Raw genomic sequence first — 115,343 nt, 5'->3', positions numbered from 1 at the left:
GGCCAGCCAGAACGGGTATCAGACCATTATCTATACCTCGGGCGGAGATGCGAAGCAAGAACTGAAGGCCTTTGAGGAACTGCGGAGAAAAAGAGTGGATGCGCTGGTCATTATTACTTGTGTCAACGATCATGCCCTGTTAGGCTCTTATTGCAAATACGGCCCGATTGTCTCCTGGCAGCGGATGGAGCTTCCGGAGATCCGCTCGGTCGCCATGAACCAATATGACGGGTACAAGCTGGGTGTGGAGCATGTCATTGAACAAGGGTGCACCCGTATTGCTAACGTGCTTGGCCGGCCTAGCAGCATGAATACGCTCAGCCGGCTTGCGGCGTATGAGGAGATGATGAAGAAGCACCATCTTCCTATACGGCACGAATGGTCGCTTACCGGCATCTATTCGATCCGCGATGGAGAGCGGGTGGTCCGGGAATTGCTGCTTGGCGGCGGAGAACATCCGGATGCCGTGCTGTGCGCCAATGATCTGGTGGCGGCCGGGCTCTTGAATGAAGCGCGCAGGCAGCGGATCAGGGTCCCGGAAGACTTGGCGATTGTCGGCTTTGACAATACGGAGCTCGCGCATACGCTGGGGATCACCTCTATTGACAACCCGATTGCCGCCCAGGCGCAGAACGCCTTTTATCTGCTGCTGGGGAAGCTGAACCAAGCAGAGTCCGTGCAGCAGAAGCTGCAGTTCAGTCTGGTCAAGCGGGTGACTACCTGAGTTTGATCGTGGGGTTGCTGCGGGGCGGGTTCTTTTATAATTCCCAAAGATGAGATGGGCCATTTTAACGGTCTGCCTCATCTTTCTTTTTATTTCTTTACGAGGAAACTATGCCATGACAAAAATTCGGGGATGAGTTGGAGGTTCCAGAGGATAAGTTGTAGGCGTTGCAAGAGCAATCGGGCCCGTCTGCAGAATGAAGCGGACAGGGAAGATGTTATTTTGCGGAAAATTCACCTTCTCCGATTGATCTGCTGATCCGTCCCCATATCGGATCTCCTGTCCACATCATCGCAGATTTATAAGGTATGGACCACGTAAAGTGCTCACAGAGGAGTCGCGGGGGCCGTTTGCTCTTAACAACCCTGCCCTATCAGCCCCAAGGAATCCCAGCGTTGCTGAAGATTTGTTTCAATTGCCGTTCTTTCGCTTCGTTCCATGGGGTTGCCGGGGAATGGCTGAAGACAGGAACCGGAACACCCGAGAGACGCACTGCTTCTTTGATTGACGGGATAAAGGGATCATCCAGCGTATACAGCGGCGGAATCTGAATCACTCTCCGGTGGTATTCAAGCACCGCTGACAAATCATTATTCTGAAAGCTCTTATATAAGCCCAGCATAAGCTGCGGAGCAAAATTGGCACTGGCTGCAATCGCCCCGGCTCCGCCTGCTGCAAGGGTCGGCAGCAAATATTCATCAAAGCCGCAGAACACAGCAAATGCCGGATTCACTTCCTTAACCTGCAGAATCATCTGCCGGATATGGCTTAGCTGGTCCACCGTTTCCTTGATGCCAACCACCTGGGAGTATCGGGCTGCAAGTTGGCTGACAAAGGCAGGACTCAAATCCTGGCCGGTAAGGGCCGGGAAATTGTACAGCATCAGAGGCAGCCCGGAGGCTTCGGCAATAGAGGCATAATGTGTAAACAAACTTTGCCCGCTTAGCTTACAGTAGTAAGGATTGATAACGACAACGCCGGTAGCCCCGCTGCGGTCAGCATGCCGGGTGAGGCGGATGGCTTCGGAGGTCGTATTGCTGCCTGTTCCAATCCAGACCGGGAGGCGGCCTGCCGTATAGTCAATGCAAAACTCCGCAATCTCCTCCCGTTCCCCCGCATCAAATTGGTTGAACTCTCCGGCGGTTCCCAGGAAGAAAAAGCCATGAACACCTTTGTCGATCAAGCTGTCGATCAAAAGCTGCATTCCAGAACGGTCAAATTTCTGCTTTTCATTCAATATGGTGGGAACAGGGGGGATAATGCCTGCATTTGCATGAATAATATTCATTTTATTTCGCCTCCAGGTTTGATAATATAAACACAAGGTTATTATATTGAACCTGATGGGGTTTATCAATTATTGTTTTATAGAGAGGGGATGGATGGGTTGGAGCGTAAATATTGGGTTCCTGCTTTGGAACGGGCCGATTTGATTCTGAATGCGATTTCCCTGAAGCCGGGGGAATGTAAAATGACCGATCTGTGCGATGCAACGGGCATCAATAAAAGCTCGATGTTTTCCTTGCTGCGGACGATGGAAGTTCTGAAATGGGTGAAACGGGATGAGAAGGAAGCCTATGCGCTCGGGGAAGGGGTCGCGTATCTCAATACAGTGTTCAATGAGTCGCATAAGCAGAATTACAACCTGGTGGAGCATTTTCTGAAGGCTTCCTCAGAGAGTGTTAAGGCTGTTGGCGAAACCTTTCAGCTGTCGGTACTGGACCGGAGTGAGATTATCTATCTGGCCAAGCAGGAAGGGCCATCGCTGGTGAAGCTGGAGTCTAGCCCGGGGATGAGGTTTCCCGCTCATGCGACAGCAATGGGGAAAATGATGCTTGCGCTGCTGCCGCCGGATGAGTTAGACAAGCGGTACCCCGACAAGATCTTATCTCAGGTCACGCCACAGACCTTGACAGACTGGAATGAATTTACGGGGGAATTGGTCGAAATCCGCAGCAGCGGTTATTCCGTAGATCAGGAAGAGATTATTCAAGGGATCTGCTGTGTGGCTGCGCCTATCCTCGATGCTTCCGGGAATGCGGCAGCAGCAGTAAGCGCCTCCATGCTGCGACATGCGTATGCCGATAAACAGGAAGCTGTCACTGAAGCGGTTATCCTTTTGGCAAAGAAGCTGTCTTTATCTTAATGCCGGACATCCAAACAAGAAGAAAGAAGGGTTCAGAATGGAAATAAGCCTGGAAGACATCATGTGTGAGGCACCGGAACAGTCAGCACCTGTACATACAGCTGCGGCAGGGCCGCTAGGCAGACTCCCTATAACGGGTGACATGCTGCGAAGTGCCCCAAGCGGTGAAATATTCGGAATGACCCAGAATTCGGGCATGGGCTGGAATCCGCTCCACTTGAATCGGCCTCAATATCTCATCCTGGGCACGATGGGGGGGATTCGGCGCGAGGATGGCAGTCCGCTGGCTCTTGGCTACCATACCGGGCACTGGGAAATTGGCCTGATGATGGAGGAAGTCGCACATGAGATTACTGCACATCAGGGGATTCCGTTTGCGGGCTATGTCAGCGATCCCTGCGACGGCCGTTCCCAGGGAACGTCGGGCATGTTCGATTCCCTGCCGTACCGGAACGATGCGGCGATGGTGCTGCGCCGGTTGATCCGTTCTTTGCCTACACGAAAAGGGGTACTGGGGGTAGCTACCTGCGATAAAGGGTTACCTGCGATGATGCTTGCGCTGGCAGGCATGCGGGATCTTCCCGGAATAATTGTACCCGGGGGAGTCTCTTTGCCTCCTGTTCAAGGAGAGGATGCCGGTAAAGTGCAAAGCATCGGGGCCAGATTCAGCAATGGAGAGCTATCCCTGGAAGAGGCAGCGGACCTCGGATGCAGAGCCTGCGCAACACCCGGCGGCGGATGCCAATTTCTGGGGACTGCCGCGACGGCCCAGGTAATTGCCGAGGCGCTCGGCATGTCGGTTCCCCATTCTGCGCTGGCCCCCTCGGGGCAGCCTGTGTGGAAGAATATGGGGCGCCAGTCTGCCCGTGCGCTTTTGCATATGGAGCATAGCGGTATGGTCATGAAGGATATTCTGACAGACCAGGCGATCAGCAATGCCATGGTGGTTCACGCGGCGTTCGGAGGGTCCACCAATCTGCTGCTCCATTTGCCTGCCATCGCCCATGCCGCCGGGCTGCGCGTTCCAACCGTTGAAGATTGGAATGAAGTCAACCGAAAGACCCCGCGCCTGGTCAGTGTGCTGCCGAACGGACCTGTTCCGCATCCGACGATCCGCGTGTTTCTTGCGGGAGGTGTTCCTGAAGTGCTGCTCCATCTGCGCCGGCTGGGACTGATTGACGATTCGGTTCGGACGGTAACAGGAAGGACGCTTGGAGAAAATCTGGACTGGTGGGAAACCTCGCAGAGACGGCAGGATATGCGAAGCCGTTTGAGAGAGGCGGATGGCATTGATCCGGATACTGTTATTATGAGTCCCCGGGAGGCTGCACGGCAGGGACTTGCCTCCACAATGACTTTTCCGACAGGTAATCTGGCTCCAGAAGGCTCGGTCATCAAATCGGCAGCCATTGATCCCTTGGTTCTGAACAGTGAAGGCGTATACAGGCATGTGGGGAGAGTTAAGGTCTTTACTGCGGAAAGGGACGCGATTAAGAGCATCAAGGACGGACTCATCCAAGCCGGGGATATTCTTGCCGTCATTGGCCGCGGACCCAGTGGAACCGGAATGGAGGAGACCTACCAATTGACATCCGCACTGAAGCACTTGCCCTTTGGCAAGTACGTTACACTGATCACCGACGCCCGCTTTTCCGGTGTGTCCACGGGGGCCTGCATCGGACATATCGGTCCGGAAGCGCTGGCGGGAGGACCGCTTGGCAGACTCCGGGATGGCGACTGGGTAGAGGTCATTATCGATACAGTCAAGCTTGAAGGAAGTGTGAATCTGGTAGGGGATGGCGAACAGCCGGGCTCACCGGAAGAAGGAGTGGAGATTCTGGCCTCCCGGACCGCCCATCCGTTCCTTGCTGTCGATCCGGGGTTGCCGGACGATACCAGACTGTGGGCAGCGCTGCAGGCCGCCAGTGGCGGAACCTGGCAAGGCTGCGTGTATGATACCGACAAAATCATTGCCGCGCTCGAAGCAGGCCGGCAGGCATTGGGGTGGAAATGATGAGCAGAAATCTGATTCAGAATCCGATTCTCCGCGGGTTTCATCCAGACCCGTCCGTCTGCAGAGCCGGGGAGGATTATTATATTGCCACTTCTACATTTGAATGGTTTCCCGGTGTCCGAATCCACCATTCCCGTGATCTGGTGAATTGGCGGGTGCTCACGCATGCGCTGACCCGCAAATCGCAGCTGGATATGGAAGGAGACCTGGACTCTGGCGGAGTATGGGCACCGTGTCTCAGCTACGACAATGGAATCTTTTATCTGATATATACCGACGTCAAGAGCAGACAGGGAGCCTTCAAGGATACTCCCAATTATCTGGTTACCGCCCCGGATATCGAAGGTCCCTGGTCTGAGCCGGTCTATCTGAACAGCAGCGGCTTTGATCCGTCCCTGTTCCATGATACGGACGGGCGTAAATGGCTGGTCAATATGCTGTGGGATCACCGGACGCACAAGAACAGCTTTGCCGGAATTGTTCTACAGGAGTATTCGACAGCGCTGAAACGGCTGATCGGGCCGGTAATTCCTATCTATAAGGGTACAGAGCTCGGGTTGACGGAAGGCCCTCATTTGTACCGGAAAGACGGCTGGTATTACCTGATTACGGCTGAGGGGGGCACTCAGTATAACCATGCTGTCACAGTTGCCCGGTCACGGAATATGGAAGGACCCTATGAAACCGATCCCCGCAATCCGGTGTTGACTTCAGCAGGCAACAGGGACCTGGAGCTTCAAAAGGCAGGGCATGCCTGTCTGGTCCATACGCATACAGATGAATGGTATATGGTTCACTTGTGCGGCCGTCCGGTGAAGGAGAAGTACTGCAATTTGGGCCGGGAGACAGCGATTCAACGCTGTATCTTCACAGAAGATGAATGGCTGGCCCTTGCGGATGGAACGAACCAGCCCTCCCTTACAGTGGAAGGCCCGGATATTCCGGCTCAGCCCTTTCCGTCACCTGCGGAGAGAGATGATTTTGACAAGCCGGTGCTGGATATCCGCTGGAGCACCTTGCGTGTTCCTGCCGATGAATCCTGGCTTTCGCTCAGGGAACGGCCAGGGTTTCTACGCTTGTTGGGAAGAGAGTCCATGAGCTCCCTGCACCGCCAGAGTCTGGTTGCCATGCGCCAGCAGGCTTTTTGCTGCAGTGCTGAAACCGGGATGGAATTCGAACCGGAGCATTTCCAGCAGATGGCCGGTCTGATCATCTACTATGATACGAAGGATTACGTGTATTTACGGATTACCCATGATGAGGAACTGGGCAAGTGTCTGGGCATCGTCCGATCTATGGACGGCGTTTTTGATGATTCTGTTTGTGCGCAGATTCCTTTGCTGCCTGGAGCAAGCTGCCGGCTGAAGGTAATCATCCTACGGGAGTCCGCTCAGTTTTATTACAGTGCAGGCAATACAAGCTGGGAGAAAATCGGCCCAAGCCTGGATCTATGTCATTTGTCCGATGATTTCCCGGCGTATATCAGGTTTACGGGAACTTTTATCGGAATGTGCGTTCAAGACCTCAGCGGAACCTTTCAAGCTGCGGATTTTGATTATTTTGAGTACAAGGAGATTTCAGGGGATTAAGTGTCCTTCCCGCCAGCCGTTATTTTGCCGCAATTATTTACTCTTCCCTGTACTCCCGCGGCGATTTGCCGTACCAGCGTTTGAACTGGCGGCTGAAGTGGGCAATGTCGCGGTAACCCAGCAGGCCTGAGATTTGGCTCACGGACAAGCTTGAATCATCAAGGAGCACCTTGGCCTCGTGAAGCATTTGTTCGGACAGAAATTCTCTGGGCGACACCCCGAACACCTGCCGGAATACCCGGTAGCAGTGGGAGGCGCTGATCCCCAGCTCTGCAGCAATATCATCTATACCGTAATGGCTGTCGTAAGGCAGCTCCAGTTGAAATTGCTGATAGACCAGTCCCTGCAGGCGGCTGCGGATCTGGTGGGCAAGCTCCACCTTTTCATAAGTGCCCGAAGCGGGTAAATTGGCCTCGATGGAGAAGGCCTCCCACAGCTGACCGAACAGCTCAAACACCGCAGACTGCAGCCTCATCCGCTGGGACATCGTGATGTCTCCGGAGATGGTACCTGAGATCTCTACCAGCCTGGTGAAGACGGGACCCAATTTATGGGCGATGGTGCTTCCGGATTCGAAGAGAACATGGTCAAGCCGGCTTAACAGTGAGATCAGAATCTTGTCGTCGATATCAAAATGAATGCAAAAATAAGTAAAGGGTTTGCCATTGCCGCTTTTGCTGGAGTGGGAGTCGCCCGGTCTTAATAAGACCAGATCTCCGGCCTTCTGCGTATAGCTATGATTGTTGACGACAAGCAACTGCTCTCCTTCGAGTACATAATTAAATTCGTATTGCGGATGCGCATGAACGGGATAAGCCCACTCGCCGCGCACCTTCCGTAGGTGCATTCCGAATAAATTCAGTGTTGTCTTCACATCGGGTATGATCGTTTCGCTGATGCTGTGCCCGAGTACAGGCGGAATAAAGGCTGAAACCATGGAGTCTCCCCTTTCAAAACTATATATTTGAACAAAAGTGTATCTATTAGTATAGCAGGCCTCCAGCTTGATTTGGGTAAATATTTGCTTGATTTGACAATGTTCTCACCCCGGAGGGCCATGTTAGGATGAACCTATACAATGGAAGCAAGCAGATATGAAACTGAAGATCCAGAAAGGAGTCTTTATGACGAAAACTAATGTATTCTATAATGTTCAGCACTCTCCGATTGGGGCCTTTGCGAGTTTCACTTTGGGGTTCAAGGGGAAGAATGGGGGACTTGGACTGGAGCTGGGCAAGCCGGCGGACCAGAATGTGTATGTTGGATTCCAGTCCGGAGATGGCGAAACCTATGAAGTCCTGCCCTTTTTCGAGCATGTGGAGGATGCAGGCGCCAGATATGATATCGAAAAGGCCGACGAAACCGCCAAGGAATTGCAGGAGGTGTTCCCTGCTCCGCCGGGAGGAAATGATAAGGATAAACCTAGCGGCTGGTATCAGCCGTCCCCGATTGTTTTGAAAGCGTTTGAAGACCAGGCGATAACCCGATCCTTGCGTTCAGCAACAGACACCTGGAAGGCGGGGGATCTGACTTTTACCATCTACTCGCCTGTCCGCTCCGTTCCGGATCCGGCTTCCGCTGATGCGGAGGAACTGAAAGCAGCCATTCTTCCGGCCGTTTTCGCTGAACTGACACTGGATAATACCCAAGGAACCTTTGCGAGAAAAGGATTCTTCGGTTACGAAGGCAGCGATCCCTACAACTCCATGCGCAGGCTCAGTGACACCAGCGGCGGGGAATTCGAAGGCATCGGCCAAGGCCGGCTGACAGCCATTGCCTGTAAGGATGCAGGGGTGCAGACTGCCCTCGGGTTCACCATGGAGAAAATACTTGAAGCCAAGCTGGAGCATAACCTTGCTTTTGGGCTCGGTGGAACCGGTGCGGTTATGATGGAGGTTCCTGCGGGTGAGAAGCGGACGTACCGCTTTGCTATCTGCTTTTACCGGGGCGGGCTGGTTACAACAGGAATAGATGCCAGCTATGCGTATACCCGTTATTTTAGAAATATTGAAGCTGTTGCAGGGTACGCCCTGGAGCATTTTGACGAGTTGATCGATTCCTGTGAATCCGGCAATGACTGGATCGGTTCTGCCCGGCTTACCGAAGACCAGTCCTTCATGCTCGCGCATGCGATTCACAGCTATTATGGCAGCACCCAGCTGCTGGAAGCAGACGGGAAGCCCATTTGGATCGTGAACGAAGGCGAATACCGGATGATGAACACACTGGATCTGACGGCGGATCAGCTGTTTTTTGAACTGGTTATGAATCCCTGGACGGTCAGAAATGAACTGGAATTGTTCGTGGAGCGCTACAGCTATAAGGATAAGGTTGTATTTCCTGGCGGAACCGAGGAATATCCGGGAGGCATCACCTTTACCCACGATGTCGGCGTAGCCAACGTATTCTCGCGGCCGCAGTATTCTGCTTATGAGATGGCAGGGCTGGATGACTGCTTCTCGTATATGAGCCATGAAGAGCTGGTTAACTGGCTGTGCTCGGCGCTGGTCTATATCGAACAGACCCAGGACCGCGAATTCATCGGCGGTATGCTGCCGACGCTTCGTGCCTGCTTCGAGAGCATGCTGAACCGTGACCATCCCGAGAGTCATTTGCGAAATGGCTTGATGGGTCTGGACAGCAACCGCACACAGGGCGGGGCTGAAATTACTACTTACGACAGTCTGGATACCTCACTGGGTCAATCGCGCAATAATATTTATATGGCAGGCAAGTGCTGGGCGGCTTACGTGGCACTGGAGAAGTTTTTCAAGCAAGAGGGATGGGCTGAACTGTCGGCTTCAGCCGGACAGCAGGCGGACAAATGCGCTGCTTCCATAGCTTCCAAGCTGAACAGTGAGGGGTACATTCCAGCCATCATCAATGAGGACAACGAGTCCTGTATTATTCCGGCAATCGAAGGACTGGTGTTCCCTCTGTTCACAGGCTGTGAAGAAGCGCTTGACCGGAATGGCCGATTTGCCGGCTATCTGAATGCGCTGAACACTCACTTGAGCAACGTGCTGGTTCCCGGAGTCTGCCTTTTCGAGGATGGCGGCTGGAAGCTGTCTTCGACCAGCAATAATTCCTGGCTCAGCAAAATCTATCTCTCCCAGTTCATTGCCCGCGAGATTCTGGATGTGCCTTGGGACGCACGCGGCCTTGCAGCAGATGCGGCACATGTCCGCTGGCTGCTCCATCCGGAGCTGTCTTACTGGTGCTGGAGTGATCAGATTCTCTCCGGCCTTATCGGCGGCAGCAAATATTATCCGCGGGGTGTTACGGCCATTCTGTGGCTGCTTGAAGGCACAGGCAACCGGTCGCTGACCAAGATCAAAGAGAAACCCTTTGCATGAGTCATTCCAAGGCTATTCATAATAGAATCGCTGACGGTGGTTATGCTGCATGGTTAAGCTATCCTTCTTTGCCGTCCGGGCGCCTCCAGGATCAATATGTGAAATGGTGCGGGGCAGTACAGGCAACCGATGAGGACGATACGGTTCAGGCTGCCCTCCGGGAATGGCAAAGAGGCATTGAATCCATGCTTGGCATACAGGCAGTGAAAGTGAGAGAACAGGCTCCAACGGGTTTATCTGTAGTATTCGGAACCTTCCAGGGCGGGAATCCGCTGATCGGCAGCGTGTTCGGGGAAGAAACGGTCCGGATTGTAGGTCCGGAGGGTTTTGCGATCCGCACCAGCCAAGAACAAGGCTGTATTGCTATTGGAGCCGTATCACCGGCAGGTGTACTCTACGGAGTATTTCATCTGCTGCGGCTGATCGGCAACCTGGAGGAAATCGAAGGGCTGGACGAAGTTATTATCCCGGTGAATGGGCTGCGGATGATCAATCATTGGGATAATTTTGACGGAAGCGTGGAGCGGGGATATGCGGGCAGATCCTTTTTTTATGATAACAACCATTTTACAAACGATGTGGAGAGAATCCGTGATTATGCGCGGCTGATGTCCTCTGCAGGGATCAATGCTATTGCCATCAACAATGTGAATGTCCATGCGCTTGAAACGCTGTTCATCTCCAAGTATCTGCCCGAGGTTGCAAGCATTGCCGATCAGTTCAGGGTATATGGTATCAAGCTGTTCCTGAGCGTGAACTTTGCTGGTCCGATGCATGAAGGGGAAGTGTGCACCGCTGATCCGCTGGACCTTGGAGTACGCAAGTGGTGGCAAGACACAGCAGCCGGGGTGTATGCGGCGATTCCCGATTTTGGCGGATTTGTGGTGAAGGCCGATTCCGAAAACCGTCCGGGGCCGTTCACCTATGGCCGGGACCATGCCGATGGCGCCAACATGCTGGCTGAAGCGCTGGAACCGTTTGGCGGAATTGTCATCTGGCGCTGCTTCGTATACAACTGCAAGCAGGACTGGCGTGACCGCAAGACGGACCGGGCCAGAGCGGCCTATGACCATTTCAAACCACTTGACGGCAAATTTAAGGATAACGTCATTCTGCAGATCAAGAACGGTCCGATGGATTTCCAGGTCAGAGAGCCGGTATCCCCATTGTTTGGGGCACTTGAGCGGACAAACCAGGTCATCGAATTTCAGATTGCCCAGGAATATACAGGACAGCAGCGCCATGTCTGTTATCTGGTTCCGCAGTGGAAAGAGGTCCTGGAATTCAACACCTATGCCCAAGGAGCGGCGTCTCCGGTGAAGCATATCGTGGACGGATCGTTGTGGGGCAACCGTCATAGCGGAATAGCAGCGGTGTCCAATGTAGGCAATGACCGGAACTGGACCGGCCACCTGCTGGCTCAGGCGAATCTGTACGGATACGGCCGTCTGGCCTGGAATCCGGAGCTGACGGCAGAGGAAATCGCCAGTGAATGGATCTCCCTGACCTTCGGTACAGATCCGGACGTTTCAAGTGTGGTCAGCCGGATATTGCTGGATTCGCTGGAAATCTATGAATCCTATACGGCACCGCTTGGCGTAGGCTGGATGATTAATCCCGAACATCATTACGGGCCGAATGTGGACGGCTATGAATATTCGCAGTGGGGCACCTATCATTATGCGGACCACCAAGGGATCGGTGTAGACCGTACCGTGAAGACCGGAACGGGCTACAGCGCCCAATATATAGGCCTGAATAGCGAACGTTATGATTCTCTGGAGACATGCCCGGACGAATTGCTGCTGTTCTTCCACCATGTTCCGTATACCCATGTGCTGCATTCCGGCAAAACCGTGATTCAGCATATCTACGATACCCACTTCGAAGGGGCGGAACGTGCGGCAGAGCTGCTGGCTTCCTGGAGCAGCCTGAAAGGAACTGTCCGGGAGGATTTGTACATGCAAGTGGAGGAACGTCTGAGGGGGCAGGCCAGTCATGCCAAGGAATGGCGTGACCAGATCAGTACGTATTTCTACCGCAAGAGCGGTATTGAGGATACCGGCAAACGCACTATTTACTGAGAGGGGAGCAGGGACATGAATACTGATACTCGGGTCACAGTAGACGATAAGCCTCCATTGATGAAGGCGTAACTTAACCTTGAAAGAGATTCGACATCGAATAGAATCAGTATCAGTATCTTCATAGACCCGCTTGCTTCCACCCATTATTTTCAGGTCCAACTTATACAGGAGGGAATATGACACTTACCTTCGGACACATCATCGATCACTTAACCAAAGGAATCACCAGGCTTGAACAGACCGTAGACAAGCTGGAGCCGGGAGACCCGGAGACTGGCGTGCAGGGAATCGTTACGGCCTTTTCCGCCTCCCAGTCTGTCATTGAACAGGCAATTGCGCTGGGAGCGAACCTGATCATCACGCACGAAGGCGTATTTTACAGCCACCAGCCTCACGCAGACGAACTGGAACAGGACCCTGTCTATCAACAAAAAGCCGAGCTTATCGCCTGTTCAAACCTCGGAATTTACCGGTTTCATGATTACCTGCACCGATATACACCGGACGGGATCGTGGAAGGGCTTATCCGGGAGCTGGGTTGGCAGACATATGTTACCGAGCACCGGCCGTCTGTATCTATTTTGACCATCCCGGTTATGAAGGCTGAAGAAATTGCGGAATATTTGAAAAAGCAGCTGCAAATCCCCTATGTGCGTGTTGCAGGCAATCTGACTGCTTCATGCGTGAAAGTGGGTATTCTGGTCGGCTATCGAGGGGGCGGCTCCTCGGCAATCCCATTATTTGATCAAGAATCTCTGGATTTGATCATCGCCGGGGAAGGACCGGAATGGGAGACGCCGGAGTATATAAGAGACGCTGCCCGTCAGGGACGGGACAAGGCACTGATTATGCTGGGTCACGCGGAGAGCGAGGCGCCCGGCATGAAATATCTGGCAGAGCAGCTGTCAGCAGAGTTTCCGGATGTGCCGGTACATTTCGTGAAAGATCAGCCGGCATTCCGTGTAATGTAATTGTTTAAAAAGAGTGTTATGGCAGAGCATTGAAAGGCTGGCCGATGTCATTCTCTTAAACCATGCACAGGAGGAACTTTATCCATGAGCATCAAAAGAAAACTGAACGGAGGCTGGCATTTCACCAAGCAGCCGCTCGGTTCAGAGCTTGCTAACGTGCTTGCGGACGCGGACTGGATGCCGGTAACGCTGCCTCACGATTGGCTGATTTACAACACGCATGCGCTTTATGAAGACGGTGAGGGCTGGTACCGAACCACCCTCAGCTTGGCCGAAGTGCCTGCTCATCAGCTGTGGTCCCTGCGATTTGAAGGCGTATACATGAATTCTACCCTGTACGTCAACGGACATGTGGCTGGTAAATGGAAGTATGGATATTCTACCTTCGAATTCGATATTACTCCTTACCTGTCCGGTGGAGACAATACGATTGTTATGCGTGTGATTCATGAATCTCCGAATTCACGCTGGTACTCGGGTGCCGGAATTTACCGCTCAGTGTGGCTTAAAATAACCCCAAAGACGCATATTGCACCGGATGGTATATATATTGCAGCCCGGCGGACGGATAGCGGGTCCTGGACCGTGGATGTGGACTGTGAACTGCAGGTAGAGGAAGGACGGGGTACGACTGGACTGAAACTCCGTCATACGGTTATGGATGCATGTGGAACAGTGATCAGGCAGGAGGAATCTGCCGTTCCTGCCCAGGAGAGAGATCAGAAGGTACATGCCCTCAGCCGCCTGACTATCGAACAGCCCTTGCTCTGGGATATTGGAAGTCCCCACCTCTATACCCTCCGTACGGAGCTGTTGGATCAGGACGGGATCATGGAAGTGGAAGAACAGGCTTTTGGATTCCGTACGGTGGAACTAGATAGTCAAAAGGGATTTTTCTTGAACGGACGATACGTTAAAATATACGGCGTGTGCCAGCATCATGATCTTGGCTGCCTGGGGGCAGCCGTGAATAAGACGGCTCTGCGGCGGCAGTTCGTGCTGCTGCAGGAGATGGGTGTGAATGCCATCCGGACAGCACATAACATGCCTGCCGTGGAACTGATGGAACTGGCTGACGAGATGGGTATGCTCATCGTCTCGGATGCTTTTGACATGTGGGAGCGATGTAAGACTCCTTATGACTATGCCCGGTTCTTCCCGGAGTGGTGGAAGAAGGATATCGCCAGCTGGGTACGCCGGGACCGCAACCATCCGAGCCGATCATGTGGAGCATCGGCAATGAAATCTACGATACCCACGCCGATGACCGCGGCCAGGAGCTGACACGGATGCTGCAGAATGAAGTGCTGGCCCATGATCCCCGGGGTAATGCCTTCGTTACAATTGGTTCGAATTACATGCCGTGGGACAACGCGCAAAAGTGCGCCGATATCGTCAAGGTGGCGGGTTACAACTACGGTGAGAAATATTATGACCGACAGCATGAGGAGCATCCAGACTGGTTCATCTATGGAAGTGAGACCTGCTCTACGGTCCAAAGCAGGGGGATCTATCATTTTCCGCTGGCCCAGCCGGTATTGGCAGATGACGATCTACAGTGCTCCTCCTTGGGCAACAGCTCCACCAGCTGGGGGGCCAAAAGCACAGAGTCCTGTATTACGTCAGACCGGGACGCTGCGTACTCTCTTGGACAATTTCTGTGGACCGGCTTTGACTATATAGGCGAGCCTACACCCTACTTCACTAAGAATTCTTACTTCGGCCAATTGGACACGGCGGGCTTTCCAAAGGACTCTTATTACATCTATAAGGCAGAATGGACCGATTACAGAACGGATCCGATGATTCATATCTTCCCTTACTGGGATTTCTCGGAGGGACAGCTCATTGATGTGCGGGTGTGCTCCAATGCCCCGCGGATTGAATTATTCTTCAATGACGTATCCAGGGGCACCTATGATATTGACCATGTTCATGGCCACAAGTTGCTGGGAGAATGGCGGCTGCCTTATTCAGAGGGGGTGCTCCGTGCTGTTGCCTATGATGAACAGGGAAATGTAGTGGCTTCGGAGCAAATTTTATCCTTCGGCAATGCTGCTTCTTTGGTGCTTACACCGGATAAGCATGAACTGACGGCAGACGGCCAGGATCTGATCTTCGTAACCATCACGGCGCAGGATTCGCAAGGACTCCAGGTGGAGAATGCCAACAACCGGGTTCACTTGAGCCTAGAAGGACCAGGACGGCTGATCGGACTAGATAATGGTGACAGCACCGATTACGATCCCTACAAAGGTACGAACCGCAGGATGTTCAGCGGCAAGCTGCTCGCTGTAATTGCCGGTACACTGGAGCCCGGCACAATCACTCTGCGGGCGACTTCACCGGAGATAGCTCCCGCAGAACTTATACTGCATTCAGGTGCTCCGGCACGAGGCACTTCAGGTGACGGTGAACTGTTCCTGTATGCGGACTGCCCTTTGGAAGGCAAGGGGGAATCTGCGGAGGTGGAGAGCAAGAAGGCTGCGGAAATTCCTGTGCGCAAGCTGGAAATTATCTGCCCTGAGGGCAATACTCTAACGCCGGAGCATTCCGCGCTCCCGGTGCGCGTGAAGCTCCATCCGGAGAATGCCACCTTCCAGGAGGTGGAGTGGCGGATTACGAATGCTGCAGGAATCGATGCGAATATCGCTTCGATTGAGGTGAAGGGGCATGAAGCCGTCATTACCGGTCTGGGGGATGGCGAAGTGTACATCCGTTGCGGGACAACGAATGGTGCTGACGGTATCCGGCTGTACAGCTTGGTGGAATTCAAGCTTGAAGGACTGGGGCAGGCCTGCCTGGACCCTTATGAATTTGTCTCCTCCGGCTATCACAGCATCGCCAGTACGAACCTGACCAACGGGAATGAACGGGGGGTTGCCACCGCGCGGGAAGGGGAGAGCCGGATCTGTTTCGAACGGATTGATTTCGGCGACTATGGAGCGGATGAAATCATCTTGCCTATCTTCTCCCTGGACGGTGGCGAGTACCCGATTGAAATATGGGAAGGCCTTCCCGGAGAGCCGGGTGCGAATCGGCTGTCCACGGTAATCTACCAAAAGCCTTCCCGCTGGAATGTATACCAGGAGGAAACCTACAAGCTGCCGAAACGTCTGACAGGAATCACCTCACTCTCTTTCGTCCTGCGGCAGAAGATCCACCTGAAAGGCTTCCAGTTTGTCCAGAAGCGTAAAGCTTATGAGCACCTGAGCGCGCTTGAGAACAGCCGGATTTACGGTGATACCTTCACCGTAACAGAGTCCGCCATTGAAGCCATCGGCAACAATGTGTCCCTCATTTATGAGGGGATGGACTTTGGTGTAAAGGGAAGCTCGCGGATTGTCATTTGCGGACGTTCCCCTCTGGAGAACAGCACGCTTCACCTGCTGTTCAGCGGTCCAGGTGGCGATTCCAAGCAGCTAGTGGAATTCGCCGGCAGCGGCAACTACACGGAGCGCGAATTTATTCTGGAACCGGTCAGCGGCCCACGGACCGTCACCCTCCTGTTCCTTCCAGGCAGCCAGTTCGACCTGAAGTGGTTTCGATTTTTGCCGGCTGGGCAGCTATCTCCTTAAAAGGGGGGGGCTGCTTTTTTGCGCTGGTGAGGGGATTAGGCAATCTCAATAGGGTGTTTGCCGGAAGTGAATCTAATGACAAGAAAGCCTCACGGTTGAAGGTGTGATTGATAATCTGCTGATATTAATTCGGAAAGATCCTACAGATCATGACTGGTTGGATAAACTTCCCAGTTGCATAAATGGTGTTTCCGATGAAAGTGGACCTGCGAAATACAAATATGGGACAAATATGGAAATGCTTAACCCCCACAAGAGTATAAAAAGTATACAAAATAAGGAGAATGGTTTGAAGATGTTCGAAAAGTTAAGCTTCTATCCCGGTAAAGTAATATACGAAGATTTTCATATCGATATTAACAAACCATTTGATTTTGAAGATGATGGATTAAAGGAAGATATGTTTAAAGTACAATACCCTGACAATTTCATCTTAGATATTGGATGGTATGATGGAATTAACAAATTTATTATTTATATTATTAAAGATTTTGATTGGGATAATCCAATTCAAAAAACTGAATGTGATTTAGTAGACCTTTATTACAAGACTGAAACCTTTGCAATTTATATTAGAGACCTGTTATCAAAGAAATAATCATTTTAAGGAATTTGCGTCGAAGAATTACTACTACCTGTATAATGGTCATGGTGATGTGGTCCAGATGGTCGATACCAGTGGAGCGATAGTGAAGTTTGACCGAATAGTAGACACGTTAAATCAGACATGGGAAGTCAATTGAAAATTGCAACTCAGAATGGTGCTTCATATGAGCTGCACTCTAACACTCCAATTCCAGAAGCTATAAAAGATAGGTTAATAACGAAGGGAATTAAATTTACTGAGTGGTAAATAAGAAGGAGGAGAACTTATGTCAATATCAGCCTCGATAAATATTTATTTAAGCGAGCGTAGTCGTACAAATTTATCAATAACTGATTTATTTCAGAACTTTGAAAACGAAGGTTGGAATTACATCAACAGAAATGGCGAGGTTACCATACTACCTTTGGGTGATGATGATGATTTCGAATGGACATCTACTACTCTCCATAGAGATGTCCTCTTTGATATTTTGAAAAAAAAGCGAGAACAGAGAGAAATCATTGGAATCGAGCTATTTCGGGTAGATTCTGAAGTCGGATGTGAGTTGCTAATATTTAACACAAACCAAATGATGTTTAGTTTATCCATAGCAAGAAAGAAAATCAAAGTAAAAGATGCTATCGACATTACTGATTTTAGTTGGTATCTGGATAGTATTTTTCCAGTTTTTAAAAATTTACAAATAGAACAAATAAGATGTGAACAATTGCTATAATGCGTTGATAAATTATTTTGGTTTATATGAATTTCGATAGCAAAAGACCGGAGTAGTGTGCATTTATAATGGTTGAAAGCGGCACTGACGGAAAACAATTCATCCCACCAGGTGGTCAAGTGAAGCACTTGGTAACGAGGCCGAAACGAATGGATTGTGTTAGGGGGAATAACTTTTATTCATTGGGCATCCGGAATTATCAGATATTTGGAGGTGATTCTCTTGGAGTACAGAAAACTTACCATTGATGAAATTTGCAGACTTGAAGGATTTCACGAAAAAATAGTAGTTGAGAAAAGCGTACCATTATCAGGATGGTTTGCAGGCATAATGGATATTAAGCTTAAAGATTTGTCTGATGGCTCAATTGCAAGATTAGTGAGGCAGAATTTCCACTTGAAATATGTGATTCCTGAGGCGATATTAAGATTGTCTTTGAACCCACTTGCCGGTAAACATTACGAAGGTGAACTTATTAATGCAATGAATTCAGTAAAAAATACATTTTGGGAAAACAACTCTAATGTATGTAATGATATAAAGAAACTATTAATGAAGATTGAAAATAAGGAAATTGACCTTCCAAAAGATTTTAATTGGTATACAGAAAAAGAAGAACAGGAATTTTATAAGGAATTACGAAAAATAATTTCAGTATTAAGTACTAATCTGACTAATTAAATATTTTGTACCACTCCTAGCTAGAGAGAAGCGGATAATTGTTTAAAGCTCCGCTTTATGGGGAGATTGATCATTTGAATGCTGCATGAAAAGGGGTGAGATTTTTTATGATTTATTTGAATGAAAAATCGGGGAGAAAAGACTGGTATTTTGAGGTGGACGATGAAGGTACCACATATAGACAGATTTTATTGGAGGAAGGAAAAGACAGTAAGAGTTCCAATCTGAAGAAATTTGAATTCTTCCTGTCAGAAAAAGAATTACCCTTAAATAATCCGGAATTAAAAAGAATTTCTAAGGAAACATTTGAAAAAGTGTGGAGTATTGTTAATAAAGATCAACTGACAAGATGGCGTGAACAAAAAGAACTACTTACGCTCGGAAGAAAGATAGTCGGCTATATTGAAGTTTTTTATCCTCAGGGAGTTATTGTTAGTATTCCCGATAATGATGCTTTGGGGGTCGCTGACTTTGAAGAATGTGCAGAAAACTCACAAAAACGCAATATGCATAAAGGATTGTTAGTAAACGCTGAAATCATTGGATATGATGAAATTAATTATTGGGTTATCTTGGGGGACCCAAAGGTTCTTGATTGATTGCAGGTGAGGAGTGTGAACACAATAAAGAAACGACTAAAGTATTATAGTGCAACTTATTTGATAGCTGTAATTAGTTCAATGCTTGGTACAGGAATCCCAGAATGGTCAGTATGATAAGCAGCGATTGGACAAGACAGACTAACGGTGGTTCGACACTCACAAGTAATGCGTCGCCAATGTGCAGTACAGCTACTTGGTGAATAATCAGGTGATATCGATTACGTATCCGGCTCTCACTGACGGCAGTATACTGAATACAGCATATACGTAATCCGAGAGGATGCGCGTTTTGTGCACACTTAACTACAACTCCACTAGATATAAGTAAAAGGAGAATATAAGCATGCCGATTTCAAAATATGAACCAAAATTCCCATCGGTAGAAGTGTTTCTGACAAGATTTTTTGATTTTGAAAGTGATATTCTGATCTTTGAATAAGAGACCCAAATCCCGATCCCAACAATCTCAATGGGTGATATTATAGAAATATTTGAAGATGACTATGTGGTTAAAGAAAGAAAATTTGCATTTAATGAAGATGCTTTTTTTACTATATATCGTATAGAAATGTTGGGGTTTTGAAGCACAACCTTTTCAATCGGGTACCTCTAACTCCTTCAAATACACCAGAGAAATATACGATGCCGAAACTGGATTGTACTATCTCAGTGCACGGTATTATGAGAGTATGGGACGGTTTTTAAATGAGGATACGTATGAAGGGCAGATTGATAATCCGCTGAGTTTGAATCTTTATACGTATGTTGGTAATAATCCATTAACACGCTTTGATCCAAGTGGGCATGATTGGTTAGATAAGTTGTCTGGATTTTTAAATGGCGGAGTAGACGCAGCTACTTTTGGAGGATGGACTGTAGTAACTAATTATCTAATTGGAGCAAACAATTCAAAGGACTACAAGCAAAGTTATAATAACACTCTTCAGTCTATATCAGACGCAGTAAACGCATTACCTCCAGCAGACGCAATAATGCTTGATTTTTATTTAAAAGGGGCTATGATGTCAGTTAAGGCATCAACTGTAAGTGGAGTTACTTTTGAAGGAACACTTTATCGTTCTGTGACTAAAGGTGCAAACCCATTAGAAATCCATCAAGGGAATATTGATACTAAGCATAGATACACTGGTAAAGGCACAGGGGGATTGTATTTCAGTACAGGAGAAAAAATAGTCGATGCTGAGCTAAACACGTGGGCAGTAGCGACGGAAGGAAGAGTAATGCATGCTTTTGATGTTAAAGTACACAACCTATTAGATTTATCCAATCCGGAGGTTAGAAAAGTGCTGGGTGTAACGTTGGATGACATTCTAAGTAATGACTATACAATTACTCAACAACTTGGTCAGACTGCTAAAAGTATGAACGATAACGGTATAATTGCACCTTCAGCAAGGGCTGATGGTGGATTGAATGTAATTCTATTTGACGCAACATCAATAAAATAACCAGAATTAATTGGAGGGCTAATAGTGGAACTAGACGTTTTTCTCAAAGGCTATAAAGAAGAGGATTGGAAAGATTACTTGGAGTTTTGTAGGGGAGCGAACGTCGATTATAAAACTCAATTGGGTGAAATCACCTTGCCAGAGGATATTGCAGTAGTACTATGCTATAGATTTGGTGAAAACGAAGCTACAAAATGGCTTCATAAACAAGTTCCAGCATTAGGAAATATACAGCCTAAAGAGTTATTAAGTAACGAACGAGGACAGAATATTTTGAGAGCGGTTCTAATGCGTTTGCCAGATTAATCGGCAGCCACATTAAATTCTAACCATTGTGAAGAAGAACGTTGCCACATCCGGGTATAAATCCATGTGGTTTTTCTTTATAAAAAATCAATTGATATTCTAAGCAAGGCAATATATAACCAAACTCATAAGACATACTAGGTATGGTAATTGAGATGATCGGATTACAATTTATAGCTGCAGAAGCAATCGGGATTTCTAAGCAAACATTTCAATACTGGATCAAAAAAGATGGAAGATCCCCCTGACTAGGCCCCAAATCCTGGGATAAAGCTTACTTTACGCCATGAAATAAAAATTCTTGATAGCCTGAATAGGTTGAAAACCACATGTACTCCATGTGGTTTTTCTATTAAATTGAAGAATCACATGTCTTTTCTGCCGGATTTAAAATTCTTGAAGAAATGAATGAAAAAGGGCTTATAAAAGAGGGGACTACAAATTAGAACAACGATCAATGGGTTTGAATCGGAAATTAGAATTTACATAAAGGATGGGAAACTTATAAATTTTGATATGTTTAAAGGACAATAGGGGGAGAAAAATTGAATGAATTTGAAAAAAAATATCTGAAGCAGTTCGGAATTATGAGATAGAGAAGGTTGAGGCAATCATTGAGCAGCAACTCTTAGCGTATCCTAATAACATCGATTTATTATTACGTCTAGCTGTCACTGTACTAACCGTTCCCTTAGTTGATTATCCTAAGAGCCTCGCTTGTATACATCGAATTTATGAACAGGATGAGAAGAATGGGGCAGCAACAATTTTGGAATGCTGTGTTCATTATTATCATTTGGCTGGAATTGATGAGGAGTTAGTTCGTAAGATTAATAATATTAATGCTACTAACACATATGTGAATTCCATAAAAGGGTTAATACTATCATGGCATTTCGCAGTCACGGATAAAGAAAAACAAGTTGAGATGCTAAGACAAGCCATTGCTCTTGATCCAAATAATGTTGAATCATATATACAATTAGGAAGGATTTTTATTGATCAGGGAAATGTTATAGAAGGGAGAAGTTTGATAAAGAAAGCGTTAGAAAATATTAAATTGGTATATGACAAAAATACTATTTTAGATTTCTCGGATTTTAATGAATATCTCAATCAGAAAGTGCGGGGTATACATCTAAGTAATGAAAATAAAAAAATAATTGAACGAATGTTGTTGTAAAAATAAACGAGATCATCGCTTGACCGCATCAGAGTATACGACTCCATGTGGTTTTTTTGAATTTTCAAAGTCCTTATTGACGTACCACAACGTCGATGCTAATTTACATTAAGACGTAATGATACAGCGAAACCAGTAATGATGATTGGGGGAATGTCTTAACCGCCACTCGCCCCATGCTGGACAGCCGGTAGAATAATCCCACTATGAGCCCAAATTATCATTTTTTGAACTCAAAATTATGGTATGCCAGTGAAAGTGATCCATCCGCCTTATCGATAGTTATTCATATAATACACAGGGTCGTGTATTAAGCACCACGAATGTGGTCAAGACCTATGCCAATGTGCTGTATAACGGGTGGGACTTGCGCTGTTAGAAGAGCATTTTGATGATACTGCAGGATGGGCAATAATCCATACAGAGGCAGACGGCGTAAGTTATCCTACTGTTGACGGGCATGCTCTCCGCAGAGAGTGAAAATACAGGGGAATCATGACAATTCTCCCTGAATCAAACGCATGAATGAGGATATGGTTGAGGGGCAGATTGATAATCCGCTGAGTTTGGGGCATTTAATCGAAAATGATATGAATCTATCTGAAGCTGATAGAAAGAGTATTCAATTTTTATTAACTTCATTTATGAGGGCCCAGGCAAAGCAAGGTTTTAAAACAGTTCAAAGTTACTTGGATGCGATATTAGACAGTTAATGAGGTGCAAAATGGTGGGATTTATTTGTCATATTTGTGGGTATGCAGGAATAAATCAGTTACCTTGGGGAATTGATGGGAAATCACCAAGTTTTGATGTTTGCGCATGTTGTGGTGCAGAGTATGGAATTGATGATTTAACAAAGCTAGGTTTATTACATTACCAGAGAGAATGGTTGTCAAATGGAGGTAAATGGTTTGCTCAACATGAAAAACCAAATAAATGGGACTTAATTGATCAAATGGGAAATATCAATACAATAGAAAAAAGTTATTTGCCATATTATTTAAAGTGAAAAATACATTTTTGGAAAACAACTCGAGTGAATGTAATGATTTAAAGAAACCATTAATGAAGATTGAGAATAAGGAAATTGATTTTCCTAAAGATTTTGATTGGGTATACGGAAAAAGAAGAACAGGGATTTTATGAGGACGTACGAAAAATGATTTCATTATTAAGTACTAATCTGACCATTTATTTGTATCACTCATAGCTAGAGAGAAGCGGATAAATGTTTATACTCAATCCTAGTATAAGTAAAAGATTGCATGAGTAAACAAAATCAAAGTTGCCAAGCCATTTCTGGTATTAGAACAAGAGGTTACTGATAATTACTTTTATCTCACAAAAGGCATCGTAGTAGTACTCAATAGAGCTGGTAAGGTTGTATCAACTTATAGAAAGCAAAATTTTGATGAAGCTATTAAGGCTTTATTGAAGGTGGTAAAGCAAATATGGAAGAGGATTATTATTGTCCTTTATTGAACAAGGGTATTGAATTAGGTCTTTGCATGGATATTAATTATGAAAGAGAGAAAATAGCTAACTTTAACATACTGACCGAACTTAGAATAAACAAAGAAGAAGCAGATCACTGCTGTACCAAATGTCCACATCATCCTTTTAACAAATAGTATTATTAGCCACATGCGAGTGAAACAGCTCCATGTGGTTTTTTGTATAACAATTACTCATCCAGTATCTAATGAATCTGGCGAAATTAACCCTCGTAAGTTAGGTCAATTGGCCGCTAAAACAGACCGCAATGGCAGCACGTTGTCTATAGTGAGTCTGGACACGGTGGATACGGGCTATACCTATGATTTACAGAATACGTTAACCTCGGTGACCAAGGGAAGCAGTTCAACAAACTTCCAGTATTATGCGGATGGCATGCGTTATCTGAAGACGAATGGCAATACACAGACCCAGGTGAACTATAATTTCCAGGGTCAAGTCATTACCGAAGAGAAGATCGTCAGCGGCGTGTATACAGAGCAAGCGAACTTTGTCCGGGGTGACCGAGTGCTGGTGAAGAAAGACAAGAAGGCGTCGAAGGATTACTATTACCTGTATAATGGACATGGTGATGTGGTGCAGATGGTCGATACCAGTGGAGCGGTCGTCAATAATTATACCTACGATGAGTGGGGGAACATCACCAGCCAGGTAGAGGGAACTTCGAACTCATTTAAGTACACCGGAGAAGTATATGATGCTGAAACCGGGCTTTATTATCTCTGTGCACGGTACTATGATCGGAGTATGGGGCGGTTTATAAATGAGGATACGTATGAGGGGCAGATTGACAATCCGCTGAGTTTCAATCTGTATACGTATGTGGGAAATAATCCTCTTATTTATTATAATCCAAGTGGCCACAGTTGGAAGAGTATCTGGAATTGGACTAAGAATGCTGCAAAGACAACACTAAATCTAATTAATGAAGCGGCTATGGCCTATCCACCATTAGAAGGAGAAGTTGCTCAAATACTAGGTAACAAGGTAGTGGGCTTCAGGGAAAAAATATTAGGTGAAGCACGTGTAGTTGGTGATATTGATGTTGAAACATCAAAATATATTATTGAGGTTACAGCAGGTAGTCATCAAAGACTGCCTCGGAATTTGAAAAGTATTTTCAATCAGCAATGAATCCACAAAATAAGGGTGTTATCCTTTATGCACCTAACTTAAATTCAACCAAGATTGAGGGAATAAAAAAGGCTGGTGTAATAGTCATTCAGAATATGGATGATTTACTAAAGTTAATAAATGGAAAAAGGTGATCGATATGTCAAAAACACTTACATTCATCTCGGGGAATAGTATTGAAGAGAGTGAGTTTTGGAATGAGATAATTTCTTTAGGGGGAGATAAGCAGCAAATTGGTGAAACCTATTTTCAAGGCATCGTTAGTAGAGGAGAAAGTGCTGTGTGGTTGTTTTATAGAGGCAATGATCGTAGTAATTTTGATGAGAACGAACTAACAATATTGCTTGAAGAATACTCTTTAGTTCCTAAAACATCATTTAGTATTGATATCAGTAATGGTATTGGTAGTGAACAATTAGCCTTTAATATATCTAAATATTTTCTTGAAAGATATAAGGAAAGTGTGGTTGATGATTCGTTTGGAACTTATTTCAATTACGAAGAAATAGAAAAGGTTCAATGCAAAGATGATGGGAGTTGGATATAAATAAAATGAAACTCCATATTTAATCAGTTGAAAAAGTGTTTACTAAAAAGAGCTGACTGAGTATCAATACTAAAATAGACAAATGAATTATTAACCGCAAGTGACTTACAAATGTCGTATGGTTGATTGTCCATATGAAAAAGCTGCTATTATTTTTTATATTTAATGTGACCTTGGAAATATTCCAAGGTCTTTTCTCTTTTTCTCCACAAGTGATGAACAGACCCTGGAATAAACTTTGCAAGTCTGTTCTTACATTTTTTTTGGATATTTTTTCTCATAACTTTTTTTTCAAAAGATGCCTTTAGGCGGCCCTTTTACGTTCAGTGCAGGAGAAATACTGAATCCATAACCCATACTTTTTCAGAACGTTCTTCGAACTTTTGACTTGCCTCCATGAGCTATGGTCATACATATCCCCCCCATTGGTAATATATAGTTGCAATATACAGTTGGAATGTATATAGTATGACTATACAGTTGAACTATACAGTGGCTTGCCACATGTACAGTTTGATATCCAAAGGAGAAGAGATATGGGGAGAGACAAATATCTGCCGCTTACGGAAACGGTCTATTATATCCTGCTCGCCCTGCATGAGCCGGCGCACGGGTATTTGATCCTGCAAAAGGTTGAAGAGCTTAGTGGAGGACAGGTAAGAATGGCTGCGGGCACGCTATATGGTGCGATTGAGAATCTGATTAAGCTTAGATTCATTGAACCTGTCGGCACGGTAGATAACCGGCGCAAGGTCTATGTGATTACAGAAGAAGGGCGGGCGGTCATGTTCCGGGACTATGAACGGATGAATCACATGATGGAGATCACGCGAAGAATTTGGAACTCAGACGGGAGGGAACCTCATGCGGAAATGTAAGTGTTTTACGAATTTAGAACATGAAGAGAAATGGCTGAATGATATGGCTGGGCGGGGCTGGCGATTTGTCAGAAAATCTTTGTTCAGCTACGAATTTCACGAAGCCGTACCGGAGGTTGGCCGAATAAAGATTGATTACCGTGCTTTTGTCAAGAAAGAGGATTTCGAGGATTATCGTGCCCTCTTCGAGGATAGCGGCTGGAAGCACATCCAGGGTTCGAAAAGTTCGGGATATCAGTATTTTAAGATGGTGAATGATCAGGGAAGCGAGGATATTTTTTCGGATGCCGATTCCAAAGCCGGGCGGTATAAACGTTTGTCAGAGATGTGGTTCTCGATTTCCTTGTCTTTTTTTCCGATTATTGTAGCACTGATGTCTACAGGTACTCTCAAGCCGGCGGCTCTGCTCGATCCCGAAGCCCTCTATTTGACCCCTGGGTTATGGGAGAAGACTGGAGTTGGGTTTTGGCGGGCCTTTCTGTTCGAAACGCCGTTTGCACTTCTTCGGGGATTGAGCGCATGGCTTCTGCCCCTGGTGATTATGCTCTATCTGATCTTCGCCTTCAAGGCGAACCGGCAATATAAGCGATCTCAGGGAGAGGGCCTGTCCGATTAACGAGTGGGGTTATGCTGCATACCCGCTAAAAATATATTTCATTGAAAATACAGCTTATGGAAAAAACACTTGACATAGATATGATAAAATTAGTGAGATGGCGTTTTTATGCACATTGTATAGCTTACTGTTATCGGAGGAAAGACATGTACCAGTACAACGACCGGGAATTTGTGGATGTCCGTTTTGACGGGCATGATTTACGTTATGGCGAGCTGATCCGCTGCACATTTACTAACTGCACCTTCATGAACACCTCATTGGAAGAAATCGATACCACCCATTGCCGTTTTATCGAATGTGATTTTAAAGGTGCAGCCCTGAATGCTTCGATCCACACCGAATCTGCATTCGAAAATTGTAAATTCAGCGGTGCGAATCTCTTTGTAAGCAAGTTCATCTCCTGCAAAATGACCGGTTCTGATTTCGCGGGCGCTCAGATGGATGGCATTACACTAAGCGGGGGAGACTGGTCCTACACCAATCTGAGGTATACCAAGCTTGGCAAGCAGGATTTGCGGGGCATCCGTTTTTTTGAAGCGGATCTGTCGGAGAGTGATTTGGCCAAGGCTGACCTGAGAGACTGTGATCTGACAAGAGCCATGCTGGGCAAAGCCATCCTGACCGGGGCTGATCTGCGGGGGGCTAAGCTGGAAGGTGTGGATATGAAAGCGCTGATGGTAAAAGGAGTGCGGATGGACAGGGAGCAAGCCGTTGTGTTCCTGCGCTCCTATGGTGCAAAGGTGGATTGAGTTCAGCAAAGCGTATAAAAAGGCAGCGATCGGATAGGATGTACAAAGAGCGGAGGCCATGTTGGTCTCCGCTTATTCGTGTGCCGTGAAATGGCTCACGCTGCACTTCTACAAATCCCTTTTATTGAAAAAGACATAAGTCACAGCGACAAGCACCACAATGAGCGCTGCCGACAGAAGCACGAAGACGACATCCAATCCTCCGCCATACATCACATTTTTGGCTTCAAAATACTTAAACGGTGTGATGTATTTCAGGCTTGCAAGCCTGTCGTTCAAGTCGATCGCAATCGACAATACAAAGGTGAGCAAAAGAATTCCTGTGGCAAGGGATGCGGCGGCCTTGGATTTTTTTTGTACAGCTGCAGTTGCCGTTCCGATGGACATGAACAGGAGCTGTAGAATAAACATGGCAAGCATGGTCATGGTGATATCCCCTGCAACGGACTCCCCCTTGCTGTACTTTCCTACAATAAGTAGAGAAGCCCATAAAGTAACCAGATTAAATATAATGATATTGACTAAGGCTGCCAATAATTTGGAGGTGATGATGTGATGTCTGGAAACCGGCTTAACAAATAGAAATTCCGAGGTTTTATCCCGCTCTTCCTTAGAGATGATATTCGCCCCCAGCATGGCGGCATGAATCGTGGCCATCAATAGCAAATAGACGAATAACATTCCGTAATATCCGCTGGCTGTATTCAGATCCAGGTTTCCAATCCCTAATATCGCCTGCAGTGATTTGGGCATATCGGCCATCATCTGGCCCATGGACTGTCCGGAGGCGGATAACCCCGCGTATTTACCCATGCCGGAGGCTACCATGAGGAACACACCGATGCTCCAGAAGATTAAAGATTTCCGGTACGATTTCATTTCTCTCCAAAATATATTCACAAATGATCCCCCCTTTTACACCGCATGAATATCTTTTTTGGCATACACGTAGTAGCTGGCTGAGATGGCAATCCCAATAATAACGGCCCCGGTGATTACATAGGAGAGCTCGTATCCTGAATGTTTTAGGATTTCGGACGGATCAAAATATTTAAAGGGCGACAGGTAACGCAGGCTGGCATCCCCGGTTGTTGCTCCGATCATCCCGATAAAGTAAAAGGAAAAGACTGTAGCCAGTGAAACCGTCAGCACTGATTTGATCTTGCGGATCATGACCGACATCACGATTCCGATGGCCAGAAAGAGCAGCTGAACCCACAAGATGCTTAAGCTGAGCAGGAGAAACATCTTCAAGCTATAATCCTCCACCTTCACCTGTGAAGCCATCCCATAGGCCGCCGCTCCATAAATAATATTGGTAATGACTAAGGACACGAATGCTGCCATCAGCTTCGCCGTAATAACCGTTGAACGTGTAACCGGCTTGGTTAACAGGAAATCCGCTGTTTTCTCCCGGGCTTCTTTAGATACAATCGAAGTGCCCAGATTCATAGCCTGGATGGCTCCGACCAGAACGATGAACGTCAAAGAATACGTATAGAAGCCCATAATCGTAAAGAGATTGTTCAAATCGAGCCCGATTGCTTTTCTTAATGATTCGGGATAGCCTTCAAGCAGCTTCGTGAATTCCCCGGCATCTTTGTGGAAAGAAGGGAATAGGGACATGAACAGCACCATGATTGCGATTAAAGAAAGTAACCAGATGATCGTGGATTTCCGGTAAGCCTTCAGTTCGTGCAGGAAAATATTCATCAGTGCTCTAATCCTCCTTTACATAGTAGTGCATAAAGATCTCCTCCAGATCCGGCTCCTCGATCCATACATTGGTGATGTCCGTTTCTGCTATTTTTTGGAGCACCCCATTGAGGTTGCCCCGGAACAGAAAGTGAACCAGGTGATCCTTAACCTCTAATTGACTGACGCCCGGCAGATCGAAGTACCCCTTATCGAGTGCTGTTTTCGTGTGGATTTTGAATTTTTTATAGTTGTTTTCCTGTAAGGTGCTGATCTTTTCGACCGTAACGATAGCCCCTTCTTTGATGATCGCAACACGGTTGCAGAGTCTTTGAACTTCACTGAGAATATGGGATGAGAATAAAACCGTTGCGCCTTTTTGGTTCTCCGTTTCCAGCAGTTCAAAGAATTTCTGCTGCATAAGCGGGTCCAGGCCGCTGGTAGGCTCATCCAGGATGATCAGCTTGGGCTCGTGGAGCAGCCCTTGGACAATCCCCAGCTTTTTTTTGTTGCCGAGCGACAAATCATCGATTTTCTTCGTTAAGTCAAGGTCCATGATTTCCGCCAATTCCTTGATTCGTTTCGTACAGTCCTTTTTGTAAAAGCTGGCCGAATACTTCAAGAGATCGAACACCTTCATATTGTCATAATAAAAGACTTCCGAAGGCAGATACCCGATTTCCTTTTTGATGTCAGGAGCGAATTCAATGCAATCCTTGCCGAAAATCTTGGCGTTGCCGCTAGTCGGGTAAATCAGGGACAGCAAGGTTCGGATCGTAGTCGATTTTCCTGCACCGTTTGGCCCGATGAATCCGAATATCTCCCCCTCTTCTACATTAAAGCTGATATCCGTAATGCCTCTGGACTTACCGTACGTTTTGGTCAGATGATTAATTTCAATCACATTCATGGCAGAACCTCCCGGAACTATTGATAAAAAGAATGTCTAAGCATCTCACTGTAGACGTCGAGCTCGGCAATGATATCCTCTAGCTGAATTTGACTCACAGGGACTGAAGCCGTCTGCGCCTGCAATCGGTAGGCGAACCCTTCCATAGTCCAATAGATAATGTTTACCGCTTTTTCGATATCGATTCCCTCTTTAAACGGGGTGAGGTCAATATCACCGAACAAATCTTTATAGCCCTTGTTCAAAAACTCTTTTTTCCGGTTCTCTAAATCGGGCTTCACCTCACTGGAATCCTCAGGATACACTCTCTTTATGAATTCAAAGGCATTCGGGTATTTCTGAAATAATCCGAATTTAAGGATCGCCACATTCCTGTACTTGATAAAAATATCACGCTGATCCCAATCGATGTGTGCGTGTATTTCCTCCATTAGCATTTCTATAAAATAATCAAACAAAAATAAGTACAGGTCCTTCTTATTATTAAAATAATGGAACAGCAGACCTTTGGAGATTCCCGCCTGCTTCACGATTTCATTGGTGGAGGCATTCTGGTAACCTTTAAGCGCGAATTCTCGTAAGGCGGCATTTATGATGCGGTCCTGCTTATCCTTACTTAGATTTAGAAACTTGGAGAACAATGGTATCACCTCAGGGGTATCACTATATTAACCATAAGCATCGATCATTCCAATGATATTGACCAATGCGGTCAAATTGATTGTAATTCTCTTGACCGCATTGGTCAATACTGAAAATCTAAAGCATTTTCCTTAACCCCTTAGATCTTTTTTGCGGGGAGCTGTTGTTTTTTGGTGGTCTGGGATTAAGGTGCGATGTGGACAGTCTTGTCGAGCTGCTCAAGGAAGCCGCCGAAAAAAATACCTCCGGCATTATTTTTCTGGCCAATGACGAGATGACATCCGAAGTGATACAGTACCTGAAGCCGTATGCGGACAATTTGCGGATGCCAGTGTTCGAGCTTCCCCGCGAATCCATTATCGTTGAAATCACCAAAGAGATTTCCAGCAAAATATTAGAAGAGGAGAGCAGGACTTCTATCACTGAACATTTGCTTGAGCGGCTGTGCTTCGGGGATGCGGAGTCCGTTCACGAATGGGTGAGCAAGGCAGGATACTACGGCATCGACCTGAGCGGTTATTTGGACCGGATGAATATGGAATGGGACCATTCGTTGATATATGCAGCAGGGACTAGTACACCCTCAACTGCCCAGCGCAAAAAAACTTCTGTTCACCGCTTGTTTTATCACAACGCGTTGAACAGAAGTTTTTTTGGGTTTGCGGCGACTGCATTGTATGCTGAACAAAGGTTGGTAACATATGCGCTCAAGGCTGGTTTCGGTAAGCTTCCGGTGTGAGACCGGTGCTCTTTTTAAACAGGCGGAAGAAATATTTCTCATTGTCAAAACCAAGCGCGCCGGCAATGATATATACTTTATCATCCGTAGTTTTTAACAAAGTTTTGGCGTGTTCAATCCGCAGTTTGTTGATGAAATCCGTGAAATTCTCCCCGGTCTTCTCCTTGAACAAAAAGCTTAAATAACTGGAGTTCATAAAAAATAAAGAGGAAACCTTCTCCAAGGTCAGATCCTGCAAATAGTTTCTGTGAATATAAACTTTCACGTTATCGATTACATTCGGTGAAGAATAAGGTGTGCTGTCTTTAAGCAGTTCCGCCAAGTCTGGCAGCACAGCCATGAAATACTGCCGGATTTCCTCCGGGTCAAATGATGTATTAAGTACAGCCTCCATGCTGGAAGAAGTCGTTTGATAGGTAGTAGCCGGAAGACGTAATCCGAGTAATTGTTTGATTTCCGCAGCCAGTTCCTGGCATTGGTGTTTGAGCTGGAATAGTGTGGCACTCGGCAGTTGCATATAAAAAGTAATGAAATCGACGACACTTTCCCTAACCTTAGAGGAATGTCCGGCTTCCAAATAGAACATCAAGTCCCCGGTTTTATTCCATAAAGGCATTTCCGAAGGACAGTCTTCGGCGTTGTAAACGAATATGGAGCCATAATCCATGATCCCCTTGCTGTTCATTGCGCTTAAGCATTCCTTCTGCGCCTGATACAGTTCGGCCATATTGGACTTAGCAGCGCTGAGCCCCGCAAATACTTTATTATAGGGAATGGCACAAAGCGGCTCGAAAAATCTATCGGCGGACTGAATCGCGAAGCTAGCGTCCATTCCTTTATAGGAAACCCGCTCATAAGAAGCGAATACCACGAATAACAAATGTTCGTTCACAGGGTGCGGAACTGAAATGTAATCTTCATGAACGCCAACTTCAAATAGATCCGGATTGATCTGCGTGGAACTATATACGGTCAGCAGAACATAGAAACTTGCAGCCCCGAAACGGTTCATCTGTTCAGAATGAAAAGAAACAGGTTTGCCTGTTTGCTCATCCAAGATGAGATGCAGCAGTTTTTGCTGATCCAATTGGCGAATCATGGCTTCATTTTCACTTTTGGATAATGCAGCCTGTTGCTTGGCGGCACGTTCCGATGCTAACGAATCAATGGCTTTGCGCAGCGCTTGATGGATTTCTTCGCGGCTGAACGGCTTGAGTACATAACTGACTACTCTGGCGGAGATCGCCTCCTGCATGTATTCAAAATCGGAATGTCCGCTGATGACAATGATCTTTTTAAGAGGATATCTCTCCTGCATGACCCGCAGCAAGGATTTGCCATCCATCACCGGCATCCGCATATCGGTCAGAATCAGGTCAGGATCAGTTTGCTCGATGAGCTCCAGCGCATCCTCTCCGTTCTCTGCCTCCCCGAGCAGGACGAGCTCCTGTTCAAAGGACTGGATCTTCTTGATTAGCCCTTTTCGAACGAGGTATTCATCGTCGATCACAATAAAAGTATGCATTTGGATCCGTCCTTTTCTTTAATTTGCCGGGATGGTGATTTTCACTGTGGTACCCAAGCCTTCCAGACTCTCAAAGGTAAGTCCATATCCGGGACCGTAGTACAGCACAATCCGCGAATGGACGTTTTTAATCCCGATGCTCCGTTTATTTCTTTGTCCAAAGCCGCCAAATTCCGGGGGTTCGGCCAGCAGGGCTTGAATCTCGGCAACTTGGGCTGTCGTCATGCCGATCCCGTCGTCGATAATTTCAAACACCAAATCGTGTCCTTCTCTACAGCCGTTCACGGTAATGCTGCCTTTACCTTTTTTATTTTCAAGTCCGTGATAGAGCGCATTCTCCACCAGCGGTTGCAAAATGAGCTTCAGGATTTTACTGCTTTGCACCCGCTCGTCAATTGTCTTGTGAAAAGAGATTTTGTCTCCGTACCGGATTTGCTGGATTGCCATATAATTGTCCACATGCTGCAATTCCTCAGAGGCCGGGACCAGCTCGCTTTCCGTCTTGATACTGTACCGGAACATATCGCCAAGTGCTTTGGTCATAATAGCGATGCTTTCCACTTCTTCAATCTCGGCTATACTGTTAATGGACTCAAGCGTATTGTACAAAAAATGTGAATTGATCTGCGCTTCCAGTGCCTTCATCTGCGAATCCAGGGTCAGGATACGGTTCTGGTAGCTCTCCCGGATGTACAGGTCGATGTCCTGCATCATCTTGTCATATTCCGTGTACAGAATGCCGATCTCATCGTTTCGTTTGTATTTGGCTTTGGAGGGAATGAATTTTTGCGATTTATTTTTGCGCATGGTACGGCTGAGCTCGATAATAGGCCGTGTAATCCATACGGACAGAAGAATGGAAAGGATCAGGAATAGCACACCGCAGGTGGCGGAAATATAAATAATCAGCTTCTGTGAAATGCCGTATTCCTTATACAGCTTGGAGGTCGAAAGATTGGCAATGACTTTCCAGCCGTTGCTGGGGAAGGCTTGTATTACCGTTATATCATCGGAATTATAGTATTTTGCTTGGTCGCCGTTCATGTTTTGGGCCTTGGTCCACAGTTCGGCAGGCAGCGTAGAACCCGCAGGATTCTGGGACCCTTCAAAGAGGAGTGTCCCGTCCTCATTCACCAGATAAATGTTAGACAGGTTCGTTGCCAGATTGCGGTTCAATCCGCTGAAAATGTCCAGACTGCAATCCAGCATAAAGACGCCAAGAAATTCCCCCGTGTTCATATCGTAAACTGCACGAGAGAAGGAAATAGAGGGTTTGGCATTGATGAAGTAAGGCTTTATTTTATTATCCCCGATGTAGAGCTCCCCTTGTTTAGCCAGCGTCTTCTGGTACCAGGTGTCTTGCAGCGGATTATAATCTGCCTTGAGGTCGCTTACCGAACCATAACTGATAAATTTACCATCCGGCGTAAAGAGGTACACACCATTGATATAGTCGTAACCCAGCAGCACATTCTGAAAAATCAGCTTCAGCTTGTTGCGGATCGTATAGATTTCGAAAGAGTCATTTGTCGCCTGGAGCTGCTTCAATTCGTCACTGACGGTTCTATACTCCGTTGAACTGGAGGATTGCTGCTGGAAGGTGATCGAGATCCGCTCAATATTTTGCAGGACGCCCTCAATGCTCTCGACCGCATTTCCAATGGTTGTCGCTGCCACTAAGGAGGTCTGCTTATTCACTAGTTCGGTATAACTCCGGTAGGAGCTAATAGCAATTACAATAATCGGGATAAGGGAAACGGCAAGCAGCACCAGAAACAGTTTGGTTTTGATATTAAAGAATCGCAATCCAATTCTTCCTTCCGCTGAAAACGTTAATGAATGCAATCTAAAAATAGTGCACTCAAATGACCAAAGTAAGTATACCTCCTCTGATAGTAAAATGAAAGCGTAAACAGTAGTGCACTTTATAAACGGAAACGAAAGAGGGGTCTTAATCTATGAAAGCTAGAAAATCACTTTGGGCCGGTCTCACCGCTTTGATTTTATCTGCGTCACTTCTTGGCGGCTGTGGTTCCAGTTCTAACAACGAGCCGGCTGCTTCAAACGGCAACACAGCGGATACAGGCGGTTCCAGCGCTAAACCGGTAACGATTACTTTAATGATGTCAGGGACTAAGGCACCGGACGGTCAGGATTTTGTATTAGACATTCTTCCTAAGCTGGTTAAGGAAAAATTCCCGAATGTAACGCTGGAAACTTCAAAATACCCGGATGAGCAGTATATTACCTCTGTACGTACGAAGCTGGCGGCAGGACAAGGACCCGACATCTTCCTTGTGTTCCCGAGAAATGCATCGCTTGCTGTGAACGATATGGCGAAAGCAGGTTTTACCGCTGATCTGTCTGACCTGACCTTCCTGGACAATATCAGCACCGGCGCGAAGGAAGACATGGCGTATGAAGGGAAACAGTATGCGATTCCATCGGGTATGGATATGCTTGGGGTTTACTATAATCAGGAGTTGTTCAAGCAGGCAGGGATTACCGAGCAGCCCAAGGATTGGCCGTCCTTCCTCGAAGCCTGTCAGAAGCTGAAGGATGCGGGTATTACGCCAATCGTCCTCGGGGATAAAGACCCTTTCTTTATTCAATTCGGGATGTATCAAATTGCGGCGAATACCGTATACCCGGATGACAAAGAGTTTGACACCAAGCTGCAAACCGGAGAGACTTCACTGACTGACCCTAAATGGGTGAAGACGGTTTCCATGTTCAAGGAGCTTTATGATAAGGGATATGTCATTAAAAACTCACTTGGACTAGGAAGCGCTCAAGCAGCCCAAAATTTTATTGACGGCAAAGCTGCAATGGTGTTTGACGGAACCTGGGATTATCCGACACTGACGGCTAAAGGCGCATCTGAGTTCACACGCGGGTTCTTCGCGCTTCCGGCTAACGATGCCGGCAAGCCTACTTATATTGCTGCGGCTACATCCGCCGGTTACGCCGTTAATGCCAAATCGGAGAACATGGATGTGGCCAAGGAGATTTTGAATTACTGGTACGATGGTCAATCCGACTTGTTCAAGGAGTGGGTGAAGTCCAATACTTCCATCAGTGTATACAAAGATGTTCCGCTCAATCATGAACTGTTCAAACCGGTATTCGACGATTACAACAACAACGGAAATTCCGTTTATTTCCCCAATCAGATGTGGATGACGGGCGTCGCTGAAGAAATGGAAGCGAAGTTTGCCAACATTATCGGCGGACAGAAGACGACGCCGGAGGAAGTGACTGCGGCAATGGACAAAAAGTATAAGGAATTGGCAAAGAGCAAGAAATAGACATACAACTTTAAAGGATCACCGGCCATAAGTAATGGCCGGTGCATCCGGGATTAAAAGGGAGATGAGAGAAATGAACCGGACTGTAATGAAAAAAACGATGTACTTTTTTGCCATCCCTGCTTTGGTATTTTACCTGATATTCTGGATCTTTCCGATTCTGAAGCTGTTTCAATACAGTGTTACCGACTATAACGGGTTTTCCACGGATTTTAATTATATCGGCTTGGACAACTTTAAAGACTTGTTCGCAAGCGGAACACTCGGAACCTCGCTGTGGCACACTATATTGTATACAGTTATCAGTGTCGGCTTAGGCAACTTGATTGGATTAGGACTTGCTTTGATGCTCAATATGAATATTCGCGGAAAAGGTTTTTACCGCTCTATCTCTTATATCCCAACCTTGTTCAGTGCAATTGTCGTAGGTTTTATCTGGAGTTATGTGTACATGCCTGATACCGGAATGATTACAACCCTTTTGTCGAAGATAGGCTTTAATACTGAAAATATCAATTTTCTCGGCAATTATTCCACCGCCTTGTACTCGATTATCTTTGTGGAAATCTGGAAGAATATTGGCACGACCATGATTATCTTTCTGGCCGGTCTGCAGACCGTTCCCAAGGATTTGCTGGAAGCGGGTGAAATTGACGGCTGCGGCCCGTGGCGTCTATTGAGAAATATCAAGCTTCCGCTGCTTGCCACTTCGGTGACGATCAATATTACACTTAGCTTAATCAATGGTCTGAAAGCCTTTGACTTCCCTTTCATTATGACCAGCGGCGGTCCCGGAACTTCGACTAACACCCTAATTTTCTCAATTTATAAAATGGCCTTCACGGAGCAAATGTTCGGCAAAGCCTCTGCGCTTGGCATCCTGTCCTTCTTATTTATTATGGTAATCACAGGAATCTTCGTGCTCAATATGAACAAACGGGAGGTGTCGGCATGACGTCGGTAACCAAAAATATGTTTGCATCCGATCCGAAGCGGGAAGAGGTGAGACGGCCAAGCGGCCGGACCTTAGGGAAAAAGGCACTGGTTCAACTGCTGGTTATTGCCGTAATGGTGCTCAATCTGATTCCGCTGGTTATCGCGTTGTCCACCTCGCTGCGTTCCCCGGACAATATGAGCAATCCTGTCAACTTGTTCAATGAATTCTCGCTGTCCAGTTACCGCTCCGCTTTTGAACGGATGCATTTTTCGCAGGCCTTTATGAACAGTCTAGTCCTGACCGGCATTTCCGTGATCGTCGTAGTACTGATTGCTTCGATGGCTGCCTACCCGATGGCCCGGATCAAGAGCAGAACCAGTCAGTTTCTCTATCTGTTCTTTCTTTCGGGACTTGTGGTTCCCGGTCAAATGGTTCTGATTCCGATTGTGCAAATGTTGAACAGCCTGCATATTCCGAGCACGCAATATACACCCATTCTGATGTTCATTACGTGCAGCCTGCCATTCTCCACCTTCCTGTATACCGGGTTTATCCGCAGCGGAGTACCGGAGGAAGTGGAAGAAGCTGCGCATATCGACGGGGCCGGACTGTTTTACCGGTTCTGGAAAGTCGTATTTCCACTGCTGATTCCGGTTACTGTATCGGTTATTATTACGCAGGGCGTATGGATCTGGAATGACTACTTCTTTAATATGATCTTCATTACCAAAGCTTCGCAATCACCGCTGCCGCTGGCAATGCTCGGTTTCATGGGTGACCAGCAGAACCCTACACAGTGGAACGTGCTGTTCGCCGCCTGCATCTTGTGCGCGCTGCCGCTGCTCATCGCATTTACCTTCCTGCAAAAATATTTCGTGGGCGGGCTTACCGTTGGTTCGGTAAAGGGTTGATCTGCTTAGTGATAAATCTAGATTAGGAGGTTGGATGATGTCCCAAGCTATTCAACAGAGTGTAGCAGTGAACATAAAGAAGAATGAAGCTTTTGCCGCAACGGCAGAGCGGCTTATTCCTGAATTATTCTATGAGGTTTGCCGTCCGCAGCATTTGATTAAAGTCATAGCCTCTGAGGAAGCTGTTCATGGCTGGAGAACTGAGGTTGTACAATCGGCCGATGAACTGCCTTCGCTTGCCCTTGGAAAAGGGGATGAGGTCATTTTGGATTTCGGCAAACACCTGGTGGGCAAGTTGTCGCTTCATATTGGGCCGGATGGAAGTCCGCCTGATGCGCCGCTTTTTTTAAAGGTTACCCTGGGAGAAATGCCGGTTGAAATGGGGGAATCTTTTGCCGAATACAAGGGCTGGTTAAGCCGTTCCTGGCTGCAGGAGGAAACCTATCATTTGGATGTATTGCCTCACACACTGCATATGGAACGCCGTTATAGCTTCAGGTATTTGAAACTTCAGGTACTGGACACCTCCGTGAAGTACAAGGTGACCTTCGATGATGTCTCCTGTACAACCGTCACTTCGGCCTCACCTGAAATGATTGTTCCGCTGAAGCATCCAGACGGGGAGCTTGCGCGGATTGACGAGGTCAGCATCAAAACGTTGGAAGACTGCATGCAAGAGGTTTTTGAAGATGGTCCCAAGCGGGACCGCAGACTTTGGCTTGGTGATCTGCGGCTGCAGGCGCTCGCCAATTACGAAACATTCAAAAATTACGATTTGGTCAAACGCTGCCTGTATCTTTTTGCCGCGTATCCAACGGATAAAGGGCTGATTTCGGCTAACCTGTTCATGAAGCCTGTGGTCATTCCCGATGATACGTATCTGTTCGACTATTCGCTCTTTTTTGTTGCTTCGCTGAGTGACTATTATGAAGCTACGCAGGATATGGACACGCTTCGTGAGCTGTGGCCAACCGCATTTCGGCAGATCGAATTGTCGCTGGAACGGTTGGATACGCATGATATCGTACAAGACGATAACTCGTGGTGGGCATTTATTGATTGGAAGGATCAATTAAGTAAAGTAGCCTCCGCCCAGGCGATTCTAATCTATAATATGAAGTCTGCATTGCAGCTTGCGACAATACTGGAGGATCACAATCAGGAGTTCCTGCAGTTGAGAATTGAACAGCTCACAGCGGCAGCATTGCAATTTCTGTGGAGTGATAAACTGCACTACTTCGTGAGCGGAGAACAACAGCAAATCTCCTGGGCCTCGCAAATCTGGATGATACTGGCCGGTGTAATAGATGAAGCGAAAGGGAAAGAGCTGCTTGTGCGTCTGCTCGAGGAGAAACCCGGTTTATCCTTGTCTACTCCTTATATGATGCATCACTTGATTGAGGCCTTGATCCAGGTGGGCGAGCGGGAAAGAGCAACGCTGGAGATCAAAAAATATTGGGGACAGATGGTTAAAGACGGAGCGGATACCTTCTGGGAGCTGTACGATCCGGAGAACAAAAATTTCTCTCCTTATGGAAGTTACTTAATTAACAGCTATTGTCATGCCTGGAGCTGCACACCGTCTTATTTCATCCGTAAATATCATTTGTAAAAGCAAAAAGGAAATCATGGTTTTGATTATAAAAGCCCCTGTTCATTGCTTGTCTATCACAAGCTCTGGGCGGGGGTTTTTTGGGTGCATCTACCGCATTTGCCGGCAGAATAAAGGTTGGAAATATATAAAATTACATTCAATTCAAGCCGCTGAGAAGCGGCTTCTTTGATAATTTAAGAGCTGAAGTCTAAAACGGTTACATTGTCCAGTGAAGGACGGTGTAGCCGTTTTATTAAGAAAATTTTTTAAAAAAAGCTGTAAATCAACTCCTGAAATTACCATTACTTGTATACGGAATATTCAGGGAGTAACCCTCTATGTCAAGCAAGATTGTTGTACAGAAGCCAGCAGAGCAGCAGACTGAGATAAAAAAGAGTTCTGCACAAGCTCCACTCGCTGACAAAGCGGCATTGAAGCCGCAAATACGAACCCCGCTTGAGCTCAAACGGCTAACCAACCGCCTCTTAACCGCCCCGGAAACGGTAACTTCCGGTGAGTTCGCTATGCTCACGGGTGTCATTGGCCTTCGGAGCGCTCTTATGCTGCTTGACCAAGGCAAGCGGAACAAGGGAAAGGCAGAGGCAACGGACATAACCTCGGATACAACACCGAAAGAATCTCAGAACTTACCTGCCGCTTCACGAGACTCTTCAATACAGCAAGCGTCACCGTCAACACATCAGTCAGAGGTTTCGGCCCAGCCTGTTTCAGCACAAGCTGCAAAGCCTGAAAAGGCTGAAAAGACCAGCCCAAAAACTGAAAAAGACAACAGGAATGCAACAGAATTTAAAAAGGGTGTTGAAGGTAAGCTATCGCCACTCACAAAAGCGGAGGCAAGCGCAGATGCCACGTTAAAAGGTAAATTGGAAGCTCAGGCGGAGGCCAAGTCAGGTGCAAAGCCAGAAGGCAAAGCAGGAGCAAAGGCGGAAGCCAAGTCAGGTGCGAAGCAAGAAACCAAGCCGGATGGAAAGACCGCAGCCAAGCCAGCTCCGGCCCGGCCTAAGTCTGCTGCTTCTGATCCGCTGTCTGCTAACCTGCCGCTGCAAGCCAGAAAGGCACCAGCAAAAGCTCCTGTTGTAAATATTAAAGGAGATAATCCGGGCAGTGTGATCCAGCAGCTTGGCAGCATTGCTCCGTCAGAAATCGTGGAGGCTTACACTCAAGCGGTGAATGTCTCGGGGGGAGCGTTAGAGCAGCAACGTCAGCAGGCCGAGAAGGCGCTGCCTGCAATTCCGACACCAACCGGAATCGCACCCGGCAAGGATACTGAAGCTGCTGATTCCCCGAAGCAGGCAGCGGCCGGTCCGGTGCCCGCTTCCGAACTGCCCGTTTTTCAGAGCGGGAAAAAAGGCGGGGATACCTCGACAGGGATGGTTAGCTTTCCCCAAAGCCCGGAGGAGGCAGATCCTGACCAGATTATGGCGGAAGCAAGCCGATTTGCAGCAACTCCGCCGGAGATTGGTCTGACGGGTGAAGCGGACCCCTTTCAGGTGGAGAGCCATCAGGCAGAGGCCACGCAGCATATGCAGACTGTACAGGACTCCGAGCTGGAGCAGACCCGGCAGGATTTCGGAGAGGACCGGATCCTACCCAAGCCGGACGATGCCATCCTCAAATCCGGGCTTGCAATCCGCTCCGTGGCTCCGCCAGCTTTTCAATTGAAATCCACTGGTGTGATCCCGCCCGATGTTGCCGGCTACCTCAACCCTCAGCTGGATGGCCCGCTTCAGACCTATATGGAGAATAGCCAGGCGGAGTATCAAAAAGGGAAGGAACCGTTTGACAGCGGACTCACAACTGCCAAAAGTGATACAAAGGCCGAAGTGGAACGGCTGAAAACTGAAGCTTCAGAGAAGCAGCGAAGCGAACAGGCTGCAGTCAAAGCAGAGGTCTCTGGGTACCGAAGCCAGTGGCAGGAAGAGATCAAGGCCACCAGCGGGGAGTTTGACCGTGAAGCGGGTACAGCCGCAGCAGAGAAGAACAAGGAGATTAGCGGGATCAAGGATGAGAAGGAAGGCGAGGTCAAGAAAAAGCTGTCCGAAGCCGAAAGCGAATCCCGGCAGGAATATAAGACCACGAAGACCCAGGCAGAGGAGAAGCAAAAGGAAGGTGAAAACGAAGGCGAGCAAACAAAGAAAAAAGCTAAAAACCCCTGGGAATGGATCAAGGAAAAAGGAAGGCAGGCCGGGGAAGCCATTCAAAAAGGCATGAACTTCCTCTTCACCCAGCTGCGGAAGGCAGTCAAAACCATTTTTGATAAAGCCAAGCAAGCCGTTGTGGGGCTGATTGAAGCAGGCCGAAAGCTGATTGTCAGCGCTATTAAAGGTTTCGGGAACGTGCTGAAGGGCTTAGCCAATAAAATATTCGCCCGTTTTCCAGGCATTGCCAAGAAGATCAACGGCTGGATCGACCGTGCGGTGAATAAGGCGGTTCAAGCCGTCAATGCTGCCGCAAGCCTCCTGAAGAAGGGGGTCAGTACCGCCCTGGACTTCATGGGGAACACGGTGGATAAGCTGTTCGCCGGTGTCCAGTCGCTGTATAACGGCATATTGTCGGGAATCGGGAAATTCCTGAACGGGGACTTTAAAGTGAATTTCGGCAAGTTCCTGGAGATTGCACAAATTTCTGCTGAAATTGCTGCCGCTTTTGCGACAGGCGGAGGCAGTATTTTGGTTCAAATCGGCATCTGGCTGACATCGACACTCCCTAAGCTTCTGCGCCAGGCGAACTCGGTCATGACTGTGGTCAACACCTTGCGGAATTTCAAAGTGCAGAATGTGAAGCAGTTCCTGAATCCGTCGGGAATGGGCGGTTTTCTGGTCAAGGGGCTGTTCGGTGAACTTCAGCCGCTGCAGACGGGCCAGGAGGACGATAAGGAGAAGGACAAGGACGCTGGCAAGGCTCCGAAAAGCGGAGGCCAGGAAAAAGGGCTGATGAAGGTGCTGCAGCTCCTTGAGGGAGTGTTCGGGATTCTGCAAAAGACTGTAGGCAAGGTTGCCGGGGCCATCAACAAGGCTCTTCCGGTTATCAACATATCGGACAAGTCGTGGTTTAATCCTTTCAGTATGGCATATGCCGGTGCTGTTCAGGCGCTGGAGGTCGTGAAGAATCCCGCTGAGGCCCTTAATGAGGGGGCCGACAAGCTTAAGGAAGCAGCCGGAGGCTTTTTTAGGGGGATTCGGGAGAAGGTAACCGAAGCCGCTGGCGGGATTAAAGCAAAGGTGCAGCTGCTCGGGAAACCGGCCCAGCTCATGACGGTCCTGGCCAACAAAGGCGTGGATATGGTACTGAATTTTATCATCACCAATCCGCCGTCAGCACTGATTAAAGCCGTGTTTAAGGGGATTGAAGCTGTGGCAGGCCGATCGCTGGTTGACCTGATTCGCCAGCATATTCCCTTCGCGGACAAACTGATCAACAAGATCGCAGCGTCCGGCCCGGTCCAGGGCCTGATGCAGCCGCTTCAGGGACCTGTGGAAAAGGTAGGCGGGATGATCGACGAAGCCACCGGCGGAGCGACGTCTCTTGTCGATGAAGCTGAATCGCAGGCGAGTAGTGTCTTCGGCAACGGCACGAAGCTGCTGGCTAATCTGTCCGGGACCTCAGGCGGAGGCAGCAAAGACAGCCCAGGCCAAAAAGAAGAGCAAAAAGCCGGCGGAAGAGCAGGTGCTGCCAAAAAAGAAGCCAGCGGCGGTTTCCTCGGCACGGTTAAGGGAGGCGTTCACTCCCGCCTTTTAGCCTTCGGCAAGCAGCTGTTGAAGTCCGGAGTCAACCTCGCGGTGGCCGGAGCTGGCAAGCTCAAGAATGCCATCTCCGGCCTGCTGGTCAATTTCAAAATCGGCAAAGAAAGCCACAAGCTCTGGGTCGAAAAGAGTGGCAGCGGACATGTGGTGATGATGGCTAGTGATCCACAAACCTTAGCAGTAATCATAAAGGGATTTGAGACTCGGATAGAGAAATTAAAGGAGTATGGAGCTGGAAACGATGGATCTGAGATAGAAGATCCTGGAATAGACATTGGCGCACTTATAATTCAGCTTAAAGGACTTCATACAAAGATAGGGGCAACACCGCTAGACAAATTAGCGAGTTCAGATCTCAATACTGTAGTGCCTGTGATCAAAGCAATAGAACAGTATCTGGAGAAAAAGGAGGGTGCTGCTGAGGGGACGGGTGAACCTAATCAACAAGCTGAATCCTTATGGCGACCAACAGAGAAGATAGCTGATTTATGGAGTAAGGGGAAATTAAAAGTGCACTATGAAAAACATGGTGATGAATTTGGGGCAAAATCCTCAAAAGAATACTCAAACATGGCTTATGAATTTGGAACTAGTAAATCTGATAGTATTATACAAGTGAATGATGGAGCATTTATATATAGATATGAGCCGTCTACTAAATCTATATTCGTTGGGACTGGCATAGGAGGTAAAATCAAGTCATTTTATAAATGGGATGGTCGTTCTGATGATGCTGTAATCTTAATGTTAAAAGGAAAGGGATTAATTGAATGAGAAATATATCCAGGGAAAATTTCTTTAAATTAATATGCTCAGTACGTGATATTGTTGAAAAAGAGATAGACTTGCCAAAGTATTTTGAAGAAGGTTCTTCAAAAATTAATATGGAACTAAGTGAGGTGGATTTTCAAGGTGTTAGTAATGGATTTTTATCAGAAATAGTTTATGCTATTACAGGATATGATGTTGAAGTTATTGGTGAAGTGGAAGAATTGTTTACTTGCCCTTGTTGTGGTTTTAAAACTTTAACAGAACTTTATGATAAGATTGAAGGAACAGGTTATGATATTTGCCCATATTGCAAGTGGCAAGATGATGGAACTATGGACATAAATTCTTATAGGTCTATCAATAAAGGAAGTATAGCAGATCATCTTAATAAACTCCGCATAAATTCTAATAAGTACTATATAAACAAATGGCTAGATGGGAAAGATTAATGATTAATGTTTATCCAGCAGATGTTCCAAAGTAACCTTTTGCATGGGGATATACAGCTATTAGTTAAACTTTTTTTGGTGGGGCTACCCAGTATCGAATAAATCCGTCATATCTTGAATTAAAAGAAACAGCTTGAGAGTTACATATCTATCTTTTGCTGTATGGTATGTAGATCAATAAGGTGACGCCACTACTCCATGTCATTAAGTTAAGGCGTAGGGCCAAAAATCAAGAAAAAGAGCAGGTTATCAAAAAGATAGCCCGCTCTTTTTGCACGAAAAAATAGAACTTGACAAGCAGGTGGAAATGTGTGGCTAAGCTCCTTGAAAAAACGAGGAGGTTACGCCAGTGGAAATTCTTTTGAAAGTAATCATACGAATATTCCTCCTAAAGCAAAGCAATTCATCGCCTGGTTTCCCTTTTTTATTCCCTATTTGCTTGCCTAGCGTTTCTGAATGAATTTGCTGCGGAAGCCGGAGGGAGATAGCCCCTCCTTCTTGGAGAAGCACGAGGAGAAATGGGAAACGTGGTGGAAGCCCACCTCCTCGGCGATCCGGGTAACGGACCAGGAGGTCTGCAGTAGAAGGCGCTTGGACTGTTCCACACGGTAATTCTGCAGATAAGCCATTGGGGTCATGCCATAGGTTTTGAGCATGCTTTTGGCCAAATAATTCGGATGATAATTGAGTTCCTTCTGCAGCATGGGATTGTTGATGTCCCGGGTATAGTTATGGCGGATGAACAATTCCACCTTTTCGGCAAGCTGAATGGCGGTAGCATCGGAAGGGGAGGCCAGGTCACGGTCCAGGTGCTGGAGGAAGGATTGGAAGGAAGCCTGGCGTTTCCAGTTGCGCAGGGATTGCGGCTCATGCTCCTGCTCAAAAAACAGGTCCAGCACCTCCATCGCCTTCCTGGAGATTTTCATATGCTTGGGAATATAAATCGAGCAGACATCGGCATGATTGAGGTAGGCTTTTTGCTTATGGCTCTCGATCAGTGTGACCTGAGATTCCAGACATTCATCCATACTCATACATTCCTTCCAGCTGCCAAAGGTCTGAAAATGAATCCAGATGATCTTCGTATCCTCGGTGCAGGGTGCAGAGCCGTAATGATGGCCGTCCGGACGGAGAATGAGGATTTCACCTTCATGCAGCTTCCACTCCTTGCCGTCCTCACCGACGGGGAGGATTCCCTTCAGCACAACGATAAGATCAAATACGCCGATACAGTTGCGGTTGATGTGAACATCCCCTGCGGCATAGGTGGCATGTCCGCAATCGACGAAGTAGGGAATAGGCGGAGAGATAAAATGGAGAATAGGCGAGTTCATTTTATTTTTCCTCCAAGCAGGTTGAAATGATTAAAAATAAGGTTGGAATCCTGCGTTTTTTTTCATGATACAACATGTATTATTATTAATAAAGCGCTTTCTAAAAAGTTGAATAGCTAAAAGTTGAAGTTGTTTTTTCTGACGGATGAAATGCAAAATACTGGCTTATTCCCGTAAAGGGCTAAGTATATATCGTTCAAGGAGGAAGCTGAATGAAAAAAGCATTTCTGTGCACGACGGTATTATTGTTGATTCTGGTCATGGGGCTCAGCGGCTGCGGTGGTAACGGGAATAAAGAGACATCCCCTACGAACCAGCCAGCAGCAAGCAACAAAGGCAGTAAGGCAACTGAAGGCAGTGAAACAGCAAAACCTCCTGCTCAAGCGGAAAAAGTAGTATTCTGGACCTTTGTTGACGCGCATCAGAAGTTCTATGAGAGCATGGCGGCAAGCTGGAACGAAAGCCATCCGGATAAGGCCATTGCGCTGGAAGCGACCACCATACCTTATGACGATATGCACACCAAGCTGCTGGTAGCCCTGCAATCGGGTGTAGGCGCACCGGATCTGGTCGATATCGAGCAGAGCAAGTTTCCGAACTTTATGAAGGGAACGCCGCAGCTCGTGTCCTTGAACGACATTGTGGAGCCTGAGCTTGGCAACATTGTGAAGTCGAGAGTGGAAATCTACAGCAAAGACAAAACGTACTATGGTATTGATTACCATGTGGGTGCGACCGTCATGTATTACAACAAAGAAATGCTTGACCAGGCAGGAATCAATCCTGATACGATCAAGACCTGGGCTGATTTCGAGACGGCAGGCAAACAGATGCTGGATAAGACAGGTAAGCCGATGATCACATTTGAAGGCAACGGCAACTGGTCCTGGTGGCCGGCGATCAGCCAGCAGGGCTCTGATCAGGTGGATGAGAACGGCAATGTTACTGTGGATACACCGGTCAATGTGAAAACGATGGAATTCTTCCAGAAGATGGTGAAGGAAGGTGTCGCTGCTGTCGCTCCTGGCGCCGGCCATGATACAGAGGAATATTTCGGCTATATGGATTCGGGCGGCGCCGCTTCGGTCTTCATGCCATTCTGGTTCATGAACCGCTTCACCGACCATATTCCGGATCTCAAGGGAAAAGTCATCATCCGTCCGATGCCGGCTTGGGTAGAAGGCGGCAACCGCTCCGCAGGGATGGGCGGGACCGCAACCTCGATTACCAATCAGGCGAAAAATCCTGATCTGATCAAGGAATTCCTGGCTTACGCCAAGATGTCCAAGGAAGGCAACCTGCAGGTATGGAAGCAGCTGGGCTTCGACCCGATCCGTACGGATGTCTGGAGTGATCCGGCTATGAAGGAATCGAACAAATTCACCGATTATTTCGGTACGGATATCTTTGATACGCTGCTCAGCGTCAAGGATGAAATTGCTCCGGTCCATATCCGTGAGAAATCGCCTGAGGTATTCGATGCCATCCGCAACAAAGCGATGCCGCAAATCTTCATTGACATGAAGGACCCGGCCAAGGTCCTGAAGGAAGTGCAGGACAGCCTGAAATAAGATTTCCCCACATATGAAAGCGCACACAAGCTGTGAAGGGGAATGGAACATTCTCCTTCATATCCATACATTTTCCGGAAATATTCACAGCACAAAAGAGTGGAGGTTTGGTTATGCAGATAGAAAGAGAGTTGACCAAAAACCCAAGAAGAAGGAGTTATCAGCTGGGAAATTCGCAAAAAATGGCACCCTATGTGTTCGTATTCCCGTTTCTGTTGTCATTCGCCGTCTTCTTTGCGTACCCGCTGATTAATGCGGGAATTATGAGCTTTCAGGAAGTGCTCCCGGGAGAGGTGTCGTTTACCGGACTTGATAACTACAGAGGACTCTGGAATGAGGATTTCGGAGCGGCACTCTACAACAGCAGCCGATACACAATCTGGACACTCCTGCTGCTGATACCGGTGCCCATGATTCTGGCTGTTCTGCTTAATTCGAAAAAGATGCCATGGAGCAATTTTTTCAGATCTACCTTGTTTATTCCGGCGCTTACGTCTGTAGTCGTCGCAGGTGTGGTGTTCCGTCTCATTTTTGGTGAGCTTGACGGCGCATTGATGAATACGATTCTGCATCTATTCGGGATATCCAGCCAGCGCTGGCTCTACAGCTCCAGTCTGGGAATGTTCGCCCTGCTTGTACTGGCCGGCTGGAGGTGGATCGGCATCAATATTCTATATTTCCTGTCTGCACTTCAGAGCATTCCCGCCGAGCTGTACGAAGCGGCTGACATCGACGGGGCTGGCGCTTTCCGGAAATTAATCAGAATTACGATCCCCCTGCTGAAGCCGATCACGATTTATGTCGTGACGATCACTATATATGGCGGTTATGCCATGTTCACCGAGAGCTATATGCTATGGGCTGGCAAGCCTTCGCCGCAAAACATTGGACTGACCATTGTCGGATATATCTATCAGCAGGGATTCCAGTATTTCAATCTTGGTTTTGGTTCGGCCATCGGGATCACCTTGCTGGGGATCACCTTATTGGTCAGCCTGGTTCAATTAACGCTCACCGGCATGTTTAAGAAGGAGGACTAGAGCATGCGGACTATTGAGAAATCCAAATTCAGCTTCTCCTCTCTGCTGCTTGTGCTTTTATTTGTGATTCTGGCGGCCCTGATGTTATTTCCGTTATATGCCTTGTTCCTTGCTTCCCTGAAGCCTGCTACAGAATTGTTCCGCTACGGCCTGAATGTCCGGCTGGATTTCAATTTGATGAGTCTGGACAATTACAAAAGCATCTTTTCGGGGCAGGGGGCGGCCGGCAATTATTTTGGCTGGTATAAGAACAGTCTGCTTATTACCACGCTGTTCACCCTGCTGAGCCTGCTGTTCTCTTCAATGGTAGGCTACGGGCTGGGAATGTACCGTTTTCGCGGCCGGAATTTTATTTTTACTCTGGTGCTCGTGGTGATGATGATTCCTGTGGAGATTATTCTGCTGCCGCTCTATAAGCTAATGATTTCGCTGAAGCTGATCAACACCATCTGGGGGGTTATTCTGCCCTTTGTGGTCTCCCCGCTGCCCATCTTCTTCTTCCGCCAATTTGCGCTTGGCCTGCCCAAGGACTTCATGGATGCGGGCCGGATGGACGGGTGCTCGGAGTACGGAATCTTCTTCCGAATCATGGTGCCGCTGATGGCCCCGGCGTTTGGGGCGATTACCATCCTGCAGGCCATGAACAGCTGGAATAACTTCCTGTGGCCGCTGATCGTGCTGCGGACGACCGAGCAATTCACCTTGCCGATCGGGCTGGCCTCCTTTGTCTCTCCCTTGGGCAATAACTATGAAGCGCTGATCGCGGGAGCCGTCCTGGCCATTTTGCCTATTCTGGTTCTGTTCTTATTTTTCCAGCGCTTCTTCATGGAAGGGTTAACGGTTGGCGGAGTCAAGGGGTAAGGTTGTAAGGCTGCCACGGGCAGGTGATCTGTAACAGAGATGAGAGGAGAGTTCCATTAATGAATGATAATACCACACCGGCTTCAGGCAAGGTTCAGATTCATGATCCGTTCTGGTCGGAATATATCCGTCTGGTCCGCGAGGTTATGGTTCCTTATCAGTGGGAGGCGCTGAACGACCGTGTTGAAGGGGCTGAGCCCAGCCATGCGATCCGTAATTTCAAGATTGCGGCGGGCCGGGAGGCAGGTGAGTTCTACGGAATGGTCTTTCAGGACAGTGATGTAGGCAAATGGCTGGAGGCTGTGGCGTACTTACTGGAGACTAAGCGGGATTCTGCGCTTGAGGAGATTGCGGACGGCGTCATTGAGCTGCTTGCTGAAGCCCAGAGGGATGACGGCTATGTGAATACCTACTTTATGCTAAAAGAACCGGGCAAGGAGTGGACTAATCTGGCGGAATGCCACGAGCTCTATTGCGCTGGACATTTAATTGAAGCGGCAACAGCCTATTTCAGGGCCACCGGCAAAAGAAAGCTGCTCGACGCGGTGAGCCGGTATGCGGATTACATTGCAGCCGTATTCGGAGCCGAGCCCGGCAAGCTGCAAGGCTACGACGGCCATCAGGAGATTGAACTGGCGCTGGTGAAATTGTTCCAGGTCACAGGTGAAGAGAAGTATCTGGAGTTAAGCCGCTATTTCCTGGACCAGCGGGGACAGCAGCCCCATTACTTTGAACAGGAATGGAAAAAGCGCGGCCGGACCCTGCATTTCCCCCAGCTGTCCATGGTTCATGATCATCTGTACAGCCAATCGCATCTGCCTGTCAGAGAGCAGACCACAGCGGAGGGGCATGCGGTACGTCTGGTCTATATGTGTACGGCGATGGCCGACATTGCCCTTGAGACCAAGGATGCCGGGCTGCTGGAAGCCTGCCGGAAGCTGTGGGACAACATTGTGAACAAACGGATGTACATTACGGGCGGCATCGGGTCCATGGAGCAGGGGGAATCTTTTACCGCGGATTATGATTTGCCGCCGGACCTGGCCTATGCCGAAACCTGTGCTTCCGTGGGGCTGATCTTTTTTGCCCGGCGCATGCTGGAGCTGGAGCACACCAGCAAATATGCAGATGTCATGGAGCGGGCGCTCTACAATACCGTAATCAGCGGAATGTCCCTGGATGGCACCAAGTTTTTCTATGTGAATCCGCTTGAGGTGTATCCGGAAGTACTGGGTAAGAACAAGAACTACAATCATGTAAAAGCTGTGCGCCAAGGCTGGTTTACCTGCGCCTGCTGTCCGCCGAATGTGGCCCGTCTGATCGCCTCGCTCGGAGACTACATCTATTCAACGTCAACGGAAGGCGATATCTTATACGTCGAACTCTACATCGGGGGCCGCACCGCAAGGATAATGAATGGCATATCCGCTGTTATTGAACAAATCTCCAGCTATACTTCGGATGGCAAAGTCCGCTTGAGCGTTACTCCTGAACAAGCCAGTGAATTTACGATTGCGCTGCGTATGCCGGATTGGTGCCATGAAGTCCAGGTTTCGCTTAACGGCCAATCCCGGACGCATCATGCAGGAAATGCGGACGGATATATTCACCTGACCCGCAAGTGGGTATCCGGTGATACCCTTGAGCTGCAGTTTGCGATGCCGGTCACGCCGATGAAAGGTCATCCGCATATCCGCCAGACCTTTTCCAAAGTAGCCCTGCAGCGCGGTCCTTTCGTCTATTGCCTGGAGGAGGCCGATAACGGCACAAGACTGTATCAGCTGCGGCTGCCGCAGGGCAATGAATATTCACTTGCAGAGGAAGCTGGTTTCCCTGAGGGCATCCGGACGATTTCAGTTTCCGGTAGACGGATGCTGCCGGAAGCAGGCTGGGGGGAGGAGCTGTACAGCAGTGGACCCCCCTTGAAGAGCAGGGAGGTGCAGCTGAAGTTCATTCCGTATTTTGCCTGGGCCAATCGCGGGGAAGGGGAAATGTCCGTCTGGATTGGGGAAGAACAGTAGTGCTGAATACAGTTGAATACGTATAACAACGATAATAACATACATCGAAGGGGATGATTCAAGCATGATATTCAAGACTTCTGATGCAACACAGCAGCCAAGATTAACACCGAATAGGATACTTACAGGAGCGGTCTTCTGGACGCTGGCGGTGCTATCCATTATTCTTCTTCCGTCGAAAGCCGGCGCGTATGAACTGACAAGCGACAAGCTGCTCATTGAAACCGGGCAATCCGGTGAAATTTCATCGCTGAAAATCAAAGGCGACGCCTTCCCGACCGAGTATGTGATGAACAAGACAGTAACACCCGAGCAGGATACAGCAGATCATCAGTGGCTCGGCGAGCTGCTCTTCACCTATCGCCTGGATGGAGGCGAATGGACCAAGGCATCTACCAATCAATCCGGGGATGTCCGGACCATAGACAAGGATGGCAGTAAGGTGACAGTCACCTACGAAAACTCCGCAAACGCCGGCGGAATACACGATTTCAAGCTGGTTGAAACCTATACTATGGAAGCAGATGGCTCACTCCAGTGGGATATTCATGTCGCTAACACCAGCGGCAAAAGCCTGGAGTTCGGAGATATTGGGCTTCCGCTTCCCTTCAATGAACAGTGGACGTACGGGGACGCCATTTACGAGACTCGTGTGGTCACCCACTCCTTTGTTGGGGGCAGCGGTTCTTATATTACAGCAGGCAGACCCAGCGGGATTGGCTCCTATCTGATGCTGTTGCCGGATGCCGCTACCGGTGCGGGTTTTGAGTATCAGGACCGCTGGCGCAATGAAGAGCATCCGGGCAGTAAGTGGGCCTGGAACCCCGAGAATGAAGGCAAATGGATCGAGGGCTTGAATGTCTTTTATATTCATTCCAATGTGATCAAATCCACCAACCGGGGTTATCTGCCACATACCAGCCTGACGCTGGCTGCCGGGGAGAGCAAAACCTACGGCTTTCAGCTGCTTGCTGTAGCGAACGAGCAGGAAGCCAAGGACATGCTGGTTCAGGAAGGGCTGATAGATGTAACCGTTGTCCCGGGCATGATTGTGCCGTTGAACCAGAAGGCCAAGTTCGATCTGCGCACCAAAGCTGACATTCACAGCGTGAAGCTGGATGACGGGACCGATGTTCCCCTGCTTGAGCAGAAGAGCGGAGATCATCACATTTATGAATTCAGTCTGGGCAAGCTGGGGCCGCAGCATGTTACGGTCCAATATGGAAGCGGTCTCACAACCGTGCTGCAATTTTATGGTATCGATGCGGTTGACCGGGCGCTGGAGGACCATGCGAACTTTATGGTTGAACAAACCCAGTGGAATCTCCCCGGGGATATACGCGACAAAGTGTTTGACGACTGGATGATGAACACGAAGTCCAAACGGAATAACTTCAGCGGCTACTGGGGCTGGGGCGATGACTGGGGATTGACGCATGGACAGTTTTTAGCCGAAAAAAATGCCCTGAGTCCTGTAGCTTCGGAAATCACGGCAGTGGATGACTATCTGGAAACGGCCATCTGGAACCAACTGATGAATGGCCATCATGAGGATTATCTGATTCATGACTTCCTGATGAAGGAGCCGAATACAACACCTACTTATCGTGGTTACGCCTATCCTCATATCTATAATACGTATTTCAGCATGTACAAAATTGCCGCCAATTACCCTGAGCTGGTTGCCTATAAGCATCCCAAGGAGACCTATTTGCTGCGGGCTTATAATATTTTGAAGGCTCTGTATGAAGGCCCCGTTTCTTACAACTGGGAGACTGGACTTATGGGAGAGCTGACCACACCGGATATCATTCAAGCGCTTGACAGTGAAGGCTATGTGGACGAAGCCAGTGATATCCGGGCCAAGATGCTCCGCAAATATAATAATTTCAAAAACAATAAGTACCCTTACGGTTCGGAATACAGCTATGACAACACCGGGGAGGAAGCGGTATACACCCTGGCAAAGATGCAAAAAGACAATGACCTGGAACAGGCCAAAGCGCTGGAGATGATGGGTAAAATCAATGCCAAGACGCGGGCCTCACGTGGACAGATGCCTGTCTGGTACTACTACGCTGATCCGGTAACCATTACAGGAGAAAGCTGGTGGAACTTCCAGTACAGCGTGTCGCTGGCCGGATATGCGATGGACGACTGGATCCGCTATCATTCCACAGCCAACCGGGAAGAGGAGCAGCGGTTGTCATATGCGGCCAAGCTGGCTAACCTCAGTGCCATCAACTCCGGGCAGATCAGTGATGATCCGGAGAATTACGGAGCTGCAGCCTGGACCTACCAGGCCGAGAAGGGCAATAACGGCACCAATGGAACCGGCGGCGGCCGGAATGTTCCGCTGCTGAACGGATGGAAAGGTATGACCGGGGAAGCGGATCTGGGGCTGTTCGGTACGCTGCAGATTCTCAGTGCGGACATTGCCGTCGATCCGATCTTCGGGGTAACAGGCTACGGGGCGGATGTTACAGTGACGGATTCCGTCTATTACGATATCACGCCTACAGACGGTCTCTTCAAACGGATCAACCTGATTACCGAAAAGCTCTATACCGAGCTGGATAAAGATCAGTTTACCGAAGCGAGACTGTCTGCCAATAAGGACTATGCCAAGTTCAGCCTGCGTAATTTGACACCTGGCTATGCACATGAAACGACGCTTACCCTGAACGGTCTGGTAAAAGGCGCCTATCTTATCACCATCGATGGTGAGCCTGCGGGCAAGCTGAATGCGTTCGGGGATGAAGCGAAGCTGACGATTGAAGCCGGACCGGCAGTTGCATATACGGTAGAACTGAGTGCCACAGAGCCGGATGACAATCAGGTCCCCTCGGTTGATGCGGGAGCAGATTTCACCTACACGCTGCAAGTGGACGATGCCATGCTTCGCGGTACAGCCAAAGACGATGGTCTGCCGAAGGGAACGCTGACCCCGGTATGGTCCCTGGTGTCCGGACCGGAAGACGGTCAGGTTGTGTTTGGCAAAAGTGCGGCGCTATTCACTTCGTTCACGGCAACGAAGCCGGGAACTTATGTGTTCAAGCTGACTGTAAGCGATTCGGAGCTTGAGGGCAGTGATACGGTTACGGTGACAGCCTTGGCACCGCCGCCGCTGCCGGAGCTGCTTGTGCATTATGACTTCGATGAAACATCCGGTACAGTGGCAGCCGATGATTCCGGAAGCGGTAAGGACGGCAGTGTGCTGGGAGCCGCCTCCTGGCTTCCGGGCAAAATCAATCATGCGCTTGAGCTGAGCGGCCAGGATGCCTATGTGAAAATGCCCGAAGGCCTGCTGAGCCGTGCGGATGCGGTTACCGTGTCAGCCTGGGTGAAGATGGACAGCGTTGGAACCTATTCGCGGATCTTCGATTTTGGCACCGGAACAAGCACCTATATGTTCCTGTCACCCAAAGCCGGCTCCATTACCCGGTTCGGTATTTCGACCGGCGGGAATGCCCCGGGTCAAGAGCAGACCATTGACGGTCCGGCTCTCCCTGCCGGCGAGTGGAAGCATGTAGCCGTGACATTGTCCGGCTCTCTGGGGGTCTTATATATCGACGGTGTGGAGGCGGGCAGAAATGACCATCTGACGCTCAAACCGTCAGATCTCGGTAAAACCAAAAACAACTACATTGGCAAATCGCAATTTGCCGACCCGTATATGGATGGGTTGGTCGACGACTTCCGGATCTACAGCAGAGCGCTGAGTCCGGATGAAATCACTGCGCTGCTTGCCCCTGCAGGCCACATTATCTCGGTAGAGGATGTAGTGCTTACAACACCGGCCAAGCAGGCGCCGAAGCTTCCGTCAACGGTTACCGCCAGCCTGGAGGATGGAAGCCAGTTTGTAGTTTCCGTACAGTGGGAGACGGTAACTCCTGCACTGTATGACAAGGAGGGTTCTACATTTACCGTAAACGGAACCGTTATCGGAACACAGACGGCGGTTCAGGCTAGGGTTACCGTAACTAAGAGGGTGATCCCCCCTTTTCCTGAGCTTGTGCTGCGCTATAACTTCGATGAAGGTCAGGGTACTGCCATTGCTGATGCTTCGGGGAACGGACATGAAGGAACGGTTCTTGGCAGTCTCGATTGGGAAGCTCAGGGGCATAAGAATGGAGCGTTGACCTTCAGTGGAGCGGGCGGCAATTATATCTCTGCCGGCACTGATCCTGCCCTCCAGCCAGGCAGTATGACGCTGTCCTATTGGGTCAAACGCACCGGTGCCATGAATGACAAGGAGAATGTGCTGCTGTGGTTCAAGCCTGAGGGCAACTACGCGGGCAACGGATTTTTTATTACCTATAACGGAAACTCCAGTATTGTATACGTAGATGGAGCAAACGGCTTCTATGTGAAACAGTCGCCTGAGGCGTTTTTGCCGCTGAATGAATGGACCCATGTGGTCTTCACGTTCGATGCGGTGACTAAGACCGGAGTCATCTACAGAAACGGCGTGGCCCAGCAGGTGGACACCGATGGTTCGCCGGGCTCCATTACAGCTACTAACGATGTGAAGCGAATCGGTGTCTCCGGTTATGGCAACGGGGCACAGCTGAATGCCGGGCTTGATGATTTCCGCATTTACAGCGGGGCAATGGACGCTTCACAGGTAAAAGCATTGTATGAAGACAAGGACATTCAAAGCGTGGAACCGGTCAGCGTAACGACGGCGGCAACCGTTGCACCTGTCTTGCCGGACACGGTTCAAGTGAAATATGAGAACGGAAGTGAAGGGACTGCTGAGGTCAGCTGGAACAGTGTGCCGGAAGAGGACTACGCACGGCCTGGAGAGTTTGTGGTTTCAGGACAAGTGGAAGGCACTACTTGGCCTGCAGCAGCCACGGTAACCGTAACTGAAGCTGTGAAACGAACGATTGTGGAGCTGAAAGAGGTACACATTACCACAACAGTAGGGGTCGCTCCGGTGCTGCCAACGGTAGTACAGGCAACGTACTCCGATCATACGATTGGTGAAACCTCCGTCATCTGGCAGGGCATTGACCCTGTATCGTATGCGGTGCCGGGAGGCTTCACCGTGACTGGAACCGCTGGCGGAACAGATCAGCACGCGGTGGCCAAGGTTACCGTGCTTGATTCAGAGGCCCCTGTCATTGTGAGCCTTCAGGATGTGGAGGTCGTGACAACAGCTGGGAATGCACCGCTGCTGCCGTCGGTAGTTACGGCAGTATACAGCGATTCAACTTCCCGGACGGTCCCCGTAGTCTGGCAGACTATCGCCCCGCATCAGTATGCCGGTGCCGGAAGCTTCACAGTGAGCGGTGCAGTGGAAGGTACGGATTTGGCAGCCAGAGCGAAGGTTACCGTGACAGGTCCGACGGTCACACCAACACCGACACCGACGCCGATACCAACACCAACACCAACACCAACACCAACACCAACACCAACGCCGGTACCGGCATCGTCAGCAGCTCCGGCTGCCGGATTGAAGGTGGTTGGTGAAGAAGCATTCGCTTCTGGGCCGGTGGCTGCTGCTATGGAGATCACGCTGGGTCCAGGACAGACCCAGGCTTCACTGCCTGTTCATGCCGGAGCACTGCTGGGCAACAGAGCCTTGGTGATCCGGGATGGCGAAGCCTCTATTCAGATTCCGGCTGCTGTTCTGACAGAGCTTGGAACGAAGCTGGCAGAGGCTAAACGCAGCGGAGCAGCAATTCTGATTACGCTTGCGCCTGTTCCCAATGGAGCAGTCCCGTCCGGGAATGGAAGCGGCATCTACCGTCAAGAAGGGACGGCCTATGAATTCGGGCTGGTGCTGCGTACAGCGGACGGATCGGAAATCACACCGTCTACCTTTTCCCAAGGGGTCCGGGCCATGCTTCCCTATGCAGCTTCGGCTGTAAATGAGGAATGGCTTGGGGTGTACCTGAAGAACGGAGACACCTCACAATGGAGCTATGTGGGAGGGACAGCAGACAAGGCCAGCAAGAAGCTGGTCCTGATGCTGGATCATTTCAGCACCTACGCCGTGTTGTCTTATGACGCCACATTCATAGATGTTGCCCCTGACCACTGGGTGTATACAGCACTGAAATCGCTCAGTGCCAAACATGTGGTTACGGGGCTCACGGACAGCCGCTTTGCTCCAGCCCAAACGACAACAAGGGCTGAGTTTACTGCGATGCTGGTCAGAGCACTTCAACTGAAGGACACGGGTGAAGGGCTTCCGTTCCGGGATGTGCCAGCCGGAAGCTGGTACACCAAATCCGTGGCAGCAGCTTATGCTGCCGGGCTGATTGAAGGGGTAACAGCAACCGCCTTTGCACCGGATGCCGAGATAACCCGTGAGCAAATGGCAGTGCTTCTCATTAAGGCTTACGAATACAAGGCAGGTAAAGCGGCTTCCCGCGGCGGATTACAAAATCTGACGGACAGTGCCTTAATCTCGGTCTGGGCGAAATCACAAGTGGCTCAGGCAGTGGCTCACGGCATTATGCAAGGGATAGGAGACGGGCGGTTTGACCCGCAAGGACTCGTGTCCCGGGCGCAGAGCACCCAGGCCATGTATAATTTTTTACGTGCTATGAACTAAATAAGAGAGTAAAGAAGGTGCACTTGGGTCCGGTCCAGGCACCTTCTTTTTTCTACCCAACATCCGAAAATAATCCACCATTATTAAAAATTTGGAATTTCATAATGTAAGCGCATTCCCTATGATGAGAACAGGAACCCAATCAACACATTTAAGCATTCGATTTCGAAGCGGGTTTAACGAAGTGATTCAAGGAAGCGTATGCTACAAAATTTTTAGGGAGGGTTATGATGGAGCTCAATGGAAGAGGGCGGGGAAAAGTATTATATGGGCTACTGACCGTAATTTTGCTGATGGTCACCCTGCTGGCGGGATGTTCAAACGCTGGCGGCAAGAATGAAAGCGATAAGGGAAATGCAGCGAAGGATCAAGGAAACGCAGAGCAGTCAGGGAAACCCGTAACGCTGAAATTCACCTTCTGGGGCAGTCCGCAGGAGAAGGCGGCTATTGAGAAGGCAACCCAGGCCTTCACAGACAAATATCCGAACATCAAAGTAGATGCCATTCATATCCCGGAAGCGGATTATGATGCCAAGATTACGGCTATGGTAGCCGGGAATGAAGCACCGGATCTGGGCTATATGCATGGCGAGCTGGCAGACCCCTGGCAAAAGGACGGCAAGTTCGTCAATATGTTTGAACTGCTGGATGCGGATAAGGACCTGAAGCGCAGCGACTTTTTGGATTATATCTGGTTCAAGTCGTCCGAGGATTTCGCATACGGAATCAGTACAGCCGGAGAAACCTTCGGGCTGTTCTACAACAAGGATCTATTTGATGAAGCCAAGGTGAATTATCCTCCTGCCAAGCCGGAAATGGCCTGGAGCTGGGATGAATTCGTAAAAGTCGCCCAGCAATTAACCCTCGACAAAAACGGTAAAAATGCCGCCGATCCCGGGTTTGATCCGGATAATATCAAGCAGTTCGGCGTCTCTTTTGAAACTTGGCATGGACCTGTTCATGCGGCAGTGATTAACAATGAAGGTGAATGGGTGACCAAAGACGGGAAATTCGGGTTCAGCCAGCCGGAAGCGGCGGAAGCGATCCAGCGTCTGGCGGATTTAATTAACGTGTATCATGTGGCACCCTCTCCGGTGCAAATGAAGTCGATTCCTTCCCAGGCGGTTGCCCTGCAATCGAAGCTTGCAGCGATGTCGATGCATGGCCAATGGATCAATCTGGACCTCGGTGCCGCCAAAGTCAATTATGATATCGGTGTGCTTCCGAAGATGAAACGCAGCGTTCCCATGGGAATCAGCGGAGCTTCTGTCATCTATACATCCAGCAAGCATCGGGAAGAAGCCTGGCTGCTGACGAAATTTCTGGAGAATCCGGAAGGCGCCATAGACCTCTATAAAGGCGGATTGTGGATGCCTACGATGACCAAATGGTATACCGATCCCGGGCTGGTAGCCAAGTGGGCGGAGAACAATCCGGCTCATCCATCCGGCTTCAAGGATGCGATGATGAATAATCTGCTGAACAACGGGGTGCCGAACGGGTCGTATTATATTAAAAATTTCTCCAAAGTGAATGCGATTACCTTCTCCGGCATGGATGAGGTATGGCTCGGCAAGAAAACCGCCCTGGAGGCGATGAAGGAGCTTGAGGCAAAGATTCAGCCGGAAATCAGAGGGCGTTATGATGTCTCCCCTTGAGGATGCAGTGAATGGGGTACAGACCCTGAAGCCGGTCCGGCATTCAAGCAGAAAACACCAGGCTGCCAAGGAGCTGCGTTACGGACTTTTGTTTGCTTCGCCGGTACTGGCGGGATACCTGCTGTTCGTGCTTGTTCCAATTGCTGCAAGCATATATCTGAGTTTTACCAACTATAGTGTAGGGATGGTACCGGAGTGGATCGGCATTGCCAATTACAAGACCCTTTTTACGGGTGCCGACCCCTTCTTTTATCCAGCGGTCAAAGCTACCTTCTATTATGTATTTGTCAGTGTGCCTCTAGGCATTATCATTTCCTTTTTTGCTGCGGTACTGCTGAATCAGAAAATTGCAGGCAGAGCCTTTTTTCGCGGAATATTCTATTTGCCGGTCATCATTCCGTTAGCTGCTTCTTCCATGGTCTGGATGTGGCTGCTGCAGCCGGATTTTGGCATTGTGAACGCCCTGCTGAAGCAGCTTCATCTGCCTACTTCGCAATGGCTGGGGGATACAGGGTCGGTAGTTCCGACCTTGATCCTCTTCAGCTTTTGGACGCTGGGCAATACCATCGTTATTTTTCTGGCCGGACTGCAGGGCATCCCCTCCCAGTTGTATGAAGCGATAGAGATCGACGGGGGGAACAGGCTCCATAAGCTGTTTTATATTACCATCCCCATGACCTCGTCCATCATCTTTTTTAACACGGTTATTGCCTTTATTAACGGGTTTCAGGCGTTTGTCCAGCCTTCGGTAATGACGCAGGGCGGACCGAACAACAAGAGCCTTTTTTATGTACTGTACCTGTTCAACGAAGGGTTCAAATCCTCCCGGATGGGTAGCGCCAGTGCGATTTCTGTGCTGCTGTTTCTGGTGATCGCCCTGTTCACCGCTTTGATTTTCTTCTTCTCCAAATCGTTGGTGTATTACGAAGGGAAGGGGGAGCAGCGGTGAAACAGCAATCGTGGATAAATAAAGCAATGATATACCTGCTGCTTGGTATTGGAAGTTTGTTTTGCCTGTTTCCAATCTTTTGGATGGTCCGGACGTCACTGATTGATATGGGGGAGCTGTATCAGATTCCGCCGGGGTTTATTCCGAAGGTTTTCAAGTGGGATAATTTCCGTACGGCTCTGGATGCGTATCCGTTTGGCCGTTTCTTTCTGAACAGCGTCATTATTACTTCATTGGCGATCCTGGGGGTTCTGCTCTCCGCCTCGTTGTGTGCCTACAGCTTTTCGCGTATCGACTGGAAAGGGCGGGACCAGGTATTCGGGGTGATATTAACCGGACTTATGATTCCGTTCTTTGTAGTCATGATTCCGCAGTACGTATTTTGGAACGCACTTCACTTAACGGACACTTTTGTTCCGCTGGTGGCACCTGCCTGGTTCGGCGGAGGGGTGTTTAATATTTTTCTGCTGCGGCAGTTCTTTCTGGGCATCCCGCGCGAGCTGGACGAGGCGGCCAAGGTGGATGGTGCGGGACATGTACGGATATATGCAGTGATTATCGTCCCGCTGGCCAAACAGGCGATGATTGTGATCGGCTTGCTGACTTTTTTGGCGAACTGGAATGATTACCTGGGACCGCTGGCGTTCATTACCTCCGAGAAAAATTATACGTTAATGCAGGGACTGACCTTATTTCAGGGCTCCTACTCTGCACAGTGGAATCTGATGATGGCTGCGACTACAGTCATTGTGATCCCTTCGCTGGTGATCTTTCTGATTGCGCAGCGCCACTTTATTGAAGGGATTGCCATGACCGGAATCAAGGGCTGATAAGGGGGAACGGCATGTACGATATTCTGCTGGTAGATGATGAACCTGCTCACCTCACCGGACTCTCCGGCATGCTGCGCCGCTTGCGTCCGGAATACGGGATCGTTACAGCCAGGAATGGCCGGGAGGCCCTTGAGATCTGCAGCGCCCGCTGCTTCCAGATTATTATCACCGACATTAGGATGCCGCTCATGGACGGACTGCATTTCCTGGAACAGCTTACGCCTCAGCCTGCTCCGCGGCGGGTCATTTATTTAAGCGGATACAGCCGTTTCGAATATGCGCAAAAAGCGATGAGTCTTGGATCTTCCGAATATATGCTGAAGCCGCTTGACCCTCAGAAGTTCATTGCTGTTCTTGAGAAGACGGAAAAGAGCCTGGAGGAAGAGTACGCCACCCGGCAGGAATATGAACGGCTTGCCATCCGGCTGGATGTGGCAGAACCCGCCTATCGTCAACACCTCCTGAACCATTGGCTGGAAGGGAAACTAAGGACCCCGGCAGACCGAGAAGAAGTGTTGACTATGCTTGGATTCAGCGGCTCCGGCACCTTGCTGGTGGTCTATATCAACGGGGAAAGGGCTGCGGAAGAGGTGATGGAATGCTTGCGGCCCTTTGGTTTCCATACGGGTTTTACTTCCCGGCAGGACTCCGGTCTGCTGGTGGTGGCAAGTAGCGTACAACCTGACTCCGGCATGCTCCAGATGCTTGTAAGGCTCGGGCTGCCTGTGGGGATCAGCGCTCCTTCAGAGCATTTATACGATGATGTTACCCGTGCGTATACCGAAGCCCGCTATGCGGCTGCATGCTGCTTTTATGCACAGCCCGGGGAGCCGCAAGTATACTTGGCGGCAGATGGGGGGCTGGACGCCGGCCGGATGCTTACCTCCGATCCCCGGATTCCAGGCAGGCTAAAGGAGTTAATCGAAGGCTGGGATGGGCTTTCAGGTTTCGGGCCTGCAGCAGAGGAAGCGGTCTGCCGGATGCTAGGAGAAGGGGCTCCGCCTTTGCCGGAAGAACTGGTGCGGGAAGTCAAGCACCTTCTGTCCAGGGTGATTTATGACCTCGAAAGTATAAGAGAGGATGTGCAGGAAGTTCTGCTGCAGCGCACCTCCTGCTTGGGCAACGGCATTCGATGCTGTCCGGAATTGATTGCGTCCGCAGCCAGGCTTTTGGAGGACATTGCTCATAGTGTGGCGGAAGCGAAGCGGGAACGGAAGGAGGGGGTGATGTCACGGTGTCTTGATTATATTGACCAGCACTATAGGGAGGACCTTTCCCAGGAAGCGGTCGCCGCCATGTTTCACTTTAGCTCCAGCTATTTCTGCCAGTTTTTCAAGAGCCGGCTCCAGCTGACCTTCAATCAATATGTAACCCGCCTCCGGTTGAATGAGGCCAAAGAAATGCTTGGGAGTTCTAATGAGAAGGTGTACCGGATCGCTGAGCAGCTAGGGTATCATGATGTCAAATATTTCAACCGAGTCTTCAAAAAGGAAACGGGTCTCACACCGGAAGAATACCGCGCCTTGACGCGCAGATTGACTGAAGTCTAGACGGTTTTTATGGAGGAAATATGGCTGGATACCGGTACATCTATCGTGACAAACGGAATCTGTGGAAAAATATGAAGCTGAGAACCAAGCTGATCCTCTGTTTTGTGCTGCTGATTTCGATCCCTTCGGTGACGAACGCTGTCATCAACTATAAGACGAGCTCGGATATCATAGTCAGCAATGCCGAAGACAGTATCCTCGAGATCGTGAAAAAGAAAACAGAGATCAGCGATTTGATGCTGAATCATATCGAATCCAGAACCATTGACCTCATTTCAGACCCGGACTTATTCACCCTCTTTGACCGGCAGCAGCCCCGGACCGATGAAGAGCTGCTAAGAATGGACCGCAAAGCAACTGAAATTCTGAACAAGTATTTCCGTAACGAGCAGGACTTCTATTCTGTGCAGCTGGTTACCAGTTATTACAGCTTCGGGGGAGGCGCTACGGGCTATACCACCAATTCACCGTTTGTCTCCGTTCCGCCGTCCGGGTTCGTACACTCCTATATATACCAAAAGATAGCGGAGGTGAAGGGGAGCCTGCTGTGGTTCCCCACCTACGATTGGACAAGAATCTACGGACAGCCTCAATTAGGTGGAATGGACGCCAAATTCCGCATGGTTTTCTCTGCAGGGCGGCTGCTTAACATTTCACCCGTCATCGACGGCATGAGCCGCAGCTGGCCTCAGCGTGTGGAACGGCCGGTGCTGCTGATTAATTTTAATGAAGAGTATTACCGGCAGTATATGGCTCAGACGCCTGCTGTGCAGGGGTCCTATTTCTATGTGGTCTCCAGAGAGGGACAGATCGTCACCTACCCGGACAATTCACTTCTGGGGATGACGGATGCGAACGGATGGTATAAGGATCAGTTCACATCCGTATCAGGGACTGCCCTGGTCAAGCAGGGAAAAGAGGATGTGTTGATTGGTTATGCCGCTTCCGGGATCACCGGATGGGTAACCGTATATGTTGTCCCGTACCGCCAATTGGTCCGCAACCTGCCGACCGTCAGCTATACGGATTTAGGCATTACTCTGGTCCTGCTTCTATTGTCTGTGGGCATTGCCTATGTAATTTCCAGCCATTTGACGAAACCGATCAAAAAAATGATGGCCGCGATTCAATTAACCGGGGCCGGTGATTTTTCCACCAAGATTCCAGACCAGCCGCAATTGGAATTTCGCATTCTCGTGAAGAGATACAATCAGATGAACGAAAGGATTCTTGAGCTGATCGAGGAAAATTACAAAAGCACCAGACGCGAGAAAGAAGCAGAGATGCTGGCGCTCAACCTCCAGCTCAATCCCCACTTCCTATACAACACGCTCAATATCATCAACTGGATGGCCCTGGAGCGGGAGGAGAGCGAGATCAGCCAAATGATTGTCAGCCTATCCACTATGCTCCAGTATACCGTGAACAACGGCCAGGAGGAGGTTCTGCTGGAGGACGATCTGAACTGGCTGAGGAGCTACACACATATTATGGGCAAACGTTATGCCGGAGTGTTTGAGGTGGAATACGATATGGAGAATCTGCCTCCCGGGAAGGTGGTTCCCAAGCTGTTCCTCCAGCCTATTGTCGAGAATGCTATTATCCATAGTATGGAGGCGGTTGTGAGCGGGGGACGGATTATGATTACAGGACGGAGATCCGGAGAACGGCTGTATTTTACCGTTTCAGATAATGGGGTAGGGATGTCCAAAGACCATATCGAGGACATGCTGATTCATGACGCCGGAGGTATTGGACTGCGAAATGTCAAAAAACGGCTGAATTTGATGTACGGAGGTCTGGCGGAACTTCAGATTCAATCGGAGCCCGGGGTGGGAACGGTTGTGACCGTAGTCATTCCTTATTGAACTGTCTTGTTCATCATTATTATTTTTTTAAAAAGTAATCCATCACTAAGGTATACCTTTCCATCTTGGATAAAGGTTCTTGGGTATAAGTTAAATCTGAAAGAATACCCCTCCGAGAGCAAAAACAGAAAGACGCAGCTTGCTGATCTTAACACGGGTACCTGGAACAGTTAACCCGCCGAAGCCATAGCAAAATATAAATGATGTTCCAAAGACGACTACACTAAAAATGGGTTTCCGATCTCCGATTACTACACGTTCTATTTCATACCCAACCAGCTTCCCTGCAAAAAAATGCCCAAGTTCATGTAAGAAGGTGTCAACATATTTGAACAATGTAATTAGCACAGCACTGAACAATCCCATCTTAACGGAAGGCTCGATTATGGATAGCAAGATAAGAATTATAATGAAAAAGATTATATAAAAGGATGTTCGGTTCAGCATCAATGCCCTTCCTTCATATTACAGCGTAAATGTTGGTGCTAGTTTATTCTATGATTTTCCCCAGGATTTGTTCTTTACTAATCGTACCGAAGGACCTGCTATCCAAACTATTGCTATAATTATCTCCAATTACAAAATATTGATGGGCCCCTATCTTGTATTTACCAACATTTGGGTTGTCTGCCATAGCAACCGGCAATACGATTTGAACATCATTGATTAGTATTTTGTCTTTCATTACTTCTATATTTTCGTTTGGTAACCCTACAACTCGTTTAACATACTTTATATTTTTCGGATCTATATGAAAGTACACAAGATCATTCCGTTTTATTTCATGCTGAGTATAATAATCCGTTTCTACCTTAACTATTTGACCCTCTTTATATGTCGGTTCCATTGAGGGACCCATTATTTCGACAGTTTGATAGTTTGTACTTTTATTACAAGCGCTTATAATCATGAAACCAAATAACACTAGTATATATTTCTTATATTTCTTCATATCTACCCTCTTTTCTGGAGTTTCCTCGGGTCGAACTTAGCCGCCCAGGATTGCCTGCCCTTGCCAATTCTCCGTATTTCCCTCTGGTAGCCGAAAAGCTGCATGGCCTAAGCGCGGATACGGTGTTAGATGATGGAGGCGATGTCTTCAAAATACTAAAAAAGTCTCCTTAATTCAATCATATAGTTTTCATAATTCACTTCGTCAAAACACACAAATAATACCTTGTTTATTTTTGATTTTTTACCTAGTAAGTACTTCGTCACTTCATCTACGGCAATACGACAAGCAAGATCCTTCGGATAATTATATATTCCGGTGCTTATATTTGGGATAGCAATACTAGTTACTCCATTAGCGTCAGCTAAAATCAATAAATTCTTGTAGCAGTTCCTTAGCTTATCTTCTTCATTATGCGTTCCACCATTCCAAACAGGACCAACGGTATGAATTACATATCGACATTTCAAGTTTCCTCCAGTTGTTATTACCGCTTCTCCAACCCCACAACCGCCTCTTTGGTTACGGATCTTCATACAATCCTCTAATATTGCTTTTCCTCCAGCTTTATGGATGGCTCCATCTACACCACCTCCACCCAACAAACTTGTATTCGCTGCATTGACTATTGCATCCACTTCTAACGTTGTTATATCTCCCTGAATCAGCTGAATCATTGTGTTATTTATTACTACTTCCAAAGCAATCCCCCCCATATATTATGATTCAGTCCCTTTCGGATAATGTCAGATTCACCAACCTCATAAATACTCCCATGTAGATTATTCGCGAAATGAATTGGACTATCCTGCCGATTCATGACGAATTGCCAGTTCATAGACTGTTCAACCATTATAGGTTGAAATGATTAAAAATAAGGTTGGAAATCTCGATTTTCTTTTACAGCACAGACTGTAATATGGTAGATGAATTACAACAATTTTAAAGCAATACGATGGAGGGCAAAGAGATTCTGAAAGGGGGGAGATAGGTTTAGAGAGGGATCAAGCGTAGTGGAGGAGTAGAAAAATACTGTACATTCCGCTTTAACCAGGAGGTTAAATTTATGCTGGAGAAGATTCAGGTCCGTTCTGTAAGAAGGACAGTTTTGAGTGCAGTCTTCACTGCCGCCGCCGCAGGATTTCTGTGGTTTGCCCAGCCTGCCTTTGCCTATGATTTGTCGAACAGCAACTTCCAGGTCAGTACCGGTTCCAATGGCGACATCTCCAGCCTGAAGCTGACCGGAGATAATTTTCCTACCAACTACGTTATGAACGCTACAAATGCTCCCAACCAGAATACGGCAGACCATCAATGGCTGGGCGAGCTGATGTTCACCTACCGGCTGAATAACGGTGCCTGGACCAAAGCCTGGACCAATAAGTCGGCCGATGCCCGTACACAAAGCCAATCCGGCAACACTGTCAACATTACCTATCAAAACTCAACGAATGCGGAGGGGATCCGCAATTTCCGCGTGAATGAAAGCTATTCTCTTGTAAGTGATTACTTGCTCTGGCAGATTCAAGTGACTAATACCAGCACACAGACTCTGGAGATCGGAGACTTTGGCCTGCCGCTTCCCTTTAATGAATTCTGGACCGGAGGCAGTAATGAGCAGATTTATGAAACACGGGTGGTCACCCAGTCCTTCATCGGAAATAACAGCTCTTATGTCACCGCCCAGCGGCCCAGCGGTATCGGTCCGTCTCTCCTGCTTGTCCCGGACAGCACAACCGGCGCAGGCTTTGAGTATATGGATAACTGGCGCATTCAGCAGCATCCCGGCAGTAAATGGGCTGGCGATCAAGGCGGCTGGGTCGAAGGCCTCTCGGTCTATTACATCCATTCCAATGTGATCAAAAGCACCGGCAGCGGATATCTGCCGAACAGCAGCCTGACCCTGGCACCAGGAGCTAGCAAGACCTATGCCTTCAAATTTTTCAAAGCCGCCAGTGAGCAGGCCGTCAAAGACCGGCTGTATTCCGAAGGGATGATAGATACCACCGTGGTCCCCGGGATGATCGTGCCGGTCAATCAGACCGCTAAATTTGATCTCCGCACCTCCAAGACCATTTCCTCCGTGACCGCACAATATCCGTCTGAAACCACCGTGACTTCACTTGGCACTGCATCGGGTGACCACAAGCTGTATTCACTCCAGATGAATCACCTGGGACCCAACAATATTACAGTGAATTATGGCAGCGGTGAAAAGACAACCCTGCAGTTCTACGCCATTGAAGCTGTGGATGCCGCACTTCAGCGTCATGCGACCTTTATGGTGAACAACCAGCAGTGGAATGTGCCCGGAGATATCCGGGACAAAGCGTTCGACGACTGGATGATGCAGTCGAACACCAAACGCAACAACTTTGCAGGGTACTGGGGCTGGGGAGATGACTGGGGATACACACACGCTCAATTCCTTGCCGAGAAAAATGTCCAGAAACCCGTCACCTCAGAAATCACAGCACTCGATCAGTATTTGGATACCACGATCTGGAACAACCTGATGGCTGGACATCACACCGATTATCTGGTGCCGGACTTCCTTATGGCCCCTCCGAATGATACTCCAACGTACCGGGGTTATGCTTACCCTCATATTTACAACACGTATTTCAGCATGTATAAGATTTCTAAGCTGTACCCTGGCCTGATCAGCTACAAAGAGCCGAGCAGCACGTATCTGCTGCGGGCCTATAACATTATGAAGGCTCTTTATGACGGGCCGGTCGCCTATAATTGGAACACGGGTCTGATGGGAGAAGTAACTACTCCGGAGATTATCAAAGCGCTGCAAGATGAGGGATACACCTCCCAGGCGAACGATATCATCGCAAAAATGAACACCAAATACAACAATTTCGCAAGTACGGCTTACCCGTATGGTTCGGAATACAACTATGACAACACAGGTGAAGAAGCCGTTTATATGCTGGCCAAGATGAAGAATAACAATACGATTAAAGGCAAAATCAATACCAAAACCCGTGCAGTCCGCGGGAAAATGCCTGTCTGGTACTTCTATACCGATCCGGTGACTATCAACGGGGAACCCTGGTGGCAGTTCCAATACACAGCATCGCTGGCTGGAACCGCCATGGACGATTGGGTGCGGAGCAATTCCACTGCGCCTGAGGTAGAGCAACGGCTCAGCTATGCTGCCAAGCTTGCAAATGTAAACGCCATCAACTCGGGCCAGATCAGCTCCGATCCGGCGGATATTGGGGCGGTGTCCTGGACGTATCAAGCCATGAAAGGCAACAATGGCGCACTCGGTCTGGATGGCGGCCCATTGTTCAACGGCTGGCGCGGCATGTCCGGCGAAGCCGACCTCGGATTGTTTGGCGCGATCAAGATTCTTAGCTCCGATGTGGCGGTCGACCCGATCTTTGGCCTCTACGGTTACGGCTGTGATGTAACGGAGAGCGGCGGTAATTATATTATTGTTCCGAAGGACGGCGTATTTCAGCGCCTTAATCTGATCACGGAAAAATGGGGCATGACCCTGGGACGTGACAGATACAGCCTGGCAACAGTCGCCAAAGCGAAGAACGGCGTCAGCTTCACACTCAGCAATGTAACACCCGGAACTGCCCACATCACGAAAGTGGACTTTAGCGGACTTGCCGCCGGAACCTATAATGTAACCGTCAATAACGTAGCTTCCGGAAGTTTCACGGCAGTGAACGGCCAAACGGCAACCGCCAGTCTCAATATCGGTACAGCAGCATCCTACGAAGTGAAGATTGAGCAGGGGACGGTTACACCGGTACCGAGTATAGTCGTCAATTATAAAATGAACCAATCCTCAGGCACAACAGTGACCGATTCCTCATATGGTGCCAATCATGCCGTTCTGACGGGAACAGCATCCTGGGTTACCGGCCGTACAGGAGCAGGGAATGCGCTGGGCTTAAGCGGAACCAGTGCTTATGCTTCTCTGCCAGCCGGAGTGCTCAGCCAGCTGAACGATTTTACGATCTCAGCCTGGGTACGCATTACCGCGAATAATGACTGGGCGAGAATCTTTGATTTTGGCACTGACACGACTACAAATATGTTCCTGGCTCCCCAGACAGGTGGAGGAGGCGGTATGCGGTTTGCGATTACAAACGGAGGCAACAGTTCAGAACAGCAGCTTACGGCTTCTGCCCCGCTGGCCGCCGGGCAATGGAAGCATGTCGCTGTGACGTTGTCCGGTACGACGGGCCGCCTCTATGTTGATGGCGTGCAGGTTGCTGTGAATACCGCCATGTCGCTGAAGCCTTCAAGTCTTGGCGTTACGACTCAGAACTATATCGGCAAATCCCAATATGGCGATCCCAATTTGAACGGTGCCATTGATGATTTTCTGATCTATAGCCGGGCACTAACTGCAGCTGAAATCACCTCATTGTTCAATGGAACGATGATTCAAGGGGCCGCCGCTGAGGAATCTGATTTGCTCCAGCAAGAGAACCCTCAGCCCGAACTGCCACTTGAACCCGGTGGGCAACAGCCGGCAGTTCAATAGCAGGTAGTTTAGGACGGGGATTTTCAGCAGAACCTGAATGCAATAATGGCGTGTTAAATGGGGTGACCATTTGCACGCCATTTTGCATGGATTCATTGTCGAATAACGATATTATTTGTTGTATGATGGATTTATGTAGTTTTCAGAAATCAAGGAGGGTTTATCGTTTGCTTACACTGAGAAAAGCCGGGCCACGTCAAAGGAAGAAGCTCAGTCTGACATCGCTGCTTACAGGCCTTGTGACGCTGGTGGTTCTGCTAACCTCAACCATTATGCTGGTTGGCTCTTATGACTCCAAAAGACAATCTTTGATGGAGACGACGCTCCATCTGAATTTCACTAATGCGGACCGCATGTCCAGGACGATGGATTCCTTATTTCAATCCATTGGCGGCAGTCTGGCCTATAATGCACAGATGCTTTCCGATATGGACGTTAGGACGCCTGAGCAAGTGGAACATCAATTGAAATTGATGCGCAACAGCAGCAATTATTTTAATTCCATCGTAGTAATAGGTGCAGACGGGGTTGTCCGCAACGTAGAACCGGCCACCATAGGAACCGCAGGCAAGCATATTAGTTCTCAATCTACTAAAGAAGCTTTGGCACTCAGACAGCCCTACATATCCGCTCCATATATGACTGCGACCACCAAAAGACTGATTGTGTTCTTAAGTCAACCTATCTTTAGCAGGAACGGTACATATCTAGGTATACTGGGCGGCACGATTTATCTGCAGGAGAATAATGTGCTTTCCAGGATATTCGGAAATAACAGCGTGGACGATTTGGGCTCTTACTATTATATTGTCGATTCCGACGGGCATTTGCTGTATCATCCGGACAAGCAGCTCTCCGGGATGGATATTAGCAGCAACAAGGTTGTGCAGAAGCTGATGAAGGGAGAGAGCGGGGAACAGGAGGTTCGTAACCTTCAGGGTACCGATCTGCTCGCCGGATACTCCAGTGTTCCGGCGAACGGCTGGGGAATAGTGGTCGTCTCGCCGATGAGTCTGATTCATCGGCAGCTGATCGGGCACATTGAGACCATTATTGGCTATTCACTGGTTCCGTTTATTGTACTGCTGATTGGTGTGATCCTGGTGGCGCGCAGGCTGGCCCGGCCTTTTGCCTATCTGGCGGACCTGGTAAGCAAGATGGGCAAGGAGAAGATTGTCATTCCGGAAGCCAAGCCGCACTGGAGCCGGGAGGCCGATTTGCTGACCAAGGCTGTCTTTCTGGCTGTGACAGACATTCAGGAACATACGGATCAACTGACGCAGGAAGCTGCGACAGACGCGCTGACCGGGCTTAAGAACCGGAGATCCCTGGAGTACACGCTCAGTCAGTGGATCGATTCAGGGACTCCATTTTCACTGATTGTGCTGGATGTGGACCGTTTCAAGTTCGTGAACGACACCTATGGCCATGTTACCGGTGACGAAGTGCTGAAGCATGTAGCCGGTGTGATTGTCTCCTCGCTTCGGCCGGATGATGTGTGCCATCGCTACGGCGGTGAGGAGTTTGTGATTTTGCTGGCCCGTACCCGCCCGCAAGAAGCCTTCAAGGTTGCAGAAAGAGTCCGCAGGGCACTGGAACAGAGCAAGGGTCCCATTCCGTCGCAGGTTACGGTGTCTCAAGGCATCGCCCATTACCCGCTGCATGCTTCAGAGCAGGAGGGATTGCTGAAGACGGCGGATCAGGCGCTATACCAGGCGAAGAGCAACGGCAGAAACCGGACGATGATCGCTGAAGACAAACCGGCAGCCCCATCAGCATAATGGCTTGATTAGTAACAACGTCACAATTATCACCTGCCCAGGCTTGGCTAACCCCAAACCTGGGCGCTGGCTGTGTGTCTGGCTAATTTGGGATCCGCAATCTATTAAGTCTACTATCTGGACAAGAAAAGCGATAATTTTAAGGGCTTCTTAAAGTATTACAGAATCTCTCTGAAGGATAAGCTGGAAATATATAAAATCGGGATCTCAGAGCTGCTGGCTGCTTTTATGATTGTAACTACGCTGCTGCTGAACAATTACTCTATCCAGTATGGAGAAAGTGTGGTGGCCGGATTCGGGGTTGCACTGAGAATTGTGCAGGTTCCTGAGTTTCTGTCGATGGGCTTGTTCCTTGGCCTGATTCCGCTCTTCGCCCATAACTATTCCAGCAACAATATTAACAGACTCCATATATTCAGAGATCCGGTCATTCGTTTCGACGCTGTTCAATGGCTTCACCGGATTGTTCACCAGCATTTTTCAGGCTACCGGCCAAGGAGTTCCGACCGCAGTCATGTCGATTACCCAGGGCGTGTTGTATATCCCCGTGATCATTCTTTTGCAAAAGTTTTTCGGACTGCATGGCGTGATCTGCTCTATGACCGTAACCGAAGTGATTACGAGTGTTATGGGGCTTGTCCCGTTTATTCTGTTTAGCCGGAAGCTAAAAAATATGGAGCCGGAGGAAGAGATTAAGGGAGTACCAGGAACTTCGCCGGGTATCTAAAAAATATCTTCACTGCCGGGTTCCCTTGCTTAACTACGCACTTCAAGAAGCAGCTTATGCAGCCAGTTGATATCATTTTGAACAGAATGATAGGCATGATCTGAAATCAGCCGGACGGGGATTTTTTGGGAATCGGGAACGGTTGACAACTCGGGATCGCTGTTTTCAATCAATAGCTTTCTTTTATTCAACCGCTCAATGGCTTCCTCAATCAGATAAGCGAGCTTCTTGCGGTCCACCTTATCCAGGAATAAGAGAGAGGAGTACAAGGAAGTGACATTCGTGAAGTTTTGAAAAATGGAATAAATCTCTTCCACCAGCGCTTCACGGCCCTTTTCTGTGATTCCATAGGTTGTTTTTTCGGGACGGTTGTCGCTTTGCACGACCTTGATTTTACGAATAAGCCCTTTTTTATTTAGTATTTCAAAATTATAGTAAAGAGTTCCGTCATTGATCGGAAATGAATTATCGATAGGCTTTAGAACTTGCTTCTTCAGGTCGTAAGGATGATGCTCTCCTTCGCTCAGGATGCCAAGGATGAATATTTGAAGCGACATAAGACTCCTCCTAGAAGATATATGAAAAGAGCCGGCTGCCGGAATTGGCAGGTCGGCTCTTTCTATTTTACATGAAGAGTGGCTGCGGTGCAGCATTAGGACTTAATTTGCTGTACGGCTTGAAATGGTGGATCACTGCGTTAATGGTGAGAGCCGAAACGGCGACGAGGACCAGACCAAGCAGCAGAAATGCAGAGTTCCCTCCTCCAAAGAGCAAATTATAGTCCAGCTGAACCGTGTAGAACATCACGGAAATATGGCTGATGGCTTTGAAAAACCCTGGCATCATCACCTGTGGCACCACCGATCCATTGGCGATGGTCTGAATCAGCAAGAGTGGTAGATTCAGCATCATGCCAGCTTGTCCAAATAGCAGGCAGAAAATACTGGTGAACTGAATGGCTGCGAATAATTCCAGAGCGTGCAGCAGCCACATATGAACAAACGTACTAGCCCCATATCCGTGTACGGCGAAATAAATGCTAAGCCCGATCAATGGGACGATCAGAGCGATCATTGCATTGGTACCTTGCAGCGAAAGGAAGGCTTTCCATTTTCCAAGCTTGCCCTTTAACTGGTTTAATGCACCGATGGCCATCATGGAGTAGATCATAGCCCCGACATAAGAGGACATCGTCAGAAACATCGGAGCCATCTGGTTATGCATCCCGGCTGGCTGGGGATTGGAGGCCACCACATTGGCATGCACTTTATTCACAATGTCTGCGGCAACTTCCTTGGCCTGTGCCTCGGGCATCTTCACGTTTTGCAGCACGCCTTCAATGCTGCGGGTCTGCAACTGGGCGCTGATTTTGTCTGTGATTTGCGTTACTACATTTTGCACCGTGCTGTTGGTGGTAGCCGGATTGGACTGGTTAATATAATAATTCAGTTGAACTTGCTGGTCTGGAGCAGAAAGCTTCTGCGTAAAATCCTGAGGGATGTGCATAATCAGATAAATGTCCCGGTCCTCAAGCTTTTGCTGAGCCGTCTTTAGATTGGTATTCGTCTGAACATGAAACGGCAGATCCTGCTCAAGCTGCTTCGCAAATTCCACCCCGTACTGCTGATCTTCATTCACGATTGCCACCGAGAGATCGCCGATATTCTTCGGAATCGCACTATAACCGGAAGTAAAGACTCCGATCATTATGATCTGGTAAAAAATCATCATGAACACACCACTCATGACCGCTTTATTTTTGAAAAATAACTTCATCGCTCAACACCATCCTTATACTTTATTTAGAGTACTTTAATTAAAGTATATTTTTTCATGAATCTTGTCAACATCATTAAAAATACCTTCAGCAGGTTTTCAGGCAATCGGAAATGACAAAAAGCTCATTGACAGCATCTATCTCAACTTGATACCATAAACTATATCATCATGATATACAACCTTCTGGCCTGAAGCCTTTATTCTAAGAAGAATGGAATGTGATGAAGCATGCGGCAACAAAAGACTCGAAAGACCCTCCTGCTGATTTCAATGCTGCTGTTCCCGGTTACCTTGAATTATTTCTCTCCTTATCTGATTGTCCAAGGCAGCTTTGCCGGTATTGCCACCGGAAGCTTTCTGCTGTTTGGCGCACTTTTTGGTTTCTCGCTGGTGTTTGGCAGAGCCTTTTGCAGCTGGTTGTGTCCGGCGGGAGGCTTGCAGGAGGCTTGCAGCCAGGTGGTGAACAAACCTGCAAGCCGCAAACAGAACCTCATTAAATATCTGATTTGGGTGCCGTGGGTGCTGTCCATTCTGGCCGGGTTTATGAGTGCAGGCGGGATCAAAGACCTCAATCCGATTTATTTTACCGACTATGGAATCTCGGTTTCTGCCCCTCCGGCTTTCATTACGTACTTTGCCGTCGTATTATTAATAGTAAGTGTGTCTCTGATCTTCGGGCGGCGATCCTTCTGTCATTCCCTCTGCTGGATGGCTCCGTTCATGGTCCTGGGCAATACCCTTAAGAACAAACTGGGTTATCCCTCACTTCATTTGGAGGCCAGAACCGAGGATTGCATCAGCTGCAAGAAGTGCGACAGAGCTTGCCCGATGAGCCTGAAGGTCCAGGAAATGGTACAGAATAGAGATATGAAAAGTAATGAATGTATTCTGTGTGGCAGTTGCCAGAGCGTATGCCCGAAAAGGGTACTGCGGGTAGGCTTCGGTGTGCAGAAGGATTCCGTTTCAAAGAGCAGCTACACGGAGGGAGCCTAAGGAAAGATCATGCCCAAGGAAAATACTACGGTCTATATCATATTGGGCCTGCTGAACCATGAGGATCTTAGCGGATACGATATTAAGAAAAAGATAGATGTGATGATCAGCGGCTTCTGGGAAGTAGGCTATGGGCAGATATATCCGACCCTGGCGAAGCTGGTAACCGAAGAGCTGGTGCTTAAACATAAGGGCGCCGGCTCCAAAGGCCCGGAGAAAAACATCTATTCCATCACGGACAAAGGGCGGGGGCTTCTGAAGGAGTGGGTCATGCTTCCCGAGCAGAAGGAGTATACAAAATATGAGATCCTGCTCAAGCTCTTTTTCGGAAGCCTGGTTCCGGACGAGAGCAATCTTGCGAGGATTGAAGATTTCAAGGAACGGCATACACAGAGTCTTCAGCAGATTCAGATGTTCAAAGGGAATCTGGAGCGCGTTCTCCATACCGAAAAGGACCATTTGTATTTCTACCTGACCGTCCTGTTCGGAGAGCATGTCTACAAGGCTTACCTGGACTGGGCGGAGGAAGCCAAGGAACTGCTTGCGGGTAAACCCGACGAGGAACTGAATCAATGAAGTTGAAAAACTTAATAAAAAGGGTAGTAGTGGAGGGGAAGTTTGGAACTGGAGGAGCGGTAGCGACCGCCTTTATGTTTGGATTTCTACCGCGATCAGCGGTTCCAATCAGAGAAATTCAAACATAACAGCGGCCGGAAGTCCAAACATTCCCCGAAGTTACGGCCAAAACCCCCAAGCAATAAGATTTAAGCCTCTGTTTATTCAATTCCGATAAACCAAGAAAAACTATTGTACTGAAAAATGGTTTTATGTTATTTTATCTATAAAAACGTTTTTATAGCGAAGGAAAATGGATGATGGGAAAAATAACAATCAGGGACGTCGCCCGGGAGGCCGGCGTCTCAATCTCAACGGTATCAAATGCATTGAATGATGTGGATGTCCTGAATCCGGCGACCAAATCGCATGTGCTTAAGGTAGCACAGCGGCTGAATTATGTTCCTAACCTGAACGGCAAGCAGCTGAAGTCGGGAAAAACCATGATGCTGGGCTTTTTTACAACCAGCGTGACAGGCCCCTATTTCTATAAGCTTGTAGAGTCCATGTCCAGGCAATGTGACCGGCTGGGCTACGGGCTGAACGTATTTGTTACCAAAGATAAGCAGGTCGTGATGAGTAATATCCTCGGCAGGCGTGTGGATGGCGTCATTATTTATGAAGAACTGGGAATTAACGATAAAGACATTCATGCGATGAACAAGGAGAATATCAAAGCGGTTTTTCTGGACCGGGTGCTGCAAAAAGAGAGCATGGGCAGCATCATTTTTGACTCCTTTGAGGCGGGGTATGAAGCAACTAAGTATTTAATCGGGCTGGGCCACAAAAAAATAGCCTATATTTCCGGCGTGGATACGATGTTTGACAGTGTGCAGCGCAGAGAAGGGTACCTGGCGGCATTGCGCCAGTACAGTCTGCCGGTGAGTGAGGATTATATTTTGCAAGGCTATTTCGAGGAAGAGAGCACCTTTAATGCGGTGAAATCTTTTATCCGGGCGTTTCCCGAGAAGCTGCCAGATGCTTTTCTGGCGGGCAATGACCTCAGTGCAATCGGCTGTATCCAGGCGCTCAAAAGCCATGGATACGAGGTTCCGCTCGACATTAGTGTAATGGGCTTTGACGATATTGATATCGCCCAGTACTATTCCCCTCCGTTAACTACGGTGCGGAATCAAATCGCCAGGCAGGGAATATTGACGATCGACCACCTGGTCCGCATGATACAGAAGAAAGAACAAGGCAACGCCCAGAAGCTGAAAGGCGAAATTATCGTCAGAGGCTCAAGTCATGTGAAGTTTGACCGGAATGACCAGATGTAAGGTGCAAGGCTCATTGAAACGGATAACGCCTCTTTTTTCTGGGCGGCGAAGCTGTTTCTAGCCAAAAATAAAAACGTTTTCATTGAGTTGAACCTAGTTACGAAGAAAATCAAAGAATGGAAGACCTTAATTTCGGTTTATATAAAACATCTATGGAGGGAAACCACATTGCAGAAACTAGTCATTTACAAGTCCACAGGCGAAGACGGGTTATTCATAGAACAGCCGCCAGAGCCGCTGGAAGCAGCAGCTGCGGAGCAAGCGACCGTCACTGTTACCCTTGACGAGAGTCAAACCTATCAGGAGATGGACGGTTTCGGGGCTTCTTTTACCGATTCGGCGGCATATCTGATCAACCAGGTGCTTAACCCGGAGCAGAGAACCGAGCTGATGGTGAAGCTGTTTGATCCGGTGGCGGGGATTGGTTTATCGGTCCTGCGGAATCCAATGGGCGCCTCGGATTATGCCAGAACGGTCTACAGCTATAATGATCTGTCTGAAGGGGAAACCGATATGGAGCAGAACCGGTTCTCCATCGCCCATGATGAAGAGGATATCATCCCGCTTCTGCAACAGGCGGTGGCACTGAATCCGGAGGTCAAGCTGATGGCTTCGCCCTGGAGCGCTCCAGGCTGGATGAAGACCAGCGGGTCGATGATCACCGGAGAGCTGAAGCCGGAATATTACAGTGTGTACGCTGACTATTTTGTAAGGTACATTCAGGCTTACAAAGAGCACGGGCTGCCTGTATATGCTGTCACTCCGCAGAATGAACCGCTGTTTGAACCGCAGCATTATCCGAGCATGCTTATGCTGCCGGAGGCGCAGGCATCTTTTGTACGGGATTACTTGAAGCCTGCATTTCTGAGACATAACATCGACAGTAAAATTCTCTGCTATGACCACAACTGGGACCGCCCGGATTACCCGGTGTCCGTGCTGGAAGCTGCCGGGGAAGAGGTGGATGGGGTAGCCTGGCACTGGTATGGTGGTGAACCCTCGGCGCAGACACAGGTGAAGCGTGCTTTTGAAGGTAAAGAGGTACACTTCACTGAGGGCTCAGGCGGCGAATGGATTCCGCCTTTTGAACAGGCCTTCTCGAATGTGATCCGCACAGGGATTGAGATTCTTAGAAATCACAGCAAGTCGTTCGTCTTGTGGAATATGGCACTAGATGAACATAACGGGCCGACAGTGCCGGGCTTCGGCACAAGCACCTGCCGCGGTATCGTTCGGATCGACCAGCAGACCCGTGAACTAACCTATACGCTGGACTACTATGCACTGGCGCATTTCAGCACAGTGATCCGGCCCAAGGCCCTGCGGATGGATTCCGCGTCAAGCCATGAGTGCATCCGTTCTGTTGCTTTCCGCAACATGGACGGATCGATTGGGGCGGTGCTATTCAATGAAGGCGAAGAAGAAGAGATCGTAGCTGTAAAATTGCCGGGCGGTGAGCGGCTAACCTTCACCATGACGCCCAAAAGCGCTTTGTCACTGAAAGTGGAATAAGTATGGACTGACGGCAATATAGAAACAGCGGCAGCCAGGGACGAGATAATAATGTCCTTGGCTGCCGCTGTTGTATTGAACATTGAACTATCGCACACGATTCGAATACATTTGACCGTTTATTTACTCTTAAATGTCTTCATCACTTTTGTATTCCAGAATATCTCCAGGCTGACATTCCAAAGCCTTGCAGATCGCCTCTAAAGTGGATAATCGAACCGCTTTTGCCTTTCCATTCTTCAATATGGAAAGGTTAGCCATTGTGATTCCCACCCTCTCCGAAAGTTCGGTTACGCTCATTTTCCGTTTAGCCAGCATCACATCAATATTGATTATAATCGCCATGGATTTCACCTCAGACTGTTAAGTCATTTTCTATTTTTAGATCAATGGCCTCTTTTAATAGCTTTTGGAGAACTGCAGCAAAAACGGCAATCACCATGGAAGCGAAAATCATGAGCAATCCGATAACTATGATCCCTGGGGCATCGTCCATATCCGCCATAAGATAGAAGAGAGGAAGGCCTGCTACATACAGAATGCTGAATGTGACTGCACAGTATTTTATATTCTTTAAGATCCGCACAGATAATTCAGAGAAAGCTTTGTTCTTGTCAATGTAGCCTAATAGTTTGAAGGCTTGATACAGTGCCAAGTAAAAGGGAATTACCGATGCATACAAATCGATGAGTACCAGATATTTAATAGAAGTCATACCGGGATACAACTCTGCTGCAAAATTCGCGATCTCAGGTACCGCAAAAATACACAAAGCAAGAACCGGGAGCCCAATTACAATAACAGCTACCTTTAAAAAGAGTGTGGTTCCTCGTTCCATAAAATGCACCTCATTTAATTAATGTTAAATCAAATTTAGCACATGGTTTATCGTTTTACAATATATTTTGATTGTTATTTGATTTATTTTGATTGTTTTGCGAAAAAGAGAACGACAGCTGTCCTCCTTCCGGCGTAGCTACTTCAGATATATTCAGGTGGGGAGGGTTAGGCGACAGCCCAGGACGGCCTATCTATGCCAGGATAAGTTGAAGCCTTTTACAATTAGCCATACGGCAAGGATCATTTCATTGGCGGCTACTGGCAAAGACAAGAGGGCCCCCCACACGGATAGTTGAGGAAAGACTCCGAACATTTCAAAGATGCCTGCACTTAACACCAGTATGGCTCCGGTAATGCCTAAGATCGAAATGAACCTAGGCACCAGCTTGGTTTGATAAAAAATATAGCTGTATATCAGCGTATTAATACCCAGCATGACATTGGGACCCAGCATAAACGTCCAGTCGTGGATGGCTTTTAATAGTGTACCTGAAGCTTCAAAAGAAGATATATCTACAGCAGCAGAAGTTGTGAATTCCCGGCTTAAGGTCAGTAAGGACAATACACTGATGATGCCCACTGTGATGATAACAGCCTCAAGAAACCTGAAGCATAGATGTCCAAGGGCTAATGTTTCATTGTATTTTCTCAAAAGCGGGAACATAGTAATCGAAGTGCCGACAGCTGAGACGACAAGAATCAACTCCATGACCGCCCCCAGTATCACCTGGTTGGCATGTTCAGAACCTTTTAATAAATAATCGGGGCCGTTCAGGATCGGATCGTATAAAAGAAGACCAGCTATCGATGAAACCGCTGCTAGAATAAACAAGACACCCGTTATTTTCGCTGCTGTGTGGTTTGAATTCATACTGTCATCTCCTCATTCATTATTCTTTCGTGCTATCTCCGTAAAAGAATACCTCTTCCAGAGATAAGTTGAAGGCGAGGGCAATACGGAAGGCCAGTTCCAGGGATGGCGAGTAATTGCCCTTTTCCAGAGCTACGATGGTCTGTCGCGTTACGCCCACCTTGTCAGCCAATTGCTGCTGTGTCATTTCATCGTGGTCGAACCGTAATCTGCGGATGTGATTGCCAACAAGATTCTTACTCATCCTAGACTCCTTTCCGATAATGATAAAGTTTCGTGATAGAGCCGGTTACATCAGAAATGAATCCGCCGGCGATCAGGATCACGAACATCACCTGTGATGACTGATCGTTGACCAGCGCCCCCATTGCAGCAAGAAAGCCAAGGACAAAGACAAAGAAAGAATTCCGTGTGGCCTTCAAGTTAATGAGTTTATCCAGTTCATCTGCAAATGCCGGTTCCTTTTCTCCGGTCGTTATCCTAAAGGCAATATTGAAAATAATGCTGATCAGGATATGCGCTGCGATTGAAACCAAAGTCAAAATGATCACGAACGAACCCCAATAATGAAAGCTTTCCGTTGAGTCAGCCCCCTCCGGTGCCTTTGGAAACATGTAAGCACAATAAGATCCGAAAATAAGTATTGCCGTGATCAGAGATACAATGCTCTTCTTTTCTTGATACGTCATCGCTACACCGCCTACACTATATTTTGATAACAAGTTAAGTTTGATGTACATAATGTATTATAAACCATTCATGGCGTCAAGTTTATTATACATTTTACAATTTCTCAATGAAAAATCAGACAAAAAAAAGAGGCCAGGCCTCTCTCAGATAAACTATTAACCCTACATTCTCATCCTACAGGCTGGCTGTGCTGCTCCTTTTTATACTCGTTAGGAGACAGGCCGACCTCTTGCTTGAACAGCTTGGAGAAATAGGAGTAGTTGGTGTATCCCACCTTGCTCGCAATGGTGTACACAGACAGCCGGGTGGTCTCCAGCAGCAGCTTGGCGGCGGCGATCCGGACCTGAATCACATAGCTGCCCAGGGCAATGCCGGTTTCTTTCTTGAACAGCCGGGCGAGATAATCCGGGTTCAGATAGACAATCTCCGCCAGATCGTTTCGCGTCAGCTCATCCCCGTAATGCGTATGAATATACTGCTTGATCTCTTCGGCAACCGATTGGGGCTGTGCGGTGAGATCCCGGTATTTCATGGCGGTATTCACCAGGTAATCCAGGTATTCCTGCATGTCCTCGATGGACGTCAGAGACTGCAGCTGCAGGCGGTCATTCGCCTTACCGCTGTATAATTTATGTACCTGAATGCCTTTCATTTTGAGAAAAGAATACACGAGCTGCACAATATCCAGCCGGAACAGGCTAAGGATGGAGGTGTCGACGGTCCGGTTAACCAGCAGCCCGAGGAGATAACGGCTTACTTCCTCCAGAAAAGCGGCCAGTTTGTTCTGATTCAGCAGCTCTTCCAGATGGGCCAGATTCGGAGGGAGATAGACTGCTTTGCCCTGCTTCTGGTACATTTCCACCGTAAAGGTATGATTTCGGGAGCGTGTGATTTCTTCATCCATCCGGAGCAGGTTTTTCAGAACAGTGCCGATCTCATTCAACTGACCGTGTAAGCCAATATTGCAGCAGACATCGCATTTGAGATAAGGGTTTGTTTTCTGGATCAAGGAGGCACAGATTTCCTCAAGCGTTCCGGTGTCCGGCGCATCGTTCCATTTCAGGATAGCAATCCACTGGTAGTCCTTGATCTCCAGAATACTCTCGATCCCAAAGCCGGGGTGCTGGAACAGCTCAACCAGAACGTTCAGCAGGGCAAAATCAAAGAGATCCTTCTCTTCTTTACCCATGGTGCCATTATAGGGAAAAACATTGAATAACAGCGGCTGCAGCGTGTCGTCCATCTGATAGGAAAGATTCTGCTCTTGGATCGCATGAGTGAGGAAGGACGGCTTGATGGGGGATGAGGTGCTTACACTCACGATCCTGCGCCAGAAATGCTCCAGATTCTTCGATTGGTTCTTTTGCCAATAGTAGCCTTCCTGAATGGCCTTTTCGTTATGCTGCTGTTCGTTGGCGCGTACAATCGCTTTCTGGATAATAAGCATCAGCTTGTCAAATTCAATAGGCTTGAGAAAATATTCGAAGCTTTGCAACTCAATGGCTTTCTGTGCGTAATTGAAGTCGGCATAATTGGTGAGGAGGATGGTTTGAATCGGATACTGATTTTCCCGGATCCAGGCCAGCAGTGAAAGTCCGCTTCCCTGTGGCATTTCAATATCTGAGATCAGAATTTGCACGGAATAGTTCTCCACAATTTCACGGGCTTGGGCAACATTGTTGGCCGTATATACGGTTTCGATATTCAGTGCTGCCCAGTCAATTCTCTTCTGTAAAGCCGCCACTACATAATAGTCGTCATCTACAAGCAGTACGTTCATAGAAATTCTCCATTCATGTTGAAGTACTTGGAAGATCCGGAAGAGTTAAGATGACAGATGCACCACCTCCCTCTATATTGGAGAAGTGGACCACCGCTTTTTTGAAGTACAGGTATTCGAGCCGTTTCAGCGTATTCATAATGCCGATATGTGTCCCTTTGCTCTGATCCAGCGACTGGCCCCGCACCAGCTTCTCGAGAACCTCGGGGGCAAAGCCGGGTCCGCTGTCCGAAATTTGAATCACCGTCACCTGCTCCTCCGCCGCTTCGCGGCGGTGGACCGTCAGTCTGATCTGCACCTCGGGGTCCCGGGAAATCGCATATTTGATGGAGTTCTCTATAAAGGTCTGCAGTACGAGCGGCGGGATCAGCGTATCTTTGGCTGCTTCGTCCTGCCCGATATGATATCTGAAGGCATCCCGGTAGCGGCTTCTCTGGATTTCAAGATATGTGCGGACATGCTCGATTTCATCCTCCAGCCGGACAAAATTCTCACCGCTCTGAAAGGTATAGCGGAAGTATTTGGACGTCGACATCGCCATATTTTCGATTTCCTCGTACATTTGGATCTGGGCCATGCTGTAAATGCTGGTCAGGCAATTCAGGAAAAAATGGGGTTTAATCTGCTGCTTCATATAATCCAGCTGAATGCGCTGTTTCTCCAGCTCCTGCTCATAAATAGCGATTTTGAAGGTTTTGATCTGTTTCACCAGGTCCTTGAACTGTGCGTTAGCCTGCTCCAGCTCGATGATTTTGCTGCTTTTGAAGTCTACAGGCTGGCCTTCTTCACTCAAGTGAGCCAGATTCTCCGAAAAGTTCTGGATCGGGCCAAGCACCCTTTTATTGAAGAAGAGCATCACAGCGCAGATGGTGGAGGTCACCATGAAGAACAGCAAGAGGATCAGCAGCTGGGCAATCATGATTTTCTCAAACGCTCCGAATTGAATGATCATATGGGCACTGAATGTTGTATTGGAAAATTCGCTGCTGATCGTTGTACGTGACTGAAACAGACCTGGCCCCTTAGCCTCCTGCTGCACCAGCTTCCCGCTGGCAGATAAGGGACTTGAGATGCGTGTGCCTTTCTCATCCACCAGTGAAGCATACCCGTTCGCCCCCAGATTAAGCTGGCGTAAAGGGTGGATCAGGTTGTCTGCGGAGATCAGTCCGATCAGATAGCGGTTGTAGTAGGGAACGATATTGATAATATAGTAGTTTCCGTTGACCAGGATGGGTGACCATCTGGAATAAAAATGGGCATACACATCCTTGTCCTCGATATAGGAATTGATCTGCTTTTTTAGCTCCAGATAATCCGTATACGTAATACTGATAGGTGCGCAGTTGAGGAAGAAAGACTGATTTTTCAAATAAAAGAAGAAGTTGAATTGCTGCCCGTAATTTTTTTGCAGCTCCGAAAAACGTTTGTATAGGTTATCGTTTGATTTGATGAACTCGCTGCTGTCCGGATCATAAGCGTTCATCATATTCAGGCTCTCATCGTTCGCAAGCGTCCAGCCCATATAATGATTAATATAAGCAAAATCGTGATTAATACGGTCAATGTACAGCTTGGCGGTATCTTTCAAATAACGTGTGGACTGCTGCTTTACTATGGAAATGGAGGCGAGGCTGATGACAAGGTCCAGCACCAGCACCACTAATGAGACCAGCATCATGATTCGTACATAGTGTCGGATGGGATACGGTCTGTTTCCTGCTGTATTCTTGGTCATGGCTTGCACGCTGAGTCCTTTCCTGCGCTTTCATCTGGATGAAGGCGGTTCTATAGGCTAACAAAGCCATTATAAAACCTCTCGGAGGAATTTACATGCGAAATTCCTGTCAGTCCGCCGCAAAGTCTGGATACTGCCAGCAAAAGTCTGAATACTGTCATCCCTGTCCACAAAAATAAGCCATGTAGTCTTCAAAATAATGTAAGCGGATGCAGAGGTCCGAATACCGCCGCCAAAGGGTCCGGAATGCAAGGACGCCGGGAGCTATCATTAAGCGTGTAAAGCCGATACACACATGAAATGGGGGATCACAGAATGAGTACACACAGTAAAAGCAGATTAATCCCAAAATGGCCGCTGCTGCTTATGTCGGCCGCAATGGTAATGGGAATGGTCGGCTGCAGCGGCAACAAGGAGAATGCGAGTACTCCAAGCGAAGCAAGTAACTTCAACAAGGAAGGACTGCCGATCGTCAAGGAGCCGGTAACCCTGAAGGTGCTGACTGTACGCTGGGGAAGCATGGGGGATACATTCACCCGGAACCAGTGGCTGAAGGATCTGGAGAAGAATTCGAATGTCAAAATTGACTGGCAGGTGATGTCCTCCAATGACTGGGCGGAACAGAAGTCCATTCTGCTGGCAAGCGGTACACTTCCGGATGTGGTTTTGGGAGACCAGACCTTTTCTGACTCCGATATCGTTAACAATTTAAGCTATTTCCGGCCGCTGGATGAGTATATCGATCAATATATGCCCAATCTGAAGGCGGCGATGAAAGAAACACCGGAAATGAAAAAAATCAGCACCTTTCCCGACGGGAAAATCTACTCGTTGCCTACCCGGTTGCCTTCGCGCCCCAAAAGCTCGCGCCAGCCGGTCATCAACAAGACTTGGCTCGACAAGCTGGGTCTGAAGACGCCGGAAACACTGGATGATCTGTACAATGCCATGAAGGCTTTCAAGGAAAAGGACCCGAACGGAAACGGCAAGGCGGATGAAATTCCGTATATTGAAGTCAGCAATGACCTCATCAGTCCATTCGGCATCACGGACCTTAATAGTAATAATATGTTGGTCAAGGACAATAAAGCGATCTACTACCCTACTTCCGATGAGTACAAAGAAGGCCTCAAATGGGAAAATAAATTATACACTGAGGGCTTGCTGGATAAAGAGCTGTTCACCCAGGACGCCACAATGATATCGGCCAAATTCCAGAATCCGGACGCTCCAATCGTCGGCCTCTCGTACCAATGGACACCTGATGCTGTATTCGGCAAATGGAGCGATCAGTATGAGACCATTCCACCAGTGGCCGGACCGGACGGCAACCGCTATACCATCGGCAATCCGATCGGGATGAATCTTAACCGCAATGAGCTGCTGATTACTACATCCTGCAAAAACCCGGAAGTGGCTGCCCGTTGGGCCGACCAGTTCTATACCAATGAAGCCAGTATACAGAATTTCTGGGGAGCGATCGGTACTGTAATCAAGAAGAATGATGACAACACCTACACATTGATGGACCCGCCAACAGGAACCAGTGCCGATGCCTGGTATTGGGACCAGTCGCTGCGCGATTTCGGCCCTAAATATGTAAGCCCGTCTTTTGAGAAAAACATCGTGCTGAGTCCTAACAGTGGTGACGGACTGAAGCTGCAGCTGGATAAGCTGGGCAGCAAGTATGTTACTACGCCTTTTCCTAACGTTATGTATACCTCGGAGGAATTCCAGGAGCTGCCTACGTTGACCACGGACATCGATAGCTATGTGACTACTATGCGTGCCCAGTTCATCACCAAAGGCGGTATTGAAGAGGGATGGGCTGCTTATGTTAAGAAGCTGAACGATATGGGTCTGGAAAAGCTTCTCAAGATCCGTACCGATGCTTATGGCCGCTATATGAACGTGAAATAAACTCCTAAGCCTGAGAAATACAGCGACCCGCGAGGGAGGATAGGAGTCCCGATTCGTGCTTGTCGGACGAAGTGACTGATTGATAGATTCTTCATCGTGTGATAAATGCCGTCCCGCGCCCAGCTTTGTGCAGGACGGCATTTCTGCGCAGGGAACCGGATACGGACGGTGTAACTTATCCTGAATGTCCGGATAACATCAGTGAAAGTCCGGATGAGCTATGGCTTGCCGCTGTTGCCGCCGGCCCCCTTCAAATGCTAGGGGAAGTAGGGGCGGAAAGTCCGGTTAAGACCTTCAATAGGTCCGTAAGGCATGAAAATGTAGCGATATACTGAGGGAACAGAGAGGCTTAGTTTACACAATACTTTTTTAGGAGGGGTTTCATGAAATCCGGTCATAGCCATCCAGGTCGGACCTTGGGACAGATCAAGCGGAACTGGGGGCTGTATGCACTACTGTTTCCGGCAGCGGTCCTTACGTTATTATTCGCGTATAAGCCGATGTATGGGGTGCTTATTGCCTTCAAGGATTATAGTCCAGCGCTTGGAATTACCGACAGCCCTTGGGCGGGCTTCAAGTATTTCGAGAAATTTTTTCACTCGTATCAATTTTCGGCAACGATCAAAAATACACTGATTATCAGCGTTTACAGCCTTATAACCTTTCCCATTCCAATCCTGCTGGCGCTGATGGTGAATCAGATGCGTCCGAACCGGTTCAGACGTTTTTTCCAGACTGTATCCTATATGCCTCATTTTATTTCCACGGTGGTTATGGTGGGCCTGATGATGATTCTGCTCTCCCCAAGCACGGGACTTGTAGGCAATCTGTATAGTCTGTTCGGCAAAGAAGCCCCGGATCTTATGGGCTCAGCCGGCTGGTTCAGCAGCGTGTATGTCTGGTCCGATGTGTGGCAGCATGTCGGCTGGGACAGTATTATCTTCATAGCCGCGCTGTCGGCGGTTGATCCGAGTCTGTATGAAGCTGCAACCGTGGACGGGGCAAGCCGCTGGCACAAGGTCCGTTATATCGACATTCCGATGCTGATGCCTACAGCAATTACGCTGCTGATCCTGCGGGTCGGTGGTCTGCTGGGCGTCGGATTCGAAAAAGTGTATCTGATGCAGAATGACTTGAATGCCACCTCCAGCGAAATTTTATCTACCTATGTATACAAAATCGGGCTGCTAAGCAGCCAGTACAGCTTTTCCTCGGCCATCAACCTGTTCAATACAGTGATTAACTTCATTCTGCTCATTATGGTCAACCAGATATCCAAAAAACTCAGCGAAAACAGCTTGTGGTAGAAAGGGGAACAGCAACATGGGAGTACTACAACAGCCTGCGGCTCAAGAGAAGATAGGGAAGATCAAAAATAACCGCTCCTCGGATACAGTGATGGAAGCCATTATGTATATCATTGCAGCAGTGTTTCTGCTGATTCTGATCTACCCGCTGTTCTTTATTATTATCGCTTCATTCAGTGATCCATCTGCGGTGGCGGGGGGCCAGGTCTGGCTGTTTCCCAAAGGGTTCACACTGGACGGCTACAAAGAACTGCTGCGCCATGAGAACATCTGGATCGGGTACCGGAATACCATCCTGTACACGGTCGTGGGCACCGTAATCGGTCTGGCTGTGAACATCTCTGCAGCCTATGCTTTGTCCCGGAAAGATCTTGTAGGGCGCAAATATATCTCGCTGTTCTTTATCTTCACCATGTTCTTCAACGGCGGATTGATCCCTACATTCCTGACGATCCGCGATTTTCATATGTACAACACGTTTCTGGTGATGGTGCTGCCCTTCTCTGTAGGCGTGTACAACATTATCGTGGCCCGGACTTTTTTTCAGACGAGTATTCCCGGAGATTTGTGGGAGGCGGCCCAGATTGACGGCTGCGGCAACCTTCGCTACTTCGCCAAGGTTGTACTGCCGCTGTCCAAGGCAATTATTGCAGTGCTGGGCTTATGGATTGCCGTCGGCTACTGGAATTCGTATTTCAACGCCTTGATCTACCTCAAAAATCCTAACATGTATCCGCTGCAGCTGATCCTCCGCAACATTCTGATTACCAATCAGATGCAGTCTGGTATAGGTACGGGGGAAGCTGCGCAAATTGCGCTGCGCCTGGCGAATATGATGCGCTACTCCGTCATAATTGTGGCTACGGTTCCGATCATGTGCGTATATCCTTTTGTGCAAAAATACTTCAATCAAGGTGTGATGATCGGTGCCGTGAAGGAGTAGCCTTCACCCTGACATTCTGAGAAAAGAGGTTACAAAATGGAACAAATCCCTCCAAAACAACAACCTTTTCCGGATTACTTGAGGCTCCCTTCGGAGCCTTGTGCGGATCAAGGAGCCGTCATTCAGGGAGAATGCTACCGGCTCACCGTGCTAACCCCGGAGCTGATCCGTCTGGAGTATAGCGGACAGGGAGTCTTTGAAGACCGGGCGACCCAAACGGTGTTGAACCGTGATTTTCCTGTTCCTTCATTCAAGGTCATCGATCATGGGAACAAGCTGGAAGTGGTGACAGACCGTCTGCATCTAACCTATGACAAGCAGCCGTTCTCCCGGCACGGGCTGAGGATTCGGATCAGAAATGCTTCGGGGCATCTAATGAGCGTCTGGTACTTCGGCGATACGCCGCAGGATCTGGGTGGTACAGCCCGCACACTGGATAATGCCGACGGGGCCATCCCGCTGGAGCATGGACTTCTGTCAAGGCAAGGGTATACCCTAATAGACGACAGCCGTTCGCTGCTGCTGGAGGCAGACGGGAGGGTGGAGCCGCGCGGTCAGGAAGACACAGATCTGTATTTTCTGGGCTACGGCCACGATTACCTGCAATGTCTGAAAGATTTCTACCGTCTCTGCGGCCGGACGCCGCTGCTGCCCCGTTATGCCTTGGGCAACTGGTGGAGCCGGTATTACCGGTATTCCGAAGAGGAATATAAAACGCTGATCCAGCGGTTTGCCATCGAGCAGATTCCCTTCACCGTAGCGGTCATGGATATGGACTGGCATCTGGTCCATATTGATCCGCAGTATGGCAGCGGCTGGACCGGCTATACCTGGAACCGTGAGCTATTCCCGGACCCCAAGGGCTTCCTCGGCTGGCTGCATGATCAAGGGCTTCGGGTTACGCTCAACGTCCATCCCGCTGACGGGGTACGGGCCTTTGAAGATCCTTATCTGGCGATTGCGGCAGAGCTCGGCATGGATCCTGAAAAAGGCGATGCCGTGGAATTTGACATCACCGACCCGCAGTTTCTGCTCGCCTACTTCAAGTACCTGCACCATCCGCTGGAGGAAGAAGGCGTGGATTTCTGGTGGATCGACTGGCAGCAGGGCGGGATGACCCGTATCCCCGGACTTGATCCGCTCTGGATGCTGAACCACTACCACTATCTGGACAGCGGGCGGCGTGGGGCGCGCCGGATGACCTTTTCCCGATATGCGGGTCTGGGCAGCCACCGTTACCCGGTGGGCTTCTCCGGGGACACGATTGTCACGTGGGAATCCCTTGATTTCCAGCCTTATTTCACGGCTAATGCTTCGAATGCAGGATATGGCTGGTGGAGCCACGATATCGGAGGCCATATGCTGGGCTATCTCGATGATGAGCTTGCGCTGCGATGGGTGCAGCTCGGTGTGTTTTCCCCGATTCTGCGTCTGCATAGCTCAGCCAGCCCGTTCAACAGCAAGGAGCCATGGCGCTTCAACCGGATGGCCGAGGAGGCGATGAAGGACAGTCTGCGCCTGCGCCACCGTCTGCTTCCCTATCTGTATACCATGAACCGCTATGCCAGCCGGGAGGGGCTGCCGCTCGTCCGGCCGATGTATTACCATCATCCGGAGCAGCATGAAGCTTATGAGGTGCCGAACGAATACTATTTCGGTACAGAGTTGATGGCCTGTCCGATTACACAGCCAGTACATGCTAAGACGGGGGTGGCGGAATTCAAGGCATGGCTGCCTGAAGGAGTATGGATCGATTTTTTCAGCGGAAGAGTGTATGACGGAGGCAGAAGGCTGTCGCTCTACCGCAATCTGGAGCATATTCCCGTGCTGGCGAAGGCGGGGGCAATGGTTCCGATGGCGGACCTGACGGAGTATACCTCATCGGCCGCTAATCCCGGGCAGCTGGAGCTGCGGGTATTTGCCGGAGCCAGCGGCAGCTTTCATCTCTGGGAGGACGAAGGGGATAGTGCCCAAGACCGGGACGAACAGTGGTGCGATACCGGAATTACCCTGGAATGGGGAGAAGCGGCAGTTCTCACGATTCAGCCTGCCCGGGGGAACAAGGCAGCCGTGCCGGAGCGGCGGAGCTGGAAGCTGTACTTCGTAGGCTGTGCCGATACGCAGGTGCAGGTCGTCACTGGAAGCGGGCCGCTTGGGGTTGAAACTGCGTATGATGATGCTGCTCACACGCTGACAGTCACCGTTCCGGCTGTGGCTGTGGCTGAATCCCTGAAAGTAACCCTGGCCGTAGCCCGGATTGCTGCAGGCGATATAGCTAACGAAGTCTTCGCGCTGCTGAACCGCTCGCAGATTCATTTCCAGCTGAAGGAGCAGATCCTCCGGCTGGTGACGGAACTGGAGGTGCCAGCAGCGGTGCTTGCAGCGCTGGCTTCTATGGATCTCGAGCATTCTCTATATGGTGCATTGTGTGAAATCCTGACTGCGCGGCTATAAGGGCGACTATAGGTGTAGGAAGCACCGGAAGTACTAAGGTATGTAGACGGCACGTATGATTATACCTCTCAATGACTTGCACACCTGCGATTATCCATTCTCTCGGCCTTGCTTAGCCAAAGTGTATGGGAAAAGCTCGTCATCACCCGCCGTAAAATGGTAAACTAGCAAGTATAGTATTTTACGGGGAGTGAACTTCTTATGAAAAAGCTTGCTGCCGGCTGTCTTGCCGGTGCGGTACTGATGATTAGTACTCAGGCGATTGGAGCCTCTACAAGTCTAGTAGGCAAGACCATTCAAGCAGAATACACCGTAAACGTATACGGCAAGAAGCTGGCCGACAAGGCCATTGTCATTGATGGAAAAAGCTATGCACCGGTGCGGGCCATCGGAGAGCTGGCAGGCTATAAGGTCTCCTTGTCCGGCAAGACCATAAGTCTGGACGAGAAAGAGATTATATCTTCGTCTTCACTGGCTAAGGCCGAGAGCATCACTATTGGACCCCTGCCCACGATGACACCAGATTCTGCAGTAGCAGTGACCAAAAGCAAAATCAAGGCAATTGACAGCCAAATCGATAATGTAGTCGATAACATTCTGTCCACCAGCAGCAAGCTGAAACTGGATCCGTCCAATACCGAACTGAAGGACAAGCTGGAGGAGTATAAAGCGGAATATGGCGACCTGCTGAAGCAAAAGGATGCGGAGCTGCAGAAATAGGACATAATATCTCATAAAAGATGCCGCCCCGTCATTTCTTTACGATGACACAGGGCGGCTTTTTGACTCACGGCAGCAACCCTTGTTATCTCAGAGCAGCAACCACTCTTATAATCTAATATTATCTGCAGGCCACTGCTATTATTGTCATCCGCTGGGAGTAGCGTCATTGGCGGCTTCTATCGTCTGTGGTTGCGCTCCGGTGCTTGCCGCCTCCTGCCGGTACCCGCCGGGCGGTTTGCCAATGATCCGTTTGAAGACCAGGTTGAACGTTTTGGTATCGTGGTAGCCGACCTGCTCCGCAATGAGCGGAATGGGGGAGTGTAGCTGCTGGATCAGCAGAACGCAGCTCTTTTGAATCCGGACATTTTGCAGGAAATGATGGAAGGTCTGGCCGGTGTGCGTTTTGAACAGCCGCTGAAGATGCCGCTCGCTCCAGTCAAAGGTCCGGGCAAGATGGGACAAGGTAAGGGCTTGGGCATACTCCTGCTGGATATAGTGGAGAATTTGCAGGAATTGCGTCGGTCTGGTCACCGGAAAGTGCAGCTCATCATGCTGTAACCTGTACAGGGTGACAACCAGCTGAATGAACAGGGTCAGCAGATAACTGCCGGAACCGGTCTGCGGGAGATTGTACTCCCGGTGCAGTGAGAGGAAGAGGTTCTCGATGGAACCATTTTGGTCGGTCATGGAGAATGCGGGCACCTGCTGATTCTTGATCTGTTCGAGGTACGCTGCAATCGGTGCATCCGGAATCACGAAAGCAAGGTCATCCAGAAGCGCTGTTGTAAATAAACAATTATAGACGACGAGCGGTTCTTTAAGCGAATGGGGCGACGAAGGCCGGAAAACATGGGAGACGCCAACGGGAATGAAATACAGCTGCCCTCTGCAGGCTTTCTGAACCTCTTGTTCTGTATAATGAAACCCCTTCCCTTCGGCAACGAAGGCCAGCTCGATGAAATCATGGGAATGAAGCGGAAGCTGGTAAGTCTCCGTAGCACGGTTAACATAGAGCAGCAGATTCTTTTGGAAAAAAGCTTCGCCTTTAAGCACATGCTCTGCAGAATTCATCCGTCCATCCCTTTCTTAACGGAACTAAAAGTCCTTATTTCACAGGTGAAATGTCCTTTTCACGGGTCATGCGAAGTCATTTGATTTCTATAATTGTAATAGAAAGCGCTTCGAGATCACAAGATGAATCCAAGAAAAGACGGGGTGGCTATGGATGTTAAAGGTACAAAAATTACGTGTGGAGTATAAGGAGAATCCGGTCGGACTTGATGTGTGCCATCCAAGAATCAGCTGGCAGCTTCAATCGGTGGAGCGGAACGTGATGCAGCAGTCCTATGACATTCAGATTTCCACAGAGCCGGATTTCAGCACTCTCCTGTGGACTTCCGGCAGAGTCTATTCGGATCAATGTACTCATGTGGAGCTGATGGAGCCCGAACTCCGTTCACGGAAGCGGTATTATTACCGCGTGAAGGTGTGGGACCGGGAGAACCGGCATACGGATTGGTCAGAAGCCGCGTTTTGGGAAATGGGGCTGCTGAAAGCGGAGGAATGGAAGGCCGGATGGATTAGCGCCCCGCTTTCTCTGCTGGATGTAGAGGCGGAGCAATGTCCGCTTGTACGCCACACTTTTCACATCGATGGCACTCCGCTTCAGGCCAGAATGTACGTGACTGCCCTGGGTCTGTATGAAATGGAATTGAACGGCTCACGGGTGGGCGACGGTTATATGACCCCGGGCTGGACCAGCTACAATCACCGGCTGCAGGTGCAGACCTATGATATTACGGGGCAGATTGCAGCGGGAGACAATGCGGTGGGTGCCTGGCTCGGGAACGGCTGGTACAAAGGAAACCTGGCCTGGGATAACCGCAAGCATCTGTACGGCGACCGCCCGGCATTGCTGATGCAGATACATCTGACTTTTGCGGATGGGGACGAACAGATCATCACCACCGGTGAACACTGGACGGCTGCCGCCGGTCCGATTCTAATGTCGGAGCTGTATCACGGTGAGACCTATGACGCCCGTCTGGAGCGGAGTGGATTCAGCAGGGCCGGTTATGATGACAGCAGTTGGTCCCGTGTAGAACTTGTCACCCATCCCAAGGAGGTTTTGGTGGCACAGGAGAATGTTCCGGTAAGAAAAATTGAAGAGATCCAGCCGGTTCAGCTACTTAAGACGCCAGCAGGTGAAACCGTACTCGATATGGGGCAGAACATGGTCGGCTGGATGAATTTTACCCTGGAGGCCCCTGGAGGAACTCAGGTACAGCTGCTCCATTTTGAGGTCCTGGATCAAGAAGGAAATGTGTATACGGATAACCTGAGACGAGCCAAGCAGACCGTTACGTACATTGCAAAAGGCGGAGGCCCGGAAAGCTACGAGCCGCGTTTTACCTTCCAGGGATTTCGTTATGTGCAGCTGCTTGGGTTTGGCGCGAACGTAGCTCTGCAGGATTTCACAGGCATTGTGCTTCATTCGGATATGGAGCCTACCGGCTCCTTCACCTGCTCCAATCCGCTGCTTAACCAGCTGCAGCATAATATCCGGTGGGGTCAAAAGGGCAACTTTGTCGATGTGCCGACCGATTGCCCGCAGCGGGATGAACGGCTCGGCTGGACCGGAGATGCGCAAATGTTCATCCGCACTTCCGCGTATCTGATGAATGTAGCGCCTTTCTTCACCAAATGGCTTAAGGATCTGGCAGCCGACCAGCTGGACCATGGGGGTGTTCCGTTCGTGATCCCGAATGTTCTGGGAGAAAATGAGCATTCCTCTGCGGCATGGGGGGATGCTGCGGTCATCTGTCCCTGGACGCTCTACCAATGCTACGGGGATAAGCGTATCCTCGAACAGCAGTACCCGAGCATGCAGGGCTGGGTTGAATATATCCGCCAGCAGGGAAGTGACGAATTTTTGTGGAATACCGGCTTTCATTTCGGCGACTGGCTGGGCCTGGATGCCAAACCGGACAGCTACAGCGGCGCTACGGATACCGATTATATCGCAACGGCTTTCTACGCGTATTCCGTTCAGTTGATGCAGAAGACAGCCCATGTTCTCGGAAAAACAGAAGACGCCCAGCGTTACTCAGAGCTGTACAGCCGTATTGTGACAGCCTTTAACCGGGAATTCATCACCCCCTCCGGACGGTTATCCGTGTCCACACAAACCGCCTGTGTGCTGGCGTTAATGTTCGGGCTGGTGGAAGGAACGGCAAAAGAACGTACCGTAGGCAAACTCCTGAAGCTCTTGGAGGAGAGCAACTATCATCTCACTACCGGTTTTGTCGGTACGCCGTACCTGAATCTTGTGTTGAGTGAGGCGGGGCACACAGATGTGGCTTATCAACTGCTGCTGCAGACGGATTATCCCTCCTGGCTGTATCAGGTGACCAAGGGAGCGACAACCATATGGGAGCATTGGGACGGGATGAAGGAGGACGGCAGCTTTTGGAGCAAGGACATGAATTCCTTCAATCATTATGCGTATGGGGCCATCGGGGACTTTCTGTACCGCCATGTCGCCGGTATTGAGCTGGATGAAGATTTCCCCGGCTACAAAAAATTTGTGATTCAACCGCAGCCGGGCGGAGATTTAACCTGGGCCGCAGCCGAGCTTGAAACGATGTACGGGCGTATCCGCTCGGAATGGAGAACAGCAGCGGATCGGCTGGAGATTTCTGTTTCAGTGCCGCCGAACGCCACCGCTGAGCTGTATCTCCCAAATGCGGGGCTGGCCCAGGTGCGGGAAAGAGATGGATTGCTGGGGCTGGCGACCGGTGTCCATTCGGCAGAACAACTGGGGGATAAAGTGAAGTTAGAGCTGGGCTCGGGCGACTATAGTTTCACTTATGCGGTGGAGCCGCAACTGTAATGAGCTGGAACCACAACCTCAATTAGCCGAGTAGGGATCATGTTATGGGAGCAAAGGGTTTTCTACAGCGGAAGGCTGTGGAAATCCTTTGTTTGCTTTTTACTTATATAAACGCTATTATAGACTAATAAAGTCTTTGATTGAGGTGGAACGATGAAGTATTCGAAGGCAACCAATTACGCGCTGCACACGATGCTCTTTCTGGTGTCTGCCGCGCCGAATAAGCCCATAGGAGTTCAGCAGCTCGCGGAGCGGCAGGGGGTATCTCCCACGTATCTGTCGAAGATCCTGACCAAGCTGGTGAAGGCGGATCTCATTGAGTCCGCATCCGGCGCGAACGGGGGATACCGGCTGAAGCGCAAGCAAGAAGAGATTTCTTTTCTGGATATCATTCATGCGATTGAAGGCACGGCTTCGTTGTTCGATTGTACGCTTAATCACTCCAGCATGTGTCCGATTCAGCAGGAGATGATCGAAGCGGAGCAGCAAATGGAGCGGTATCTGCAGAATAAGAAAATGTCCGAGCTTGCCGTGAAAATAACGGTGGACTAATCATCCGCCGTTATTTTGCGGCATGATTATAGACATAGTAAGTCTTTTAAATCTATGAAGAGAAAAATGAGCATTTAGAGAGGGATGAGCTGATATGACAACCGATTTATTCAATGCCAGCGTATGGGAAAAGGCCTGGAAAGAGGACCCGGAAGCGATGGGCAATAAATTCAGGAAGGCGGGCACGGATCTGGCACGCTCCTTTGACCACAAGGCGAAGACATTTAACGAAGAAGTGTTCAGTGAAGGGGGAAGACGCAGAAGCGAGCGGATTATCGGCTGGCTGGAAGGACAGGGGGTATCCTTTGAAGGGCAGTCCGTATTGGATGTAGGCGCGGCTTCAGGCGGGTTCACGGTTCCTTTTGCTGATAGAGGGGCGAAGGTCACAGCGGTAGAGCCGAACATTCCATTAGGCGAGCTGTTCATAGAGAATACAGCCAGGTTCCCGCAGGGTCAGGTGGAACTGGTACGTGACTTGTTCGAAAATGTGGATCTTGACGCAACGAGCTGGAAGGGTGCCTTTGATCTTGTGTTTGTATCCATGTCTCCGGCGGTTACCGATTGGGAAAGTGTGGAGAGTGTGCTCAGCTGCGCGCGCAAGTATTGCTACATCAGTCTCAATGCAGGGGGCAGGGAGCACAGTCTTATGAATGAAGTTCTTCCTTTGCTGTCCGGACAGGAAGTGCATGCGAAAAGCTCGGATATGGCTTATTTAACCCATTTACTCTATCTAAAGGGCTATTCGTTCGAGTCACTGATCACGCGGGAGATGAAGAGCATGGAGGTGCCACGCGAAGAGGCGATTGAAGAGACCCTGCAGATGCTGAAGCATCATGGACATACAGCAGATGAGTCTGCGCGGAGAATCGTTACCGAGTATGTACGCCGTACTTATCCAGACGGCAAGGTATTGATTAAGCAGGGAGGACGTTATGGCAAGGTGCTCATCCGGTTGCAGGAGCTGAATATGTATAGCCGGGCTGAAGCTGGCAAGAGCTGAGAACAGAGCGCTGAGAGCAGAGAGCTAAGTGCTAAGTGCTAAGTGCCAAGCGCTAAGTGCTAAGTGCTAAGTGCTAAGTGCTAAGTGCTAAGTGCCAAGTGCCAAGTGCCAAGTGCCAAGTGCCAAGTGCCAAGCGCTAAGCGCTACACGAGCGAAGTAAGGTGTATGCATGGCGGAACAGAGTTAATAACCAGTGACCCATGGAGCGGTGAGCATTGCGGCCAGCCGGGCATTGTCTTTCTGACAAAAGATGTTATCCTAATAGATAGATCCCCACTGAGGGATCTATTTTACTATGTGGAAGGATTGATGGAAATGAGAGGGCAAGTACAAATTTTTGAGCAGGAACTGATGAAGAGAGCGGGTGAAATCTACTATGAGCCATAGTCTGGTTACGGATTCACTGCGTGAGGAACTGGTGCGGCAGCTAGTATATTTGGATGAGAATACCTTTGGCATCCTGGATCGGGTAGCATTGGAATCACCTGCGGACAGGGCGGAGATCCGTGGATTGATTCAGACGTATCAAGAGCGTGTACAGGGCATATTGACTGGGACGGGTGACGAGCTTAGGCGTTCTGCAGTGCTAATCGGCTCCTGGGTTTCTCTAAAAATTGGTCCGGAAACGCTGAAGGATGCGTATCGCATTGTTATCCCCGGTGAATCCGATCTGGATGAGTACTGTATTTCACTCTGGTCCCCGATGGGGAGAGGGCTGCTCTTGGCAGAACCCGGTCAGACGGTAACGGTCCATACCCCCCTCGGCAGCGACCAGGTGCTTGTACTGAATAACGTCTATGACTATGCATCAGCGGATGAAAAGTTGGGATGAAAAGAATGAACTCTGCAGAGTGTTTTTGCAGGGGAGATCACTGAGGTGCTGGGACGGCTGCCACTGAAAGCTAAGAGCTGGTTACCGAAAGCTAAGTGCTGGTGACCGTAAGCGAAGTGGAATTTGTGCCACTAAATCTGCTGAAAACCGTCCTGACGCGGCGTTAGTGGGATTTTGTACACTTATTTTATACGGAATGACCAGTTTTGGAGCAAATCGGCCAGATTAGGTTTACTTTTTCCCACTTGCGGTCGTTTGGAAGATGGCTGGCTGGGATTAGGTTTACTTTTTCCACTTGGGTTCGCCTTATAGTCCAGGCAACTTAAGATTAGCTGACAACCTTGGTCCCCTGGCGGCATAAAAAATGTATTTTACACTAAAACGGCTGCGCTGTCCTTATAGGACGGCGCAGCCGTTGCCGGTTGTATGCAATGAATTGTTGAATTGTTCAATTGTTGAATGGCTGAATGGCTGCGGTTAAGCGGCTGCCGCCTAGAGTTCTTCCACTTCACGCAGCCATAGAGCGGCAGAAGCATCGCTTGGCATGCGCCAGTCGCCGCGCGGTGAGAGGCTGACCGTTCCCACCTTCGGTCCGTCCGGGAGGCAGGAGCGCTTGAACTGCTGGGTGAAAAAGCGGGTGATGAATACCCGGAGCCAGCTCAACAGCTGCTCCTTGGGATAGGTATCGCCAAAAGCATGCTGGGCTAGATAGAACATTTTGGCGGGAGAAGCGCCGGTCCGCAGCATGTAATACAGGAAGAAATCATGCACTACATAAGGCCCGAGAATATTCTCCGTGAGCTGGACAATCTCTCCTGTAGCGGATGGCGGCAGAAGCTCAGGGCTGATTCCCGTGTCGATGATGTCGTAGAGCAGCTTGTTCACGGTTTCGTCCGCCTCGTGATCCGCATACCAGGCGACGACATATTGAATGAGCGTCTTCGGAATGCCTGAATTAACGCCGTACATGGACATATGATCTCCGTTATAGGTGCACCATCCGAGGGCAAGCTCTGACAAATCCCCAGTGCCGATCACAATGCCGCCGTTCTTGTTGGCCAGATCCATCAGGATCTGGGTGCGTTCCCGGGCCTGAACATTCTCATAGGTCAGGTCGTGAACATCCTTGTCATGGCCGATATCCTCGAAGTGCTGCAGGCAGGCGTCTTTGATGTCCACTACTTTGAGCGAAGCTCCGAGCGCCTTAATAAGGCCGACTGCATTATCATAGGTGCGGTTCGTCGTGCCGAAGCCTGGCATCGTAACAGCCAGTACATCGCTGGCCGGACGGCCGAGCAGCTCCATTGCCCGAACGGCGACGAGCAGCGCCAGCGTGGAGTCCAGGCCACCGGAGATGCCGATCACCGCCTGCTTGGTGCCGATGTGGCGGATGCGCTTCATCAGGCCGGAGGTCTGGATCGAGAGAATCTCCCGGCAGCGGTCGTCCCGCTGCTGCGGATTGCCGGGCACAAAGGGATTCACGGCGATGCTGCGGACCAGCTTTCGTCCTGCATGATGGACGCCCGGAGCGGCATAGAAAACCTCGCGGTAATTGCGTCCGCCCTTGCCGGCACGGAAGGTTCCCATCACCGTACGGGAATACTGGATTCTCGGCACGTCGATATCGGCAATGATGATCCGGCTCTCATGGGTAAAACGCTCGGATTCAGCGAGCATCTGCCCGTTCTCGGCGATCAGCGAGTGGCCGCCGAATACGACATCCGTAGTCGATTCGCCGGTATTGCAGCCGGCGTAGACGTAGCCTGCGACGCAGGAGGCGGACTGGCTGGTGACCAGCTGGCGGCGGTAGTCGGCTTTGCCTACCAGCTCATTGCTGGCTGAAGGGTTGAACAACAGCGTGGCTCCGGCCTGGGCGAGCAGGCTGCTCGGAGGAACCGGAACCCAGAGATCCTCGCAGATTTCCACACCGAAGGATAGCCCGCCGCTGCCTTCACAGGTGAAGATCAGATCGTTGCCGATGGGAACAACCGCTGCACCAACCCGCAGCTCGGAGACCTCGAGTTCCTCAGCCCCGGCAAACCAGCGGGGCTCATAGAATTCACTGTAGCCTGGGATGCAGGTCTTCACGACAAGTCCCAGGATTTTTCCTTGTTGCAGCACGGCAGCACAGTTGAACAATCTGCTTTTTATAGAAATAGGCAGACCGGCAATGACGATCAGATTGCGCCCCTCAGTAGCTGCGGTGATCTTCTGCAGTGCTGTAAGCGCAGCCTGCTGGAGCATCGGCTGCAGGAATAAATCCGCACAGGTATAGCCGGTGATAGACAGCTCCGGCAGCACCAGATATTCGACCTGATTCTCATCCGCCTGCCGGATGACATCTATAATTTGCGCTGCATTAAACTCGCAGTCGGCAACCCGCAATTCAGGGGAAGCGGCAGCGACTCTTGCGAATCCGAAATTCTGCATTTGTTTCACCTATCCTTTGTATGAATGACACGTACTAATAATTAATTGTACCCATGATGAGGTATGCATAACAAGTAGGAATGGCCGAATGGGACGTAGGATTGGTATTTTTCGCTATGGACAAAGGAGAATCCTTTGCGGAATGGGCCGGAGAAGTCACAGCATTTTATTGCAAATGAGAACGATTATCATCTATAATCACGGTATGAAAGAATGGGAGTTGATAGAGGGCCATGAATCTGAAGGACCACATTTTACTGTGGAATCACTCGTTCATAGAAATTATAGATATCCGCCGCAGTTCCTTCAGCGGCAGCGCTAAGGATGTGAGGTACAAGCTGCCGGCCAGCGCTTTTCTATATGTCATCCGCGGCAGTGGCAAGGTGCTTGTAGACGATTATATCTATGAATTCCAGAGCGCAACAATCATTCATGGCGGCAAGGGCATGGTGATAGAGATATTGCGGATAGCGGAGGCGTTGGAGTACTACTTAGTTCTATATAAATCTGTCCCAATACTTCCTGATCGCAAAAATCTGCTTCCACTTTTGGAGCGCAGCAATCCCTTTAATCACCAGTACACCTTCGTTCCAGGCAATCCACTGCCACTATTCGATAAGCTAAACACCATGCATAAGGAGTGGCAAAAAGGCGGAGCGCTTGAGCACTTACAGGTCAAAGCCCTGTTCTATCAATGGGCACACGAGCTGCTCTGGCAGCTGCACGCCCAGAACCTTGAGCCGCTGAGACCAGATCCGCTGGATCAAGCCATCCGTTATATGCAGAATCACTATAGTGAGCCCATCACACTGGAAAACCTGGCTGAATCCTTAGGCAGCAGCCGCAGAACGTTGTCCAGACTGTACAGAATCCGCCTTCAGACCAGTCCAGCACAATACTTAATTCGCATCCGCATGGAAAAAGCGCTGGATTTGCTGTTGAACACAGAAGCCAGCCTGCATGATATTGCAATCGCTGTGGGGTATCCGGATGGATACTATTTTGGGCGGATGTTCAAGAAATTTTATGGAGCCTCACCTGTAAAATACAAAAATTCACTCCAGAATACGGAGCGTTGGCCGGAAATGTCATCCGTAGTTGCCAGATATGACATTGCCGATGATGTTTTCCTTCGTTATATTGATTATGATAATCATTATCAATTTAACGAAGGAGCATTATCCATGTTCAGAAATACGAAACCCTCTCTTTTACTAACCCTGTTGTTATGCTTCACCCTAGTATTAAGTGCCTGCTCTTCAGGAACAGGAAGTTTATCCCCTTCCGGCACCCATGCTCCGGTTACTTCTCCATCCGCATCAGCAGGCGCTACTGCCGCCACGGAAAGCCCTGCTGATGCGCAGACCCGCACAATTTCTACGGTAAAAGGAGATATTGAGGTCCCGGCGAATCCGCAGCGTGTAGTCGTGCTCTATCTGCTGGGCGATGTGCTGGCACTGGGCGTGAAACCCATAGGCGTATCCGACGTGTACGAAGGAGCCGCATTTGAGGCGGAGCTGAAGGATGTGCAGAAGCTGGGAAGCTGGTTCGAAGCAAGCCCTGAAGTCATTCTCTCGCTGAATCCTGATCTGATTATCGTTCCATCGGAGGATACTTATGAAGCGCTTCATGACATTGCTCCAACCGTGGTGGTACCTTTTGAGACGATGACCGCTGAAGAACGGGTCTCCTTTATTGGACAAGTGCTTGGTAAAGAGGAAGAGGGCAAGAAGCTGTTCGAAGGGTTCCACGCCAACGTAGAGGAAAGCAAGCAAAAGCTTCAGGAAGCCGGCATTCTTGACCATACCATTTCGATTATGGAAGGCGGCAATGACCGCAGCATGGCCGTGGTCACACGCAAACAGTTCGGCCGCGGCTCGCAGGTGATCTATGAATACCTGGGAATGAAGGCGCCGGAAATGGTTCAGCAAAAGATCGATTCCGCCACCGGTGGAGACGGCGAACCCGTGTCCTTTGAAGTGCTCGCGAAATACAGCGGGGACTATATCTTCCGGTCTTCCTATAAAGGGATGGCAGATCTGACCCAGGACCCGATCTGGAACAGCATTCCTGCGGTCAAAGAAGGCCGGCTGCTGGAGATTGATTTTGGACTTTCCTACTACAGTGATATTTATTCGCTCAATGCCCAGCTCGATTATATTGTGGAGAGCTTGCTTGCAGCCCCCAGAGTGAAATAATGAACGGGACTAATATTTAGAATAGGGGATAGCAGAAGCCGTAAAAGACTGTTGCTGTCCCTTTTTGCTGCATTCCGATTGTCTGCCGGTGTTGGATGAATACCCGTTCAGTCCTTTTCCATAATGAGGGTATACAATGAATATAACACGTGTTATACTCTTGCCGAGGTGCTGATATGGGCAAAAAAAGAGTGACCAGCTACGATGTTGCGAAGCTGGCCGGAGTATCCCGCAGCGTAGTCTCTGCGGTACTGAATGATACGCCGGGCATCGGCGTAAGCATGGAGACCCGCGAGAATGTGCTCGCGGCAATCCGCGAATTGAATTACCATGTGGACGCCCAGGCACGGAGTATGAAGACGGGCCGCAGCATGAGTCTGGCTGCGTTCGGCGACACAAGGCATCCGCTGTTCATGCGGCTGCTGGAGGGCATGCAGCAGGAATGTGAGGCGCATGGCTATCACATTCTGCTCTGCTCGCCGGGCCACCGGCCGGACGGCGAAGCGAGAGATGAGCTGGTGGATCTCTACCGCCAGCGGAAGATCGATGGCATCGTGACGCTGGATGATACCAGCTATCACGATGAGGAATGGGCCGCCAAGGTCAGCGAGGCGGGTGTTCCGTATGTTTCCGTGGAAGGCTATGCCGAGGCGGAAGGGGTATGCTCTGTACTGGCCGATTACAAGGGCAGTGTGGAACTGGCTCTGGAGTATTTACTGCGGCCGGGAACCCCGCAGCTGCTGGCTCCGGTGTATGCTGAGGTGTATCATAACGGCGTCCGCAGCTGGGCGGAGCGGACCCGCAGGGAAGCCTATACAAGCTGGTGTGGCGAACGGGGCATGAGCCCTTTTTGGTTCCGGCTTCCCGAGCTGAAAGGGCGGGTGGATTGGGAGGAATGGCTCCTGAAGCTGTCGGAGATCGGGAAGCCAATGCCGCCGCTGCTGGTGAATTGGTCCAGCGGAATTCCTGATTTGTACCGGGCAGCAAGTAAGCTGGGTCTGCACATCGGTGAAGAGCTGCGGGTGATGGCGGCAGACAACACAATCCAGGGCCACCGTCTGAGCCTGCCGGCCTTAAGCTGTGTGGAAATCCCCTACGTAGGCATGGGGCAAGAAGCGGTCCGCCGGGTGCTCAAGCTTATTGAAGCCGGAGCTGCCCCAGAGAAGGCCGGAAAGATATGGCTGCCAGCGGTGTTAAGGGCAGGCGAAAGCGCGTAAACGGTTAGCTGCCCGATAATAAGGGCGGCGCAGCCGTTTCCATTAAATATAACACGTGTTATAAGAGGAGGATGGGCAAATGTTTTGGACTGAGGAGAAGCTGGCTGCCCGGCTGCGGGAGCTGGAAGGATACCGTTACCGTGAGATTGCCAAGCTGAATGATTGGCTGGCGGTGGAGGATAAGGATGGGGCGAATGGGATGTACCCTCCGCAGCTCGAAGGAGACAGCAAGCTTCAGCACGGGGATTACTGGACCGGACGGGATGTGTACATCTGGCTCCAGCGGACCGTGGAAGTGCCTGCCGGGTGGAAGGGGAAACGTGTGGTCGGAATTTTTGACTTCGGCCGGACCGGAGGGGGCAACAATAGCGGCTTCGAGTCGCTGCTATATATTGACGGCAAGCCTTATCAGGGCGTGGATTCCAACCACCAGGAGGTCTTTCTGGAGAAGAATGCCGCAGGGCAGACGCTGGACTTCACTTTCCGCTTATGGTCGGGACTGGAAGGCGGAGGACGTCCGGTTCCCCAGGAGCACCGGATCGTGCGCGCAGAGCTGGCTTGGCTGGATGAGGCAGCTGATAATTTGTATTATACCGGCCGCGCGGCCCTCTCCACATACAAGCAGCTTGCGGATAATCAGCCGGAGAAGCAGGAACTGCTGATGGTGCTTAACCGGGCATTCCACAAGCTGGATTGGTCCAAACCGGGCAGCGTAGACTTTTACATTTCCGTCCAGGAGGCGGAGTCCCTTCTTCTGGAGCAGCTGGCACTGATTGAGCATAAGCATCCTGTAACCGTAACCGCAATCGGCCACACCCATATCGATGTGGCGTGGTTGTGGCGGCTGACCCATACCCGGGAAAAGGCGGCACGTTCCTTCTCCACCGTACTCCGGCTGATGAAAGAGTACCCGGAATATATATTTTTGCAGACCCAGCCTCAGCTATATGCCTACATCAAGGAGGATTACCCGGAGATCTATGCAGAAATCCGCAAGCGGGTTGAAGAAGAGCGCTGGGAAGCCGGTGGCGCAATGTGGCTGGAGGCGGATTGCAACCTGACCAGCGGGGAGTCACTGGTGCGTCAGATTCTGTACGGGACGAAGTTTTTCCGGGAGGAATTTGGTGTGGACTGCAAATATTTGTGGCTGCCGGATGTCTTTGGCTATAGCTGGGCGCTGCCGCAGATTTTGCGGAAATCGGGAATTGATACATTCATGACCACCAAAATCAGCTGGAGCCAATATAACCGGATGCCCCATGATACGTTTCACTGGAGAGGCATTGACGGCAGTGAAGTGCTCACTCATTTCATTACCACACCTGAAGGGCCAAACTCTGGCGCCTGGTATTACACTTATAACGGGCTGATTGAACCTTTTTCCGTTCAGGGGATCTGGGATCAGTACCGGGACAAGAATCTCAACCGCGAATTGCTACTCTCTTATGGATACGGCGATGGGGGCGGGGGGGTTAACCGGGAAATGCTTGAAATGCGCCGTCGGCTTGATAAAATGCCGGGGATTCCCGCAGTCCAGACGGGCCGGGCAGATGAGTATTTTGAGCGCCTGAATGAAACGGTCCGCAGTACCGACCAGTATGTTCATACCTGGGACGGGGAGCTGTACCTGGAATATCACCGGGGAACGTATACGAGCCAGGCCTACAACAAACGGATGAACCGGAAGCTGGAGCTGCTGTACCGCGAAGCGGAGTGGCTGCAGGTGCTGCTTGCTACCGAAAAGGGTGGCTTCGGCAGCTATCCTGCGAAGCCGCTGCTGGAAGGCTGGCATACCATCCTTCGCAATCAGTTCCACGATATTATTCCCGGCTCCTCCATCCATGAGGTGTACGAGGACTCCCGGCTGGAATATGCAGAAGCGGAGCGGATTGGCCGCGCGGCGGCTGATGCTGCGGCAGAAGGGCTGACCGGGTTATCCGATTCACGGCAGGCAGTGCAGTACACGGTATTTAATGGAGCCTTCTTCGAGCGGACTGAGCTGGCAGCTATTCCTTATGAAGCAGCGGCAGGGGATTTGGAGTGGAGCACTGCGGACGGCCAAAAGCTAACTTCCCAGCGTGCAGGGGATGAATGGCTGGTGGAGGTTCCGTCCGTTCCGATGCTGGGCAGTACGGTTATCACTTCCCGGTCCGTAGCAGACCCCGCTCAACTGCCGTATGCAACAGATTCTGCTGATACTGCTGATACTGCTGGAGGAAAGATTGGCGCTCCGGAAGGCCCAGCCTTAATGCCAGACCGTCCGGTTCCGTTCGAATGGGAGGATTTGCGGCTTACAACGCCGTTTTATGTGTTGGAGTGGAACGAAGCCGGGCAGCTGAGCCGGATCTATGACCGGCGGGAACAGCGGGAGGTGCTGGCTCCAGGTGAGAACGGCAATGTGCTTCAGGTCTTTGAGGATAAGCCAAAGATGTTCGATGCCTGGGATATTGACCTATTTTATCAGGAGAAAATGCGCGTAATCACAGACCTCCGCTCCGTTGAACGGATAGAATGCGGCTTGATTGCCGCGGTGCTGGAATTTACCTGGAAATATATGGACTCCACCATCATCCAGAGGGTTAAAGTGTACAGCAGAAGCGCACGGATAGATTTCGAGACCTGGGTTGACTGGCATGAGCAGCATCAGCTGCTGAAGACTGCTTTTCCGGTTGCGGTGCGGGCTACGGAAGCCACCTACGATATTCAGTTCGGCAACGTAAAGCGGCCTACACACTGGAATACAAGCTGGGATTATGCACGTTTTGAAAGTGTGGGCCATCAGTGGGCTGATCTGTCGGAGCGGGGTTATGGAGTCAGCTTGCTGAACGACTGCAAATACGGCTACGACATCAAGGATCATGTGATGCGGCTGTCGCTGATTAAGTCGGCAACCGAGCCCGACTGGCAGGCGGATCAGGGGGAGCACCGCTTCACGTATGCTCTGCTGCCGCATAAGGGGGACTGGGCAGCGGCAACCACAGTGCAGGAGGCCTGGTCACTGAACAATCCGCTGTATGTGGTTAAGGGCGGTTATTCTACCGGGGCCGGCAAATCGCTGATTAAGACAGACACCGCCGGCATTGCCGTCGATGCCGTCAAAATGGCGGAGAATGGCGATGGCTTCATCGTCCGCCTGCATGAGTATACAGGCACCCGCAGCACCGTAACGCTTAGCAGTGATTATCCGCTTCATTCCTGGCAGGAATGCGACTTGATGGAGCGGCCGCTCGGCGAAGCTAACGTTGGCCAGACGGTTACCCATGAAATGAAGCCGTATGAGATCAGTACTTTTATCGTCAGATTCTCCGGTTAGACTTCATCATACAGCTTCCGCAGAAAATCTGCGCTCTCCTGCACATACTTTTCGGACGTACTCTCCAGAATGCCTTGGATATGCGGCCGCTTATATTTCATGTAATGGAGCAGTGGAGCAAAGTTCAGCAGGCCTTGGCCAACAGGAACAATCAAGACCTGACCGTCTCTGATGGTGAAATCCTTCAGGTGTATGACGGCAATACGGTCGCCGAGCAGCTCCAAAGCTTCCGCAATCACGGAATCCTGCTGCTGGTAATTGTCCACGGTCATCAGATTGGCACAATCGAGAATGATCTGCAGATTATTGGAGGGAACCTGTGTGAGCAGACGCCGCGCCAGCTGTGCAGTATAGATCGGGTGATGAATCCCTGCTTCAATACCTACCGTTACGCCGAAGCGTTCGGCTTCTGCTACCATAGCCTGCACGGAAATGACTGCCTGCTGGAAAGCTTCCTCCGTAAAATTAGCGGTTGTGTATCCTTTGCCCACACTGCCTGTTTCCGTACCTACCAGGCTGGCACCGAAATCCCGGGCCAAACGGAGGTGGGTACGAAATGCATCCAGAGCCAATGTTCTTTGGGCGGGATCAGAATCAACGATATTCACATAGCAGCCGAGTACGGCAATACGGATACCGGCCTGCCGGAAGGCATCACCGAAATGGGCAGCGGTACCGGGACTTAAACTGGATATCGCGGGGACACTCTCCGGAAAAGACTTATGTACAGCGAACTGAATGTGTGTGAAATGGTACCGGCAGAGCTTGGCGGTTAGCTCCGTCAGAGGGTTCTGGCCAAAATCATGGGCGCGTATCCCCAGGTGAAGCGGTGCAGTCATGATAGTCCCTCCTGTTTATTAATAAATAGAATCTATATTAAAGCACTATAAGCCGCAAGCGGGTCTGCTTGCGGCTTATGGCCTATGGTTCCATGCGATCAGATCCATTCATTTCCCGGTCAGCGGCAAGACTTACGGCTTGGAGACGACCTCTGCTGCTCTAAGCCCTGACCGCCGCAAATATACACTCAAGGCAGTCAGCTCTGCAGACTGCCGGATCGCCCCGGCGACCAGGTCAGCCACGCGGGCAGCGCCTTCCTTGGAGAAGTGTGTATCATCCGTGATGCCCACCGGATAGTTGGGATGATCGTTCGCGGGCAGATGCATGAACAGCTGCCGCGAGCCTTCTTCTCCCAGCGCGCGATATAGCTGCTGGGATGAAGCAAAAATATCGAGCAGCGGCGTACCGGTCTGTGCCGCGACCTCGCGTACCGCTTCCGGGTACGGCCCGATAGCGAGCGGGTCAGGCTCGCCGCCTGAAGTAAACCGGCGGCGGCTGACCGAAGTCAGCAGAACAGGATATCCGCCGCAGTTGCGGGCGAAATCAATGAACGTGAGCAGATTTCGGCGGTACTCTGTAGCGGGATCGGTATAACGGGCAGGGTCCTCTACCTTCTGGTCATTGTGTCCGAACTGGATCAGCAGGTAGTCGCCGGACCGGAAATTCTTGGCGATATCTTCAAGCCGGCCTTCTGCCAGATAAGAGCGGGTACTGCGCCCGTTAACCGCCCGGTTGTCTACGGTAATCTCAGGGCCAAAATGCTCCTGAAAGAATTCACCCCAGCCTGTCATCGGCTTCTCTCCCCCGCCTTTCTGAGCGGCGGTAGAGTCACCGGCAATGTACAGTGTAGGCATAATTGGCTTCCTTTCCCGGTTCAAGAGTGTACAGCGCTGCGGGCTTCGAAGCCGAAGTATCCTGCGGCATTACTGTAGGATATTCCTTCCACCAGCTGTCCCAGCAGTGTCTGATCGTCCGGTGCTTCACCACGCTCTGCCAGTTCACCCAGCAGCTCGCAGAGTACGCGGCGGAAATACTCGTGGCGCGTGTAGGATAGAAAGCTGCGGGAGTCGGTCAGCATGCCGACGAAATTACCTAAGAGGCTGTTATCAGCCAGTAAGGTCAATTGGCGGCGCATGCCGTCGCGGGTATCGTTGTACCACCAGCCGGAGCCAAGCTGAAGCTTGCCTGCGGTATCCTTTTGATAGCAGCCCATCAGAGCCAGCAGGGCAGGATAGTCTCCCGGGTTCAGCGAATAGAGGATGGTCTTCGGCAATCCCTTACCGCATTCGGCCCGGTCCAGCAACTGCGAGAGTGCCTCAGCCAAAGACAGATCGTTAATTCCATCGTAACCCGTATCCGGCCCAAGGCGCTGGAACATCGGCGTATTATTATTGCGGAAGGCGTGCAGGTGCAGCTGCATGGTCCAATTGTGATCATGATACATTCCGATCAGCGCCGACAGCAGCTCTGTCCGATAGACAGTGATCTCTTCCGGTGTCAACATCGTACCTTCCAGCCTTTTGGCAAAAATCCGCTCCACCTGTGAGGCATCACCAGCCGCCTGATAACGCAGCACGTCGAGTGCATGGTCAGACAGCCGACAGCCGTTCGCGTGGAAAAATTCCACACGGCTCCGCAAGACTTCGACCAACGATTCATAATTGGCTACAGGTACTCCTGCTGCTTCCTCCAGCCGGGCCAGCCAAGCCGGGAATCCTTCGGCGTCGATATTCAGCGCTTTGTCGGGACGGAAAGTCGGGAAGACCTGAAAGTCATGCTCCGACTCCTTAAGCAGCCGGTGATATTCCAGCGAATCTGCCGGGTCATCTGTGGTGCAGATGATTTTGACATTCGAATTCCGGATCAGGCTTCGCCGGGTATAGGCCGGTTCAGCCAGCTTGCGGTTCACTTCCTCCCAGATGGCAGGAGCGGAAGCTTCGTTCAACAGTTCATGAATTCCGAAGAATCGGCGCAATTCCAGGTGGGTCCAGCTGTATAGCGGGTTGCCGATTGCCTTTGGAAGCGTACGGGCCCAGGCCAGGAATTTGTCATAATCGGAAGCATCACCGGTAATATGGGATTCAGGAACCCCGTTGGCCCGCATAAGCCGCCATTTGTAATGATCTCCGGCCAGCCAGGCTTCCGTCAGGTTATGGAATGCCTTGTCTTCATAGATTTCCTTCGGGTCGAGATGGCAGTGATAATCGATAATCGGCATGGTTTTGGCATGATCATGGAAAAGCTTGCGCGCCGTTTCGCTGGTCAGCAGAAAATCGTCATTTAAAAACATCGTGATTCTCCCTTTACTTGGATTAGATAAGGATTAGAGCGTAACTCCGGTTTTGAAAATCGCCAGCTCGCGCACTTCATTCTGCTCGTTGCGCGTTTTTTGTCCGCTCGCTACATCGATGATGTAGGCGATGAATTCCTCCAGCACATCGGCCATCGGGCGTTCCAGCAGCGGTCCGGCATTGAAGTCCATCCAGTGGCCTTTTTTGGCAAAAAGATCATTGTTAGTCGCCACCTTGACCGTTGGCACAAAGCTGCCGAACGGTGTTCCCCGGCCGGTTGTAAAGAGCACGAGCTGGCAGTCCGATGCGGCAAGGGCGGAGGCCGCCACCAGATCATTGCCCGGGGCCTGCAGGAGACTTAAGCCTTTGCGGCGCAGCTTCACGCCATAATCCAGCACATCCACAACGGGCGAGCTGCCAGCCTTCTGGGTGCAGCCTAGTGATTTGTCTTCCAGCGTGCTGATCCCGCCAGCCTTGTTGCCGGGAGAGGGATTCTCATAGACCGGTTCCCCATAGGAGAGAAAATACTGCTTGAAATTATTTATCAGAGAGACGATATCTTCATAGACCTCACGGCTCTCCGCACGTGCCATCAGCATTTTCTCGGCACCGAACATTTCAGGGACCTCTGTCAGCACAGAGGTTCCGCCCTGGGAGATAATGAAATCCGAGAAAGCACCCAGCAGCGGATTGGCGGTAATGCCGGAGAATCCGTCGGAGCCGCCGCATTTCAGTCCGACGTTCAGCTCGCTGAGCGGAACCGGCTCGCGGGCATCATTTCTCGCTGCCTCGTATAGCTCTTCGAGCAGAGTGAGACCTGCCTCTACCTCGTTGCCTACCTCTTGGGCAACGAGGAATTTGACCCGGCTCTCGTCATAGTCACCCAGCATGCTGCGGAACTCAGAGACGATATTATTCTCGCACCCGAGACCGAAGACCAGCACGCCGCCGGCGTTCGGATGATTCACGGCATCCAGCAGAATGCTCCGGGTCATGCGGTGGTCATCGCCAAGCTGCGAGCAGCCGTAAGGATGCTTGAGTACGGTAAAGTTATCGAAGCCGCCCAGATCCGGGTGTTCTGCCTTGAATTCCTGCAGCATCTGCTCGGCAATGCCGTTCACACAGCCGACCGTGGGAATGATGAACAGATCGTTGCGGATACCCACCTTGCCGCTTGCGCGGCGGTAGCCCTGAAAGGTCAAATCACGTTGCGGATAAATGACCGGATGAAGCTCGGGAAGATATTCATATTCTTCTTCTCCTGCCAGATTGGTCTTGATGTTATGCGTATGGATCCAGTCACCTGCCCGGATCGCTTCGACCGCATGCCCGATGGGGTATCCGTATTTAGTAATAACGTCGTTCACGGCAAAGTCGGTTAATGCGATTTTGTGGCCCTGCGGGATATCCTGGGCAGCCTCCAGAGTGAGTCCTTCCAAAGAGATCTCTTCACCAGAAGCAATCGGGCGCAGCGCAACAGCTACCGTATCGCGGGGATTCATTTTCATTAATTGTTTCATGCTGTCCCTCCTTATGGGCAATGATGATTAGGCTTCCGAACCTACCAATTGCTGCAGCGCCGCACGGGTGTCGGAGCTTTGAAGCTGGCGCAACTGGGTGTTAACCGCTTCCGTAAGACCCGGCACCTTGGTCAGATCTTGACCCCACAGGCTATCTTCCTTCAGGATCGCTGCAGCGAATGTGGAGGGATTGCTCCACGCCTGATCGAAGACCGCCAGCACTTCAGCACTGTCCTGACGCTTCACGCGGTCTCCCCGGTAACTAAGCAGCAGTGCGGCGAAGGCCAGCGTAATCAGCGGCGGCAGCTGGCCGCGTTCCTGCTGATACCTGAGGAGCACAGGGAGGAGGCGGGTTTTGAATTTGGAGATGCTGTTCAGGGAAATCGAGGCCAGCTCATGGCGGATGAACGGGTTTTTGAACCGCTCAAGCACAGCGTCTGCGTAAGAGAGCAGCTCCTCCTCGGGAAGATCCAGCATCGGAATGAGCTCTTCATCCAAAAGCTCGCGCACATAGCGGTAGAATGTTTCATCGTTCATCACATCCTCCACCGTTTCGAGCCCTGCCATCATGGCTAGGGGAACCATGGCCGTATGCGGGCCGTTCAACAGATGAACCTTCCGCTCACGGTAGTGGGTCATGTCATCTGTAACGACTACGTTCAGCCCGGCTTTGGCCAGGGGCAGCCGTTCAGACAGCCAGGACGGGCCTTCAATGACCCAGAATAGAAACGGCTCTGCGGTTACCATCAGCTTGTCGAGGTAGCCCAGTTCGCTTTCCAGTTCAGCGGCCTTGTCACGCGGATATCCCGGAACGATCCGGTCAACCAGACTGCAGCAGAAGGTGTTCTCATCACTGAGCCACTGCAGGAAGGCTTCACCCAGATTCCACTCATTAGCGTACTGCCGCACAATTTCCTCCAGCTTCTCGCCATTGCGGTCAATCAGCTCGCAGGGGATGATCACGAAGCCTTTTTTGCCCAGCTCAAACCGTCTGTGCAGTAGGGCGGTCAGCTTGGCAGGGAAGCTTGCAGGCGGCGCATCCTCCAGCTTGTCTCCGGGGTGATAGGCGATGCCTGCCTCTGTCGTATTGGAGGTGATGAACTCCAGTTCGTCATTCTCGGCCAGAGCCAGATAAGTCTCATAATCGCTGTAGGGATTGATCACCCGGCTGACGCTGGTAATAATCTCGCGCGAATTGACAGGCTGCTGCTGCATGATGCCGTTCAACAGCACCGTGTAAAGATGATCCTGCTCGGCCATCAGTCCGCCGAGTCCCTGGCCGATAGGCACAACAACGGCCGCGCTTCCGTTAAACAGGTCTTGCCGGTTCATCTGCTGCAGCTGCCAGTCAACAAAAGCACGCATGAAATTCCCTTCCCCAAATTGGATCATCCGTTCCGGATATTGCGGCAGGCCGGGCTGAGTGGTTCTGGATAAACGCTGTGTCATAAGTGTTCAATAATCTCCTTTATAAGGTATTGTAATAGTGCACACGTAAACATTTTATTTAAAAAAAGAGAGGCTCTTTTTTTAACCGGATGGAGCTGGCAATGAGTACTCTTCTTATGCAAGTAGAATAAAAAGTGGACACCCGTTAAGAGAGCATGAATAATGAACTTAACGAGGAGGTGTTCACATGGGTGAACAACGGCAACGGTACAATGAAAAGTTTAAGAAAGAAACCGTCAAGTATATCCAGGAACAGACGAAGACGGTGGTAGAGATTGGTGAGGAGCTGGGCATCTCCCCTGGCGTGCTGCACAACTGGCTGGCGAAGTATCGGGAGTTCGGCAATGAACCTGTAAACAGTGCGGAAAAGGTTCGTGAACTCGAGCAGCGACTGCTGGAACAAGAAAAAGAATTACTGGCAAGGGCGCAGCGAATTGCAGACGTTGAAGAGGAGCTTGCCATCGTAAAAAAAGCCGTGCACATCTTCAGCAAACCAAAGAACTGAGATTTCAGTTCATCGAAGATCATCGCTCCGAGTTTCGAATGGAGAAGATGTGCAGTGTTCTTGAAGTGTCCCGGAGCGGGTATTACAAATGGCAAAGCGCTACCTCGAGTCCGCAAGCGGAGCGTAAGGCGTTACTGCTCCGGCGAATCACCTATCATTTTGAGGATAGCAAGAGACGTTATGGCAGCCCCAAAATCACCGACCTTCTGCGAAAAGAAGGGTACGCCCTGAGCGAGCGGACGGTAGGGAAATACATGCGAGAGCTCGGATTACGTTCGTGTGTAGCCAAACGGTTTCGTGTCAAGACGACGGATTCCAATCACGATTTCCCCATTGCCCCCAACCTGCTGAATCAAAAATTTGCGACAGCCGAACCCAACAAAGTCTGGGTCACAGACATTACCTACATTCCCTGCCGGCAAGGTAGACTGTACCTAGCCAGTGTGCTCGACCTCTGCACGAGAGAAATCGTCGGCTGGAGACTGGAAGAGCGAATGACGACCGATCTGGTACTAGGCGCACTGGATAATGCCTACAAAGCCAAGCGGCCCCCAAAGGGACTCATTCACCACTCCGATCGGGGATCGCAGTACGCCTCTGCCGATTACCGTAAACGCCTGAACAAATACCATATGAAGGCGAGCATGAGCCGCAAGGGGAATTGCTATGACAATGCCTGTATCGAATCCTTTCATAGCATCCTAAAGAAAGAGTTTGTCTATTGCACCAAATTCAAAACAAAACAGCAAGCGCAGGATGAGATGTTCCAGTATATTGAGTTTTTTTATAACCGCAAGCGAATCCACAGTGCACTGGGTTATCTTTCCCCTGTCCAATTTGCAGCGAAGTTCAAAAGAAAAAGACCGCATAAATCTATTTTTTTATGTCCACTTTCTTGACGGAAGTCCA

Annotated in this window: 90 protein-coding genes and 2 pseudogenes (1 of these 92 running past the window's edge); 64 read left to right on the top strand and 28 right to left on the bottom strand. The window is 49.5% G+C overall.

Annotation, left to right across the window (positions count from 1 at the left end; genetic code table 11):
* Positions 1–724 carry the 3' portion of a LacI family DNA-binding transcriptional regulator gene (locus tag A3844_RS03355; RefSeq protein WP_074106619.1) on the top strand. Its footprint begins 248 nt before the window's first position, so 724 of the gene's 972 nt are visible here — the last part of the coding sequence; its start codon lies beyond the left edge, outside the window; its stop codon occupies positions 722–724.
* 373 nt (positions 725–1,097) lie between these two features.
* Here the strand turns inward: A3844_RS03355 and A3844_RS03350 are convergent, their stop codons facing one another.
* Entirely contained in the window at positions 1,098–2,012 is a 915-nt protein-coding gene (locus A3844_RS03350) for a dihydrodipicolinate synthase family protein (protein ID WP_074106618.1), read from the bottom strand.
* 99 nt (positions 2,013–2,111) lie between these two features.
* Here A3844_RS03350 and A3844_RS03345 point away from each other — a divergent pair, with 99 nt between their 5' ends.
* From A3844_RS03345 to A3844_RS03335, 3 genes are read left to right on the top strand one after another with little or no spacing between them, the layout of a single operon-like run.
* Entirely contained in the window at positions 2,112–2,870 is a 759-nt protein-coding gene (locus A3844_RS03345) for an IclR family transcriptional regulator (protein ID WP_074106617.1), read from the top strand.
* Between the two features lie 37 nt (positions 2,871–2,907).
* Entirely contained in the window at positions 2,908–4,884 is a 1,977-nt protein-coding gene (locus A3844_RS03340; protein WP_083606667.1) for a YjhG/YagF family D-xylonate dehydratase, read from the top strand.
* Positions 4,884–6,473: a glycoside hydrolase family 43 protein gene (locus A3844_RS03335; RefSeq protein WP_074106616.1), complete on the top strand. Its 1,590-nt coding sequence runs from the start codon at positions 4,884–4,886 to the stop codon at positions 6,471–6,473. The genes A3844_RS03340 and A3844_RS03335 overlap by 1 nt, the downstream gene beginning before the upstream one ends.
* A gap of 37 nt (positions 6,474–6,510) precedes the next feature.
* Here the strand turns inward: A3844_RS03335 and A3844_RS03330 are convergent, their stop codons facing one another.
* Positions 6,511–7,410, bottom strand: coding sequence for an AraC family transcriptional regulator (locus A3844_RS03330; protein ID WP_074085488.1), 900 nt, complete (start codon positions 7,408–7,410; stop codon positions 6,511–6,513).
* Positions 7,411–7,597: 187 nt separating this feature from the next.
* On the opposite strand from A3844_RS03330, the gene A3844_RS03325 reads away from it, so the two are divergent.
* The 21 genes and pseudogenes from A3844_RS03325 to A3844_RS03235 all read left to right on the top strand — a co-directional run bounded on the left by A3844_RS03325 (position 7,598) and on the right by A3844_RS03235 (position 27,470).
* Positions 7,598–9,829, top strand: a complete 2,232-nt coding sequence (locus tag A3844_RS03325; protein WP_074085735.1) for a glycoside hydrolase family 52 protein — start codon at positions 7,598–7,600, stop codon at positions 9,827–9,829.
* Positions 9,826–11,913: an alpha-glucuronidase family glycosyl hydrolase gene (locus tag A3844_RS03320; RefSeq protein ID WP_074106615.1), complete on the top strand. Its 2,088-nt coding sequence runs from the start codon at positions 9,826–9,828 to the stop codon at positions 11,911–11,913. The genes A3844_RS03325 and A3844_RS03320 overlap by 4 nt, the downstream gene beginning before the upstream one ends.
* Before the next feature lie 179 nt (positions 11,914–12,092).
* A complete protein-coding gene (locus A3844_RS03315) occupies positions 12,093–12,887 on the top strand; it encodes a Nif3-like dinuclear metal center hexameric protein (RefSeq protein WP_074106614.1) in 795 nt (264 codons plus the stop codon).
* A gap of 84 nt (positions 12,888–12,971) precedes the next feature.
* Positions 12,972–14,171 carry a glycoside hydrolase family 2 protein gene (locus tag A3844_RS33315; protein WP_244169673.1) on the top strand — a complete coding sequence of 400 codons (1,200 nt, stop codon included), beginning with the start codon at positions 12,972–12,974 and terminating at the stop codon, positions 14,169–14,171.
* On the top strand, positions 14,054–16,465 hold the full coding sequence (locus tag A3844_RS03310; RefSeq protein WP_244169672.1) for a DUF4982 domain-containing protein: 2,412 nt from the start codon (positions 14,054–14,056) through the stop codon (positions 16,463–16,465). The genes A3844_RS33315 and A3844_RS03310 overlap by 118 nt, the downstream gene beginning before the upstream one ends.
* 103 nt (positions 16,466–16,568) lie before the next feature.
* Complete coding sequence (locus tag A3844_RS31720; protein ID WP_083606666.1) at positions 16,569–17,063, top strand: hypothetical protein; 495 nt, start codon at positions 16,569–16,571, stop codon at positions 17,061–17,063.
* A gap of 274 nt (positions 17,064–17,337) precedes the next feature.
* Positions 17,338–17,787 carry a hypothetical protein gene (locus A3844_RS03300; RefSeq protein WP_074106613.1) on the top strand — a complete coding sequence of 150 codons (450 nt, stop codon included), beginning with the start codon at positions 17,338–17,340 and terminating at the stop codon, positions 17,785–17,787.
* Between the two features lie 222 nt (positions 17,788–18,009).
* Complete coding sequence (locus tag A3844_RS03295; RefSeq protein ID WP_074103209.1) at positions 18,010–18,468, top strand: contact-dependent growth inhibition system immunity protein; 459 nt, start codon at positions 18,010–18,012, stop codon at positions 18,466–18,468.
* A 107-nt stretch (positions 18,469–18,575) separates the two neighbouring features.
* Entirely contained in the window at positions 18,576–19,067 is a 492-nt protein-coding gene (locus tag A3844_RS03290) for a hypothetical protein (RefSeq protein WP_074103208.1), read from the top strand.
* A 587-nt stretch (positions 19,068–19,654) separates the two neighbouring features.
* Positions 19,655–19,864, top strand: a pseudogene (locus tag A3844_RS33695) (RHS repeat-associated core domain-containing protein); the annotation flags it as partial.
* Between the two features lie 198 nt (positions 19,865–20,062).
* Entirely contained in the window at positions 20,063–20,539 is a 477-nt protein-coding gene (locus A3844_RS33305; protein ID WP_341864879.1) for an RES family NAD+ phosphorylase, read from the top strand.
* A 24-nt stretch (positions 20,540–20,563) separates the two neighbouring features.
* The gene (locus tag A3844_RS03280) at positions 20,564–20,845 is read left to right on the top strand and encodes an MbcA/ParS/Xre antitoxin family protein (protein ID WP_074106611.1); all 282 of its coding nucleotides are present in this window, start codon (positions 20,564–20,566) and stop codon (positions 20,843–20,845) included.
* Between the two features lie 769 nt (positions 20,846–21,614).
* Positions 21,615–22,028: a tetratricopeptide repeat protein gene (locus tag A3844_RS03275; protein WP_208619392.1), complete on the top strand. Its 414-nt coding sequence runs from the start codon at positions 21,615–21,617 to the stop codon at positions 22,026–22,028.
* Between the two features lie 521 nt (positions 22,029–22,549).
* Positions 22,550–22,741, top strand: a complete 192-nt coding sequence (locus tag A3844_RS03270; RefSeq protein WP_074101039.1) for a hypothetical protein — start codon at positions 22,550–22,552, stop codon at positions 22,739–22,741.
* Positions 22,742–22,752: 11 nt separating this feature from the next.
* Positions 22,753–23,037 carry a hypothetical protein gene (locus tag A3844_RS03265; protein WP_074101038.1) on the top strand — a complete coding sequence of 95 codons (285 nt, stop codon included), beginning with the start codon at positions 22,753–22,755 and terminating at the stop codon, positions 23,035–23,037.
* 442 nt (positions 23,038–23,479) lie between these two features.
* A complete protein-coding gene (locus tag A3844_RS03260) occupies positions 23,480–23,659 on the top strand; it encodes a hypothetical protein (protein ID WP_074101037.1) in 180 nt (59 codons plus the stop codon).
* 109 nt (positions 23,660–23,768) lie between these two features.
* Positions 23,769–24,677, top strand: coding sequence for an RHS repeat-associated core domain-containing protein (locus A3844_RS03255; RefSeq protein WP_244169671.1), 909 nt, complete (start codon positions 23,769–23,771; stop codon positions 24,675–24,677).
* A 139-nt stretch (positions 24,678–24,816) separates the two neighbouring features.
* Positions 24,817–25,224 carry a hypothetical protein gene (locus A3844_RS03250; RefSeq protein WP_074106609.1) on the top strand — a complete coding sequence of 136 codons (408 nt, stop codon included), beginning with the start codon at positions 24,817–24,819 and terminating at the stop codon, positions 25,222–25,224.
* A 536-nt stretch (positions 25,225–25,760) separates the two neighbouring features.
* Positions 25,761–26,102, top strand: coding sequence for a PadR family transcriptional regulator (locus tag A3844_RS03245; RefSeq protein ID WP_074085476.1), 342 nt, complete (start codon positions 25,761–25,763; stop codon positions 26,100–26,102).
* Positions 26,089–26,718: a DUF2812 domain-containing protein gene (locus tag A3844_RS03240; RefSeq protein WP_074106608.1), complete on the top strand. Its 630-nt coding sequence runs from the start codon at positions 26,089–26,091 to the stop codon at positions 26,716–26,718. The genes A3844_RS03245 and A3844_RS03240 overlap by 14 nt, the downstream gene beginning before the upstream one ends.
* 146 nt (positions 26,719–26,864) lie before the next feature.
* Complete coding sequence (locus tag A3844_RS03235; RefSeq protein ID WP_074085474.1) at positions 26,865–27,470, top strand: pentapeptide repeat-containing protein; 606 nt, start codon at positions 26,865–26,867, stop codon at positions 27,468–27,470.
* Between the two features lie 108 nt (positions 27,471–27,578).
* On the opposite strand, the gene A3844_RS03230 is transcribed toward A3844_RS03235, so the two are convergent.
* Genes A3844_RS03230 through A3844_RS03215 form a run of 4 tightly spaced genes read right to left on the bottom strand, consistent with a single transcriptional unit; the run spans position 27,579 to position 30,725 of the window.
* Positions 27,579–28,370, bottom strand: coding sequence for an ABC transporter permease subunit (locus A3844_RS03230; RefSeq protein WP_074106607.1), 792 nt, complete (start codon positions 28,368–28,370; stop codon positions 27,579–27,581).
* A gap of 15 nt (positions 28,371–28,385) precedes the next feature.
* On the bottom strand, positions 28,386–29,183 hold the full coding sequence (locus A3844_RS03225) for an ABC transporter permease subunit (protein ID WP_074106606.1): 798 nt from the start codon (positions 29,181–29,183) through the stop codon (positions 28,386–28,388).
* Positions 29,184–29,190: 7 nt separating this feature from the next.
* Entirely contained in the window at positions 29,191–30,075 is an 885-nt protein-coding gene (locus tag A3844_RS03220; RefSeq protein WP_074106605.1) for an ABC transporter ATP-binding protein, read from the bottom strand.
* 17 nt (positions 30,076–30,092) lie between these two features.
* Positions 30,093–30,725, bottom strand: a complete 633-nt coding sequence (locus tag A3844_RS03215; RefSeq protein WP_305953396.1) for a TetR/AcrR family transcriptional regulator — start codon at positions 30,723–30,725, stop codon at positions 30,093–30,095.
* A 155-nt stretch (positions 30,726–30,880) separates the two neighbouring features.
* On the opposite strand from A3844_RS03215, the gene A3844_RS03210 reads away from it, so the two are divergent.
* Positions 30,881–31,456, top strand: a complete 576-nt coding sequence (locus A3844_RS03210) for a PucR family transcriptional regulator ligand-binding domain-containing protein (protein WP_074085469.1) — start codon at positions 30,881–30,883, stop codon at positions 31,454–31,456.
* On the opposite strand, the gene A3844_RS03205 is transcribed toward A3844_RS03210, so the two are convergent.
* Both A3844_RS03205 and A3844_RS03200 read right to left on the bottom strand, forming a co-directional pair.
* Positions 31,425–32,981, bottom strand: coding sequence for a response regulator transcription factor (locus A3844_RS03205; protein WP_074106604.1), 1,557 nt, complete (start codon positions 32,979–32,981; stop codon positions 31,425–31,427). The genes A3844_RS03210 and A3844_RS03205 overlap by 32 nt on opposite strands.
* A gap of 18 nt (positions 32,982–32,999) precedes the next feature.
* Positions 33,000–34,787, bottom strand: coding sequence for a sensor histidine kinase (locus A3844_RS03200; RefSeq protein ID WP_074102914.1), 1,788 nt, complete (start codon positions 34,785–34,787; stop codon positions 33,000–33,002).
* Positions 34,788–34,939: 152 nt separating this feature from the next.
* Between A3844_RS03200 and A3844_RS03195 the strand changes: the two genes are divergently transcribed.
* From A3844_RS03195 to A3844_RS33950, 6 genes are all read left to right on the top strand, one after another.
* Positions 34,940–36,289 carry an ABC transporter substrate-binding protein gene (locus A3844_RS03195; protein ID WP_074085466.1) on the top strand — a complete coding sequence of 450 codons (1,350 nt, stop codon included), beginning with the start codon at positions 34,940–34,942 and terminating at the stop codon, positions 36,287–36,289.
* 73 nt (positions 36,290–36,362) lie between these two features.
* A complete protein-coding gene (locus tag A3844_RS03190; RefSeq protein WP_074085465.1) occupies positions 36,363–37,244 on the top strand; it encodes a carbohydrate ABC transporter permease in 882 nt (293 codons plus the stop codon).
* The gene (locus tag A3844_RS03185; protein ID WP_143191991.1) at positions 37,241–38,137 is read left to right on the top strand and encodes a carbohydrate ABC transporter permease; all 897 of its coding nucleotides are present in this window, start codon (positions 37,241–37,243) and stop codon (positions 38,135–38,137) included. Before A3844_RS03190 ends, A3844_RS03185 begins: the two co-directional genes overlap by 4 nt.
* A 34-nt stretch (positions 38,138–38,171) precedes the next feature.
* The gene (locus tag A3844_RS03180; RefSeq protein WP_244169669.1) at positions 38,172–39,749 is read left to right on the top strand and encodes an alpha-L-rhamnosidase-related protein; all 1,578 of its coding nucleotides are present in this window, start codon (positions 38,172–38,174) and stop codon (positions 39,747–39,749) included.
* Positions 39,750–40,069: 320 nt separating this feature from the next.
* Positions 40,070–44,269 (top strand): ribosomal eL19 family protein, encoded by a 4,200-nt coding sequence (locus A3844_RS33015; RefSeq protein ID WP_074106602.1) that lies wholly within the window; start codon positions 40,070–40,072, stop codon positions 44,267–44,269.
* Positions 44,266–44,715, top strand: coding sequence for a CPCC family cysteine-rich protein (locus A3844_RS33950; RefSeq protein ID WP_074085462.1), 450 nt, complete (start codon positions 44,266–44,268; stop codon positions 44,713–44,715). The genes A3844_RS33015 and A3844_RS33950 overlap by 4 nt, the downstream gene beginning before the upstream one ends.
* A gap of 443 nt (positions 44,716–45,158) precedes the next feature.
* Here A3844_RS33950 and A3844_RS03165 read toward each other — a convergent pair whose 3' ends face one another.
* Positions 45,159–46,049, bottom strand: coding sequence for an AraC family transcriptional regulator (locus A3844_RS03165; RefSeq protein WP_074085461.1), 891 nt, complete (start codon positions 46,047–46,049; stop codon positions 45,159–45,161).
* Between the two features lie 212 nt (positions 46,050–46,261).
* Here A3844_RS03165 and A3844_RS03160 point away from each other — a divergent pair, with 212 nt between their 5' ends.
* From A3844_RS03160 to A3844_RS03115, 11 genes and pseudogenes are all read left to right on the top strand, one after another.
* Complete coding sequence (locus A3844_RS03160) at positions 46,262–47,620, top strand: ABC transporter substrate-binding protein (RefSeq protein ID WP_074106601.1); 1,359 nt, start codon at positions 46,262–46,264, stop codon at positions 47,618–47,620.
* Positions 47,621–47,733: 113 nt separating this feature from the next.
* Positions 47,734–48,660 carry a carbohydrate ABC transporter permease gene (locus A3844_RS03155; RefSeq protein ID WP_074106600.1) on the top strand — a complete coding sequence of 309 codons (927 nt, stop codon included), beginning with the start codon at positions 47,734–47,736 and terminating at the stop codon, positions 48,658–48,660.
* A 3-nt stretch (positions 48,661–48,663) separates the two neighbouring features.
* Positions 48,664–49,521, top strand: a complete 858-nt coding sequence (locus tag A3844_RS03150) for a carbohydrate ABC transporter permease (RefSeq protein WP_074085458.1) — start codon at positions 48,664–48,666, stop codon at positions 49,519–49,521.
* A gap of 59 nt (positions 49,522–49,580) precedes the next feature.
* On the top strand, positions 49,581–51,542 hold the full coding sequence (locus A3844_RS03145) for a glycoside hydrolase family 127 protein (protein ID WP_074106599.1): 1,962 nt from the start codon (positions 49,581–49,583) through the stop codon (positions 51,540–51,542).
* 145 nt (positions 51,543–51,687) lie between these two features.
* Positions 51,688–55,497 (top strand): annotated as a pseudogene (locus A3844_RS33300) (DUF5695 domain-containing protein); the annotation flags it as partial.
* Between the two features lie 36 nt (positions 55,498–55,533).
* Positions 55,534–58,113 (top strand): Ig-like domain-containing protein, encoded by a 2,580-nt coding sequence (locus tag A3844_RS33295; RefSeq protein ID WP_279629238.1) that lies wholly within the window; start codon positions 55,534–55,536, stop codon positions 58,111–58,113.
* A gap of 227 nt (positions 58,114–58,340) precedes the next feature.
* A complete protein-coding gene (locus A3844_RS03135; protein ID WP_244169668.1) occupies positions 58,341–59,771 on the top strand; it encodes an ABC transporter substrate-binding protein in 1,431 nt (476 codons plus the stop codon).
* Entirely contained in the window at positions 59,719–60,720 is a 1,002-nt protein-coding gene (locus A3844_RS03130) for a carbohydrate ABC transporter permease (RefSeq protein WP_244169667.1), read from the top strand. Before A3844_RS03135 ends, A3844_RS03130 begins: the two co-directional genes overlap by 53 nt.
* Positions 60,717–61,550 carry a carbohydrate ABC transporter permease gene (locus A3844_RS03125; RefSeq protein ID WP_074085454.1) on the top strand — a complete coding sequence of 278 codons (834 nt, stop codon included), beginning with the start codon at positions 60,717–60,719 and terminating at the stop codon, positions 61,548–61,550. The genes A3844_RS03130 and A3844_RS03125 overlap by 4 nt, the downstream gene beginning before the upstream one ends.
* 14 nt (positions 61,551–61,564) lie before the next feature.
* Positions 61,565–63,103 carry a response regulator gene (locus A3844_RS03120; protein WP_074106596.1) on the top strand — a complete coding sequence of 513 codons (1,539 nt, stop codon included), beginning with the start codon at positions 61,565–61,567 and terminating at the stop codon, positions 63,101–63,103.
* A gap of 20 nt (positions 63,104–63,123) precedes the next feature.
* Positions 63,124–64,971 (top strand): histidine kinase, encoded by a 1,848-nt coding sequence (locus A3844_RS03115; protein ID WP_074106595.1) that lies wholly within the window; start codon positions 63,124–63,126, stop codon positions 64,969–64,971.
* A gap of 90 nt (positions 64,972–65,061) precedes the next feature.
* Here the strand turns inward: A3844_RS03115 and A3844_RS33945 are convergent, their stop codons facing one another.
* The 3 genes from A3844_RS33945 to A3844_RS03100 all read right to left on the bottom strand — a co-directional run bounded on the left by A3844_RS33945 (position 65,062) and on the right by A3844_RS03100 (position 66,600).
* Positions 65,062–65,337 carry a site-2 protease family protein gene (locus A3844_RS33945; protein WP_425270595.1) on the bottom strand — a complete coding sequence of 92 codons (276 nt, stop codon included), beginning with the start codon at positions 65,335–65,337 and terminating at the stop codon, positions 65,062–65,064.
* A gap of 124 nt (positions 65,338–65,461) precedes the next feature.
* The gene (lepB, locus tag A3844_RS03105; protein ID WP_074106593.1) at positions 65,462–65,923 is read right to left on the bottom strand and encodes a signal peptidase I; all 462 of its coding nucleotides are present in this window, start codon (positions 65,921–65,923) and stop codon (positions 65,462–65,464) included.
* A 155-nt stretch (positions 65,924–66,078) separates the two neighbouring features.
* Positions 66,079–66,600 (bottom strand): O-acetyl-ADP-ribose deacetylase, encoded by a 522-nt coding sequence (locus A3844_RS03100; protein WP_074100572.1) that lies wholly within the window; start codon positions 66,598–66,600, stop codon positions 66,079–66,081.
* A gap of 389 nt (positions 66,601–66,989) precedes the next feature.
* Between A3844_RS03100 and A3844_RS03095 the strand changes: the two genes are divergently transcribed.
* From A3844_RS03095 to A3844_RS32160, 3 genes are all read left to right on the top strand, one after another.
* Positions 66,990–70,445 carry a DUF5695 domain-containing protein gene (locus A3844_RS03095; RefSeq protein WP_074106592.1) on the top strand — a complete coding sequence of 1,152 codons (3,456 nt, stop codon included), beginning with the start codon at positions 66,990–66,992 and terminating at the stop codon, positions 70,443–70,445.
* A 167-nt stretch (positions 70,446–70,612) separates the two neighbouring features.
* Positions 70,613–72,226 carry a sensor domain-containing diguanylate cyclase gene (locus A3844_RS03090; protein ID WP_074085448.1) on the top strand — a complete coding sequence of 538 codons (1,614 nt, stop codon included), beginning with the start codon at positions 70,613–70,615 and terminating at the stop codon, positions 72,224–72,226.
* A gap of 228 nt (positions 72,227–72,454) precedes the next feature.
* Entirely contained in the window at positions 72,455–72,883 is a 429-nt protein-coding gene (locus tag A3844_RS32160) for a hypothetical protein (RefSeq protein ID WP_143191990.1), read from the top strand.
* Between the two features lie 99 nt (positions 72,884–72,982).
* Here the strand turns inward: A3844_RS32160 and A3844_RS03075 are convergent, their stop codons facing one another.
* Both A3844_RS03075 and A3844_RS03070 read right to left on the bottom strand, forming a co-directional pair.
* Entirely contained in the window at positions 72,983–73,510 is a 528-nt protein-coding gene (locus tag A3844_RS03075) for a PadR family transcriptional regulator (RefSeq protein WP_074085445.1), read from the bottom strand.
* A gap of 67 nt (positions 73,511–73,577) precedes the next feature.
* The gene (locus A3844_RS03070) at positions 73,578–74,729 is read right to left on the bottom strand and encodes a YhgE/Pip domain-containing protein (RefSeq protein ID WP_074106591.1); all 1,152 of its coding nucleotides are present in this window, start codon (positions 74,727–74,729) and stop codon (positions 73,578–73,580) included.
* 231 nt (positions 74,730–74,960) lie between these two features.
* Between A3844_RS03070 and A3844_RS03065 the strand changes: the two genes are divergently transcribed.
* From A3844_RS03065 to A3844_RS03050, 4 genes are all read left to right on the top strand, one after another.
* Entirely contained in the window at positions 74,961–75,725 is a 765-nt protein-coding gene (locus A3844_RS03065; RefSeq protein WP_074106590.1) for a 4Fe-4S binding protein, read from the top strand.
* Between the two features lie 9 nt (positions 75,726–75,734).
* Complete coding sequence (locus A3844_RS03060; protein ID WP_074106589.1) at positions 75,735–76,301, top strand: PadR family transcriptional regulator; 567 nt, start codon at positions 75,735–75,737, stop codon at positions 76,299–76,301.
* Between the two features lie 299 nt (positions 76,302–76,600).
* Positions 76,601–77,620 carry a LacI family DNA-binding transcriptional regulator gene (locus tag A3844_RS03055; protein WP_083606662.1) on the top strand — a complete coding sequence of 340 codons (1,020 nt, stop codon included), beginning with the start codon at positions 76,601–76,603 and terminating at the stop codon, positions 77,618–77,620.
* Between the two features lie 168 nt (positions 77,621–77,788).
* The gene (locus tag A3844_RS03050) at positions 77,789–79,132 is read left to right on the top strand and encodes a glycoside hydrolase family 30 protein (RefSeq protein ID WP_074106588.1); all 1,344 of its coding nucleotides are present in this window, start codon (positions 77,789–77,791) and stop codon (positions 79,130–79,132) included.
* A gap of 129 nt (positions 79,133–79,261) precedes the next feature.
* Here A3844_RS03050 and A3844_RS03045 read toward each other — a convergent pair whose 3' ends face one another.
* The 7 genes from A3844_RS03045 to A3844_RS03015 all read right to left on the bottom strand — a co-directional run bounded on the left by A3844_RS03045 (position 79,262) and on the right by A3844_RS03015 (position 85,048).
* Positions 79,262–79,477, bottom strand: coding sequence for a helix-turn-helix domain-containing protein (locus A3844_RS03045; RefSeq protein ID WP_074085439.1), 216 nt, complete (start codon positions 79,475–79,477; stop codon positions 79,262–79,264).
* 10 nt (positions 79,478–79,487) lie between these two features.
* Positions 79,488–79,970, bottom strand: coding sequence for a DUF2975 domain-containing protein (locus A3844_RS03040; protein ID WP_074106587.1), 483 nt, complete (start codon positions 79,968–79,970; stop codon positions 79,488–79,490).
* Between the two features lie 189 nt (positions 79,971–80,159).
* Entirely contained in the window at positions 80,160–80,843 is a 684-nt protein-coding gene (locus A3844_RS03035) for a DUF4386 domain-containing protein (protein ID WP_074085437.1), read from the bottom strand.
* Between the two features lie 19 nt (positions 80,844–80,862).
* The gene (locus A3844_RS03030; protein WP_074106586.1) at positions 80,863–81,087 is read right to left on the bottom strand and encodes a helix-turn-helix transcriptional regulator; all 225 of its coding nucleotides are present in this window, start codon (positions 81,085–81,087) and stop codon (positions 80,863–80,865) included.
* Position 81,088: 1 nt separating this feature from the next.
* Positions 81,089–81,532, bottom strand: coding sequence for a hypothetical protein (locus A3844_RS03025; protein WP_074085435.1), 444 nt, complete (start codon positions 81,530–81,532; stop codon positions 81,089–81,091).
* A gap of 170 nt (positions 81,533–81,702) precedes the next feature.
* Positions 81,703–83,313, bottom strand: coding sequence for a response regulator transcription factor (locus A3844_RS03020; protein ID WP_074106585.1), 1,611 nt, complete (start codon positions 83,311–83,313; stop codon positions 81,703–81,705).
* 13 nt (positions 83,314–83,326) lie between these two features.
* Positions 83,327–85,048 carry a cache domain-containing sensor histidine kinase gene (locus A3844_RS03015; protein WP_074106796.1) on the bottom strand — a complete coding sequence of 574 codons (1,722 nt, stop codon included), beginning with the start codon at positions 85,046–85,048 and terminating at the stop codon, positions 83,327–83,329.
* A gap of 315 nt (positions 85,049–85,363) precedes the next feature.
* Between A3844_RS03015 and A3844_RS03010 the strand changes: the two genes are divergently transcribed.
* From A3844_RS03010 to A3844_RS02990, 5 genes are all read left to right on the top strand, one after another.
* Positions 85,364–86,968, top strand: a complete 1,605-nt coding sequence (locus A3844_RS03010) for an extracellular solute-binding protein (protein ID WP_074106584.1) — start codon at positions 85,364–85,366, stop codon at positions 86,966–86,968.
* A gap of 383 nt (positions 86,969–87,351) precedes the next feature.
* Positions 87,352–88,275, top strand: a complete 924-nt coding sequence (locus A3844_RS03005) for an ABC transporter permease (protein WP_074085432.1) — start codon at positions 87,352–87,354, stop codon at positions 88,273–88,275.
* A 16-nt stretch (positions 88,276–88,291) separates the two neighbouring features.
* On the top strand, positions 88,292–89,218 hold the full coding sequence (locus A3844_RS03000; RefSeq protein WP_074106583.1) for a carbohydrate ABC transporter permease: 927 nt from the start codon (positions 88,292–88,294) through the stop codon (positions 89,216–89,218).
* A 36-nt stretch (positions 89,219–89,254) separates the two neighbouring features.
* Complete coding sequence (locus A3844_RS02995) at positions 89,255–91,672, top strand: glycoside hydrolase family 31 protein (protein WP_083606661.1); 2,418 nt, start codon at positions 89,255–89,257, stop codon at positions 91,670–91,672.
* A 201-nt stretch (positions 91,673–91,873) separates the two neighbouring features.
* Positions 91,874–92,392, top strand: a complete 519-nt coding sequence (locus A3844_RS02990; protein WP_074106582.1) for a hypothetical protein — start codon at positions 91,874–91,876, stop codon at positions 92,390–92,392.
* Positions 92,393–92,539: 147 nt separating this feature from the next.
* Here the strand turns inward: A3844_RS02990 and A3844_RS02985 are convergent, their stop codons facing one another.
* Positions 92,540–93,466: an AraC family transcriptional regulator gene (locus A3844_RS02985; protein ID WP_074106581.1), complete on the bottom strand. Its 927-nt coding sequence runs from the start codon at positions 93,464–93,466 to the stop codon at positions 92,540–92,542.
* A 154-nt stretch (positions 93,467–93,620) separates the two neighbouring features.
* Here A3844_RS02985 and A3844_RS02980 point away from each other — a divergent pair, with 154 nt between their 5' ends.
* The 4 genes from A3844_RS02980 to A3844_RS02960 all read left to right on the top strand — a co-directional run bounded on the left by A3844_RS02980 (position 93,621) and on the right by A3844_RS02960 (position 98,671).
* On the top strand, positions 93,621–96,287 hold the full coding sequence (locus A3844_RS02980) for a glycoside hydrolase family 78 protein (RefSeq protein WP_074106580.1): 2,667 nt from the start codon (positions 93,621–93,623) through the stop codon (positions 96,285–96,287).
* Positions 96,288–96,440: 153 nt separating this feature from the next.
* Positions 96,441–96,839, top strand: coding sequence for an RrF2 family transcriptional regulator (locus A3844_RS02975; RefSeq protein ID WP_074085427.1), 399 nt, complete (start codon positions 96,441–96,443; stop codon positions 96,837–96,839).
* A gap of 94 nt (positions 96,840–96,933) precedes the next feature.
* Complete coding sequence (locus A3844_RS02970) at positions 96,934–97,839, top strand: class I SAM-dependent methyltransferase (protein ID WP_074106579.1); 906 nt, start codon at positions 96,934–96,936, stop codon at positions 97,837–97,839.
* Positions 97,840–98,215: 376 nt separating this feature from the next.
* Positions 98,216–98,671 carry a GreA/GreB family elongation factor gene (locus A3844_RS02960; RefSeq protein ID WP_074085424.1) on the top strand — a complete coding sequence of 152 codons (456 nt, stop codon included), beginning with the start codon at positions 98,216–98,218 and terminating at the stop codon, positions 98,669–98,671.
* Between the two features lie 492 nt (positions 98,672–99,163).
* Here A3844_RS02960 and A3844_RS02955 read toward each other — a convergent pair whose 3' ends face one another.
* On the bottom strand, positions 99,164–101,101 hold the full coding sequence (locus A3844_RS02955; RefSeq protein ID WP_074106577.1) for an NAD(+) synthase: 1,938 nt from the start codon (positions 101,099–101,101) through the stop codon (positions 99,164–99,166).
* Positions 101,102–101,334: 233 nt separating this feature from the next.
* Between A3844_RS02955 and A3844_RS02950 the strand changes: the two genes are divergently transcribed.
* From A3844_RS02950 to A3844_RS02940, 3 genes are all read left to right on the top strand, one after another.
* Entirely contained in the window at positions 101,335–103,299 is a 1,965-nt protein-coding gene (locus A3844_RS02950) for an AraC family transcriptional regulator (RefSeq protein ID WP_074106576.1), read from the top strand.
* 176 nt (positions 103,300–103,475) lie between these two features.
* Positions 103,476–104,516, top strand: a complete 1,041-nt coding sequence (locus tag A3844_RS02945) for a LacI family DNA-binding transcriptional regulator (protein WP_074106575.1) — start codon at positions 103,476–103,478, stop codon at positions 104,514–104,516.
* 79 nt (positions 104,517–104,595) lie between these two features.
* Positions 104,596–107,829: an alpha-mannosidase gene (locus A3844_RS02940; protein WP_074106574.1), complete on the top strand. Its 3,234-nt coding sequence runs from the start codon at positions 104,596–104,598 to the stop codon at positions 107,827–107,829.
* On the opposite strand, the gene A3844_RS02935 is transcribed toward A3844_RS02940, so the two are convergent.
* The 5 genes from A3844_RS02935 to A3844_RS02915 form a co-directional block, all read right to left on the bottom strand.
* Positions 107,826–108,668: a sugar phosphate isomerase/epimerase family protein gene (locus A3844_RS02935; protein ID WP_074106573.1), complete on the bottom strand. Its 843-nt coding sequence runs from the start codon at positions 108,666–108,668 to the stop codon at positions 107,826–107,828. The two genes, A3844_RS02940 and A3844_RS02935, sit on opposite strands and share 4 nt — an antisense overlap.
* Before the next feature lie 132 nt (positions 108,669–108,800).
* Positions 108,801–109,523 carry a rhamnogalacturonan acetylesterase gene (locus tag A3844_RS02930; RefSeq protein ID WP_074106572.1) on the bottom strand — a complete coding sequence of 241 codons (723 nt, stop codon included), beginning with the start codon at positions 109,521–109,523 and terminating at the stop codon, positions 108,801–108,803.
* 20 nt (positions 109,524–109,543) lie between these two features.
* Positions 109,544–110,959: a glucuronate isomerase gene (uxaC, locus tag A3844_RS02925; RefSeq protein WP_074106571.1), complete on the bottom strand. Its 1,416-nt coding sequence runs from the start codon at positions 110,957–110,959 to the stop codon at positions 109,544–109,546.
* Between the two features lie 33 nt (positions 110,960–110,992).
* Entirely contained in the window at positions 110,993–112,480 is a 1,488-nt protein-coding gene (locus A3844_RS02920) for a UxaA family hydrolase (protein ID WP_074106570.1), read from the bottom strand.
* Positions 112,481–112,507: 27 nt separating this feature from the next.
* Complete coding sequence (locus A3844_RS02915) at positions 112,508–113,929, bottom strand: tagaturonate reductase (protein ID WP_074106569.1); 1,422 nt, start codon at positions 113,927–113,929, stop codon at positions 112,508–112,510.
* Between the two features lie 187 nt (positions 113,930–114,116).
* Between A3844_RS02915 and A3844_RS33010 the strand changes: the two genes are divergently transcribed.
* A complete protein-coding gene (locus A3844_RS33010) occupies positions 114,117–114,434 on the top strand; it encodes a transposase (protein ID WP_074106568.1) in 318 nt (105 codons plus the stop codon).
* Positions 114,431–115,333 (top strand): IS3 family transposase, encoded by a 903-nt coding sequence (locus tag A3844_RS02905; protein ID WP_143191989.1) that lies wholly within the window; start codon positions 114,431–114,433, stop codon positions 115,331–115,333. The genes A3844_RS33010 and A3844_RS02905 overlap by 4 nt, the downstream gene beginning before the upstream one ends.
* The last annotated feature ends 10 nt before the right edge of the window (positions 115,334–115,343 follow it).

The sequence above is a fragment of the Paenibacillus helianthi genome, from assembly GCF_001909055.1.
GTDB classification, from domain to species: Bacteria; Bacillota; Bacilli; order Paenibacillales; family Paenibacillaceae; genus Paenibacillus_AQ; species Paenibacillus_AQ helianthi.
The sequence above is the reverse complement of the archived record's forward strand: the minus strand, read 5'-3'. Positions and strand labels throughout refer to the sequence as shown.

What these genes read in the sequence shown, in the direction of transcription:
- A3844_RS02960 (WP_074085424.1), top strand. Translation starts at nt 98,216, where the DNA reads ATGAGCCATAGTCTGGTTACGGATTCACTGCGTGAGGAACTGGTGCGG.
- A3844_RS03205 (WP_074106604.1), bottom strand. Translation starts at nt 32,981, where the DNA reads ATGCATACTTTTATTGTGATCGACGATGAATACCTCGTTCGAAAAGGG.
- A3844_RS02945 (WP_074106575.1), top strand. Translation starts at nt 103,476, where the DNA reads ATGGGCAAAAAAAGAGTGACCAGCTACGATGTTGCGAAGCTGGCCGGA.
- A3844_RS03335 (WP_074106616.1), top strand. Translation starts at nt 4,884, where the DNA reads ATGAGCAGAAATCTGATTCAGAATCCGATTCTCCGCGGGTTTCATCCA.
- A3844_RS02980 (WP_074106580.1), top strand. Translation starts at nt 93,621, where the DNA reads ATGTTAAAGGTACAAAAATTACGTGTGGAGTATAAGGAGAATCCGGTC.
- A3844_RS03045 (WP_074085439.1), bottom strand. Translation starts at nt 79,477, where the DNA reads ATGGCGATTATAATCAATATTGATGTGATGCTGGCTAAACGGAAAATG.
- A3844_RS33950 (WP_074085462.1), top strand. Translation starts at nt 44,266, where the DNA reads ATGAGAAATATATCCAGGGAAAATTTCTTTAAATTAATATGCTCAGTA.
- A3844_RS03015 (WP_074106796.1), bottom strand. Translation starts at nt 85,048, where the DNA reads ATGACCAAGAATACAGCAGGAAACAGACCGTATCCCATCCGACACTAT.
- A3844_RS02935 (WP_074106573.1), bottom strand. Translation starts at nt 108,668, where the DNA reads ATGACTGCACCGCTTCACCTGGGGATACGCGCCCATGATTTTGGCCAG.
- A3844_RS03265 (WP_074101038.1), top strand. Translation starts at nt 22,753, where the DNA reads ATGGTGGGATTTATTTGTCATATTTGTGGGTATGCAGGAATAAATCAG.
- A3844_RS02920 (WP_074106570.1), bottom strand. Translation starts at nt 112,480, where the DNA reads ATGAAACAATTAATGAAAATGAATCCCCGCGATACGGTAGCTGTTGCG.
- A3844_RS03100 (WP_074100572.1), bottom strand. Translation starts at nt 66,600, where the DNA reads ATGATTCAGCTGATTCAGGGAGATATAACAACGTTAGAAGTGGATGCA.
- A3844_RS03220 (WP_074106605.1), bottom strand. Translation starts at nt 30,075, where the DNA reads ATGAATGTGATTGAAATTAATCATCTGACCAAAACGTACGGTAAGTCC.
- A3844_RS33305 (WP_341864879.1), top strand. Translation starts at nt 20,063, where the DNA reads ATGCTTGATTTTTATTTAAAAGGGGCTATGATGTCAGTTAAGGCATCA.
- A3844_RS03290 (WP_074103208.1), top strand. Translation starts at nt 18,576, where the DNA reads ATGATTTATTTGAATGAAAAATCGGGGAGAAAAGACTGGTATTTTGAG.
- A3844_RS03040 (WP_074106587.1), bottom strand. Translation starts at nt 79,970, where the DNA reads ATGGAACGAGGAACCACACTCTTTTTAAAGGTAGCTGTTATTGTAATT.
- A3844_RS02950 (WP_074106576.1), top strand. Translation starts at nt 101,335, where the DNA reads ATGAATCTGAAGGACCACATTTTACTGTGGAATCACTCGTTCATAGAA.
- A3844_RS03300 (WP_074106613.1), top strand. Translation starts at nt 17,338, where the DNA reads ATGTCAATATCAGCCTCGATAAATATTTATTTAAGCGAGCGTAGTCGT.
- A3844_RS03095 (WP_074106592.1), top strand. Translation starts at nt 66,990, where the DNA reads ATGCTGGAGAAGATTCAGGTCCGTTCTGTAAGAAGGACAGTTTTGAGT.
- A3844_RS03020 (WP_074106585.1), bottom strand. Translation starts at nt 83,313, where the DNA reads ATGAACGTACTGCTTGTAGATGACGACTATTATGTAGTGGCGGCTTTA.
- A3844_RS03240 (WP_074106608.1), top strand. Translation starts at nt 26,089, where the DNA reads ATGCGGAAATGTAAGTGTTTTACGAATTTAGAACATGAAGAGAAATGG.
- A3844_RS02970 (WP_074106579.1), top strand. Translation starts at nt 96,934, where the DNA reads ATGACAACCGATTTATTCAATGCCAGCGTATGGGAAAAGGCCTGGAAA.
- A3844_RS03160 (WP_074106601.1), top strand. Translation starts at nt 46,262, where the DNA reads ATGAAAAAAGCATTTCTGTGCACGACGGTATTATTGTTGATTCTGGTC.
- A3844_RS03325 (WP_074085735.1), top strand. Translation starts at nt 7,598, where the DNA reads ATGACGAAAACTAATGTATTCTATAATGTTCAGCACTCTCCGATTGGG.
- A3844_RS03190 (WP_074085465.1), top strand. Translation starts at nt 36,363, where the DNA reads ATGAACCGGACTGTAATGAAAAAAACGATGTACTTTTTTGCCATCCCT.
- A3844_RS02995 (WP_083606661.1), top strand. Translation starts at nt 89,255, where the DNA reads ATGGAACAAATCCCTCCAAAACAACAACCTTTTCCGGATTACTTGAGG.
- A3844_RS03075 (WP_074085445.1), bottom strand. Translation starts at nt 73,510, where the DNA reads ATGTCGCTTCAAATATTCATCCTTGGCATCCTGAGCGAAGGAGAGCAT.
- A3844_RS03165 (WP_074085461.1), bottom strand. Translation starts at nt 46,049, where the DNA reads ATGAACTCGCCTATTCTCCATTTTATCTCTCCGCCTATTCCCTACTTC.
- A3844_RS33945 (WP_425270595.1), bottom strand. Translation starts at nt 65,337, where the DNA reads ATGGGATTGTTCAGTGCTGTGCTAATTACATTGTTCAAATATGTTGAC.
- A3844_RS03330 (WP_074085488.1), bottom strand. Translation starts at nt 7,410, where the DNA reads ATGGTTTCAGCCTTTATTCCGCCTGTACTCGGGCACAGCATCAGCGAA.
- A3844_RS03000 (WP_074106583.1), top strand. Translation starts at nt 88,292, where the DNA reads ATGGGAGTACTACAACAGCCTGCGGCTCAAGAGAAGATAGGGAAGATC.
- A3844_RS32160 (WP_143191990.1), top strand. Translation starts at nt 72,455, where the DNA reads ATGATTGTAACTACGCTGCTGCTGAACAATTACTCTATCCAGTATGGA.
- A3844_RS03195 (WP_074085466.1), top strand. Translation starts at nt 34,940, where the DNA reads ATGAAAGCTAGAAAATCACTTTGGGCCGGTCTCACCGCTTTGATTTTA.
- A3844_RS03185 (WP_143191991.1), top strand. Translation starts at nt 37,241, where the DNA reads ATGACGTCGGTAACCAAAAATATGTTTGCATCCGATCCGAAGCGGGAA.
- A3844_RS03060 (WP_074106589.1), top strand. Translation starts at nt 75,735, where the DNA reads ATGCCCAAGGAAAATACTACGGTCTATATCATATTGGGCCTGCTGAAC.
- A3844_RS03120 (WP_074106596.1), top strand. Translation starts at nt 61,565, where the DNA reads ATGTACGATATTCTGCTGGTAGATGATGAACCTGCTCACCTCACCGGA.
- A3844_RS02930 (WP_074106572.1), bottom strand. Translation starts at nt 109,523, where the DNA reads ATGCCTACACTGTACATTGCCGGTGACTCTACCGCCGCTCAGAAAGGC.
- A3844_RS03350 (WP_074106618.1), bottom strand. Translation starts at nt 2,012, where the DNA reads ATGAATATTATTCATGCAAATGCAGGCATTATCCCCCCTGTTCCCACC.
- A3844_RS03320 (WP_074106615.1), top strand. Translation starts at nt 9,826, where the DNA reads ATGAGTCATTCCAAGGCTATTCATAATAGAATCGCTGACGGTGGTTAT.
- A3844_RS33315 (WP_244169673.1), top strand. Translation starts at nt 12,972, where the DNA reads ATGAGCATCAAAAGAAAACTGAACGGAGGCTGGCATTTCACCAAGCAG.
- A3844_RS03315 (WP_074106614.1), top strand. Translation starts at nt 12,093, where the DNA reads ATGACACTTACCTTCGGACACATCATCGATCACTTAACCAAAGGAATC.
- A3844_RS02975 (WP_074085427.1), top strand. Translation starts at nt 96,441, where the DNA reads ATGAAGTATTCGAAGGCAACCAATTACGCGCTGCACACGATGCTCTTT.
- A3844_RS03270 (WP_074101039.1), top strand. Translation starts at nt 22,550, where the DNA reads ATGAATGAGGATATGGTTGAGGGGCAGATTGATAATCCGCTGAGTTTG.
- A3844_RS03010 (WP_074106584.1), top strand. Translation starts at nt 85,364, where the DNA reads ATGAGTACACACAGTAAAAGCAGATTAATCCCAAAATGGCCGCTGCTG.
- A3844_RS03145 (WP_074106599.1), top strand. Translation starts at nt 49,581, where the DNA reads ATGAATGATAATACCACACCGGCTTCAGGCAAGGTTCAGATTCATGAT.
- A3844_RS33010 (WP_074106568.1), top strand. Translation starts at nt 114,117, where the DNA reads ATGGGTGAACAACGGCAACGGTACAATGAAAAGTTTAAGAAAGAAACC.
- A3844_RS03135 (WP_244169668.1), top strand. Translation starts at nt 58,341, where the DNA reads ATGATGGAGCTCAATGGAAGAGGGCGGGGAAAAGTATTATATGGGCTA.
- A3844_RS03030 (WP_074106586.1), bottom strand. Translation starts at nt 81,087, where the DNA reads ATGAGTAAGAATCTTGTTGGCAATCACATCCGCAGATTACGGTTCGAC.
- A3844_RS03025 (WP_074085435.1), bottom strand. Translation starts at nt 81,532, where the DNA reads ATGACGTATCAAGAAAAGAAGAGCATTGTATCTCTGATCACGGCAATA.
- A3844_RS02915 (WP_074106569.1), bottom strand. Translation starts at nt 113,929, where the DNA reads ATGACACAGCGTTTATCCAGAACCACTCAGCCCGGCCTGCCGCAATAT.
- A3844_RS03150 (WP_074085458.1), top strand. Translation starts at nt 48,664, where the DNA reads ATGCGGACTATTGAGAAATCCAAATTCAGCTTCTCCTCTCTGCTGCTT.
- A3844_RS03155 (WP_074106600.1), top strand. Translation starts at nt 47,734, where the DNA reads ATGCAGATAGAAAGAGAGTTGACCAAAAACCCAAGAAGAAGGAGTTAT.
- A3844_RS33015 (WP_074106602.1), top strand. Translation starts at nt 40,070, where the DNA reads ATGTCAAGCAAGATTGTTGTACAGAAGCCAGCAGAGCAGCAGACTGAG.
- A3844_RS03065 (WP_074106590.1), top strand. Translation starts at nt 74,961, where the DNA reads ATGCGGCAACAAAAGACTCGAAAGACCCTCCTGCTGATTTCAATGCTG.
- A3844_RS03005 (WP_074085432.1), top strand. Translation starts at nt 87,352, where the DNA reads ATGAAATCCGGTCATAGCCATCCAGGTCGGACCTTGGGACAGATCAAG.
- A3844_RS02985 (WP_074106581.1), bottom strand. Translation starts at nt 93,466, where the DNA reads ATGAATTCTGCAGAGCATGTGCTTAAAGGCGAAGCTTTTTTCCAAAAG.
- A3844_RS02955 (WP_074106577.1), bottom strand. Translation starts at nt 101,101, where the DNA reads ATGCAGAATTTCGGATTCGCAAGAGTCGCTGCCGCTTCCCCTGAATTG.
- A3844_RS03250 (WP_074106609.1), top strand. Translation starts at nt 24,817, where the DNA reads ATGTCAAAAACACTTACATTCATCTCGGGGAATAGTATTGAAGAGAGT.
- uxaC (WP_074106571.1), bottom strand. Translation starts at nt 110,959, where the DNA reads ATGTTTTTAAATGACGATTTTCTGCTGACCAGCGAAACGGCGCGCAAG.
- A3844_RS03260 (WP_074101037.1), top strand. Translation starts at nt 23,480, where the DNA reads ATGGAAGAGGATTATTATTGTCCTTTATTGAACAAGGGTATTGAATTA.
- A3844_RS02940 (WP_074106574.1), top strand. Translation starts at nt 104,596, where the DNA reads ATGTTTTGGACTGAGGAGAAGCTGGCTGCCCGGCTGCGGGAGCTGGAA.
- A3844_RS03235 (WP_074085474.1), top strand. Translation starts at nt 26,865, where the DNA reads ATGTACCAGTACAACGACCGGGAATTTGTGGATGTCCGTTTTGACGGG.
- A3844_RS03245 (WP_074085476.1), top strand. Translation starts at nt 25,761, where the DNA reads ATGGGGAGAGACAAATATCTGCCGCTTACGGAAACGGTCTATTATATC.
- A3844_RS02990 (WP_074106582.1), top strand. Translation starts at nt 91,874, where the DNA reads ATGAAAAAGCTTGCTGCCGGCTGTCTTGCCGGTGCGGTACTGATGATT.
- A3844_RS03115 (WP_074106595.1), top strand. Translation starts at nt 63,124, where the DNA reads ATGGCTGGATACCGGTACATCTATCGTGACAAACGGAATCTGTGGAAA.
- A3844_RS03225 (WP_074106606.1), bottom strand. Translation starts at nt 29,183, where the DNA reads ATGAATATTTTCCTGCACGAACTGAAGGCTTACCGGAAATCCACGATC.
- A3844_RS03035 (WP_074085437.1), bottom strand. Translation starts at nt 80,843, where the DNA reads ATGAATTCAAACCACACAGCAGCGAAAATAACGGGTGTCTTGTTTATT.
- A3844_RS03070 (WP_074106591.1), bottom strand. Translation starts at nt 74,729, where the DNA reads ATGAAGTTATTTTTCAAAAATAAAGCGGTCATGAGTGGTGTGTTCATG.
- lepB (WP_074106593.1), bottom strand. Translation starts at nt 65,923, where the DNA reads ATGAAGAAATATAAGAAATATATACTAGTGTTATTTGGTTTCATGATT.
- A3844_RS03055 (WP_083606662.1), top strand. Translation starts at nt 76,601, where the DNA reads ATGGGAAAAATAACAATCAGGGACGTCGCCCGGGAGGCCGGCGTCTCA.
- A3844_RS03180 (WP_244169669.1), top strand. Translation starts at nt 38,172, where the DNA reads ATGATGTCCCAAGCTATTCAACAGAGTGTAGCAGTGAACATAAAGAAG.
- A3844_RS03340 (WP_083606667.1), top strand. Translation starts at nt 2,908, where the DNA reads ATGGAAATAAGCCTGGAAGACATCATGTGTGAGGCACCGGAACAGTCA.